Genomic DNA, 115,343 nt, shown 5'->3' on the forward strand with positions numbered 1-115,343 from the left:
CATATTAGTAGTGGGTGATGTAACGCCGGAACGCGTAAACAAGCTGGCCGAACAATACTTTGGCATGTGGGAGCACGGCAACTATAAACCTGAAATCCCGGTGGAGCCGAAGCAGACCAAGACGCGCTACGCCCACGTAAAGCAGGAAAATTTTCCGCCATACCTGAGCCTCAACTTTAAAGGCCCCGCCTTTTCTGACAAAGACAAAGATCTGCCGGCGCTGAGCATTCTTACCACCATACTTTTTGCCGAAAACTCCGATCTGTACCGCAAGCTGGTGGTAGACGAGCAGAAAGCCCGCTTTATCGGCGGCGGCCCGCAGTTCTCCCGCGACCCGAACCTCATTTCTGTATCAGCCTCCCTGCTGGATGTAAAAGACATGCAGTACGTGAAGGATGAACTGATGAAGGCGCTGGAAGAGGCAAAAACAAAACCAATGGATGCACAGAAAATTGAAGATACCAAATCGCGCATTAAGTATTCCTTCGCCATGAGCATGGATAGTCCGGATGCCATTGCCAACGCACTGGGCCGCTTTATTTGGCTCACCGGTAACCCCGAATCGCTGAATAATATTTACAGCGTGTATGACACCATTACGGCGCAGGATCTGATGGCGGCGGCTAAGAAATACTTTAAGCCCGAAACCATGACGGTGGGCACCATTGCCCCAACCGATAATCCGCCTGTAAAGTAAGGCCATCTGAATAATGTGCTGATTGTTTGATGTGCTGATGTTTTAATTGCTGAATTGTTAGAAGTTTATTTGATGAGGAGCAGGAACAAAGTATAAGTATAAGCTGCAAATCGAAGACTTATACCTGGCGTAACTTTCTTTTTATACTTCATACCACGCTTTTGGCAGCTCACCCAAGCTTATACTTCATTAGTCTGACAAGTAAGCCATCTAGCAATTCAACCATCAAGCAAACAACAATCAAAACCTTTTTGTCCGGTTACACAAAGCGATAAATCATACCTGATGAAGTATAAAATGAGAAAAATAGCTGTTTATATATTGCCTGCTGTGCTTGCCCTGGCCTCTTGTGCCAAACAGCCACAGGCATCCCAGCCAACAACTGATGCTGCAACCGCAAATGCCTCCACGCTGGCCGCCTATGATGCCAACCTGGCTTTTGGTCCCGGCAAAATAGTAGAACTGCCCAACCCGCAGTCGAATAAGGTGATTATTAAGCTGATGTTCAAAAACGGCTCTATGTCGGACCCGGAAGGCAAAGAAGGGCTGACCTATACCACCGCCCGGATGATAACGCAGAGCGGCACCCGGGACATGACCATATCTGAGATCAAAGACAAAATATTCCCGTGGGCAGCCGATTATTACGCCGATGTGGACAAGGAAGTAAGCACTTTTACCTTTGAGGTGCCGGCCGAGAAGCTGAACGAATTTTATCCGATTGTGCGCGGCCTGCTGCTGCACCCGGCCTTTGCGGAAGAAGATTTTAAACGCGTGCTGGCTAACCAGCAGAACTTTGTGGATCAAGTGATCCGGGCTTCTTCGGACGAGGAATACAGCAAGAAAGCGCTGGAGGATTTACTGTTTCGCGGCACCAATTACCAGCACATGGTAGAAGGCAAATCGGCCAGCGTAAAAAATATAACGCTGGAAGACGTGAAGAACCACTGGCAGAATTTCTTTACGCAGCATAATGTAATGCTGGGCATTGCCGGCAACTACAGCCCTGATTTCCTGGACAAACTAAAGGCCGACGTAGCACAGCTATCCGACGTAAAGCCCGATATTCCGGTGGCAGGCCAGCCCAACCAGCCGGATGGCGTGCAGGTAGAAATCATCAAAAAAGACGATGCGCTGGGTTCTGCTATTTTTACGGGTGCGCCCATGCCGATTACGCGTTCAGCTGATGATTTTGCCGCTTTAATGGTTGCTAATTCATACTTAGGGGAGCACCGCAAAAGCTACGGCAAGCTCTACGACAAGATCCGCACAACCCGCTCGATGAACTACGGCGACTATTCTTACATCGAGTGGTACGACAACGGCGGCAGCCGCCAACTGCCAAATCCGGGTGTGCCGCGCACGTCCAACTATTTTGCCCTCTGGATACGGCCGGTACAGATTGCTGAAGGTTTAAAAAAGCAGTATGCCGAGCTAAGCGATATCAACATTGGCCATGCACATTTTGCGCTGCGCCTGGCCATGCGCGAGGTAGATGACCTGATAAAGAACGGCATGACGCCGGAGGAATTTGAGCTGACACGCAAGTTCCTGCGCTCTTATATGAAACTATACACCCAGACAGAAGAAAAACAGCTGGGCTTTCTGATGGACTCCCGCTTTTATGGCCGCCAAAACTATGTGGAAGAGATGGACAAACTGCTGGCCAACCTGACCGTAGAAGATGTAAACGAAGCCATTAAGCGGTACTGGGATACGCAGAACATGTTTGTCACGATTGTAACCGACGACAGCGAAGCAGAACCGCTCAAAGAATCGCTGCTTAACAACACACCGTCTCCGATGAGCTATTCTAACCTGGTGAAAGAAGGCCTGCCGCAGGAAGTACTGGCAGAAGACGAGGAAATCGCTAATTATCACCTTAATGTAAAAAGCGTAAAGATTGTGGACAGCAAAGATACCTTTCAGTAGCAGAAACCAAATCTTAAATTTTAAAGGTGCCGCAGCATATACTGCGGCACCTTTGGCTTTTATTTGCCTGTTTAAACACATAGCAGGCTTTGTTAACCTATAAATTAACCAATTATAATATTTGCTTTATTAATATTAATCATAGATATTCACAATTATATTCAGGTAAAGCCCCTACTTACCTTACAGCTGATTTATACCAAAACAGGCAATCTACATGAGAAAAGCTGTTAAAGTGATAGGCTATACCCTGGTGGCGCTGGCAACCGTCGCTGCCCTTGTCGTGCTTTACCTTCAATGTGCTTTGCCGAATGTGGATGCAGCTCCCGCCATCACCATCGAAAAGGCACCTGCCCTGATAAAGCGCGGTGAGTACCTGGCCAACCACGTAGCTGTCTGTATCGATTGCCACTCCACCCGCGACTGGTCGCGCTTTTCCGGCCCTCCTGTAGCCGGCACATTTGGCCGCGGAGGCGAAAAGTTTGACCACACCCTCGGCTTCCCGGGCACTTTCTACGCCAGGAACATCACGCCCGACAAAGAAACCGGCATCGGCAACTGGACTGACGGCGAAATATACCGGGCTATTACATCCGGAGTGAGCAAAAACGGGGAGCCACTTTTCCCGCTGATGCCCTACCGCTCGTATAGCCACATGTCTGTGGAAGATGCTTATGCCATTGTTGCTTACATCCGCAGCCTGGCGCCCATCCGGCACGAAGTACCCCCATCCAGGCCGGACTTCCCGATGAGCCTGATTTTACGTACCATTCCTAAAAATACTGCGGAAGCAACCAGAGAGGTGGTGCTGGCAGATTCTGTAGCGCTGGGCAAATACCTGCTTACTGTTGCCGGCTGCGCCGAGTGCCATACGCCGCAGGAAAAAGGAGCGCCGGTTGCCGCCAGGTACCTTGCAGGCGGATTTGAATTTCCCTTGCCAGGCGGCGCCATGGTGCGCTCGGCCAACATCACGCCCGACAAAGAAACAGGTATTGGCAACTGGACAGCAGATGCTTTTGTACAGTGCTTTAAGGTATATAGCAACCCAGCAGCGATGACGGCAAGCCCGGCGCCGGATGCCTTTAACACAGTAATGCCCTGGAGTATGTATGCCGGCATGAAAGAAGGGGATTTACGGGCCATTTATAAATACCTGATGAGCCTGAAACCAAATAAAAACGAGATCAAGAAATTTACCCCGGCGCCCGCAACTTCGTCCGCAAAATCCTCCCTGACTGTGGCTGCTCCGTAAGACGCCTAAAGTAGCACCGCTTTACTTTTGTAATTAACCCTCATGCAGCTACGGCATCCTCGTTGCTCTTTCCGGCATCGCCGTAGGTGATTATTATACCTGTAATCTGTTTAGGGCTACAGCTTATTCCCCATAAACTGCAGGCCCAGACCACTTTCTTTTCGGCACAAACAGGTTCAGAAGTATCGCTACGTTCACACTTTCTTCGTACTATACTTTAACAGTTCTTAGCTGTTGTACCAGTTTCTGGTTGCCTGTGTGCGCACAAAATCATACATTTACCTGATGATGAGCGCCATAACCTTCTCCACTTATTACAATTCACCAATCGGCTGCCTGCGCATTGATGGAAATGATGAAGCTATACTTGCTGTCAGCTTCTGCGAAGTTCCTGGCCCGGAAGCTACTGTAACGGCTGTGGGACAGTTATGCCTCCGGCAGTTGCACGAATATTTTGAAGGCGCCCGCCAAATGTTCGATCTCCCTTTACAACCTGCGGGCACTGCTTTCCAGCAACAGGTATGGCAGCAGCTGAAACTAATTCCGTTTGGCAAAACCTGCTCTTACCTGGAGGTGGCCAGGGCCGTATCAGGCGAAAAAGCCATCCGGGCGGTTGGCGCGGCCAATGGCAGAAATCCACTCTGTATCATTGTACCCTGCCACCGCGTTATCGGCAGCGACGGCAGCCTGACAGGTTATGCGGGCGGCTTGTGGCGCAAAGAATGGCTGCTGCGGCATGAGGGAGTGCTGCAGCCCGCACAGCAACTGTCATTCTTCGGCAGTTAAAATCAGTCACAATACCGGATAAATACAACCTGACGTGCAAATTCAAGTATAGTAAAGAAATTTATGTTGGTGCTCCCTTATTTTATGGAAAGTTTATACGCTGAATCAGACAAGAAAACAGCTTTATCAACCAAACCGCTTGTGCTGTCGGACCTTGGTATCCGCTTTGTGGCGCTGGTAATTGATTTGCTGCTGTTTTGTATTATTTTAGCGATAATCGATTATTATACAATCAGCAGCGACGAAACAGCACTGCTCCTGAAGCCGGAGCGCCTGCTGCACGTGCTGCTCGGCTGGCTATACTTTGCCGGAACAGAAACCTGTCCATGCCAGGCCACATTGGGTAAATATGTAGCGGGCCTGAAGGTGCAGGACAGCGCGGGAGGACGCCTTTCTTTTATAAATGCCAGCATCCGGTATTTTGCCAAGCCACTCACCTTGTTTGTGCTCCTGTTTCGTTTTATTACACGGAGCGGCCTGCCGCAGTATCAGTTGCTGCACGACAAGCTGGCGGACGCGCAGGTTGTACCACGCTCCTAAGGCTTTATACCTGCAAAGATGTAGTGATCTACTGTAAATCACGCATCAGCCGATTTGCGTTGGCAACAGTTATTTGCCTTTTAGCTTTCCGCTCCGTAGTGCCCCGTCTCCACCGTACTTGTTCCCTCCGGTGCCACCGTTATTTTAAACAAATAATCATACTGCTGCTCTGTGATAAACGCAATGTCGGTTTCAGCTCCGAAGGCTTGTATGACTGGCAAAAGCGTATTAGAATGGGCCGCTACCACTACTGTTTTGCCGCTGTAATTTTGTAGTATCTGCTGTTTTAGCCCTCCGAAATTATTTGCGGCATAGGGTATAATTTCCAGGTGATGCGCCATAGCCAGAGGCTTGAGCGTATTTATGGTGCGGAGGTATTTTGTAGCATACAAGGCTGCAACAGGTTGCCCCTCCAGTTTTTCCCGCAATGCTTCTGCCCTGGCCTCTCCCAGTGCCGTTAGTCCCGGGTCCTGGTTGTCTGGGTCAGAGATATCTTTCTCAGCATGGCGCACCACGTAAACGACAGTAGGGTTGCCGGTAGCAGCAGGACTGGCAATAGCCGCAGCCCCCTCGTTGGCGGCCGGGGTATTGCGGCAAGCCGGGAAGCCAAAGATCAGCAGCACCAGCCATAGTTTCAGGAGTAAAGGTAGTTTCATGTACAGTTGTTTTGATTAGATTAAAATTGGGGTTGTATTTGGTTTAGCGAGGATAAGATGGCTGTGGCTGCACTCCTTCACGTTCCACGCTGCCGGCCTGCTTTAGCTTTCCGCGTTGCTGCAGGAGTTGTACCAGTTGCCGCCTTGCCTCGCGGTTCTGCGGATTTTGCTGCAGCAGTTGCTCATAAACCCGCTGCGCCTTTCTTAATTTTCCCTGTGCCGTCCAAAGCTTTGCCCGTGCCATCTTCAGGTCGCGCGCGTCGGCTACGGTAACAGGTTCTGGCTGCCTGTTTAAAATTGCTGCGGCCTTTGCCGTTTCTCCCAAATCAGCATATAAACCTGCCAGCCGGTATGCTTCTCCACGCAATATTGCCTTGCCTTCCGGCAGCGGTTGCAAATCTTTGCCTGCACCCGCTTTGTCGCCCTGCGCCAGTTTGTAGCCCGCCATACGCAGCACATAATCCGCACGCGGTGCACCTGCGGCAGATAAAACACGCTGCGCATCCGCCAAGGTGGCGTAAGCTGCCTCATACCTGCCCAAGGCCGCCAGTGCATCCGCATACTGTCGCCGTAGCTCATAATCCTGCGGTTTCAGGGCTACCAGCCTGGCTATAGGTTGTGCTGCGCTTGTATCGCCGTAAACAGTTGCCTGCATCAAAGCAGCAAAGGCCTGCGCCTCGTCACGGCGATCGCGCAGGTAGGTAGAAACAACAGGTGCATCCCGCAGGTATTCCTCCGCCACTGCCATCGCTTCGGGCGCCATGTCGTAGCTGGCGTAAAGTTCCCGGAACTGTTGGTTGACGGTGGCCCGCAACAATAAATCATCTTCCAGCGCCAGCGCCTTGCGGTAAAGTTGTACCTGTGCCTCAAGCGCCTCATCCGCTTTTAATCTGCCGTCCCGCTTCTGCGCTTCTTTCAGTTCCGCTTCCGCCACGTAAAGCGGGGCATAGCCCTGATTTATACTTTTAGCCTTCTGCAGCCATTCCTGCGCTGCTACATAATTCTTTTGCTGCTGTTTCACGCCGGCATAGGCAAGTATAGCCGGCTGGTATTGCGCATCCCAGGTCAGGGCAGTATCGAGCAGGGCGGCGGCTTTATCTAAATCTCCGCTCTGCTGCGCGCGTTCAACCAGGTTCAGGTATACCTGTGCCCAGTTGCCGGCCATTGCCTGTTTGTTGCCGGCCAGGTAAGCCCGCTGCCGCTTCACCAGCTGGTCCAGGAAAGTATACAGCTCCGGATCTCTGGCTTTTAAATCGGCGGTGGTGTTGATGGATTTATGGTTGAGCGGATGCACTTTCACCGGCTCAAAATAGGCCGGGTAGGTCTGGGCCAGGTACTCGTGCTCGTTGTTGGCCGAGTAGTAGTCGAGGGTGCGGCCCTCTTTCATTGCATTGAAGTATAGCCGGCGCACTTCCCGCTTCTCAGCATCCGTAAACACCATCTGGTGATACAGGTGCGTGTACTCGTGCAGCACCACGTTGCGCTCTAAATAGGAGCCGCGCACCACATACTCGATGGCCGCCGCCCCGCTTCCCACACCGCGGATGTCCATCCACTGGCGGTTGTCGAAAGTGGTGGCCTGCCTGAAGTATGGCGAGTGCATGGCTATGGCTAAATCGTGATGCAGCGGCGGAATGACGAACGTCTCGCTTTGCCTCGATAAAAAAGGAAAGTAAACGATGCTCGCATACAGCTGCGACCACACCATCTTCTGCACCTCATCGCCGGGATAATACGCCACATCCGGAAACACCTTGGCAAAGTTCAACGGGTCTCCGATTACCGTTTGCTGCACTACCTGCCGCAGCGAATCGTAGTTGTGCAGGTAAGTGAGCTGTTTCTGTTTGATGACGGCGGCCAGTGCATTGTGGGCCGGACCGTAATGTTTTTTCTTTTGGAGGACTTGCTGGAAAATAGCCTGTGCCGAGTCGAGGCGTGTGCGGCGGTCCATATCGAAAGCCATGTAGTAGGCAGAGCCGCGCAGCATGGCCGGCAACACCGACGCCGAGTATAGTTGCTGCACCATAGCTGCCGCTTCCAGCGCCTCCGGTATTTTGTTGCGGGAGATGAGTTTGTCTGCCGTTTCGAGTGCCTTGCGTACCTGCTCATCTTCAGGCCGGGCATAATCGGCGTAGGTGAGATTGGTGTGGCCGTTGCCCCAGTGCCAGTGCGTCACGTAGTGCAGCGGGTTCAGGGCCAGCGCCAGTTCCCATTGCGCGGCCATGTCGTTAAGCTGTGTGGCATCAACGCGGCGCCAGATGGCATATCCATAGTTAAAGCGGGCATCCGCATCAAAAGGATTGAGCGTAAGGCTTTTGATGAGCGGCGCTTCTGCCAGTTCCGGCTCCTGGTTCCAGAAGTATACATCCGATTCAAGCAAGTAGGCCGCGGCGTTATCCGGGTTTTGCTGCGCCACTTTTCCGGCCCATTCCAGCGCCTCGTCATAATTTTTCTGCAGCATCAGGATGCGCCCGATAGCCAAAGCTGCCTCCTCGTCTCCCGGATTTGCCTGCCATACCTGCCGGGCCGTAGCCATGGCCTCAGGCAGTTCCCAGGCTTGTACCTGCAGCTTGCTTTGCAGCAGCAGTGCCTCCCGCTGCTTCGGGTTTTCTTTCAGAACGGCTTGCACCAGTTCGTCTGCCTGCGCAAATTCATTCTGAAGTATAAATAGCTTTGCTTTGGCCAGTTTAACCTGTGCGCCTGGCTTTGCCGTTTGCAGCACCTGCGCCGCCTCCTGCCAGAGCCCCAGCTCCAGCATCCGGCCGGCTCTTTCGGCAGCGTTTATACCTGTTGCCTGTTTTACTTTCTCCCGCTCCTGTTCCAGTTTCCGGCGCACGGCCGCTACATCATATGGCTGCTGCCGTGCAAAAGCAGGGAAGGCCAATAATAGAAGTACCAGGCAGGAAAATATTTTGTCAGAAGATGGAGACATGGCGGCAGGCAAAGGTATCAGTAGTATATAAAGCTTTGAAGCCTAAATTTAAAACTATTCCGCGTTTTCAGATCACTGAAACACCTTTTTTTGAGCACACCTCCCCTGCTTCCATACAATCTGGATTTTTACAGCCGTATAATTTTTTGCGATATACCCAGAATTTGCTATATTCCGTCTGAATAACCCTTTACCCGTAAGGCTATCAGCATAAACCCGACCATGCGACAACTACATTATACCTGCCCCAAATGTGGCCACAACCAGGCTGATGTTGACCAGTTCAGAGCCACAGGCGGCTTCCTGTCTAAAATATTTGATGTGCAGAACAAGAAGTTCACAACGGTTACCTGCCTTAACTGCACTTACACCGAAATGTACCGCGCCAGCAGCAGCCAGTTGGGCAATATTTTCGACCTGTTTTCCTGATGTGCTGTATAGGAGCGAAGACTCATACTTTGTAGAAAGCTTTTAACGGCAGCCATACTTGCGGCCAGGGCGTGTTTTCACCAATAACTTATACTTCTGCAATCTATACCCTGCAGATGCGCCAAATCAGCGTGCGGGCCTCATGGCAAATCACGGAAAAATACCAGCGCCCGGAAATTTTTTATACTTGGTCTGTACGCCTCATGAGGAAGAAAATCCGGCAGGTATAAAACAAAAAAGCCAGTCCGGAGACTGGCTTTTAACCTAATGTGCGCACGGGGAGATTCGAACTCCCACACCCGAAGGCACAGGCTTCTGAGACCTGCACGTCTACCAGTTTCGCCACGTGCGCGAATGCTGACATTATATTTCAATATTCCATCCCTGTACTGTTACTGGGTTGGGATTGCAAAGGTAGCAGACAGTTTTAAAACTGCAATAGCTGCTCCGCAAAATTTTCATGTTTTTTTATCCTCCTCCTCCATCAGCACCGGCGTAATTTCTTTCTTCGAGAACTTTTCAAGGCTGCGGAGCAGCTTAAGGCTGATGATAACCCACAGAAAACCAGCTGAGAAACCTGCCAAAACATCGGTAGCATAGTGCACCCGCAGGTAAATGCGGCTGAACCCGATAAGCAAAATAAACAGTGCCAGCAGCAACACCAGCATATTCCGCAGTGCAGGGCGCTTCACATTTTTCCAGACGAGGTAGATAATCAGCCCATAAAAGGAAGCGGCTATCATGGAATGTCCGCTCGGGAAGCTAAGGCCGGAGGCATGCACCAGCGGCATCAGGGGCCGGGGCCGGTCGAACAGGTGTTTGAGCACGAGGTTAAGGCTGATGCTGCCCAGCGCCACCACCGGCACCCGGATAGAATGCCACCGGTGTTTGCGTATAAACAGGAAGTAGGCTATCAGCAGCAGCGCAGCCGGCGTTATAAACTGCTGCGACGCAAAAAACGTAACACTCTCGATAAAGGCATTCATGGCAGGGCTCACAATCCGGTGGGCAAAAGCAAAAGCTTTTTTATCTATACCCAGCTGGTCGCCCTGCAGAATTTCAGCGCCAATGTATAAAAACCCGACAACACAAGCCAGTGATACCCCCAGCACGAAAAGCAGCTCTACAGTAAAGAGCGTAAACTCCGCTGCCATCTTTTTATAAAAACTTCGAATCATCTCTCCGTTGTATTTAATAACCAGCTGCTGTTCTGTACATAAAGCCCCAGCATCCCGGCGTAACCCTTATAGAACTATAAAACTATGAAAAACGACATTAGGTTATTTGTAGCAGCCAGCCTGCCCGCTTCGCTTAAGGCACAACTGCAGCAATTGTTGCTTCCTTTTGAACATCCGGACATCCGCTTTCTGCCCGGGCAAAACCTGCATTTAACCTTATACTTTATGGGCAATGTGCCGCTGGCGCAGCTGCCCGGCATACAGCAACAGATCCGGCAGGCAGCACAGCAGGAGCCGCCTTTTACTTTGGATTTCGATTGCGTAGAAACAGGGCCAAAGCCAAAATCGCCGCGGCTGGTGTGGGCGCGTTTTAAGCCCAGCCTTCCTTTTGAACAACTCAGCCGGCAGCTGACACAGGCATTTTCGCCGGTGCCTGTCCGGGAGCAGAAGGTAATTCCGCACGTCACGCTGGCCCGCTTCCGCAAAAATGCACCCAAACCCACGGGCCTGCCGCCGGTGTATGCCAGCCAGCCCCTGCAGCTAACGGTTGATTCCGTTGCGCTCTGGCAATCGGAGCTGGCCTCGCCGCACCCGGTATACACTGTACTGGAAAACTATCCGCTGGGGCAAAACCTGTGATGGGCAAAATGAGTAAAACAGGCACTGTTCAGGCACCCTCAACAACACACCTATGAACCAGAATGAACTTACGCAATTAATAATAGCCCTCAAAGACAAAGGCCTGACCGTGGCTTTTGCTGAAAGCTGCACCGCCGGCATGGTAGCATCCGAATTTGTGAAAGGCAAAGGCAGCAGCGATGTATTGATTGGAAGCGCCGTGGTATACCAGCCAGAGGCGAAGAAAAAAATGCTGGGCGTAAAACAGGAAACGCTGGACCTGTATACCGCCGAATCGCAGCAGGTAACGAACGAAATGGTAATGGGCCTGCAGAAGTTGCTTGGCGCCGAAATAAGTGTCGCTACTACGGGGCTGGCAGGTGAAGGCGGCTCCGAAACCCCGCAAAAGCCGGTGGGCACCATGTTTGTGTCGATGCTGTATGACGGCAAGGTTGAAGAATTCCGGGAGGTATTTGACGGCAACACCGAAAGCCGCCGGAAGGAACTGACAGAGTATATCTTTCAGAAGCTGCACGGCGTGCTCGATCAACATTACAGCCGCTGATTTATACCTTTACGCTTGCATTCACCAAGTATACCTTTGCCCGATTTACCTGACAGTGGCTTTCACAGAGTAGCCCTCTTTTACGACCGCCTGGCCCGGCTGGTGTATGGCGATGCCCAGGAGCAGGCTCAGCTGGTCTTGCTGCCTTTTCTGCCCCGGCAGGCAAAGGTGCTGGTCATTGGCGGAGGCAGCGGCTGGATACTGGAGCAGTTGCTGGGCACCCAAAAGCAATTCGATATTTTATACCTGGATGCCGCCCCCGCTATGCTGCAACTGGCTGAGCAGCGCTTCGCGAAGTATAAATTCCCACACAACAGCAGCGTACGTTTCCGACTGGGCACCGAGCAGGCCCTGCTGCCGCACGAGCAGTTTGACGTGGTTTTTACGCCTTTCCTGCTGGATCTTTTTCCGCCGCAGCGCCTGCGCCGGCTCATGCAGCGGCTGGATGCCGCGCTGGCGCCCGGCGGGCACTGGCTTTTTGCTGATTTCTGGCCGGTGCAGCAGCCCGCAACGTGGTGGCAGCGCCTGCTGGTGTTTGGCATGTATGCTTTTTTTGGAACTGTAAGCGGTATTAAAGCACGGAAGTTGCCAGACTATGGATTGCATTTTGATGAACTGAACCTGCGCGAAGCGTTCAGCAAATCTTTTTACAGCGGGATGATACAGGGAAAAGTGTTTGTGAAACAGAAAGTATAGTTGTTTAATTGTTCTGCGTCCCGATTTAAGAAACAATTTTGCTCCCCAACTTTGCAATTCCTACATTTAGAAGTTTATACTTCAACATCCCGCAAACTTTAATGAACCATAAAATATTCAGCCTGTGTGCGCTCATGTTTGGCCTGGCAACACAACCTTTGCTGGCGCAGCAGCAAGTGGATTACAAGCTCTCTTTTCCCAACCTGGTGCATCATGAGGCAGAGATTCAGGCAACTTTTTCTGATGTAAAAACCGATACATTAAAGGTGCTGATGGCCCGCAGTTCGCCGGGTCGCTATGCGCTACATGAGTTCGCCAAAAACGTGTATAGCGTGAAAGCCACCGATGCACAGGGCCGCGAATTGCCAATCTCCCGTCCAGGCATCAATGAGTGGGACATCAGTGGCCACCATGGTACCATAACGATCAGCTATACTTTGTTTGGCGATCATGCTGATGGCACCTACGCCGGTATCGACGAAACACATGCGCACCTGAACATGCCCGCCACGCTGATGTATGCCAAAGGCTTTGAGGAATCTCCGGCTTACGTAACTTTTAACATCCCGCAGGGCAAAAACTGGAAAGTGGCTACTCAACTGAAGCCGGAGCAAGGTAACTCATACTTTGCGCCCAACTTCCAGTACCTGATGGACAGCCCCACCGAAATCAGCGACTTTGACCTGGCAGAATGGACGGTACAGGAGAACGGCGAAACGAAAACCATACAGGTGGCGATGCACCATCTGGGCTCCAAAGAGCTGTTTAACCAGTATGTGGCGCAGGTAAAGAAAATTGTAGCCGAAGAACGCGCGGTGTTCGGCGAGCTGCCGGATTATGATTTCGGGCGTTATACTTTTATTGCCTGCTACATGCCGCAGGCGATAAGCGATGGCATGGAGCACCGCAACTCGACCATGATTCCGAGCCCGCGTCCGCTGGATACCTCTATGGACAGGCTGCTGAACACGGTGGCGCATGAGTATTTCCATTCGTGGAACGTGGAGCGCATCCGCCCGAAAAGCCTGGAGCCTTTTAATTTTCAAGAGGCAAATATATCGGAATCACTGTGGCTGGCAGAGGGCTTTACCAATTATTTCGGCGATTTGATGATGGCGCGCACCGGTATTTTTAACACAAAGGAATATGCCGAAGGTGTGGCCGGCGACCTGAATTACGTGTTGCTGTCGCCGGGCCGCCAATACCATACCTTGGTAGAGATGAGCCGGCAGGCGCCCTACGTGGACGCCGCCCGCTCTGTAGATCCCGTAAACCGCCAGAATACGTTTATTTCCTACTACATCTACGGCAGCATAACGGGCCTCGCCCTGGACATGACCCTGCGTCAGCAATACGACAAAACGCTGGATGACTACATGCAGGCCCTGTGGCGCAAGTATGGCAAACCCGAAAAGCCGTATACTTTAAGTGATTTGGAAGAAACGCTGGCCGAAGTAAGTGGCGACAAAGCCTTCGCTGCCAGCTTCTTTCAGCATACCATCAACGGAACAGACCTGCCGGATTATGGGCCGCTACTGGCCAGAGCCGGTTTAGAACTCCGCAAAGCACAGCCGGGAACACCCTCTCTGGGCACATCCGCTTTAAACATTACCAGGGATGGCACTGAGATTACGGCCGGCACTTTGGTAACGTCTGCCGCCTACAAAGCCGGCCTCGACCGCACCGACATTATACTTACGCTGGATGGCCGCAAAATCCGCTCCGAAAAAGCCCTGCAGAAAGCACTTCGCCAGCACAAGCCCGGCGATACGGTTCCTGTTACATTCAGGCGCCTCGGCCAGCCCCGCACAACCACTATTACGCTGGATGAAGTGCCTTTGCTGGAAGTAGTTCCTTATGAGGCCATTGGTAAGCAGCTAACGCCCGAAATGCAGCAATACCGCCAGGCATGGCTGGGCTCCAAAGCAAAGTAGATTAGTTATTCCAGTACAACGGAAAAGAGAAGCAATCAGAGCTGGGGCTCAACTGGAGTGACTACGGGGCCCGGATGTACGATGCCCAGCTGGGAAGGTGGCACGTGGCGGACCCGCTGGCGGATATGCATCATGACCTTACGCCCTACAACTACACGCTGAATAATCCGCTCCGCTTCACGGATCCATTTGGGATGGATACTGTCAGTGTTAACAACATGAACTCTCAGAATTGGAAGTCTTTCGACACTGATAGTGATGTTATTGGGCTAAATGAAGTAGAGATAACCCCTGGTGGAGGGGACACGCAGCAGGCCAGCCAGCCACAACAAGGAGGGAAAGAAAGTCCAAGTACAGAAGATATTATTGTTAATGGCATCGGTGGAGGTATAGCCACGAGTTTAGGAACAGTAGAATATATAGATAAGCTGATACCTAAAGAAACTCTTAGGAAATTAACATATGAAATAGCGAAAGAATCTAAAGGTGGATTAATTGGACTTAAATCAGGGCAGCTTTATCAAGGATTTAAGAGAATAGCTAGAGCTTCAACTAAATTGGGAACGCGGTTGGGAGCCGCAGGACAAATTGCTTCAACTCTTCAATATGTGGGAGACTTTGATAAAGCAACAACTGGAAAACACACGAATTTTGCTGTTTCAACAGTAATATATGGCTTATCAATTAATCCTGTAACTGCACCTGTATTTGCTCCAATTGGCTTTGTTTATGGTGCTGCTCAGTTTGGTTCTTTCGTAATGACTGGTAAATCATTGGAGGAAAATATTATTGATTAACTTAGTTTATGCTTGACTTATTATTTTATATTAATTGGCGTGTATTCAATATGGGTAGAAAGAAAGGCCTTTATATTGAGAATATAGCCGGATTTATAGCAATGAAAGCTCTTACAATTTTTGCTGTGTTATTGATCTTAATACAACACCTGTTTGAGTTCAAGATCAGAGAGTTCTACCTTAATAGTTCGCTCAATAGACTATTTACAGGTATTATAGCCATTGTCATTTATTACTTGTTCTATAGTACGATTAAATCATACCTTATTAAAGGTAATCACTACCAAGAGCTGTTAAAGAAGCTAGACAAGAAATATAAAGATAAAGGAAACTCTTTCTTCCTCACGATTTATCTTTTAGTTACCTTTTTTGTTTTTTTTAGTTTATGGTTTACAAGCTTTAGTATTGCCAAAGGGTGGTGGTAAATGCCTTGCAGCCCGTGCTTTTGTTAGATAGCTGACCAGAAGTGGTGCATGTTGCGGCATGTTATAGACGGACCGCAGGAGTTGCAAGTAGAGTTTTTAGATAAAAGAAGCCCGGTCAATGAGCCGGGCTTCTTTGTTTTACAGGGCGGCGACGTTCTTCTGGAAGAAGTCCCTGAACTTCTTTTTGGTCAGGGAAGTAACGAGCACGTGCAGGATGTGGCTTTTGTTATCTTGTCAAGTTCGCTCAGGCGCTGGAGTATGGCCGGGTACTGAGCAGATTAGCTATTGCAGTCCCGGCATCACGTGAAAATACAGGCAGACGGGACTGGCAGAACTAAAGGTCATAGTTGCTAAGTATCATCCGATGGGCTAAAATGTTATTGTAAGGTTACTACAAGAAACTATAAAATACGTTATCTTTATGGTAGAAACAGCAATAAGAGTTATGGATATACAAGCCGAAAAGCTAGCCTTAATCCAATGGCTGGCCGGTATTAACGACAGCCAGGTAATTAGCCGGTTCCGGGCCTTGAAGCGCACCAGCGAGGAAACAGTACAGGAAACACTAAGCCCGGCGGAAACAGAAGCTATCAGCCAGGGCCTACAGTCTATAAAAGCCGGTAAGGTTAAATCTCAGGAGGAAGTTATCCGGTTAACGAGAGAAAAGTACCCGCAGCTTTTCCGGTAAGCATGAAGCAAATTATATGGTCAGACGATGCCGTTACTGATTATTACCAAACCATTGATTACCTGCTCTTGGAATGGCCGGAGCAGGTAGCTATTACTTTTATAGAAGAAGTGGAAGCTGTGCTGGATGTTCTAAAACTACAGCCGGAATTATATCCTTTAAGTTCTTACCCAAACGTCAGAAGGGCAGTTATCAGAAAACAGGTAACGCTGTATTATACCCTTAAGAAAGAAGAAATAATATTAGTGCGCTTCTGGAATACCTACCAAAACCCTGATAACTTAAAAATATAAGCCAGGTCAAAAGTTCATGAAATAAAAATCTAACGGTAAGCCAGCAGCAGGTAAAGCGGTGTTCGGGCGCTGCCCATGTTATTCTGTCCGGCTGATTGATTACAACAATGCTATACTTCCGGCGTTACGGCTATACTTGCTTTTAAACAACAATAGCCGTAACTTGGTATAAGGATTTATACTTCAGACCTTTCATACGTGAGAAACATACCTAAATTTATACTTGCTGTCTGCCTGCTTTGCTCAGGGCAGGCGATAGCGCAAACAACGGGCAAACCTGTGCTGGATGCTGCTCCGGTGCCTGCTGCCACTTTAGCGCCGGTTGTTGACTCCGCTCCTACTGCTATCGAAGCCGTAAAGCCAAAACCCGCCTGGCAAGGCCCGAAACTCAGCTACGGTTTATCTGCAGGCGCCAGCTTTAGCAACGGCTTTGGTGGCGCCACTTACCTGGAGCCCTCGGTACGCTACCAGGTAAGCAACCGCTTCCGGGTAAATGCCAGCCTGACTTACGTAAATGTGATGCCCTATAATACTTCTCTAACTTCATCGGAGGGCAATACCGTAGTATACCGCAACAGTGGCGGCAGCCATTATATCATGAGCGCTGGCGTAGACTACTTGGCCAGCAACCGGCTTATACTGAGCGGCAACATCTGGCGCGATTTCTCCAATATGCCGCAAAACAGCTATAACCTTTACAGTCCCGGCCGCATGGGCGCCGACTTTAAGGCAACCTACAAAATCACCGAGAATCTATCAGTAACAGGCGGTATCCGCTATACTGACGGCGCCTCGCCTTTTGCCAGTCCATACTATAATCCGGGCTACAGCAGCTTCGGGCCGGGCGGTTTCGGGTACTAAACAAGACATAGACTTTCACTAAAAATGCTTCTCTTTAAACGGAGAAGCATTTTTTATACTTACCCGGTCAGATTATGTATAAGTATAGCTCAAACCTTGCACTGTGCGCAGTTCCTGCAATTGTCTGGCCTGCTACAAAGCAATTTGTCTGAATCATGATTTTCAGGATAAAAGGATTATCAGGATGGCTTTATTGTAGAGACGCCATATTGTGTGTCTTGCCTGCTATACAGCCTTTAAATTTATACTTCAACATCCTGTTTATCCTAAAAATCCTGTAAATCCCGATTCAGACAATTTCTGCTTCTTATCTTTTCAGAACCCCGGCACTACCTCAACCTAATCCAGCGTTAAGCGGTTAAAGAAACAACAGCAACTCAAAACAGACCTTGTCACAAGAAAATAAACATATCCGCCACATCAGAAACGAACGCCTTAAAACGATAAAACCAGGCTACAGAGGCAACAAAACAGTAGATGGCCGCTTCGCCAACACCAATGGCGTTTTTAAACCTGATTTCAGCAATGTGCTGCGCTGGAAACTAAGCAAAAATCCGCAGGCCGAAGAGAAAAAGCGGGACAACTACACGCCACCTGTGCAGCCCGGCTGTGATTTTATGAACTCGCAGGAGGACATGGTGGTATGGTTGGGGCATGCCAGTTTTTTCATCAGGCTACAGGGGCTTACGTTTCTCATTGACCCCGTTTTTTACGACCTGCCAATGCTGAAGCGCCGCACCAGGCTTCCTTGTGCGCCGGAGCAATTGCGGCCTGTTGATTTCCTGCTGCTATCGCACGGCCACCGCGACCATCTTGACAAAGACTCCATCCGTACTGTTTTCCAGAACAATCCGCAGCTAAAGGCCCTGGTACCGTTGCGTGCCGGGGAGCTGCTGCGAAGTATAAATCCGCATTTACCTTACCAAGAGGCCGGCTGGTACCAGCAGTATGGCCTGGTGCCTGATAATGTGGAAGTATACTACCTGCCGGCTTCGCACTGGCACCGCCGCGGCCTGAATGACATGAACAAAGTGCTGTGGGGCAGCTTTCTCCTTAAAACGCCCGAGCTGACTATATACTTCGCCGGAGACACGGCCATGTCGGGCCATTTTGAGGAAATCCAGGAGTTGTTTGGGCCGATGGATGTTTGCATTATGCCCGTTGGTGCTTACAAACCTGCTTTTATGATGGCCAAAAGTCACGTAAATCCGCATGAGGCGGTGCGCGCTTACAACCTTTTGCAGGGCGGCACCTTTATCCCAATGCACTACGGCACCTTCGACCTGTCGGATGAGCCGGCCAGCGAACCGGTGCGCCTGCTGGAACAGATTGCCGCTGCCGGTATGCTACAGGGCCTCAAAGTGCCCTCTATCGGTGAGCCGGTGCTGCTGCGCGAGTTATATTAAGGTTATTGCTACGGATTTATACTTGCATTTTCATCCTCCAGCCAGTTAGTAGTAATTGTGAATTATGAGAAGATACAAAGTTGTAATACTTCTGTTGCTGCTTTCCTGCCAGCCTGAAACTAAACATATTGCTTCAGATGGTTTAGAAGAAGGTAATACAGAGGAACACAAGTTTTATGACTTTGATTTTGAGTTCACGAGGTACTTCTCCCCAGTAGGTGTAACAGAAAAGTTTGTTCTCAGAAACTCAGGATTGAACCCAAATGAGGCTTTTAAGGAAAATCATTTATACTATATCAGGTACGCCAGCCAAGAAAAGATAGAAGAGCCTCCTAAGCCCGACACGGCAGTAGTTGAATTGGATAAAGCGCACTTAGATTCTCTTTACTCTATTGCTTCAAGTTACATGAAGTTAAAGCACTCAGCAAATGTTTCGCCTAATGAGATACCGCTGCCACCTGTAGCTGACTCTGAATGGGTATACGCAGAGATTACGCTTGATTTAGGCTTTAGAGGAGACAAGCATTCTGTAACTACTGCTCAGTTCAGCGCATTGTATCAGTACTTGACAAGAATGAAGAGCAAAAGCCGCTAATACGACACATAAGCAAAGCTTCGGCTGATGGCTCGCGCACTTTATGTACAAACCGCTACAAGTATAAAAAGATTTCGCGTATTTCAGTACTATACTACAAACCCCTCCCCTGCTTTATTTAAACAAATTTCATATAAGCGCTTCTTTCACCAAACTCCACTTTAATGCTTACCTTTGTGAGATTTTGCGGGGCTGTGGCATTATTGGCGCAACTTACCTGTTGCATGCACAGCAATCCCGCCGCCGCGGAGGCATTTTCAGGCCAACCGCAGCTTAAACATAGTATAAGCAGAGTTTCATAACTAAATGGCAAAACGCGGAATCGGGTTAAACGGCGAGCAGGAGAAAGAAGGCAAAAAGCGCATCAGCAAAGAGAGCCTCCAACGCGGGCTTCAAATCTTTAACTACGTAGTACCCTACAAGTATAAATTCATTGTCGGCCTGGGATTCCTGGTGCTCTCCAGCACCACGTTCATGGTGTTCCCGTACCTGGTAGGCAAGTTGGTCGATTCCTCTACGGGCAATGCCGATTGGTTCCTGAAAGACATCAACATGATTTCGCTGGGCCTTTTCGTGGTCATTCTGCTGCAGGGCATCTTCTCCTTTTTCAGGGTATACTTTTTTGCGCAGGTCAGCGAAAATGCCATCGCCGACATTCGCCGCGACCTCTACAGCAAGTTTGTAATGCTGCCGATTCCGTTTTACGAGAAGCGGCGTGTGGGCGAAATTACCAGCCGCATTACCACCGACGTGGCGCAGGTGCAGGACACCTTCTCAATAACGCTGGCCGAGCTGTTCCGGCAAATTACGACGCTGCTGGTTGGTGTCGTTATCATCATGTGGACGTCCATCAAGCTGTCGCTGTTTATGCTGGCTACCTTTCCGGTGCTGGTGGCGCTGGCCTTTGTGTTTGGCCGCAAGATAAAAGGGCTGTCTAAACGGACGCAGGACGAACTGGCCAATACCAACGTGATTGTGGAGGAAACGATGCAGGCCATCAACACGGTGAAGGCTTATACCAACGAAATGTTTGAGGTGGGCCGCTACAAATCCTCCCTGAACAAAGCCGTGAAAACCGCCTTATCTGCCGCCTATTACCGCGGAGCGTTCATTACCTTTATCATTGTTGGTTTGTTTGGCGGCATTATTCTGGTGATTTGGTACGGCTCCACGCTGGTGCAGCAGGGCGATATTAAGATTGGCGAACTGATTTCATTTATCATTTATACCGTGTTTATCGGCGCTTCGGTGGGTGGTCTGGGCGAACTGTATGGCAAAGTGCAGTCCGCATTGGGCGCTACGGAACGCATTCTGGAGATACTCAACGAGCAGGAGGAGCCAACGGATAAGAGCCTGCGCGCCCTAAACGAGGTTCCTAAACTCAGGGGCGATATCACCTACAGCCATGTCGCTTTCGCCTACCCTACCCGCCCCGATATTCCGGTGCTGCGCGACATGAGCTTTGGCATCAGAGCCGGCGAGAAGATTGCCCTCGTGGGCCCCAGTGGCGCCGGAAAATCCACGATTGTGCAGCTGCTGATGCGCTTTTATGACGTAGCGGCCGGAAGTATAAGCGTGGACGGCAAAGATATCCGCGAAATGAACCTGACGACGCTGCGCGCCAACATCGGCATTGTGCCCCAGGAAGTGCTGCTCTTTGGCGGCACCATCCGCGACAACATTGCCTACGGTAAACCGGAAGCCACGGAAGACGAAATAATTGCCGCTGCTCAGAAAGCAAACGCCTGGAACTTTATCAAAACCTTTCCGGAAGGCTTAGACACGCTGGTAGGCGAGCGCGGTGTAAAACTATCGGGTGGGCAGCGCCAGCGCGTGGCTATTGCGCGGGCCATATTGAAGAACCCGGTTATACTTGTGCTGGATGAAGCTACCAGCGCCCTCGACTCAGAATCGGAGCAGTTGGTGCAGCAGGCCATGGACGAGCTGATGAAAAACCGCACCACCATTGTGATCGCGCACCGCCTGGCCACCATCCGCAAGGTAGATAAGATCCTGGTGATAGATGGCGGCGAGATTGTAGAAGAAGGCTCGCACGACGATTTATCCAATAATGAGAACGGCATTTACGCGAATCTCCTGAAACTGCAGTTTGAATTGAGTTAGAGCAATTACGCTGGAGCGTGGAAGTATAAATAATGACATACTTCTACTACTTAAAATAAGCGGATTAGTGGCTAAACACCATTCGATTAATCGCGCTATTGTGTGTACTTTTACATATCACAAACTACTGTTTATAGTATCCAAATATGAAGAAAACATTTATAAGCTTTGCCTTTGCTGCTGCGCTGCTGGGTGCAGGCGCTACACAGGCACAGGGCATCAAAATGCCGGCGCCAAGTCCATCCTCCAAAGTAGAGCAGGCGGTAGGCCTTTCTACCGTTACCGTGGATTATTCCCGCCCGTCAGCCAAAGGCCGCACTATTTTTGGTGATCTGGTGCCTTACGACAGGATATGGCGCACCGGCGCAAACGGCTCTACCGACATTACTTTCCCGGATGATGTGACGCTGGAAGGAAACAAAGTACCGGCCGGCAAGTATGCGCTTTACACCATCCCGGGCAAAAATGAGTGGACCATCATCCTCCATAAAAACACGGAGCTTTGGGGCGATGGCGGTGCCGATTACAAGCCGGAGCAGGACCAGGTTCGTTTTAAGGTAAAGCCACAGCAAAACCCGCGCAAGGTGGAGACTTTTCTGATCGACTTCGCCAATGTTACCAACAACTCGGCTGACGTGGAGCTGCTCTGGGACAATGTGGTGGTGCCGTTTACGATAAAAACGGACGTAGACAGCAAAGTTATGAGCCAGATACAGGAGCAGGTGGTGAACGGCACCAATGTAGAGCCCGGCCTGTATGCCTCAGCTGCCAACTATTACTACAACACTGACAAAGACCTGCAGCAGGCACTGACCTGGATGAAGAAGGCCAACGAAAAAGACGCCAAGTTCTACAACCTGCATGCGCAGGCAAAGATACAGGCCAAACTGAAGAACTATAAAGACGCCATCAAAACCGCTGAGAAATCGATGGAGCTGGCGCAGAAAGAAGGCAATCAGGATTACGTGGCGCTGAACCAGAAAGCCATTGCCGACTGGAAGAAAATGAAATAGAGCTTTCGCAGCTTTTAACGTATAAAAAGCCTCTGGTGCAATACCAGGGGCTTTTTTGTCCACACTAAAATTTGATTTTATTGGAAGATAATAAAGAGAAAAAACACTCGGAAGAACACCTGGGGCCAGCCCGCGAATATTGGTGGAACGACGATTATCTGGAACTGCTGGCCAACCGCCTGTACATCCCCTATACCCAAACGCTGGTAGATATTGGCTGCGGCAAAGGCATGATGGGCTTCAAATTTTCGAAGTACCTGCCCGACGGCGCCACGGTGTATGGCGTAGACTACGAGCCCGGCTATATTGCCGAGGCGCAACAGCGGGCGCAAAGCATTTATGGCCATAACCATATCAACTATGCCTTTAAAGTCGGCAACGCCACCGACATTCCGCTGCCCGATAACATAGCTGACCTTACGCTTTGCCAGACGCTGCTGATACATGTAAAAAACCCGCAGCGCGTGATTGACGAGATGATTCGGGTAACGAAGCCAGGCGGCTGGGTGCTGGCACTGGAGCCGAATAACCTCGTGCCTAACCTGATGTTCGACCGCTATGGCGAAACGGATTTTGATGTAGAAAGTACGCTGGATGTGCTGGAAATAAAGCTCCGCATCGAGAAAGGAAAGAAAAACCTGGGCGAAGGCTTTAACTCGCTGGGCGACGTTCTGCCGGATTTATACTTAAAAGCCGGGCTGCTGGATACCAAAGTATGGATTTCGGATAAAGCGCTTGCCATCATTCCGCCTTACGACACACAGGAAAAGATGCTCCGCGTGGAACAGATGCTGCAATGGGTAGAAACCGAAGCGATGGGCTACGATTACCAGGACAACCTGAATTACTACATGGCCGGTGGCGGCACCAAAGAAAAATTTGATGCGTACTGGCAGAAGTTGCTCTACAACAAAATCATGCTAAAGCAGAAGCTCCAAAATGAGGAATATGTATCCGCTGGCGGTAGTTTGGTGTATATTGTGGCGGGACGGAAACCGAGATAATGATTATAATTTCGGCGGCAGGAGAAATCTATTACAGGTTCTGTGTTGCTTATACTTGTATTTATACTTTTCGGCTATACTTGATAGCTGCTTTTTATCCTCAGTTTTATACTTGTCTTGTTACACTTTTGCTTTGGTGCCCTCAAGGCCGGGAGGCCTCGTCCCTGGGCATCGCGCGGTGGCGTGAACCTGCGCCGGAGCGCTGCCGCCTGCGCGGCACCGGAACACACCAATCGAGGGCCCCTACCCCCAGGCGCTCAACCCAGGGACTGGAAATATTTCGATAGCTGCTGTTTATACTCTGGTTGAAGAATAAATTGTGCTGCATTGATTATCCTTTCTGTCATTCTGAAAGAATCCTGGTGAAAGTGAGGTTAAGGTATTACTATGAAACTCGTGCTTTGGCGTGAGCATCAGAGCTCCCTCTCCTGTTTTGGAGGTAGGGGCCCTTGACAACAGGAGATGGTTGGGGTGAGGTAAATTCCCCTCCTTAGAAAAGGAGGGGTTAGGGGTGGTTGGATTTGGCTATGCTCTGTTGCCATGAAGACGCAAGATGCTGCTTCTCTACATCCTCAGCAAGCAGCAACCAACAATTACACCTTCTCCCTTCCCAGCAGCGGCTGAAGTATAAAGCCGAATAAAATGACACAGGCGCAGCCGATAACGTTGAACCACAGGAAAGCAATATCGGTATAAAAATGGCAGTAAAGCACCACGAGTTCGGCCAGCACAGCCGCCCAGAAAACGGCATTCCCCCGGATATACTTAAAGTAGAAAGCTACCAGGAAAATGCCAAGTATGGTGCCATAAAAGATGGAGCCGATGATGTTGACAGCTTGTATCAGGTTATCGAGCAGCGAAGCGTAGGTGGCAAACAGTACCGCTATCAGTCCCCACCCTATCGTAAATAATTTGGAAGCGATAAGATAATGTTTCGGGCTTGCGTGCTGCTTTACGGAGCGCCTGTAAATATCTACGACCGTGGTGGAGGCCAGGGCGTTTAATTCGGAGGAGGAAGATGACATGGCCGCCGAAAAAATAACGGCCAGCAGCAATCCGACTAAACCGGCAGGCAAATATTTCATCACGAAAGAGATAAAAACATAGTCTGTGTCTTTGGTTTCGGCCTTTGGTGTTGCTTTGCTGATAACGCCCTTTACCTCTTCGCGCACGGCTTTGGCAGCCGTAGTCAGGGCATCTACTTTATTCTCAGCAATGACGATGGCTGCTTCATTTTCCGTTTTTAAAGCGGCCACCAAGCCATGCACTGCTTCCTGCTTTTCCTGGAAAGCAGCCGTATACTTTGTTTCCAGTTCCCGCATTTCGCCGGCGTAAGGCGTGGCGTATACTTTGCTTCTGGCAGCCTCGTTGAAGAAAACCGGCGGCTGGTTGAACTGGTAAAACACGAATACCATCACCCCGATAAACAGAATCATAAACTGCATCGGAATCTTGAGCAGTCCGTTAAACAGCAACCCCAGGCGGCTTTCAGCTATGGATTTTCCGCCGAGGTAGCGTGCCACCTGGCTTTGGTCGGTGCCGAAGTAGGAAAGGGCCAGAAACAGGCCACCTGTCATGCCCGACCAGAAATTATACCTGTCGTCCCAGTCAAACGAGAAATCCACCACGTTCATCTTTCCCATTTTACCGGCCACGGCCACGGCATCGCCAAAACTGACGTTTTCCGGCAAGTACTGCACCACCATAAAACCGGCTACCAGCATGCCGCCCATCATCACAGCCATCTGCTGCGTCTGCGTTACGCTCACAGCTTTGGTGCCGCCCGATACCGTATAAATAATCACCAGCACGCCAATAATCAGGTTTGTTGCCGTTAAGCTCCAGCCCAGCATGGTAGAAAGTATAATAGCGGGCGCATAAATCGTAATGCCTGCCGCCAGCCCGCGCTGCACCAGAAACAGCAAGGCCGCCAGAGAGCGCGTTTTCAGGTCGAAGCGGTTTTCCAGGAACTCATAGGCCGTGAAGACATTCAGCCTATAAAAAATAGGGATGACCGTAATGGAAATAATCACCATGGCGATGGGCAGTCCGAAGTAGAACTGGATGAAGCGCATGCCGTCTTCATAGGCCTGACCGGGCGTAGAGAGAAACGTGATGGCGCTGGCCTGTGTCGCCATGATGGACAAGCCGATGGTCCACCATTTCATGCTGTTATTGCCTTTCAGGTAACCTTCTATGTCCTGGCTGCCACGCGTTTTCCAGACGCCATAAATCACGATAAAGCCAAGCGTACCCAGCAGTACTATCCAGTCAAGTGGCCTCATTCGTAGAATTTGGTGATGATGTAGAACAAGACAATCAGGAAGGCCAGGTTGCCCAGCACGAGCCAGTACATACCTGCCCAGCTCTTGAAAAAGGGTGGCTTCTCCAGAGGCGGTTCCGTATCAACCGGTTTTGATTTATCGCTCATAGTTTGTTTTTGATTGAGAAAGGACTTTCTGCAAAAACCTCGCAGCGTGCGCAGCTCCTGTGAATGTCGGGGTCACTGGTTCAGACACTCGCGGGAGCTGCGCACACCGCGAGGTCAGGGTAGCTGCTTATCTCATTTCTCTGCTTTGCTGCCTGTATCAACACTATTCTTCCCCAATGATATTAAATTGGCAAACAGGCGGTATGCGCCGGGCACGCCGGCAGGCAGTTCTCTGAAGAAAGCATAGCCTGTATAGATGTAGTTTCCTTTGCCATAAGGCGCTACCAGCAAGCCGCCGTTCAGTGGCGCTTCGTCGGGGTCGTTGGATGAAAGTATAGGCTGGTATTCTTTGCTCCACTCGCTCGGGAAGTATAAACCGCGTTCCTGCACCCATCCTTTAAAATCCTGCGCTGTGATTTTGTTAGGCGTGTTGAGTACCGGATGATTGGGCTGCAGAAAACGGACCTCGGCGTCTTCAACCGTCACGCGATCATGTGAAAGCGTGAGCGGGTATGGTGCGATATTGGGCGTTACCAGGCCATAGCTATTATTGTATTGCACAATCAGGTTGCCGCCGTTCTTCACGTATTCCATCAGAACAGGCTGATAAAACCGCAGGCGGTCTACAGTATTGTAGGCGCGCGCACCCATGATGATGGCATCGTACTGCTGCAGGTTACTCAGGCGCATGTCCTGGTCTTTCAGCAGCGTTACGTTATAGCCGATTTGCTCCAGGCTGGCTGGTACTTCATCGCCTGCACCCATTAGGTAGCCAATCTGCTGGCCCTGCTTCTTCAGGTCGAGTTTTACGATTTTGGCTGTGGCCTCGGGGAATGTTACCTGCGCCGGAATGTGGCTGTACTTTATCTCGTTTAAGCCCTGGGAATAGTTCTTCCCATCTATAGTGGCAACCGCTCTCAGCGTTCCCTCCTGCTGGTTTTGCGGCGGATGCACTGTAAAAGTCACCAACTGCTCAGCGCCTTTGTTTTTCAGGTTAAAGGGCACGGCAGCAGGTTCAGCACGCCATCCCTGCGGCAGTTGCAGCTTTACGTTTCCGGCCAGGTCATCTTTTCCTGCTTTCACCAGCACCTGTACCTGTTTCGGATCCTGACTGGCAAACATGTATACTTTGTCGGAGATGTTCACAAAAACCGGTGGCGTTACAATAAACGGCCGGTATACTTCGCCTTCCACCGGGTCTGTGCGTTTGTACACGACCGGCACCGTCAGCGTGAGCGGCTGGCCCGCTACCTGCAGGTCAAAAGCAACCCGTGCGGCGGGTGCGTTCTCGGGCATACCCACCTCCTGCTGATTTTCTACGGCATACATGCCCACTGTACCCGGCTTGCGGAGCCAGTAAGGTTGGGCGTATGGCGTGTTTTCAGGTATGGTGAGGGCAGTAGTATACTTCAGCGGCTCGTTGTTTGCCAAAGGCTGGTTTATAGCTGTATCTTCCCTGGCGAAAGTATAGGTTATACTTTGCAGCGTAATCGGCACAGCCGAGCGGTTAATGGCCTCGATTTGCAGCTTTACCGGCGCACCGGGCGTGGCGGCATAATCGGCGGCGATTACTTCTATGTATAGACCCATTGCCTCCTGTATCACATCCTGTAACTCTTCCGCCTTCACACGCTTCCAGTAGCCATCCGGCAGCTTATCCAGCTCTTTTTTGGCTGAAACAAGTATGGGCACTACCGCTGCAGGTGCTGTCGGTTGGTAAGCCTCAATGGCTTTTTGGATGAGCTTCTCCACTTTTTCGCCGCCTTTCACGCGGCTCCAGCTGGTGCTGATGTTCTCGAACAGCGCTTCTTCCGCTTTATCGCCTTTTACGTTTTGAAGGTATTCGATGGCGCTGCCACGGGTGCCTGCTGATCCGAATCCCTGGCTTTTGTGCATGCTACGGCTCTCGGCAGCAATTTCGCCGTAAGATTTGCCCAGCAGCGGGTTATAGCCACCCACATCTATCTTCAGTAAATCCTTGCCATACTTTTCAAACTCCTCCTGGCTTTTAAACGACCAAGCTCCTGTGTTCCACAGCAGGCGCTTGGTTTGCCATACCTCAACATACTTGAGCTGTTCCGGAAAACGCTTCGGATCTCCGGCAGCTGTAAAAGCTTCAGCGGCAAGTATGGCCGAAGCTGTATGGTGGCCGTGGCCGGCACGGGCATCGGGCGGAAAGCGCGTAATCATCACATCCGGCCGGAACTTGCGGATCACCCACACCATGTCGGCCAGCACCTGCTCTTTGTCCCAGATAGTAAACGTTTCTTCCGGATTCTTAGAGAAGCCGAAATCATTGGCACGGGTAAAAAACTGGTGCCCGCCATCAGTACGCCGCGCCTGCAATAGCTCCTGCGTGCGGATAATGCCGAGACCTTCGCGTATCTCCGGCCCAATCAGGTTCTGCCCGCCATCGCCGCGCGTAAGCGCCAGGTAGCCGGTATTGTACAGCTTTTCGTTGCTCAGGTAAGCAATCAGGCGGGTGTTTTCATCGTCGGGATGGGCAGCCACATACAGCACGGAGCCCAGCACATTGAGCTTTTTGAGGTCCTGCAGCACTTTGGCTGCTGAGGGTTTCGCGGGGGCCTGCGCCTGCAGCTGCTCAGAACCTGTTAACAGCAGTGCCAGCAATAAGGTACTCCGGAGCAGCAAAAAGTATTTTCTCATTGTACAGAATTCTTTGTTTCGGGTGCAGCAGGATACCGCTGTTCCGTAAAGCTATTAAATTTTTGCCATGCCAGCATAACCTGAGTTTACGCTGCAGACAGAAACATCCCTGTACCAGACAAACGGCTAAACTATTCAATCCGGGCAGCAGTCAATTCCGTATTCATTTAGCCCTGATTCATGAAAGTATCGTAACATCAGACAAAAAGCTTTTGAAGCGTGCAGGGACGCTAAAAGTACATGATTAGCAATCCCGGCAGGAGTATACTCGGTTATCCTGGCCTTGTCTTAGCCGGCAGGTTTGAAAACATACAAACCGTGCACAGCTATTGTACTAAGCCGATATTCCTTTTCGTTAAAAGTGCTGGACTGTTTAGGTTACCCTATAAAAACAAATAAATATTTAAAAAAGTATAGCGATTACTTTATAATATACACTTTCGGTCATATATTTGTGATGTACAAAGAAAAAACGAGACATTCTCTACTTTGTAATTCAGAACAAGCTTGCCAGTTATGGTGGTTTATTTATTATGCCTTGATTGTTATTCAATTATTTAAGCCTCAGATCCTTCCTTTCATCTTAAACAGACATTTTCTATGGCTAAACTGCAACAAAGCAACATAGAAGACTTTGCGTATGACTACCTTCATATTTATTACGCTGCCCGCTATCATACGCAGAACATCCTTACAAGCAAGGCTGAGAGAACAAAAAAGGGCGATGCAGCTACCGGGCTGTTTGCATTAAAGACAAAAGGTAATGCCGCATTTGTAGCCGCACTGAATGCGCGACTTTCAGGGGAGATTGCCAGGCTCCTGACCCGCTATAAAAAGCAGGGCCTCAGCAAAACCCGATTGATAACGGCTTTTGTTCTGTTTACCACCCTGTTGTTTTCAGGTAAAACCATAGGCTATTATGGGGTTGTGCTGTATCTGTTGCCGGTAGTTGCAGGGCTTACAGGATTTATACTGCACTCATTGCTCGAAAAAAAATATTTGAAATACCGGCTGAAGCGGTTGGTAGATGAATTGAAAAAAACGCCTGCAGACGAGCAGTGGATTGGTATATCGGTTAGTAGCCTCACCTTCCGGCACAATGCATTGGCCGCCTATTTTGTTAACATCTGCAAGCGCCGTGGTATAGGCGTTTTAACGGTGGGCAAACGCGCCAAAGTGGTACAGTTACAGGAACCGCGTACCGTTCATTGCCGCCGTGGCGATTTCCTCTCGTATTATAGGTCTGAGGATCAGATACGCCGGGCATTGGGCGATAACACGATGCTGCGGGTAGCTTAAACTGCTGATAAATCTCTTTTTACAGGTAAGGCCTCTTGTTGTGGATGCAACAAGAGGCCTTTTTATGCAGTAGAAAGAACTTAACCTTAAAGAACAGACTTATGACTTTCATACTAATAATTATTCTGGTGATAATACTCATTATCGGGATTATCTGGTTTAAATCAAAAACACCGAAGTAAACTGCCGCCCGCCAATGAATATAACCTTCGTCCTGAATTTTTTGCGAGAATTGCAGCAAAACAACAGCAAAGCCTGGATGGACGCGCACCGAAGCGAGTACCTCCAGGCAAAAAGCTTCTTCAGGGAGTTTGTGGAGCAGTTGCTGGCACAACTCAAAACCATTGACCCGGCACTGCACGCCACCACAGCTAACGACAGCATTTTCAGGATAAACAAAAACGATTTTTCTAAAAAAGGAGAAGCGCCGTACAAAGGTCATTTTGCTGCGGGCATATCTCCGGGAGGGCGGCATTCGGCATTCGCCAACTATGTATTTGTACTGGAACCTGGTAACAAATCCAGGGTGGGCGGCGGCATCCGGCAACCTGCTCCCGCTTTGCTGGCGCTCCTCCGGCAGGAAATTGATTACAGCCCAGGAGAACTGGAGGCCATACTTGCGGCTCCGGCATTTAAGTCACAGTTCGGCACGCTGCAGGGGCAGCAGCGTAAATCAGCGCCCAAAGGCTATGCCAAATCGCACCCGGCCATTGCGTTGCTCAGGTATAATGGCTTCCAGGCACTTCATTTCTTTACAGACGAAGAGGTGCAGCAACCTGACTTTATTTACCAACTATTACCCCTGTACCGGCAGCTGATGCCATTGCACCATTTCCTGAACCGGGTTATAACCAATGAGGCTTGAGTAAGCGTTTTTATACTTGTCTTACAGCATAAGAGCCTATATTACAACTGCTGCCAGCTTGCGCGGGAACACATCCACTTACCCCTCTCCGGCACACCTGATTACATCAAAGATTTAAATAAGTAACATGCAAAAGGTATAAAGACCGGCTTATTGGACACATAATTCTGCAGTTTACTGCGCTCGCAGATACCAGCCGCCTGTAAATTATAAAAAATATGAGTTTCTTTAAATAAAGTACGTATATTGTGTACTTTTTCTCCACTGCGGATCGTATATATTTTATGCAGGGTCTCCGCTAATCCTCCCGAGCTAAGTTATCATGGAAACACCTTCCGGTATTACTCCTTATTACTATGAGTTCGCTCATCTTCTGGATCAGTGGCCGGCACCTATACAATTAACGCGGCCCGGCGGTGATACTTTTGTAACCCTGCTGATGCATACCAACTGCATTGAGGCTAAATGGGCCGGACATATTACTGCAGACGATGTGGTAACAGCAGCAAAGCTGGCTATAAAATTATTGCAGAAAACACCTTGCCATGCTCTGCTCAACGACAAAGGCGATGTAACAGGCGACTGGACCGAGGCTAATGACTGGCTGGAATTTGAGTGGCTGCCTCTGGTAATGCAGGCAGGGCTACGGTGCATGGCGCATATTTACTCCGATAACATGTTCAGCCGCCTTTCGGCACGCGACCTGCAACAGCGCATAACGCCCACCCTGCAAATGCAGAATTTCAATGACCGCCTGCATGCCGAAATGTGGCTGGCACAATGCCTGAACCCTCCGCCCGTACCTTCCATATCCAAACTATAGTTAAGCGATACCTGGCCTTACCAGTTCCCGCACCAGCTATCGGGTTGCGTCGGCTATTGTCACCGGGCCTGTTACCGAGATCTCAATGGTATCCAGCACCACATCCAGTACAGGAGCATCTAAGGTTACAGCAGTGGCTACCGGTGTGGCTTCGGCAGCTTTTTTCTGAAATTGACCGGCTTGCGTAGCTTCCTGGCATACATATCCGAAACCAAATAAATAAACGGAAAGAATAGCTAAGATTTTCATGGCTTTAATTTTTATTGTTTTACATCATTTGAATAGGACAAAGATATTATATACTACCTTGTTATACAAGGTACTGTTACACTGATATAAAACGTATTATACCAACAACCCAATTTCATCCGCAAAGAAGATTTATTTACAGACAAACCGGCAACATAATTTCATCGTTTTCAGGCATCAGCCGCATTTATCAAACTTATATCAGGATACATCAGAATGACAGGCATGAGCGATTTTTAAGTATACCTCTCGGGTTATCCATACTTATATTTAAATAACAGATCCAGGCTTATGGCTCTGCAGCAAACTAAGAAACAGGTTAAACCCGGTTAAATTCTGAGAACCGGCCCTGAGGTAATATGCCTGGATGCTCTTCTGTTGTTTCTTAAGAAACAAGCCAGGAAAAAAGGCATAAAAGCATCTCTTATACTTAATCTGATGATACTCTCAGCAATAGTATTCCTCATCCTGGCTACCTGAATCTGTACTGCATCCGGGCAAAATTTAAACACAGTGTCCCTGTGTCCGTAGTAAATTGCTAAAGACAGCTTTTTCTATACTTCCTGAACTTCTGACATGATGAACAAAGACGAAGGTATACCACCCGGGTGGAATTATAATCCTGCCACATGGGGACAGCGCCTGCCTATTATCGGGCTTGCAGCAGTGGGGTTTGGCATCGCCACTTACCTTTCACTGTACCAGTTGCACGTTTTCCCTACTATTTGGGAGCCATTTTTTGGCAACGGCAGCCAGAAGGTACTAAATTCCGGCGTGTCGAAGCTGCTGCCTGTACCGGATGGCGTACTTGGGGCGCTGGGTTACCTGTCTGATGCTGCGTCGGGAGCTATTGGCGGCACACGCCGCTGGAAAACCATGCCATGGATAGTGATTCTGTTCGGTTTGCTGGTGGGCCCTTTAGGTATGATAAGCATCCTGCTGGTAATACTGCAGCCGGTGCTGTATCATGCCTGGTGCACGCTCTGCCTCTGCTCGGCAGCTATATCTGTTATAATGATTGGCCCGGCTATGGACGAAATGCTGGCCAGCCTGCAGTACATGCGGCGTGTAAAAGATTCGGAAGTATCGCTGTGGAAAGCTTTCTGGGGATATAAAAGTGTGCAGGGAAAAGTAATATAACTATGTGGGCGCAAATAATTAATGCAATACTGGGTATCTGGCTGATGGTTTCTCCGGCCATACTTGCTTCCGACAAAACGGTTGCCAACAACGATCACATCATCGGCCCGCTAATCGCAGCTTTTGCCGTTATCTCTTGGTGGGAAGCCACCCGGGTTGTCCGGCTTTACAACCTGTTGCCCGCGGCCTGGCTGTTGCTGGCTCCGTGGGTGCTGGGTTACAGCGATACAACGGCCATCCTGAATGATATGGCGGTTGGCCTGCTGGTGATTATACTTTGTTTTGTGAAAGGCAAAGTTGACGCCCGCTTTGGCGGTGGCTGGTCAGCTATCTGGGGAAAAGACCCGATACACGCGCAGGAAGCCGCCCGCCAGCCGCGCGTATAAACGGCAGCCGGGGTTTGGTGCCTTTAAAGCTGTCTGTATTCAGCAGTACTTGTTAAAGTTTTTAGCCTGCTGTGCAGGTTAAAAACTTTAGATAATTGAAAATAGACTGTGGTATACAATGAATGATGAATTGATATAAGTGGTGAATAAACAAATGTAAAACCTTCCTTTAGGCAAAGACAAGGCGGTTCCGGTTTATACTTGTGCCACGTGCCAATTCAGTTAAAACCCATCATACATTGTATACCACAGCCTTAAAATAATCTCTATTAAACTTATAAAAAAAATATTTATACAATAAGATCATTTTATATCATACAAATTTATATATATTGCACAAAAAATATATATAAATATAAATGCATAAATTTGTATGAAGATCAATCTCACTTTCTCTAATCAAAAGAATACTTTGTCAGGAGCAGCAGTTTTATACCTGATGGCCTTTTTGGTGATAACGGCTATTGCTGTGCAGCCCTTTGTGGAAATTGGCTATCTCACCCGGGACCCAATGGCTATTGCAAAAGGGAGCTTTTATTACGGGATGCTATCTAACATTGGCGTCTTACTGTGGTGCGCCACCGCTACCATTTGTCTGCTTAGCTTCTTTCTGCTAAAGCTCGTAGAATATAACCGCAAGTGTTACTTTATTTTAGCAGCAGGAGCAGTTTCATTGTTTCTTCTCCTTGACGATCTTTTTATGATACATGAAGAGGTATTCCCCAGATATCTCCATCTAAGCGAGAAGCTCGTTCTGGCTTTATATCCAATTTTGATTTGCTGGCTGCTGCTACGCTATAGTAAAGAAATATTGAATTCTTCTTACCTGATTTTACTCTCTTCCTTAGGATTTCTCGCATTTTCAGAAATCGTTGATGTGCTGGCGCCTCAGAATATGGAACTGGAATTTCTGTTGGAAGACGGATTTAAGTTCATGGGCATTGTAGGTTGGTGCTATTATTTTGCCAGCACCTGCTATTACACTATAAAAAACTCTTTTATCCCAGACAGAACAGACATATTACAAAGTCTCGATCCGGAAGAGCAAATAATACAGTTTTCCTGATCCTGATGATTCCGACCCAAGTATGGCCAATCAGCTAATCGGAATAAACAACTTATAAGCTCATCGTACAACCATACATGAGCAAAGTATACTTTATCAGTGGCCTGGGTGCCGACTGGCGGATGTTTCAGTTCCTGAAGCTGCCCCGTTATTGGTCGCAGCAGCAGGTGGAATGGATGGAGCCGCTGCACCTGGATGAGCCGCTGCCTGACTATGTGCAACGCCTGCAGGTACAGATAACCACCCCGGGCCCTATACTGGTTGGCTTGTCTTTTGGTGGCGTAGTAGCCATTGAGCTGGCTAAAATTCTGCAGCCGCGCAAAGTTATACTTATCTCCAGCCTGGCCACCCGCCACGCGCTGCCATGGTACTACCGGGTAGCGGGCAAAACCCGAATGCAGCGTTGGATGCCAATGCAGCTGATGAAAAACATTTATCCACTCGCGCCGCTGTTTTTTGGTGCGCATACCAGGCCGGAGAAAAAGCTGCTGAAGGAGGTAATTCTGGATATGGATGAAAAATTCCTGCGCTGGTCGCTGGGGCAACTGCTGGCCTGGCCGCAGCAGGAAGTGCTGCCGGACCTAGTGCAAATTCATGGTACAGCCGATCTGGTACTACCACTTCACGACAGGCCCGATATTATTAAAGTGCAGGGCGGCGAGCACCTGATGGTGATGCACCGGGCCGAAGAAATAAGTGCTATCTTGAGCAAAATTTTAGAAGACGATATGCCCAACAGCAAATTTATAGTTACGCTGGCCAATGGCGAGCAGGTAGATCTAACCCAGGCCACTATCCTCAAAAGCAATAACCTGTATCCGTTTGGCCAGCACAACTACGCCATCTACGAAACCCCGGAAGGTGTTTTTGTAAAAGGCCTGAACAAGGGCGAACGCGAAATCATGCTCACACACTTTGAACTGATTGACGAAGCCACTGCCCGCTCCTACAGCCATCCTTACCTCCGGGAGGACGAATAAACCATGCAGCTCAGTTTCTGGGAACGCGATACTTATTTCAGCAACATTGATGTGTTGATTGTCGGCAGCGGCTTGGTAGGCCTAAGCGCAGCGCTGCACCTGAAAACCACACAACCGCGGTTAAAGGTACTGGTGGCGGAGCGGGGTTTGCTGCCCATGGGCGGCAGCTCAAAAAATGCCGGTTTTGCCTGTTTCGGCAGCCCCTCCGAATTGCTGGAAGACTTAGCCCACCACTCCGAAGATGCTGTTTTCGGTTTGGTGGAGCGCCGCTGGAAGGGCCTGCAACGGCTGCGCCACAACCTCGGCGACACCGCCATTGACTATCACCGCTGGGGAGGCTACGAGTTGTTCGGGTCGCAACAGGAGCAGTTACACGATGCATGTATGGAGCGCCTGCCTTACCTGAACAGACACCTGCAAAGTATAACCGGAGAAACCAACATTTACTGCAGTGCCGATAGCAAAACCGGCAGCTTTGGCTTTAAGCAGGTATGTCATTTACTTGAAAGCACCGCCGAAGGCCAGATAGATACAGGCAAAATGATCCTGGCCCTGACGCAGAAAGTGCAGCAGTTGGGCGTGCTGGTGCTTAATGGGCTGGAAGTACAACAGCTTCAGGAGGAGGGAACAGGCATACGCGCCACCACTTTGCAGGGTATACAGCTACAGGCCCGTGCAGCGCTGGTTGCCACCAACGGCTTTGCCCGGCAATTGCTGCCGCACCTGTCCATTGTGCCGGCACGGGCGCAGGTACTCGTCACCAGGCCTATTGCGGCGCTGCCGTTTAAAGGCACTTTTCATTACGACAAAGGCTATTATTATTTCCGCAACATTGGCAACCGGGTATTATTCGGAGGCGGCCGCAACCTGGATTTTGAAACAGAAGAAACACCCGAACTGGGACTAACAAACCTGGTGCAGGATAAACTGGAAGAATTGCTGCGCACCGTTATACTTCCGGACACGCCTTTTGAAATAGAGCAGCGCTGGAGTGGCATCATGGGCTTTGGCGCAGAAAAAACGACGATCGTACAGCAGGTCTCCGGGCGCATCAGTTGCGCGATTCGTCTCAGCGGCATGGGCATCGCTATTGGGTCGCTGGTAGGGGAAGAAGGTGCAGAACTGGTGCTGCAGCAGCTTTAAGAAAGCCGCACCTGTCAACTGTTTAAGTATAAAGCAGTACCTGTACAAGAATAGCCTGAAGTATAAACAGATGCTGTTATTCTGAAAGTTGAAAGTCCCGGACCGAATTCGGGTAATCCCGGTAGCGGGCATCGCCGGCACTTATTTTGCTGACAAACTCCCCCGTAAATAGTGCGGGATTTATACTTGCAGGAGGGTGAGCTACCGCTGGCCGGGCATAAAAAAAGCAAACCGGTTATGCCAGTTTGCCTTTCATACTTGCCAGGAGGAATAGTTTAGTAAGCCGCAGCCCATCTGTTTTGTGTTTGATTATACATAGGTTTATAGCTTGCCAGTGCCTCTTTTTCGGCACGATAAAAGGCTTGGTACTCTTCTTCGCTCAGTTCTTCGCGCAGGGCAATATGGAACCGGGCCAGTTTTGGGTATAAACTGTTACGTTCGCGCCGCTCCTGCGGGCTGTTTCTGTTAAATTCATAAAAGCTTTTCATAGCAGTTACTTTAGGTGAATAGATTTATTAATAGCAAAATCCGCGAAGTCTAACTTACTACTAACCAGCCTATTTGGTTGCTTTCTTTTATGGAATTTTCTTTAAAACAGAGAATACATTATAAATATGATAAACAAACAAGGGTCAGTACCAATATGGTACTGACCCTTGTCCGATACTATACCTCCTTACAAGCTTTTAATTTATACTTCGTGGATGTCTTATTTTAAACCCAGCACCGCCGGGCCCTGCTCAAATACAATGTCCACCGGAATGTTTTTCTCCGACAGGCGATCCAGGTCGGCCTGCAGTTGCGGACTGATGATGCCTTTTTCGTCAACCAGCTTTTGCACACCTTCGTAGTCGCCGTTGCCCTGCAGGGTCAGGATGGTTTCGGATAGTTTGTTCATGGCTTCGCGCATCTTCTGGTAGTTTACGCGGTACTTGCCTGTTGCCTCATCGCGCTCAAAAGCGCCATTGTCTTTAAAAAAGTTGAAGCGCACCATGTTGGCTTTGCCATGCGCATCGGCAGCCCCGAAACGCACTGAACGGAAAATACCGGCCAGGAAAGTAGTATAATAATCTTCCAGGCTGCCTTCCAGTTCGCCCTTCTCTTTCAGCTGCGTAATCATGTAAAGGCCAAGTATGTCAGCCTTGCCTTCTTCCAGCGCCGAAGCATGTTCTTTAAGCGCTTCGCGCACAGTGCCTTTGCCGTTGATGGTATTTTTGATACCCAGGCCGTGCGCCACCTCATGGAACATGGTATTGGCAAAAAAAGCATCGAAGGTTACATGCTGCTGTTGATCTTCGGCAATCAGTTCTTCGGCAATCGGCACCATAATCTTATCGAACTTGGCACGCATGGCATTTTTAAGCTGCAGGCGGCGTGTGCCTCTGGTCAGCTGCACTTCCTCGTCGTTGGGCAGGTTGATGGCGATGGTTTTACCGCCGGCATTGCTGTCGCCGGCATAGTATACTACATCGTATGCATTCAGATCGGCATCGGAACCAGGGGTTTCCTTTTTATACTTAGCCGCAACCGGAAGCCCGCGCTGCAGCTCCGGCAGAAAAGCCGCAAACCTGGCCAGGCGCTGGCTCCAGTCCATGTCTTTTACCAGCACATAAGCCTCGTGCGAGGCTTTGTAGCCAAACAGCTTGTCTTCATACGTTTCGATGGGCCCAATCACCAGGTCCAGTTTGTTGCTTTTCATGTCCATCCAGGCAAGGTCGCTGGGCTGATAGTTATCAGTCAGCAGCGCCTCGGCCCGCAGGTTCAGGTATTTTTTCAGCCCTGCGTCTTCAGTCAGGTCAGCGGCCCGCTTCAGCAGGCCGGCGGCACGTTGCACCTCCTCTTCAAACTGCACATGATAGGGCACCGTTACCAGCTTTCCGTTTTCGTCACGACGCAGGAAAGTATACTGGCTGGCTTTGTCGGGTAAATCAGCCTGCTCAAACTCCTCTTTCGTCATATCTTCGGGATAGAAATTAGCGCCGGCCGGCTTTGGCCCTACACCCGCAATAAAAGGCTCATTGCCGTTCAGCCGGTCCCAGGGGCCATAGTTCAGTTGCACAAACTTTTTGACAGGTTCGCTGTCCAGCGCAGCTAACAGGGAGTCGCCTTTGCCATAGGTTTCGTACCAGTACAGCTCATTCATGATGTCAGAGGCTTGCATGAGTAACGGCAGCATCTGCTTTTCCTTTTCGCTCAGTTTGCTCAGGTCAGTAGTCAGGCGGACGGTGGCATACATATCCAGTTTCTGCTGAATGCTGTCGTCTGCCTGCACGGCTGTAGGGTTCCCGGCTCCTGCTTCGCCGGTAGTTTTGCTGTTGCAGCTAAAGGTTGCTGCCGCTAACACAGAGGCAAAAAATAGGTGGCGTGATTTCATTATAGCTGTTGTTTTAGTTCTGTGGATGAAGGTAATCATTTTTGACGGCGCGCCAAGTATAGAAAAGCAGCACCGGCAAGGCAGATCAATCTCTGTTCCAAAGTATAAATACGCGCTCCTGCGGATTTGTAATCAGCGCTGGCGAACAGGCCAGAAGATAAATCACCAGCAAGCGCCTGTTTAGATTAAAACGCGGAACAGCTTTAAGGTATAAGTGCTTACTTCACAAAGTATACATCAGGTACTAAAACAGGCCGAACAGCTCTACCTGGATCTTTTCGATGATGGTTCCCAAATCTTCCGGGCTGGCCACAAAATCAAGGTTGTTGACGTCGATGACCAGCAGTTTGCCCTGGTCATACTGGCTTATCCAGGTGTTGTAATGTTCGTTCAGGTTGCGCAGGTAGTTGATGCTGATGCTGCTTTCGTAATCGCGGTTGCGTTTCTCAATTTGTCCGATCAGTTTCGGCAGGTCGGCTTTCAGGTATATCATCAGATCAGGCGCTTTTACCATGCTGATCATCGACTGGAACAGCGCAAAATAATTGTCGTAATCGCGGGTGCTCATGAAGCCGGACTGGTGCAGGTTTTTGGCGAAGATAAAAGCGTCTTCGTAAATGGTGCGATCCTGGATAACGTTGCGCTTGTTGGCCTGGATCTGCTGCACCTGGTTAAAACGGCTGTTGAGGAAAAATACCTGCAGGTGGAAAGCCCAGCGCTCCATGTCTTCGTAAAAATCCTTCAGATACGGATTGTTCTCTACTGCCTCCAGGTACAAATCCCATTTAAAATGCTGCGCCAGTTTGGCGGCCAGGGTGGTTTTGCCGGCGCCAATGTTGCCCACTATTGCGATGTGCATAATTTACTGCTGTTTATTAAAAGCCTGCTGCAAAAGTATAGCTTTTTGCCGGATGTGTGTCGCTGCGCTTTACAAATCGGGAGGAATAAGCTTACCCGTGGCAGCTATACTTAACGCTTCGTTTTAGGAGCCGTACAAACAAGTATAACTAAAATCCGAAAGCTATGACCAAAGGACATAACCAGGAGCCGGGCAAGCAAAGCAAGCCATTCGGCAAAGATCCTGACGACAAAAAAGAAAACCGCCACCTGACAGATCAGAAGCAGAACAAAAGCCCCGACCAGGGCCGCAACGAAAACAAAGAACAATCGGGCGGCACCAAAGGCCAGAACGCTATTTAAATAAGTTTAAGGCCAAAAAACAGCAGCCCCGGCAGTTTTATACCTGCCGGGGCTGCTGTTTTAAAGTATAAATCTTTGTGGCCTGTACCGCGTTAGTGTTCCTCGCGCACATTTTCGTACGCATCTTTGGCTTCGCGGCTTTTTTTGAGGGTGGCAAACTCTACCTGCAAAGCAGCTATCTTTATTTTATCGCTGTTGCTCAATTTGTCAAGCACCTCGTTTTTCCGGGTGTTCATCTCTCCCATCACCAGTTCGGCATAATCCCAGTCGCGCAGGCTCCAGTCGCGGCGCTGCGTGCGCGTAAGTTCCAGCGCCTGCACAAAGCTATCGCGCAGATTTGCTGGCCTGATGCGGCCAATCTGCGAGGTGCCCGTCATCCGGCGCTCCCAGTTCTCCAGTTCACGTCCATTTGGGTTGGTCGCCTTGCGGGTTTCATTTTGCGCTTCCCACTGCTGGTAACGCTGCTTTATGCTGTTATACTCCGCCCGCGATGAATCCGACAATTCCTTGGCGTTCTGATCCAGCGTGGAAGTTTTAGCTTTATACTCTTTCTTCACCAACGGCCACTCGGCACGGATGGTGCTGTCTGCCATACTTGATTTTTCACGCATCCAGGCGCGCAGGTTGTTCAGATCTGTTTCCACCTGCGATTGTGACTGGGCCTGCACACCGCAGGTAAGGCCGGTGAGCAGCAGCGTCAGCAGCCAGGTTGTTAGTTTTTTCATAAGTGTTTAAATATAAATACAGGTATAAATTATCAGATAACAAACAATGCCTTCAATTCAAAACATGCTGGTATAAAACTTGTTGTAATTTCAAATTAAGCAGCACTTAATAACATATTAGGTTATAGGTACTGCCTAAGTATAAACAACACGTAGCATGATGGCAGTATCGGGGGTAGTATAAAATGATAATTGCAGCACAAAGTTAATGCCGTGCCTGTATTTAACCGCTATCAATTTAAAATATTGTGTGATGGCAGGCGCGGCAGTAGCGCAGATTACATTAACATGACCTGTACCAGGCCATAATTTGTACTACCCTTTATGCTGCATATCCGTTTATATGCCGTAAAAGTACGTGAGCCATTTCTGAAATGCGCTGTAAAACACAACAACATTAACCCCAATGTATGGCAAGCCATCACCGAAGCAGCTTTCATGAATCTGTCGTTTCGATAACCAGTCACGATGACATTATCCTCGGCGTGGATGATTTTCCGTTCAAAACCACGCTTAGCCTCTCTACACTGATTGCCTACTGGGAAAACAAGGCCGTTAACGACCCCAGCTGCAATGTAGCGCGCGTGCGGGAACTGGCTAGCCTGCTGCGCCAGAAGCAGGAATTGCTGGAGCCGATACAGGATCAGCGCATTATCGAGAAGCACATTGATACTGTGGATATTCTGATGGAGGATATTTTCCCGAGCGCCCTTTGGGAGAACGATCTCAAAGCTGCCGTGCTTCCTTTTCATTTTGAGAGCTTTTACGCCACCCCGCGCCTCGACGAGTTGAAACTGCTGGGCAGCGGCAGTTACGCCAGCTATACCGAAAAACTGAACCTGGACCTTAAAACGCTCCTTTTCCGGCTTACGCTCTCTGCTTATACTTTAATCCTGGAGCAGTTTTATAAAGCCAACTTCCGGGTTGATGAGCCCTTTATCTTTACCATTAAAGATAAATTCACAACCCTGGAGCGCCATTACAAGCTCAGCATCGACCTTAAATTTATGGAAGTAAGAACCATTGGCAAGCTGAAACACCTGAAGGCGCAGGAAATTAATTACCTGATAAACCGCTACAACGACCTGGAACTCTGGATGGAGAAACTGCCGCCTGAGAATTTTGAGTTTACGGGTTTTGCCATTTATGATTTTACGGATGTAACCAACGAGGAAACCATCTCGTCGCTGCGCCTGGATTTACTTGATCGGGATGCAGTAGGCACGGAGGAGGGCTTTCTGAACCTGCAACAAAAGCTACGGGTGCTTTTCAGCCTGCCAGGTATCCGGCTGGGCCTGGCTTCCCTCCCCGCCCTGCATGAGTTCGACACGTCCTATGCCCGCAAAATCTGGAACGGCCTTATACTTACCCAGGAATGCGATCTGAAACTGTCTGACTTCGCAGACTCGGTGTATGAGCCTGTTCTCAGCAAAGGGCACACCATTGTGGTAGAAGATCTGACTATATTCCCGAACCCCACCAAAATCGAGCGGCAATTGCTGGAACAGGGTATTCGTAACCTGATTATCGCACCCTTGCTGTATGAAGGCCGGACTATTGGGCTGATAGAGCTTGCCTCGCCCATTCCGGGGGAGCTTAATGCTTTGTCTACCATCAAGCTGAAAGATATTCTGCCACTGTTTGCCCTGTCTATGAACCGCGGGCTGGAAGAACTGCGCAACAGCATTCAGCGCATCATCAAAGAAAAGTATACCGCCATACACCCGATTGTGGAATGGCGCTTTACGCAGGCGGCCGCCAACCTGCTCGAAAAAATGGAACGCAACGCCACCCCGGAAATCGAACCCATTGTGTTCCAGGAAATTTACCCGCTGTATGGCGCCTCCGATATTCGTGGATCGGCTATTGAGCGAAACAAGGCCATTCAGGGCGATTTGCTGGAGCAGCTGGTGCTGGCCAAAGAAATAATACTATCTGCCAAGGACGACCTGTCGCTCTCTATTCTGGATGAACTGATTTTTAAAATCGACAAGTTCTCGCAGGGCCTGCTTAACGAGCTGGCTTCCGGCGATGAGGGTATTATCCTGGACTTTTTGCGAAGTGAAATCGAACCGCTCTTCGACCATTTTAGCCGCCGCAGTCCCGACACCCGGCATGATATACAGATTTACCAGGCTGCCATCAACAACCCTTACCGGGTGGTGTACAACAAGCGCCGCGCCTACGAGGAAAGCCTTTTCATGATCAATGAGACTATCTCGACCTTTCTGGAGCGGGAGGAGGAAAAAGCCCAGCAGATTTTTCCGCACTACTTCGAGAAGTATAAAACCGATGGGCTGGAGTATAATATTTACATCGGGGCTTCGCTGCTCAACAACGGCGACTTTCAGCCTTTATACCTGAAGAACATGCGCCTCTGGCAACTCATGCTTACCTGCGAGATTGCCCGCCGCATTCATAAACTGCGCGCCAACCTGAAGCTGCCGCTGGAGATAACGCAACTTATACTGGTGCACAGCGACCCAATTTCCATCCGTTTCCGGCTGGATGAGAAGAAGTTTGATATTGATGGCGCCAACAACATTCAATATGAAATCGTGAAGAAAAGACTGGACAAAGCCATGCTGCGCGACTCTGAAGAACGGCTGACGCAGCCGGGCAAGATAGCCATTGTATATGCGCTCCAAAAAGAAGGGCAGGAATACCAGCGGTATATCGAATTTCTGGAATCAGAAGGCTACATCAGCGGCGAAACAGAGCACCTGGAGCTGGAGGAAATGCAGGGTGTGCAGGGCCTGCGGGCGCTTCGTGTAACCGTAAACTTTAACGAACGGCTCCGCCACAACATCGATAAAGGCGACGAATTACTGAGCATCGCGCAGGGCGCCAGCCTGAATTAACACAGGATACGCCCGGCTACCGGATGCAGAAGAGCGCGTGCAGCCATACTCTAAACTGAAGTATGGCTGCACGCGCTCTTTTACCTTTTCACGTCTAAAACACGCCATGCCAACTCCTGCATTATACTTGCGCGCCCTACCTCACTTACAGGTATAAAGCAGAATTTATAGCCGGTTTTATCAAATATTCAAAATTCCGCATTCATTTATTTCTAAAAATATCAGATAAAATCGCAACCTTTTTAAAACATGTAAATCATTATATATCAGGAACATACATAGCTAAATCATACTTGCGATACTGTTCTGTCTGAGATTTTATTGCAACAGGTGCAATTATTTTGGCTTGATGTCCGTTTTCCATCCAAACAAGCCGGCAACAGTAGCCGGAACATCATTTTTTATAATTTCAACTTTAGCCAAATGAAATTGAAAAACAGAATTTTACCTGCCATGTTCCTTTTTGGCGTGGTAGCGCTTTCCGCCTGCGAACAAAATGAAGATCAGGACTCCGTAAGCCCGAATGCAGTGCTGCAGGCACAAGGACAGATTTCGCATGTGATGCTGGATTCTGCGGAGGTAACATCTTACAACTTTGCGAACACGCTCCTGAGCCAGGTAAACCATTACAACAAAGAAACAGGAGAACTGGAAAGCACTGAGAAGTATGAGCGCGACCCGAAAGGCAAAGTAGTAAAAGCCAGCACCTATGCTGCCGACGGCAATACCCTGCTGGCACAACAGGCCTTTACCTATGATTCGAACGGCCTGCTGAACAAAACACTTACCAGCTACTTTAACGGCAACGCGGTAGAATACGCGGTTTACGCAACGTATGAGTATAATGCGGACAGAAAACTGGTAAAGAAGTCGTTTTTTGAAGGCAAGGAAGGCATAGCCGCCGCCGCAAAATCATTTACCAAGTATGAGGTACTGCCTAACGGTAATTACGGGCAGGAGAAGCAATACGTACTGAACAGCAAAGGCGAAGCAGTGCTCTTCTCTACCACCACTTACTCTTACGACACCAACAAAAATCCTTTCTATGCCTTTGCAGAACCCGGCAAAATCAGCAGCCCCAACAACCTGATTGCCGCTTCCACAGAAGTGCACGCCAGCAAGAAAACATACAACTACAAGTATACTTACGATTATGATGCGCAGGGCTTGCCAATAAGCCAGACAGTAACCACGCCCAAGGGCAAAAGCGAAACATTTGCTTACCTGTACAGCAACTAATCCATTATAACAGCAAAAAAGGCCCTGCGTACAGCAGGGCCTTTTTTGTTTTAGATTAAACCTGTTCCGGTTCATGTATGCTGATTTGGTAGCAGCACGTTGGCACATTAATTAATCAGCGCGTTTACTTATCGCCCGAAATGCTTATATTTGTTTGCTATTATACCTGCGCAGCATGGCAACAACAAAAATAACAGTTAACAACAACGGCTCCCTCCGTGTGGAAGGCGATTTTGAGATTGTGGACAAGGACGGAAACGCCTATGGCCTGGGTGGCCGCACGCTGGTATCTATCTGCCGTTGCGGTCAATCGAAGAACAAGCCTTTCTGCGACGGTTCGCACAAAGGTCACTTTGAGCATGAGGCTGTCGCTTTTGACCTTCCTCCCAAGAAATAACGTCTTTTTATACCGCAACCATGGCAGAACGCCTGATTACGATTGCCACCTGCAACGAGTTGACAGAAGCCCACATTCTGAAGGGCCGCCTGGAAGCGGAAGGTATTCTTTGTTTTCTGGGTGATGAGCATATCGTGGGGGCGCAACCGTTTTACGCAGTTGCTGTGGGCGGCATTAAGCTAAAAGTGCCCGAAAACGATGCAGACGAAGCCAAAGCCATACTTGCTACCATACAAGGCGGCCATGCTGATTATATGCTTGATGAAATAGACCTTGCCCCGCCCATGCAGGAGCACGCGCAGGTACAGACCTGCCCTCGTTGCAGTTCCGACAATATCACCCAGGAGAAGCATAACAAGGCTGGTTTTTCGTTGCGCTCCCTTCTTCCGGATTTCCTGCTGTCTTTCCTGAACCAGCGGTACAAGTGCTACAACTGCGGGCACCAATGGAAAGACAAATAAAAAAGAGGAGCCTGTAAACTCTTCATCTTATAGCCGCTAGTCCTTTAAGTATACCTTTTACTGCGCTTATATTTTAGCCTGCCAGTTGGTTTACCAGCTGCACATAGGCATCCTGCGCTTCCTCCCGGCTTTTGCCTTCCATGCTTTTCCAAGCATCCCATTTGGCTATATTTTTAAAATCGAACCCTCCGGGCCTGGCCGTTTGTATGTCTCCCTCCGTTGCCTGCTTGTAAAGCGCGTATAGTTGCAGCAGCACATCGTTCGCCGGGCGCTCTGTCAGCGTTTTAGAACGTTCTGTTGCATTAACAAACTCTTCTTGTGTAGCCATATATTGTTGGTTGCTTCAGGTAATTATAAGTTTACAGAGTATAAATATAATCTATACTGATTAATACATAGCAGCTTTAACGTGATTTTGTTTCTTCCCTAATTTTTATAAATTAGCTTACCGGTAAAAACGGCTTCTGAAAATCAACCCCAAACACGATGAAGAAATCTTATACAAGCTTAGCAGGCACCGCCATGCTGCTTACGGCAGGGCTTATACTGGGTTCAGGCTGCTCCTCCGGCAACATCCAAACCCCCGCCGCCACTACAACAGCTACAACCGAGCAAACCGTAACAGCCGAAGCGGCGCCGCAGCCGCCTGTAGCTGCAAAAAAGCCTAAAGAGCTTACCACGCTCGGCCATACCCGTGTAGATAATTATTACTGGCTGAACGAGCGCGAAAACCCGGAGGTAATTGCTTACCTGGAGGCTGAGAACAAGTATACCAGCCAGATGCTGGAGAACACCGAAGATTTGCAGCAGCAGCTTTACCAGGAAATTATAGGCCGCATTAAGCAGCAGGATGAGTCGGTGCCGTTTAAAGACGACGGTTACTGGTATTATACCCGCTACGAGGCAGGCAGGGAATATCCCGTTTATGTCCGTAAAAAAGGCACTTTAGAAGCACCCGAGCAGGTAATGGTTAATGCAAACGAGCGTGCCGAAGGACTGGAATACTATGCGGCGGCCGGTATGAACGTGAGTCCTGACAACCGCCTGCTAGCCTTTGGCGAAGACACTGTGAGCCGCCGCAAGTATACCATCCGCTTTAAAGACCTGAGCACCGGCAAACTGCTGGCAGATGCTATCCCCAACACGACCGGCGCTGCCGTTTGGGCCAACGATAATAAAACGGTGTTTTATACGATGAAAGATCCGGCACTGCGCTCCTACAAAATATTTAAGCACACCCTGGGCACGCCAACCGCCGAAGACAAGCAAGTATACCACGAGGCCGATGAAACATTCAGCACGTTTGTGTATAAAACCAAATCAGATAAGTACCTCATCATCGGCAGCAACAGCACCATGGCCAACGAGTACCGTTTCCTGGATGCCGACAACCCGAATGGTACTTTTAAAGTAATACAGCCGCGCGAACGGGGATTGGAGTATAGCGTAGATCACTTCGGTGATAAATTTTATATTGTAACCAACAAGGATGGCGCCACGAACTTTAAGCTGATGCAGACGCCGGTAAGCAAACCCGGCAAAGCCAACTGGAAAGATGTGATTCCGCCGCGCGAGGACGTATTGCTTGAGGGCATCGAGATTTTCCGAGATTACCTGGCGCTGCAGGAACGCAAAAACGGGCTCTCGCAGATACGCATCAAAAAGTGGAACGACCCGAAAGCGGATTACTACATCGACTTTGGTGAGGAAGCCTATACTGCCTACATCAGCACCAACCCTGATTTCGACAGCAAGACGCTGCGCTATGAGTATAGCTCTCTAACAACGCCCAACTCTACCTACGACTATAACATGCAAACCAAGCAGCAGGAACTGCTGAAGCGCCAGGAAGTAGTAGGCGATTTTGATCCGGCAAACTACGAGGCCAAACGCATTTACGCCACCGCCCAGGATGGCACCAGAATTCCTATATCGCTGGTGTACCGTAAAGGGCTGGAATTGGATGGCAATAACCCGGCACTTATTTATGGCTATGGCTCCTACGGCAACAGCACGAACCCGAGTTTCAGCTCCGTACGCCTCAGCCTCCTCGACCGGGGCTTTGTGTACGCCATTGCCCACATCCGGGGCGGCCAGGAGATGGGACGCCAATGGTATGAAAACGGCAAACTGCTGAAAAAGAAGAACACTTTCACTGATTTTATAGATGCTTCCGAATACCTAATCACGCAGAAGTATACCAGCCCCGACAAACTGTTTGCCATGGGCGGCAGCGCGGGCGGATTGCTGATGGGCGCGGTCGTAAACATGCGTCCGGATTTGTACAAAGGTGTGATAGCAGCGGTGCCTTTTGTGGATGTGGTAACGACCATGCTCGACACCAGCATACCGCTTACAACAGGTGAGTTTGACGAGTGGGGCAACCCGGCGCAGCAACCCTACTACGACTACATGCTCTCGTACTCGCCTTACGACAACGTGGAAGCAAAGGATTATCCGAACATGCTCGTAACCACCGGCCTCCACGACTCGCAGGTACAGTACTGGGAACCAGCCAAATGGGTAGCTAAGCTCCGCGACATGAAAACCGACAACAACATGCTGCTGCTGCACACCAACATGGCTGCCGGACATGGCGGCGCCTCCGGCCGGTTCGAGCGCTACAAAGAAACAGCCATGGAATACGCTTTCCTGCTCAATCTGCTGGACGGGCAGAATCAGTAACGGCTAAGAGATTTTGCTATTGTTTAAAGTATCCCCGCTTCAGATTTTCAGTTTGGAGTAGGGATACTTTAAAAACAGCTTAAAAGAAAATTCGTAGCTTTAATGTTATAGGAGGTAAAATTATGAGAACACTCAGCATTACAATATCCGACCTTGAGTTTAATAAATTCGGAATAAAGACGGACAAATTAAGTTTCTCCGACTTCGTAGACATAGTAAGTAAAGAACTAACCCGGCAAAATTTAAGCAAAAGCATTGAGCTTGCAGAAAAACATGGTCTTTCCAAAATGACTATGGAAGACATAACAAAAGAAGTAAAAGCTGTAAGGGGAAATGCAAAGAATAATTCTTGACACTAATGTTCTGGTATCATCACTTATCCAGCGGAATTTTCCTTACCTAATCATAAACAAACTTTTTATTGATGATAAAATCATCCTTTGCATTTCTGACGAACTCATATCCGAGTATTATGAAGTCCTGCAACGTGAAAAATTTGCCAGGTATCCGGATTTTATAAAAGCCGCGGAAGCACTTTTAGCTACTGTAGAGGCAAAAGCCCTGAAATTTTATCCTCAAACAGAAGTATCCCTCATAAACGACCAGGCCGATAACAGGCTTTTAGAACTTGCGGAAGAAAGTAAAGCAAACTACCTTATTACGGGTAACTCCAACGATTTTACAATGGAGAAGTATAAAGAAACCAGCATTGTAACGCCAAAAGAATACTGGGAAGATTATCAGCCGAAGTAAAAGAAACTATACGCTTAACAAAAGTTAAAAAATATTAAAGAACTTTTAGCGGAAACAGTTTATACATCTGCCTGTATACCCGATTCAAGCTGAAAACCTGGGCTAGGTATGCAGGCAAGCTTTTATAAGGAAGTATAAAGTAGATGAGAAAGTTTTTAAGTATAACAGCGGCATTACCAAAAGCAAGAAGAAATCTGCTGTCATATTTTAGCGGCAGATTTCTCTTTGCTCTTAAGTATAAACCGGCTCACTGCACCCGCAGCACAATTTTGCCGAACTGCTTTCCTTCTTCCATACGCCGGAAGGCCTGCGCTGCGTCCTCCAATGGGTATACTTTGTCGATGACCGGCTTTATTTTTTTATCGCTTACAAAAGCTGCCATTCGGGCAAAATCTTCGGCGGTACCCATGGTGCTGCCAAGTATAGAAATCTGCTTCCAGAAAAGCTCGGCGGGGTTCAGTTCTTTTATTATGCCAGCCGTGCGGCCATAAATGCCGATGCGGGCGCCCGGATTGGCAATCCTTACCAGTTGGGCAAAACCTTCTCCGCCCGCCGAATCTATCATCACGTCAAAGCCTCCAGCCTGATCTTTCAGCTTTCTGCCCCAGTCTTCGGTTTTATAGTTGATGCCGCCTTTCGCGCCCAGTTGTTTCGCCTGTTCAATCTTTTCTGCTGTGCCGGAGGTTACCCATACTTCGGCGCCAGCGGCCAGAGCAAACTGCAGGGCTAAAAGCGCCACGCCCCCGCCGGCCCCTGTTACCAGCACCCGCTCACCTGACTTTAACCCGCACCTGGTAAACAAAACACGGTAAGCCGTAACGCCGCCCAAAGGCAGCGCGGCAGCTTCCTCAAAATTCAGGTGGGTTGGTTTAGGGTATACGTTGGCCGCAGGCACTTTCACAAATTCTGCCAGTGTTCCTTCCTCCGGCATTCCCAGGATCTTAAAGTCCCTGCCCTGGGCCCTCGGGTTTTCGCCCCAGGCGGTGGATGGATCAATGATAACCTCTTTGCCCTGCCAGCTTTCCGCTACACCTGCTCCTACGCCGGCCACTACACCGGCGCCATCAGAACCGGGCACGGCTGGCAGCTTAATATTAGCGTATTGCCCCAGCTGAATCCAGACATCGCGATGGTTGAGGGCGGCGGCGTGTACTTTTATGAGCACCTCGCCTTCGCCGGGGATTGGCTTCTCTTTTTCAATAATTTCCGGTGGTTTTCCTGTTTCTCTTAAAGTAACTGCTTTCATTTAATGTATACTTAGTGTTAATATTTGCGTGGCAAGTACAAGATGGCGCTGCTTTACAGGTGTATAAAGTTAATCCCTCTCTTTTTGTTTTTTGCTGCCAGCGCTTATCTTTCGGTTTATCCGCAGATAAACCTTTTTATGGCAGCTAATTATTTTATACGCGAAGCCTCGCTTGCCGATATCCCCCTATTGCATCACCTGGCAAGCTTAACCTGGGCGCCTACCTATGGCAGCATCCTGCCGGAAGAGCAGGTTGCCTATATGTTTGAGGTGATTTATACCGAAACTGCCCTGCAGCAGCAGGTGCGAGAGGGGCAAACTTTCTTGCTGCTGTATGCCGGTGATAAACCGGTGGGCTTTGCTTCGTTTTCTGAAAAAGAGGCAGCTGCGAAAGTATATAAGCTTAACAAATTATACTTATTACCTGATTGCCAGGGCAGCGGGCTCGGCAAAAAGCTTATTACGTTTGTAGAAAAGGAGGTAAAGAAACGGGGCGCTGCCATACTTGACCTGAACGTGAACCGCTACAACAAGGCAAAAGCCTTTTACGAGCACTGCGGCTACCATGCGCACCTGCAGGAAGACATCCCCATCGGGCCGTACTGGATGAACGATTACGTGATGCGGAAACAGCTTTAAGCTATACTTGTACAAATAAAAAGAGGCAGCCTGAAGCTGCCTCTTTTCCACTTACTTTAAACTTGAACACTACTTTTATTAATGATGTGCAATCGGATCAGGGTTGCCATCCGGATCGCCGATGGCGGTACCACTTGAATTAACAGCTCCTAGCAGCAGCAGGCCCGCTACGTGTGGCGATGCCATGGAAGTACCGCTGATGGTGTTATAGGCTCCGCCTTTCCAGGTAGACAGAATGCTTACGCCAGGCGCTGCAAAGTCTACCGGTGGATTGCCGAAGTTTGAGAAGTAGGCAAACTTATCGCCCGCATCAACCGCGGAGACAGTATACACATTTGCATGGTTTACGTGGGCCGGAGAAGAGTTATTGGCATCTTCGGACTCGTTACCGGCAGCCAGGGCAAATTTTACACCTTTATTTGCCGCTGCGATAATAGCATCATCCAGCGCTGTAGAAATAGGCCCGCCCAGGCTCATGTTCGCCACATCACCAGATTTTGCATTAGCTGCTACATAATCCACGCCTGCAATAACAGTAGAGTATGCACCGCTGCCGCGTGAATCCAGCACCTTAACAGCTACAACTGTAGTGCCTGGCGCTACACCTACCACACCAATGTCATTATCTTTAGCCGCAATGGTACCTGCTACGTGCGAACCATGTCCGTTGCCATCATCCGGGCTGTCGGCATCTCTGCCATTCGTAAAGAAAGTTCTGCTGCGGTTTACATCCACATTTAAATCGGGGTGATCCAAATCAATTCCGGTATCAATAATCCAGGCGGTAGCTGTGGAAGCCGTTGTGCCCCCTCCTACACGCGTAATACCGGCTGGTATAGTTTCGCCTGGAGACGAAGTACCGCCGCCACCCGGCTTACCCAGTGCTACGATTCTGTCCTGCTCCACATAAGCTACACGTGGATCTGTGGCGAGTTTTGCAGCCTCTGCCGCGCTAATTCTTACTGCCATACCAGTGATAGCTTTACCGTATGCCTGCTCAATCGTTGCTCCCTGAATGCTATTTTCAGATAAGATGTTGCTGCCGGTCTGGCGTACTGCTTCCACGCGCTGCGCATAGGTGGCATTGGCATCCATTCTAAGGTTACCACCTTGGCTAAATACAACTATGTATTGACCCGGAATTAGCGCACCATTCTCTGTATCGTCCTGTGAAACGGCCTGTGTAGCGACCGGATCAATGCCTTCGTTATCGCAGGCTGTAAAAGTACAGGCGGCAGCGGCCATAGCTGTTCCGAACAGCACCGAGCGCATAATTTTTTGGAAATGTAAATTCTGTTTCATGCTTAGTTAGGTAGATGTTTAGACTATTCAATTTAAATTATAAGTATGATGTGAATCCTAAACTACTGATTAGCTATTTTATATGCAAGAATTATTTTCACTTTATTTATCCACAATTTTTAAATGCTTTTATAAAAATATGGATGCCTGAACTATGTTTGAGTTAAAAGTTGCAGGCGAATGTTCTTCTTCCGGCAGGTTGCGGAGGCAAAGCAAACAGGTAAAATTTTTCTTCGCGAGGGCATTTTATGAAAAAAGGCAAAATTATACGCAACATGTTTTCCGAAGGATGCAGCAAGGCGGTATTTACAGGATAAATACAATTTTAAATCGTCATCATAATGCCTTTGCCTTCAGGCTGGATAGTTTGCTGAATAATCTTTAACTTCGGGTTTCAGCCAAAAACAAGAACTATGGAAATAACCCGCTTTCCCGCCCTGCGCTCCTGTACTACTCTGATATTAACCGGCATGCTTGCTTTTACCGCCTGCAACCAAACCAAACCAGACACCCAGGAAACACAGAACACGGTAGCAGAACCGAAGCTGGAGCCGCTCACTTCAGAAAGTGTGGTAGGCGTGCTGCAGCAGTATGGCAAAAACAACCCGGATAGCATCGCCGTTATCAGCACCCGCCTGGGCGATATCAAGGTGCGCCTTTACAAAGATACGCCGCTGCACCGGGCCAACTTTGTCCGGCTTGCCAAAGCGGGCTTTTACAACCAGGGAGAGTTTTACCGCGTGGTAAAAGGCTTTGCCATACAGGGCGGCGATTCGGATGAGCGTGAAATGAAACAGGGCGCCTATAAAATACCACAGGAAATAACGCCGGAGCATATCCATAAAAAAGGAGCGCTGGCGATGGCCCGCTACGGCGATGAGCGAAACCCTGAGAAAGAATCCTCCTCGCATAACTTTTACATCGTGCAGGGGCAGCCGCGCACCGAGGCCGAACTGCGGGCCTTTGAGGCCCAGCACCACATCAAGTATACGCCGGAGCAAATCGAGATTTACAAGACCATAGGCGGTGAGCCCGGCCTGGATACAGAGTACACGGTTTTTGGCGAAGTGATAGACGGTTTAGATGTGGTAGACTCGATTGCCAACGTGGAAGTAGACCCCAGTAACTGGCCGAAGGAACTGGTAAAACACACCATTAAAGTCACCAATAAGTAAATAGCTTTTTTATACTTGCTGAGGTTGCTGAAAAAAGGAACAGGCACTGCATTACCGCAGTGCCTGTTCCTTTTCAGTTATTTAAAGCCATTCGTTATACTTACCAGATTTTAGCACGGTTTTCCTCGCTGCGCACCATGTTATCGCCCGGCTCACAGTTAAAGGCTTTGTAAAAGGCCGGCATGTTGGACACAGGCCCGTTGGTACGGAACCTGCCCGGAGAGTGCGGGTCTGTGAGTATCTGCTGGTTTTGTGCCTGGTCGCGGATGTTGGTGCGCCAGATCTGCGCCCAGGCCAGGAAGAAGCGCTGCTCCGGCGTTAGGCCGGCTATCTTGCCCGGGTTATTTTTCTCCAGCGCTTTCTGCAGAGCCGTATAAGCAATGCTCAGGCCACCAATGTCGGCCATGTTCTCGCCGAGCGTCAGTTTGCCGTTTACATGCATATTGTCCAGCACGGTATATTGGTCGTACTGTTCGGCAACAGCATTTGCCCGGGCCGTGAACTGCTCTTTGTCTTCTTTGGTCCACCAGTCTTTCAGGTTACCCTGCGGGTCGTATTGTGCGCCCTGATCATCGAAGCCGTGGGTGAGTTCGTGCCCGATGACGGCGCCCATACCGCCGTAATTTACCGCATCATCTGCCTTCGGATCGAAGAAAGGTGGCTGCAGGATGCCGGCAGGAAACACAATCTCGTTCATACTTGGGTTGTAGTAGGCATTTACAGTCGGCGGTGTCATGCCCCATTCCGTGCGATCAATAGGCTGGCCGATTTTGCTGATATTCTCGCGGAACTCAAACTGGTTGGCACGCATCACGTTTTCGGCATAAGAATCACGGCTGATGTCCAGGCCCTCATAATCTTTCCACTTATCCGGGTAACCGATCTTTACGGCAAAAGCATCCAGTTTGGCCAGGGCACGCTGTTTGGTTTCCTCGCTCATCCAGTCTAAGCCGCGCACATGCTCTCTGAAAGATTCCTGAATGTTGTGCACCATCTCCAGAGCCTTTTGCTTGGCCTCCGGCGAGAAGTTTTCTTTTACATACAGCTGGCCGAGCGCTTCGCCCAGGGCATTGTCTGTCGTGTACAACACGCGCTTCCAGCGGGGCTGCATTTCTTTGGCGCCGCTCAGCACTTTGCCATAGAAGTTAAAGTTCTCCTGTACGAAATCCTGGCTCAGGTAAGGCGCCATCGACCGCAGCAGGTGCCACTGCGCATAAGTTTTCCAGTCGCTCAGCGGAATGTTGTTGAGCATGCTGTTCAGGTCTTTAAAGAACGCCGGCTGCCCCACAATCACATCTTTTGCCGTTTCTGCTCCCATACTTGTCAGCAACTGGCTGACTTTCAGGTTCGGGTTTTGCTTCGCAAATTCCTGCACCGTCATCTTGTTATAGTTGGCATAAGGGTCGCGCAGGTCTACACGGGCTTTAGACGATTTGGCCAGTTTCATCTCGATGTCCATCACTGTCTGTGCCTTTTTCTGCGCGGTAGCCGCATCATCGCCAATCAGCTGAAACATGTTTTGCAGGTGCGTTTTGTATGCTGCGCGTACATTCTGCGAACGCTCATCCTCCTTCAGGTAGTAATCGCGATCGGGCAAACTTAAGCCGCCCTGCCCCGCCTGCAGCGCATATTGTGTGCTGTTCTTATCGTCCTGAGACACATACATGTTAAAGAACCCGCCAACACCCTTCGACTTCAGGTCAGCAATGGTCTTCACCAGGTCTTCTTTTGTTTTGATGGAAGCAATTTGCTCCAGCTCAGGTTTGATAGGCGTATAGCCCGCCTGGTTTACAGCCACAGAGTCCATACCGGCAGCGTAGAAATCACCGACAAGTTGGGCAGGCGTGCCTTCCGGAGCCGCGGTGTTAGAAGCAGCTCCTGTCAGCAGTTGGCGCAGTACTTTGTTGTTGCGCTCGGCCAGTTCGTTAAAGGAGCCCCAGCGGCTTTCGGCGGCAGGTATGGGGTTGTTTTTGATCCAGCCACCATTAGCGTACTGGTAAAAATCGGTGCAAGGATCTACGGTGGTGTCCATGTTGGCCAGATCCAGGCCGTGGCCCATGTCCATTTCAGGCGCGACAGCTGCTTCGGCTGTTTCAGTTGTTTCGGCTGTACCCGTACTGGTTGTAGACGAGGAGCTACAGCTGCCCAGCATCAGTCCGGACAGCAAAGCCGAATAAGATAACAGGTGTGATTTTCTCATAAAGTTGGTTTGGTTTAGATCTAAGTATAGAACGTACTAAGATACGCAAATCTGAAGCCTTTTCAGCTTTATATACCTGAAAAAGCACAGAACCTTATAATGAGAAAAAGTATAGAGATACAGCTGTAATCAGGAATTCAGTATTCATTTATACCATCTTATCCTTAATATATAGTATATTTGCTAGCTCAGTTCCGCATAACCATCTATATTGGTAATATAGCAGGAATACTTCCTGGTAGCTGGTAGTTAGGCAACATTGTAAATATGAAAATTATTACTGAAGCTATAAATCAAGAACCATCTCACTCTGTGACTAAGAAGGATATTGAGACTGTAATTAAATATGTTCCTAAGGACTGGATTGGCGTGGCTCATGTATTTTTGATTGCAGAACAAAAATTTGAAAATTCTAATTGGGACAGGCCAGTAGTACAAAACCAAACTACTTTCAGGATTCTTTCACGGGGCTTAGAAAAGAAGATAGTGATAAAAGAGTTATTGATTGAGCTGGCTGTAACCCCTGCAAGGATTTACCCGATGAAATCTCACAAACTGAACAAAGAGCAGAGAAGAAAATTAGAAGAAATGATTCAACCATATTACAAGCGGATATCAGCGGAACTTCAACTGGATGAGCAAGGGATATAAATCAAAAGGGAATAAAGTACTAGTAAAAAACAACGCTGCCTAACAACAGCTAAGCGCCAGCATCGGCCGACGGCCTCCGCCGCCGCTTAGCCTAACCGTTGGCGTGCATAGGTAATTAATAGAACTCGAAATGAAAGTATAATTATGTCAAAAAGTTATCATGTAACCCGCAAGGATTTAAAAGGACTTTCGAAAAGGGAGCTTGATGAAATGGCAGAAGATAAAGACTCATTGCTTAATGAATATGCTGAGAAGAGTAGTGTTAAGCGTGAAGTCAAGAAAAAACGAAAAGAAGAAAAAGATAAGAACAACGATACGCCAACAAACCCTATAAGTTAGCTACGCCACCTTATTGCCCAGCACGTTATGAGTAAAAGAAGATATGAAAACAGCCTTTACCATCTTCACATTATTAGTTTGCTTTACTGCATTTGCCCAACAACCACAAGAAGTAAAAAATGGGGAGTTGATTCCATGGAGCCAAAGTAATAAGTTGAAGTGGAGTGATTTTCGAGGAGAAGTTAATGGCTCATCTACAGCAGCAACTTGCGCTGTATGGAATTCTTCATTCAAGTACACAGATGGTGTACTTGAATGTGAGTGTGTTAATTTGTTTGATAGGTTTCAGTCGTGGACAACTGATACTACATCTACTCAATTATTAGAACATGAGCAATTACATTTTGACATTAGCGAAGTCTTCTGTCGAAAAGTTAGAAAGGGAATTGTTGAGCTGCTGGCAACAGAAGATATTTCTGTTGCTGCATATGAAGCATTAGTGGATAGCTTGGGAAATGAAAGAGATTGTTACCAAGCCTTATTTGACAAGGAGACAGCTTACGGAGTATATGGAACAAAACAGCTTAAATGGAGAAAGAAAACAGATAGTGAGCTTGATAATCTTAATAGTTTCGCTAACACCACTATAAAAGAATAATAAGAACTTTTGCTCATAACCACACCTATACGACCGCTACGCAGCCGCATAGTCAAGCATATGGGTATCAAATCATAATTTATAAAATCAGCACAAATGAAATTTCTTCTTAAGCTAAAGCACTGGCAACTTTTTCTCCTGACGTGGGGACTTCCAATGTTGATAAACATCTTCACCTTCTCTCATCCTGAGTTAATGCTTCAAATGTTTCCAGTCATGATGGTTTTCTTTACCCTTGGAACCTTAGGGTGGGTATGGGCGATAGCAACAGAGTTAAATCAAAAACTCCCATCAGATGTAAGGCTGAATTCTGGAAGGTTCAAAATCTACTTCTCCATTCCGATATTATACATCCTGGGAATCACCATATACATAGCTTTTGTAACAAACGGTTCTGGAGATAGCTCAAATATGGCTGTGGCTGGAGTTGCTATAGTTGTTTTACACCTGCTTTCTATGGTTTTCATCTTTATGGGTTTACGATTTGCTGCAAAGACAATGAAAACAGTTGAATTAGGAAGGGTCGCAAAGTTCGGGGACTATGCAGGTGAGTTTTTCTTAATATGGTTCTCCATTATTGGATATTGGGTGTTGCAGCCACGCATCAACAAGTTAGTAGACTAATCAGAGAAGCTCTCATACCAACCCAGTGCATGCTTAACCCTTAATGTGAGTCGGGCTTCCTCTATACCTGTCGGTTCAACTTTAACAATGAAAATATGAAAAAATCAATTTTTACTAACGTAGTCTTTTATTGGGCAATTGTTTCAATTCTTGGCGTGCTATTATTATGGAATTTATACTTGACAATTGCTCACTCAAGGCTTGCTGGTCTTTTACCAATAAGCATTCAAGCAACTTTACTGGTGCTAATATTTAAAAGGCATGAATATGCAAAGAATGGAATAAAGATTTGGGCTATCATATTTTTAATCGCAAGTTCAGGATTGCAGCTTTTTGGACGTCTTCTTAAAGACTTATCTGATAGTTTTACGAATGTGGATTTACAACACTATTTAACAACAGGAATAACTATTATAGTTGGAATTCTAATCGTGAATTATACCAACAAAACTGTAGAAGTAGTAGAGATTATCAAAGAAGAAACTGAACCTAACCACAACTAAACATCAACTATGCCGCCGTTTAGTCAAGTCCATTAACCACAAAAGAAGAGTATGAAGTTAACACTACCAATGATTGTAGTAGGCCTGCTGTGGTCCTTTACAGCTTATGGGCAGCATAGTCTTACAGTGAAGGAAGTTAAATTTGACGGAATATTTGGGGCAGCAGTGAACACTTCTTCAAATGTGCAAACCATATATTGTCTTCTCGGTTTGGGCTATTTTTTAGCACCAGAATCGGATAATATAGATGTTATTATAGCTAAATGGATTGAAGACCATCCAAATGCAAGAATCATTCCGGTATATACTTTTGGCCCTATCGCAACAGATGATAAAAGTTCAACGATGACGTACTGCTGGGTAAGTGACAAAGAAGAAAATCTTAATATATGGTTAGTGAAGCAGGGGTGCGTGCATGGACAGAATTTGCAGTATCCAACGAAAGAGATTAAGAAGCAAATGGGAATGGACCAGTTAGATAATAATAGCTACGAACGGGTTCATATCAATGATTCTGAATATCAGAAATTTATACAACTCGCCAAGGATGCTACGACTTACGCTTTTGAAAATAAACTTGGCATCTGGAAAGTAAAATAGTAACCTGTGGGTAACAAAAGCATTATGCAAACGTCCCACAGCCATTCAACCATACTTATCGGTTTGTCTTTTTAGCTGTGCCAGATGCTTTTATATACTTCGTGGCTTCCATAAAGGTAGGATTCCAGATTTCCTTTTCGTGATCTTTGAGGAAATGCAGCAGTTTACTGTGTGCGGCAAGCGATACGTTTAGCGAATGTTCTCCTCCAACCCCATGAAAAAGGAACACAATCATACTGTGTGTCTGCATGGCTTTCTTCACCATGTCTATCAGTTCGTCGCCGGATTGCCCGTTTATCATGTAAGAACCGACGTTGTATAAATCAACATTGCCTTTCTGCACCATTTCGCCCTGCACGCCGCGTGCGGCAACAAAATTCTCTTTTATAGCATCCGTATATGAGGCCTCTCCTGCTTTTGTATCGCCGCAAGGGTAGGCAAATGTCCGTTCGGTTTTGCCATCTACAGCATGCAGCAGCGTATTGGTAGTCGTCATTTCATCCGTTATGCGGCGGACAGAATAGCTGGCGAGGTCGTAATCCGGCGTAACGAAGTTCCTGCCCGGCAGGCTTCCGTTGCAGGGATGAAAAAGGGTGTGGTTGGCCAACTCGTGCTGATGAGAAGCCACGATTTTCCATTCATCTATGCGTTTGGTAAAAGCCGGCGAAGAGCCAATCAGGAAGAATGTTCCTTTCAGGTTTAAGGAGTCCAAAGCAGGAATGGCATTGTCCAGGTGCACGTTTAGGGCATCATCGTAGGTAAGCACCACAGCTGCTTTCTTTTTATTCCAGTCCTGCGCCGAAGCAGCCAAGCTATACAAGCAGAGCAGCAGGGCAACGATTTTTTTTGAGTGCATTTTACTTTAAAGTTATTTTTCAGCCGAAGAGGAACGTTGAAGATACTGCAACAAGGTAATAAACTTCCTGCCAATTTATACTTACTGATGCGGCTATCTTTATAGTTCCGGCTGTATGCGCATGGCTGACCATCAATATCGACTAAAAAGTGTATGTTTATGTATACCGTAGTTCAGGTGGCGGCAATATGAAAGATAGTGTACTAAAAGTAAGGATGAGGATTTCTTTAACTCTCAATATCTCAGCCGTATCATAAGCACTTTGCTTTTACAAATACACAACTAAGAAGCCACCTAAAGACTTTAATGGTTTTACCAACAGTTTGACTAAATTTACCTTATGGATGATCTTGTAGCTGCCCGCCTGCAAATGGCAATATCGCTGGGGTGGCATATTGTATTTGCCTGTATTGGCATGACCATGCCAGTGCTGATGGCTTTCAGCGAATGGAAATGGCTGCGAACCGGCAAGCAGGTATACATCGATGTGGCCAAAGCCTGGTCGAAGGGGGTGGCTATTTTCTTTGCAGTAGGGGCTGTTTCGGGTACGGTTTTGTCTTTCGAGCTGGGGCTGCTTTTCCCGGGATTTATGAAACATGCCGGCGCTATTATCGGGATGCCCTTTTCCTGGGAGGGAACAGCCTTTTTTGTGGAAGCCATAGCGCTGGGTATTTTCCTGTATGGCTGGGACAGGCTGAACAAATGGGCGCACTGGCTATCGGGCGTAGTTGTGGGTATTTCGGGCGTGATGTCGGGCATTTTTGTAGTATCAGCCAATGCCTGGATGAACAGCCCGGCCGGTTTTACCTGGCAGAACGGCAAAGCCATCAACATAGACCCCGTGGCTGCGATGTTTAACGATGCCTGGTTTTCGCAGGCCCTGCACATGACCTTAGCGGCATTTGTAGCTACCTCTTTTGCCGTAGCTGGCGTACATGCTTTTTTGTTGCTTAAAAACAGGACGAATGCCTTTCACCGGACAGCCGTCCGGATAGCTTTGTCCTTCGGGGCCGTGGCAGCTTTTTTACAACCTATCAGCGGCGATATTTCGGCCAAAGACATTGCGGAAAGGCAACCTGCCAAGCTGGCCGCTCTGGAGGCTTTGTATCATACCAGCCAGCCTGCTGATCTGATAATTGGCGGCATTCCCAACAACGAAACACAGGAAGTCGACTATGCCATTCATATTCCGGCTATGCTCAGTTTTCTGGCCCACGGCGATTTTGACGCGAAAGTAACCGGGCTTGATAAATTTCCGGAAGCAGAAAGGCCGCCGGTGCTTGTTACGCATTTCGCCTTTCAGATAATGGTGGCCTGCGGCTTTTTACTAGCTTTTGCGGGCTTGCTGTACTTTATTTTCAGTGCGCGGTGGCAAGCTGTTTTAGAGAAGAAGTGGTGGCTGACCTTTATTGCCTGCCTTACGCCGCTTGGCTTTATAGCCGTAGAAGCAGGCTGGACAGTAACCGAGGTCGGTCGCCAGCCCTGGATTATTTATGGGGTCATGAAAACCGAAGATGCCGTATCGCCCATACCCGGGCTGCAATTCTCTTTTTATATGATAACGGGCATTTACCTGTTGCTGACACTGATACTTATATGGCTGATGCGGCGGCAGATAGCAACCGTTCCTACTTATTATCCTTCGGCCAGAAATATAAATGAATAAACCATGCTGCAGCTAATTATCATCATCTTGGGGGTAGCGTTCATACTTTATACGCTGCTTGGAGGAGCCGATTTCGGGGCCGGCATTGTAGAAACCTTTGCAGGCCGCAAAGGCGAAAAAACCATTTCAAAAGCGATAGCGCCGGTGTGGGAAGCAAACCATGTATGGCTGATCCTGGCAATTGTTATCCTGTTTACCGCCTTCCCGCTCGTGTATTCCACCATCAGCATCGCGCTGCACATTCCGCTTATGATAGTGCTGATAGGTATTGTTCTGCGCGGCTCTTCCTTTACGTTCCGCCACTACGATGTTGCCCATGGCATTACACATAAATACTACACCGCCTTTTTTCAGATATCGAGTTTTATGACGCCCGTGTTTTTAGGTATCACGCTGGGCGCCATGATACTGGGAGACATTAGCGTAGAAAATACCGGCAGCTTTTACGGGTTGTACGTCCAGCCCTGGTTCAATATATTTTGCCTGGTGATGGGCTTGTTTACCGCCTCCCTCTTTGGCTATATTGCAGCGGTATTCCTCATCAGCGAGGCCACTTATCCAGTCGAACAGGAAAGATATATCAGGCTATCCAAAATGTTCCTGTTGCTGACCTTTGTAATGGGGCTTCTGGTTTTTACAACTGCCGAACTTAAAAACCACCACCTGTTTGATGCATTTTTTAACTCCCGCTTAAGCATTGCCGCTTTTAGTGCTGTTATCCTGCTAATACCTTTTATACTTTACTTGTTCAGGCATCCGCATACTTTATACTTAAGGGCAGCCATTGGTTTGCAGGTTACCCTCGTGATGCTGGGCTGGTTTGCTATCCAGTTCCCGATACTGGTGTATGAAAGACATGGCCATCACCTCACTTTTTATAACACGCAGGCACCCGCCGCCACCCTTTACCAATTGCTGATTGCTTTGTTTGCCGGATTGCTCCTGATTATACCTTCCTTCTACTTTCTTTTTAAAGTATTTAAGATAAACAACGGGCAGAATAGTAGCCTGAGACAAACCCGGCATTAAACCCGAAGACAGTATTGAAGCCATGTAAGCAGATATTATATCAGCTCAGCAGCCACTTATAGACCTGCATCAGCCGCTGCTGCGATATGCCCAGCCGGTACAAAGTATAAATAAGAAAGTAGCCGGCCTGCAGCCGGTAAATGCCATGCTGCTTATACTTGCGCGCCGAGGTAATGACCGCATGCGGCAGCACCACAAAAGGAGCCAGCTGCCGCAGCCGACCCACTATCTCCTGATCTTCGAGCAGCAACATGCGTTCATCAAAGCCGCCGGCCTGTGTAAATAAGTCCCGCTTTACAAACAGGCTCTGATCCCCGAACCGGATGGCATCTGAATCGAAGCGCGTAAACCAGGCATTGGCACGCAAAAACCAATGCCGCTCATCAAACTGCAACCTGAAACAGCCACTCCCACTCCCCTGCTGCAAAGCCTGTCCTATCAGTTCCGCAAAATTTCCGGGCGGAAAAGTATCTGCGTGCAGGAAGTACAACGCATTGCCAGTGGCCACAGCAGCAGCCTCGTTCATTTGTGGTGCCCTGCCCTTCCTTTCGCAACGGACTACCCGCACGCCGAAATCTGCCGCTATACTTCGGGTAGCATCTGTACTTCCTCCATCGGCCACTATAATCTCCGCACTTGTATGGCGCAGCAGGTATGGCAGCAACCCTCCGATTGCAGCCTCCTCGTTGTAGGCAGGTATGATGATACTCAGTTCCGTATGGCGGTCGTTATGTGTCAGGCTGGCCTGGTATGGCTTACGGTTTATTCATACGCTGATACTCCGGAAAAATTTGCAGCATGCCGGCATATCGCATAAAGAGCCTGTTCTGGAGGGCTTGCCGAACGCCTGAATTTATTTCATGCCACAGCTCCTGATTCCGGAATGATTCAGCATACTTCGTCCATACTTTGGCAGAAATGCGTAAAAGCATGCATGAGCAAATCATTTGATACTCCGGAGAAAGTAATTTATGTATGCACGGGCAGCAAGTGCAAAAAGAAGGGTGGCAAAGAACTGGGTAAGTTTTTTAAAGAGATGATTAAAGAGGCGGGGCTGAAAGGCCGGGTAGAAGTAGTAAAAACCGATTGCACCGATCGCTGCGATTTTGCCCCCGTTACCTGCATGCAACCAGATAATGCCTGGATGCCGCAGACCACCGAAGAAAAAGCAAGAGCAGCATTCCGGGAGCACATACTTCATGGAGGCCCCACGAACCCTGCGGCATAAAAAAGCCTTTGGGTTTTAACCAAAGGCTTCATAGTTTTATTTTGTACCGGCGCAGCTATTCATACTTGTTCTCATACGTAATTTTGGGTACGCGTTTGTCAATCTCATAGTGGCCGGTACCTTCTTCTCCTATAACTTCAAACAACTCCAGCGCACGCCGGGCCACATATTCTTCTTCGATCTGTTCTTTCAGGAACCACTGCAGAAAAGCAAAGGTCACGTAGTCTTTGGCTTTCTGACATCTGTCGGCCAGGCGGTTAAATGATTGTGTAACGGCAATTTCCTGCTGCAGCGCCTGCTCAAATACATTTCTGAAAGATTCAAACTCTACCTGTATGTTGGTAACGTCCGGCGAAACAGCGCGGCCACCCATATCTGACACGAACTTGAAAAGGCGCAGCATGTGTTCGCGCTCCTCATCCGACTGCTCTTTAAAATAACCAGCGCTGAAGTCAAACCCATTGCGGTCGCACCAGCTCGACATAGCGAGGTAAGTGGCCGAAGATTCTGCCTCCATTTTTATCTGGGCATTCAGCAGTTGTTCTATTTCTTCCGTCAGGGATGTTCGTAATCTTAATAAATCTTTCATAGTTGCCAGGGTGTAATGAATCAGGATAGTTCTGTTTCCGCAGATACTTTACTTAAATACTAACTTGCTGAAAATAAGTTGTGCAGCCGTCTGTATCCGGGCAAATATGAAAACAGTCTAAATAAAAAAGCACGGCCGGGGCCGTGCCTGAATATAAATGCTGATGTATAAGGTATTGTCACGCAACTTCTGCATGCAGGCATTCGTGCAGCATGCTGTTCAGTTCCAGCATAAACCTGGCGCCGTCGAGCAGCTCCTTAAAAGCAATCAGCTCCGGCAGCGTCAGCACAAAGCAACGGTCGCAGCCACATATCGTTATAACCTCAAAATCAGAGCAGCGGTTTGTGCTGGTCGCCATTTCGTGCAGGTTTATACCTTCCACTACCTTCCTGAGCCGCAGGAAAGCTTCAACTTTCAGGGTAGTTTGTGTGCCGGCAAAGTGCAGCCGCAAACGGTTACGGCGGTTACATTGGTAAACGGCTCCTGCTTCGGAAGTATAAATTTCAACTAATGGGGCGACAGTTTGCATATCTTCTCTTAAATCAAAATGCTGTATGCTTGATGTTACAAATCTACACACTGTTTAGAATTAGTCCAAATAAATTTAGATGATCTATATCATAAAATGGAAAATCACGAAATAAACAAAGTAAACCTGGCAGAGAAGTTCGGCCTGTTCAGCGACCACTGGAACCCGCGCATTATAGGTGAGTTGAATGGCCAGCACGTTAAAATTGCCAAATTCCTGGGCCCTTTCGAGTGGCACCACCACGCGCACGAAGATGAATTTTTTCTGGTAATCAAAGGCCGTTTCGAACTGCACCTCCGCGACAAAGTAGTAACGCTGAACCCGGGCGAGTTTATCATTGTGCCGCGCGGTGTAGAACACAAACCTGTAGCCAGCGAAGAAGCCGAAGTACTGATGTTCGAACCTGCCGGCACTGTTAACACCGGCAACCTGGAGCACAGCGATCGCACCCGTGCTAACCTGGACAGACTGTAGATTTCGTTTTTCGTTGATCGTTTTTCGTTTTTCGGAACAGAATGAACTATCAACGAAAGACGAATAACTATACTTTACCGGCAGCTATCTGGGGCACTTTTACTAATGTAGTTTTCAGGTGGAGGCGCACCACATCGCCCATACTCCGGCACTTCAGAAAATCGTTGGTGTTGTGGTGGCGGGCCAGTTCCTGCTTCAGTTGCTCTACTTTTTCGGGTGTCGAAATGGTATCGCGGCGCATGTTGTCGATGAGGTCTTTGAGGCGGTAACGGGCCGATCGCAGGCGGCGATACATAAGTGTGCGTTCCTCGTTCTGATACTGCGTAATGGTTTTGGGCTTGAGCAACTTCGTTACCAGCTCCACAATCACGTTGTTATCTTTAAAAAACTGCGGCAGGTACATGGTTTTGCGGCCTTCATAAGATTGCTGGTCAAAGTCGATGGCGCGCACCCGGTATTGCTCGTCCTCAAAATCAGGCGTTACGTCTATTACATAGTTGTAGGAGCGCATGTCGCCCAGCAGGCGTACAAAGCAGCGTTCGTTAAATTTCACAAACTCTTTGGCAATGCGCACTTTGTTGGTGTTCGGCCGGTTCAGTACATCTTTGATAAACACATCGCCGGGTATGCCGGCAATATGTTCTTCTATCAGCGTGTCGCCGTCGGCCAGGTAATTGATGCGGCTAGGCGACAAAATGTGCTCCAGTTCCAGCCCATACACGCGCGAAGCATCGGCCCGCTTCACATAAAAATACTCGTAATTGTCGTTGAGCTGGTTCATGATCTGCACCCGGAAAGGATTGGAATTACCAAACGTGCAGTAGTCAATCCGCGACACGTACAGGTGCTCCATCACCGACATATCGCCGTCCGTTTTCAGCAGGGCATAAATCATCGTCAGGCCCTTGTTCAATTCCTGCTGCGTTTGCTGATCATACATCACCGATTCCCACAGCGTGTCCAGACCCTTTTTGTCGAAGTATGGAAACGAGTCGGTATAGTGCTGCAGATCACCGTAGTGCACAGGCAGTTTTGTTTCGCGGTCGTAATAATGCAGATACTTCCGCAAGCCCGGCGAAATAATATAAAACAGCTTCTTTTTGGAAATGTACACCTTTTGGAATTACGAATTAATAATTACGAATGAGTGATCAAGCTTGCTTTTATCAGCGGAGCAGGAGCGCTGCCCTTACAATTTCTAACTTTTAATTCTTAATTCATAACGAAAGCAACTACGCTTCCAGCAGGTTGTTCTGGTTGAGGATCTGGAGCACTTCGGTTTTGTAGAAGCGGCCGATGGGGATTTCGCTTTTGCCGATATCGACGGCGGTGGCGGAAAAAGCCTGTATTTTATCGAGGGCAACGATGAATGAGCGGTGAATGCGCAGGAACTTACCGGCAGGCAGCTTCTCCTCCAGAAAACTTATTTTCTGGTATGAGATAATTTCCTTCGACTCCGTTTTTACCCGGATATAATCTTTCAGGCTCTCTATGTATAAAATTTCGGAAAGCAGCACTTTCACCATTTTCTTATCCGCTTTGAGGTAGATGAATGCTTCCTTATAATCCGGCGCCGAAGTGATCGCAACCGGGCTGGCAGGTGCTGTAACCGGAACCGGCTGCTCCTGGGGCGTAACTTTAGCAACAGCTTTCAGAAAGCGCTCAAAAGCGATGGGCTTGAGCAGGTAGTCTGCCGCATTCAGGTCGTAGCTATCGAGCGCATAATCGCGGTAGGCGGTGGTAAAAATAACCTGGGGCGGACGGGCCAGCGACTTCAGAAAATCAATGCCTGTGAGCTTCGGCATCTGAATATCAAGGAACATAAGGTCGATGTGCTCGCGCTGCAGGCAGTTATAAGCCTCCACGGCATTACTGCAGCGGCACACCAGTTCCAGGTTATCCAGCCGCTGAATAAACGTTTCCAGCACATCCAGGGCCAGGGGTTCATCATCCACCAGCATACATCTGATTTTCATAGGTAGTTCTATTTTGGACAAAAGACGAAAGACTTAATGAACAGATTGCTAAATACAACACTGTTCCCATACTTATACACGGGCATCCTTACTCCTCCCCCAAATCCAGCTCTAACCTCGCCGCATAGCTGTCAGTCTCGTCTTCTGTTTCTAACGTGAAACATCCGTCGTAGAGTAATTCGAGGCGGCGTTGCAGGTTTTTGAGGCCGATGCCGGAGGCCATATCGCGCGGGCTTTTACGCGTATTGTCACCACATTTGCAGTTTTCTACCAGCAGCACCAGCAGGTTGTCCTGCATTTTTACGTCTATCCGCACCCAGGCATTGGTGGTTTCGGTGCTCACGCCATGTTTAAAAGCATTTTCTACAAAAGGCAACAGCAGCATCGGCGCTATCTGCCGGCCGGCTATACTTCCGGATTCGGTGTAGCTGATGTCCACACGGGCGCCATACCGGATGCGTTCGAGTGAGATATAATTGCGGATGTAAGCCAGCTCTTTCTCCAGTGGTACTTCGGCCGCGTTGGCCTCATACAACATATAATCCATCAGGCTCGAGAGCTTGAGGACTACCTCGGGCGCATTATCTGATTTCTTTAACGTAAGTGAGTAGAGGCTGTTGAGGGTGTTGAACAGGAAGTGCGGGTGTATCTGGGCTTTCAGGATTTTGAGCTCTGCCTCCAGTTTGTCCTGCGTCAGGTTGCGGGCTGCCTGCTGGTGGCGGTACCAGTTCTTGAGCAGCGCAATTACCGCCGTAATGGCCACCACATAGCTGATGTTCACCTCGTTCTTCACAAAGCGGTAAAAAGTCAGGTTGTCTTCGGTGCAGGTAGTGGGGCAAAACAGCGGATGGATGAGAAAGGGCAGCAGCACAAACTGCATCAGCCCGGCAATCAGCGCAATCAGCGAGAGCAGGTATACGGCAAACTCCAGGTAGCGATTTTGCAGCAGGTAGCGCGGCAGCAGGTAGTACATGTTAAAGTATACCAAGGCCATCTTAAAGGGAAGCTCCACCAGCTCCACCATAAAGGCGTTGTAATAATCGTCGATGTAGCTGCCGTAGAGCAAGCCAAAAAACACCACGTAACACACCCAGAAAAGCAGGTGCTGCACCAGGCGGTGCTGCGTGATGTTGCGCACATCCGGCAGGCCCCACAACTTCAGATCCAACGCCCGCGCCGGGCTCAACTTTGCTTCCATGTTACAAATTTACGATTTCTGAAGTATATGCTGCCATGCCTCTCCGGGTATTAGACTACCAGCAATCATAACCGCACCGGCTACAGGTATTATCTCCTCAACAGCGTTGGTACTATAATAGATGAGTGACCGGTAATGCCGGAAAGGGGAAGATACTTGTTAACTGGCCTGTTTTAACCTGCTGTTAACACATCCTGTTCGTCGGTAAACTTTTTTCTCCTCAACATGCTGATACAAAAAAAGCAACCCTAAGTATAGGCCTCGCCCGCGTTAGTCTAAAAGAAAAGCATCGTCTTATAAAACAGGTTATACTTGTCCTGTTATCCGGCACTTAATCAGCAGTCTGGTAATAAGCATCCGTAAACCTATAACCTCATAAAACGATGAAAAAAGCAGTAATCTTCCTGCTGGCAGTTATACTGCTGGCAGGAGCCGCGCCAACAACACAGGCGCAAAAAAACGCAAAAATCTCAGTGGCAGAAGCCAACGCCATACTTCAGAAAATGAAGGGCGACTGGCAGGTAAAAACATTGATCTGGCAGCCGGATCAGAAAAGTTTTTTTGAATCGGACGGTATGGTCAGCTACAGCACCGATGACAACAAAGCGGTACGCGAACAGTTTGACATTACGCAGCCAGATGGCAGCACGAAACATTACGAAGGTACGTTGCGCTACGCAGAAGACAAACAGCGTTTTGAGTTTGTAGGGCTGGATGACGAAGGCAAAGCAAGCGTTATGATGCAGGGCAAATGGGATCCGCGATTTAGCATGTTATACTTTAAACCGGTGAAAGGGCAAATGCGGGCAGATGGTAAAAAGAAGCTCCGCCAGCAACTGCAATACTTCTTCTTCGACGATGGCTCCCTTAAAAAAGTAACCAAAATACCAGACGGCAAAGGCAATTACCTGATAGCGGCCGAGTACCACTGCAAGCAACAGGAAACCGTTGGCTTGTAAGTAGATTTGGAAATTCGGAGATGTATAAATTTGAAAATAAAGTGCTTCTATTTGAGGCTTTACTAAATACAGGAACACCGGTTTAGTTTATCTCCCTGCCTGACACCGCTTTGAGCTTTATGCAAAACAGGAAACCTGTGCCACTGCTTAGCACCGGCACAGGTTTCCTGTTTTTATACTTTACGCAGCACAAAAGCTCTATATTTGTTTGGCGGCTCGCGCTGTAGGTGATGTGGCAGGGCCGGTAAAAGAGGATCACTCAGATCTACTCCTTTATTCTTTATAGGAGAACAACAAGTAAACCTGTGCCACATCCATCAGCAACTTTTAACTCTTAATTCTAAACTTACAGCAGTTCCTTTCCCGGGTCCCAGAACAGCTTTTCAAAATCCACCACCTTGTCTTGTTCTACTTTTACGCCGTCCTGCTCCAGGCGCACCTGCATGGCGTTTAGTTCGCCGAAATGCTGTTTGCCCGTCAGCAGGCCATTGCGGTTTACCACACGGTGCGCGGGTATTTTGGCAAAGGGCTGCGAGGCTATCAAGGCCCACCCTACCATGCGGGCCGAGCCTTTGGCCCCGAGGTAAGCGGCAATAGCGCCATAAGAAGTTACCCTGCCTTTGGGAATCAGTTTTACCACTTCGTATACATTTTCAAAGAAATTCTCTTTACCCGCTGCCATACTTTAATTTTTTTGTCTGCTGTTTTAAACCAATTTCACTACCGTTTGTCTTACAGTTACACCTGTTTGTAGTGTAAAGCTACGGCTGGTTTCAATTCCAGCAATAATGTTGTAACTTTAAACGTCCTGTTGCGGCACTTCTGCCAGATAAGCCTGTTTTATACAATATCCTTATACCATCAAATATAATCGCCCGGAAGCATACATGAACAAATCCGTCAAAACTATTCTTATACTTGTGGCTGTTGCAGCAGTAGTATACCTTATTGTGAGCAAATTTACTGGCGGAGAGCAGGCGCAGGCAGGCCCCTCCAAAGGCCCTTTGCCCGACCTGGTAGCGGTTAAAGTATACGTTGTTTCTCCTTCCTCCTTTCAGAATAAGATTACGGCTACCGGCTCCGTGCTTCCCAACGAAGAAGTGGAACTGCGCAGCGAGATAGCAGGCCGCGTAACCAACATTAATTTTAAAGAAGGCACCCGCGTGAAAGAAGGACAGCTGCTGCTCACGATAAACGATGCTGAAATGCGTGCGCAGCTGCAAAAGCTTCAATCCAATCAAAAGCTTTACAAAGACATGGAGGAGCGCCAGCACACGCTGCTCGAAAAAGAATACATCAGCAGGCAGGAGTACGATCAGGTATCCAACCAGCTGGCAACCGCCAATGCCGACATCGGGGCGCTGAAAGCCTTGATGGATAAAGCTTATATCAAAGCACCTTTTGACGGCGTGATTGGCCTGCGCAATGTGAGCGAGGGCAGCTATGTTTCGGCGGCTACACCCATCGTCAGCGTAGTGGATATCAGCCCTGTGAAAATTGATTTTGGCATACCCGGCCGCTATAGCAGCGAGGTGAAAGTAGGCGACTCTATTTCTTTTACAACAGAGGGAGATCCTAAACCCTACACGGCCCGCATTTATGCCATAGAACCCAACATCGACCCGGCTACCCGCACCCTGCAAATCCGGGCCTTATACCCGAACACCAACGAGGAAGTGAAGCCAGGTGCTTTTGTAAATATCCAGTTGGCTTTAGAGAATACAGATCAGGCCATACTTATTCCAACAGAGTCCATCGTGCCGGAGGCTACAGGCCAGAAAGTATTCCTGGTGAAAGATGGCAAGGCGGTTCCGAAGATGGTAAAGATCGGGCAGCGTACAGAGCGCATGATTCAGATCCTGGATGGGCTGGCGCCGGGCGATACCATTATCCGCTCCGGCGTGTTGCAGGCACGCCCTGGCTCAGAACTTGATATCAGGGAAGTAAAAACCGGTGAAATTTAAAGCAGTTGCTTTAAGATAAGCTTTTTATAGTATCATAAAGGGAGGTTTTCAGCTGCTTTGCTGTTGATAGCTCTAGTCGAGACAAGGGGCAGGCAGGTGACGCATACGCCGGCAGATGCATTGGTAAATTAATTTGTGACATTACAATTCCGGATGCAACGCCGGCATTTTATAAGTGTAAGTAGATATGGCAAGCTTATCGTCTATAAGTATAAAGCGCCCCGTACTGGCCATCGTGATGAGTATCACGATTATGCTGTTCGGGGTCATCGGGATTTCCTTTCTGGGTGTGCGGGAGTACCCGAGCGTAGATCCGCCTATCGTGAATGTGTCGATGTCGTACACGGGCGCCAACTCGCAAACCATTGAGGCCGAGATTACAGAACCGCTTGAGGAATCCATCAACGGTATTGCCGGTATCCGCACGCTGACGTCTACCAGCCAGGAAGGCCGCAGCAACATTACCGTAGAGTTTGACTTGGGCGTAGACATGGAGGCTGCCACCAACGATGTGCGTGACCGCGTATCGCGGGCGCAGCGCCAGTTGCCGGACGATGCTGATCCGCCTACCGTATCCAAAGCCGATGCCGACTCAAACCCGATTCTGATGCTGGGCATCAAAAGCGATACCCGCTCGCTGCTCGACCTGACAGACATTGCCACCAACAACTTTAAAGAACGCCTGCAAACCATACCGGGCGTAAGCTCTGTGGATATATGGGGCGAAAAACGTTATTCCATGCGCCTGTGGCTAAACCCCGACAAGCTGGCTGCCCTGAAAATAACTCCCATTGAAGTACAAAACGCTATCCTCCGCCAGAACATTGAACTGCCCTCCGGTAGTATCGAAGGATCTACTACCGAACTTTCAGTACGTACCATGGGCCGCATTTCCACGGCTGAAGAATTCAACAACCTCGTTATCAAGCAGGATAGCGACAGGCTGATCCGCTTCAGGGATGTAGGCTATGCAGAGCTGGCGCCTGAAAACGTTAAAACAGCCCTGCGCTACAACGGCATCCCAATGGTGGGTGTCGTGCTGATTCCGCAGCCGGGCTCAAACCAGGTAGCTATTGCCGAAGACTTCTACAAACGCCTGGAACTTATCAAAAAGGATCTCCCGAAAGACATAGAACTGGTGATTGGTTTCGACAACTCGCAATACATCAAAGCTTCTATTTCGGAGGTGGAAGAAACCATATTTATTGCTTTTGGCCTGGTAGTTATCATTATCTTCCTGTTCCTGCGCGACTGGCGCTCCACGCTTATACCTATTGTGGCCATACCTGTATCGCTGATAGGTACCTTTTTTGTGATGTACCTGATGGACTTTTCCATCAACGTGCTGACGCTGCTGGGTATTGTGCTGGCCATTGGCCTGGTGGTGGATGATGCCATTGTGGTGCTGGAGAATATTTATGCCCGCATTGAAGAGGGAGAGCCTCCGATGAAAGCCGCTAAAAAAGGCTCGGCAGAAATATACTTTGCCATTATCTCTACTACTGTGGCGCTGGCGGCGGTGTTCCTGCCCGTTATCTTCCTGGATGGGATGATAGGCCGCCTGTTCCGTGAGTTTGGTATTGTGATTGCCTGCTCGGTTATTATATCCGCCTTTGTGTCGCTTACGCTTACGCCGATGATGTGCTCGCGTATGCTCAAGCATAAGGATAAGCCTAACTGGTTTTACCGCAAAACCGAGCCCTTCTTTGTCGCCCTTACAGAGGGTTACCGCAGCAGCCTGCAAAGTTTTATGCGCGTGCGCTGGGTCGCTTTCGTCATCCTGTTTGCTGCGGCAGGCGGCATTTACCTGCTGGGCACCATGCTGCCGTCGGAACTAACGCCTTACGAAGACAGAAGCGGTATCCGTGTCAACGCGACAGGCCCTGAGGGTGCTTCGTTTGAGTTTATGGATGAGTATATGAACGAGCTCACCAACATGGTCAGCGATTCTGTAGGCGGTATAGAAAGTATGCTCACGATGACGCGCAACTCCAACTCCGGCTTTGTGCGCCTCCACCTTGTGGAGCCGGAAAACCGGCACCAGACACAGCAGGAAATTGCGGATCAGCTTACCAGCCTCACCAAAGGGATACCCGGCGCCCGAGCCTTTGCCTCCGGCGATCAGGGACTGAGCGGCGGACGTGGCGGCGGGCAGCCCATACAGTTTGTGGTACAGGCACAGGAGAGCGAGAAACTACGCGACATCATTCCGCCCTTCCTGGAAGCAGCACGCCAGGATCCCACTTTCACCTTTGTGGATGTAGACCTCAAGTTCAGCAAGCCGGAACTGCGCGTGGAAATCGATCGCGAGAAAGCCATATCAATGGGAATAAGTGTGCGCGACATTGCCCAGACGCTGCAAACCGGCCTGAGCGGCCAGCGCTACGCCTACTTCGTGAAAGATGGAAAGCAGTACCAGATCATCGGCCAGGTATTGCGCGAAGACCGCAGCCAGCCTCTTGATTTGCGCAGCCTCTATGTTAAAAATGCCGACGGAGAACTGGTGCAGCTCGACAACTTGGTACAACTGAAGGAACAAAGCGCCTCGCCGCAGCAATATCGTTTTAACCGTTTTGCGTCTGCTACCTTTAGCGCCTCGTTGGCCAAAGGCAAAACCATTGGCGACGGCATTGCCGCCATGGACAAAATAGCTGATAAAGTGCTGGATGAAACTTACCAGACGTCGCTTACCGGCCAGTCACGCGATTTTTCCGAGAGTTCGTCGAGTTTGCTGTTCGCCTTTGCCCTGGCGCTGGGGCTTATATACCTGGCGCTTTCTGCACAGTTCGAGAGCTTCCGTGATCCCGTTATCATTATGTTAACTGTGCCGCTGGCGCTGGCGGGCGCCTTGCTCAGTCTTTGGTGGTTCAGCCAAACCATGAACATTTTCAGCCAGATAGGTATGATTATGCTCGTGGGCCTGGTAACAAAAAACGGTATCCTGCTGGTAGAGTTCGCCAACCAGAAAAAAGAGCAGGGCATGCACAAACTCGAGGCCATACAGGATGCCGCTGTGTCACGTTTGCGTCCCATCCTGATGACGAGCCTTGCCACCATACTTGGTACGCTGCCCATTGCACTGGCCCTGGGCGCCGGCGCCGAAAGCCGGGTCTCGATGGGTATAGCCGTGGTCGGGGGCCTTGTTTTCTCTACCGGCCTGACGCTGTATGTAATTCCGGCTATTTATTCATACTTCTCTACTGCCTACATCAGGCATACGGATGATGATGTGCAGGAGCATGGGGAAGTGCAGGAGGATCAGCCGGAGCAGCCAGTTAAGCGCGAGCCCATGCCCGCATACAGCAGATAACCATCGACAGCAAAACAGCGCATAATAATTCAGGCCTTTGGTTAACAGGAAACCGGTACAGGTATAACCAGCATTTTATATTTGTACCGGCTCAGATAACAGACAGTGACGTAACAGTTAGCTTTTATAAATCGCCGGCACATCGTTCAGGTATAAACAGGGCTTGGCTGAAGTATAAATGTGTTTAATACCGGGATTTATACTTGATGTCATTGTTCTGATTTACCTGGCAGACGGTACACTTTAATTTAATAAATTTATTTATAAGCATTCGAGATAAATCACCGATGTCATACATGAAAGCTGCAGCATTCACCTTTATCATCATAGTGCTGCTTTTGCCCGGCAAAGCCTTTAGCCAGGAGAAACTTACTTTAGAGCAGGCCATCCGCATCGGCCTGGAGCAAAACTATGATATCCGGATTGCAGGTACCCAGGATGATATAGACGCCAACAACGTGACGCTGGGCAATGCCGGATTTCTGCCTACGGTGAATGGCCGCGTAACACGCGACTTTTCTAACAACAATACGCGCAACCAGTTCGAGAGTGAAGAGCCCCGCATAGTAGATAACTTACGTTCCAATACAACCAATGCCAGTGTGCTGCTGAACTGGACAGTGTTTGACGGTGGCCGCATGTTTATAGAATACAATCGCCTGAAAGCGCTGGAGCAATCGGGCAAGCTGCTGACAAAGGCCGTTGTGGAAAATTCTGTAGCAGATATTTCGGATGCTTATTACGAAGTGGTACGCCAGTCGAACAAGATAAAGGCGCTGGAGGAAGCCATAGCGATTTCTGAAAGCCGCATGCAGATTGCACAGGCACAATATGAAGTAGGCGTAAGCGCCAAGGTAGAGATCCTGCGGGCGCAGGTAGATTACAACGCCGACCGCTCGGAACTGCTGCGCCAGCAGGAAACGCTGCAAAACGCTAAAATCAACCTCAACCAGTTGCTGGGCCGCGACCCCGTTATCAACTTTTCTGTCGCTGATTCTATTGTTGTAGACAGGCAGCTAAATTACCAGCCGGCCAACACCAGCCTGCTGGCTACAAACCCCAATCTGCAGCGCCTGCAACTGCTGCGCGACATTGCCCTGTATGACCTGCGCGCAGCCCGTGCACTGCGCCTGCCCGTGATAGGTGTATCGGGCAGCTATGGCTATAATAACTCGCTGCAGGATCCGGTAATTTATGGAAACATCGCAGGCACCAACGAAAGCAGGCGCCTCGGCTTTAATTATGGCCTGGCATTGTCGCTGCCCATCTTTAATGGCTTCGAAATCAACCGCCAGGTGCAGAATTCCAAAATATTAATGGAGAGCAACACCCTCGAATATCAGCAGGAGCAACTCAGGCTGCACTCGGAGCTCGCCCGCGCCTACAGCCGGTACAACAATCGCCTGGAGCTGCTCACGCTGGAAGAAGTTAACCGGAAACTTGCCGACGAGAATGCGGAGATCGCGTTGGAACGGTATAAACTTGGCCTGCTTACGGCTATTGAGCTGCGGGAGGCCCAGCGCAACCAGTTAGTAGCCAGCAACCGCCTCATCGACATCAGGTACGAAGCCAAAGCCGCTGAAACAGCCCTGAAACTCCTCACCAGCTCCCTGCTGCAGGAAACGCTATAGCAAAAGTTAATTCGCTAAACTAACTACACGGCATCACAGGTATAATGCATGCCTGTGATGCTGATTATTACTGCGCCGCTCCCGAAAAACCGGCTTCTTGTTGCAGTGCTTCCATGGCGCCGGCCAGGTAAACGAGCGGTGCATTCCAGTTGATGGCTATTTCGTTGGAGGCGTAAGAACAGTCTGCATCCAGGTACATTTCATCCGGAGATGTGGCTGTGTAGCCGGTACAGTTATCCTGTTTCGGCGCATTAGCATTTGTGCCTCCTGAAAGCAGCCCCGGAACCGGTTCCTCTATTCCGTCTGCAACAGATGGGCGATGATGCGGATGCATGGTGGACTTCTCGCCGTAGCCCGTTAAAAAAGAATAACCCGTGGCATTGCGGCCCAGCAGGTAATCCAGGTTGGAGAGTGCTGACTGCAGGTATTTTTTGTCGCCCGTAATCTGGTAGGCCTGCACCAGCGCCACGCCCTGGTTAGCTGCCACAGCGCTGCTGCCCCATATATAATCGTCCTTTGATTTACCCATTACGGTTCTGTACGCGTTGGCAGCAGTACCATCCAGCAACTCATCGGCAAAATGTACCAGGCGTTTTTTTATCTCAGCAATATCATGCTGGGCAACAGGTGTCAGATTATTGCTGTTGCGGAGCAAAGTATAATAGGCCAGTAACCTAACCTGCGGCCAGGAAGGAAGTAGCATCTTGTCGTCAGGTAACATGTTCACAGCTGTGTAGTAGCTGTCGTTGTGGGTGGTGGTATATAATTCGGCGGCAGCCCAGATAAACTCATCACTGAAATCTTTGTCGCCATAAGCACCGGTGGTTACATCCGGGTCATATGCCTTGTTCATCTCATCCTGAGCATATACTACGTCAGGATTCTTTTGCGCCCACGCCCAGGCTTTTGTGGCAGCAGTCAGACAGGAATCAGACAGGCCCGGCAGCGCCTGCTCATAGTTTTTGTAGATGCGGCTGGCCTGTGCCATCACGGCGGCAAAGTCCAGGGTAGCCGCTGTTCCTTTCTGCACAACGTAGCGCACCTTTCTGGCATCAGCAGGCATAATCATCCCTTCAAAAGCCGGAGCTGTCAGTTTGTGATACACGCCGCCATCATTCGGGTCCTGCATGGCCAGCATCCAGCGCAGGTTCCAGAGGGTTTCATCCAGCAGGTCAGGCACGGTGTTGTTGCTCTCCGGTATGTTCAGGTTCTGTGATTTATAGTATTGCGGGAAGTCTTCATAAGCCGACAGCAAAGTGCCCATACTAATGCCGCTGTTCACGATATACTTGTTGTAATCCCCGGCATCGTACCAGCCACGCGGCGCAGAAATAACGGTGCCCGCCGGCCGTTGCGCCGTTGCCGCTGACGGATGTACCAGCACTTTATTATCAGGATGCCCGGCGGGGCGGGGCCATTTGCCTGCATACTGCTCCGGCAGGTCAGCAGACATGCGCTGGTAATAAAAACCTTTTAGGGCAGCAGCGGCTACATCCTCATGTACATCCGGGCCAATTTCAAAAGTATAGGAATGCCCCACTCCCGGAATATCAATTACATACACGCCTGGTTCACTAAATTCGCTGAAATCAGCTACACGCGTGGGCCTGTTGGACAACGCGGCCGGTTTGGTATCCGTCAGCTGGCCGGAATAAACTGTTTTGGACAGATCCGGGGTTTTCAGGTAAAACTTATCACCTTCGTTCTCTCCTACTACTACGGCTATCTTTGGTGCTTTGGGATAAAATCCTATCTGATTCAGGCGTATAGCTTCAGTGGCCGGCTGCGCCGCTGTTGCCCCGGGCTTCTGCTGCACTCCGGAGCAGGAAAACAGAAAGGCAAGTGAAAGTAAACCTACTGCTTTTGTAATAGTAGACAAATCCATATATCGTTAGATTAAGTGATATTAAACGTTCTCACGCACCCCCAACATGCAGGCAGCATTACAGGAATGTCACCGGCAGGCTGCAAGCGGATGGGCTTAACATACAGCTAATGTAAGCGAATAATACAGCAGGATAGGTTATAGAATGTTTCTGATGTATAGCCTAAGCGTTAAACACGGCTGATGCAGGATACTGTCCTGGTTCCGCAACCAACTTTTATGGCATCGCGGTGCAGGCCTGCCTATACCAGGGCCTGTGCCACAGAATACAGTAATAAAAGAAAAGCTATTTTTGTACGATTGCCTTGCTGCCGGCTGAGGCGGTTTTGCCGGTTTTGTATAGTATCCACTCCCCGACCTGCAGGCCTTGTGTACGTCCGTTGTCGATAGCGTCCATAAAATGAATGCCACCATAAAACCGGGAAATTCCGGCTTCGATCGCTGCCTGCTGAAAGGATGCAAATGGGCGGGATGGCAAGCCATAACGTGTTTCCACCGAGTCGGTAAACCTGAAGTTATCGCCAAAATAATGGGTTAATACCACCGCCGATGCAGCAGAAATGGTAGAATGGCCGCTCAGGTACTCCGGGAAAGGAGGCGTCTGCAGGAAAGGCTTCCAGGTAGCATCCATATACCTGCGGATAGCTGTTTCAGGGCGTATGCGGTTACTCCTGAATTTCTCGTCCCAGCAGGAAATAAAGCCATCCATCAGCGCCACCGACACCAAGGTGTTTATTTCCATGGCTTCTGAAAAGCTTTTATTCGCCTTCTGGCAGGCAATACCCGTTATACCCAGCCAGTGCGCGCCGGGTGATATTTTCTTCATACCCACCATCAGGTGGCCGTTGTCCTGCAGCGCAAATGGGTTGCAGTCCCAGAAAGCAGCTATTTGCTGATGCTCATCTGATAAATCAGCGGCATTTTCTTCAAGATTCAGCAGCATGAGGGTATAAAAGGCTGAATTCTTTTCCGTTGAGAAAGGGACAGGCGGTTTGGGCTTAAACTGGCTGCAGGTGTCGAGGGTAAAAGAACGAACCGTATTGAAGTATGGCTCCACAGGGGCAAAAAAGCCAGGCGGCGTAGGCTGCCAGGCACCCGCTTCCTCAGAAGGCGAATAGCGGGAATAGTTGCTGATACGGTTGTATTTATCCGACTTGGCATAAGCCAGGATGCTTTTGCTTACCGCCTGGGCATACGTTAGCGAGTTAGCGATTACGTCCTCCGGTACACCACTGTGGCGGCAGGAGTCCAGAAACTGCTGCTCATATGCCGCCAGCATTGCCCCAGAAGGTTGCATTTTCTGCGCTGTCTCCATCATGGCCAGCAACGCACTGAGCTGATAAGAGTAACCGGTGAGCCCGGCAGGCTTCTCTATCTTTGGATATTCATTCAGAATGCCATGCATGCTGCGGAAGGTGCTATCGTGCTGCGAAACAATTTCGTAGCCGGCCAGGGTAGCATAAGAGAAGAAGCGCGCGGCGAGCGGTGGGTTGGTTACATCATTCACCATTACGTCAGTCATTTCGGAAATTACCCCGCTGATGGCATCTCCGCTAAACTGTGGCTGCACAACTTCCTGCTTATGACAGGCCGACAAAGCAACAACAGCTACCATAAAGTATAACAGCTTTCTCATGGCTTCTTTATTTTATACGCTTTTACCTCGCCCTGATTCATACCGAACAGCAATATGTTGTTGACGGGCACAATGCTCCGCACATCGCCTTTCAGTTGCAGGCCCGACTTATGCTGCGGCACAAACGCAAAACCACCTTTGCCGTTGCCCTGCAGCAACACACCATAGTTAGCGTCGTACTTGCCAAAGCGGAGGCGAGCCTGCCGGACGTTGCCGCACAGCAACAGGTCCTGCAGGCCATCCCGGTTGTAGTCTATACTTTGTATGGCAAACACCGGTGCAAACTGAGCCTCTACCGGCAGCGTCTGCTCTTTAAATTTACCATCTGCACCGCCTTCAAAATAAGCTGTTTTCAGGTAATTCGCCGATAAATGCCCGGCTCCTTTCAGTTCCTGCGGGGTGAAAATATCATTGAGGGTAGCGTCAGAGTAGGTTTCGTAGTTGGCAAAGCGCGTACGTGTCATGCTAATCTGGTCCTGCAGTTCGTCGCGTGTTACATAAGGATAGCGTTTGCCCTGGATGTAGCAGCACAGAATCGGGTCTACCGAACCGTTGTCATCGAAGTCCTTGTAGTATAGTTCGGCAGGCTCACTGGCGGAGGTTTTTACCTGCGTATTCAGCCCCTGGTTGCCGGCTATCAAATCCGGATGACCATCCTGATTAAAATCATCGATCAGCAGTTTATTCCACCAGCCGTTATACTTGTTACTGAAGTATGATTCGGTTTCATCACTGAGCTTGCCGTTTACATTTTTGAAGACCGTGATGGGCATCCATTCCCCTACCACAACCAGCTCCTGCTTCCGGTCACCATCCAAATCATACCAGGCGGCATCCGTTACCAGGCCCAGCTTTTGCAACTGCGGCGCCAGCGATGCAGTCGCGTCTTTAAAGCGGCCTTTGCCATCGTTTAACAGCAAATAACTTTCCGGTATTTCGGGGTAGCGGCCAGGGATAACACGGCTGCCTACAAACAGGTCGGCAAAGCCATCGCCGTTTACGTCCGCTGCACGTGCACAGCTGGTGCTGGTAAGCATATCCGGCAGCGCATTTATACTTTTAACGAAGTTGCCTTTGCCGTCGCCCAGGTATAAGCGGTCCTGCAGCAATGCATCCTGCGGCATAAACGCACCGTAGCCGCCGCTGCTCACGTACAGGTCAGGCTTCCCGTCTTTGTTAGCGTCGAAAAACAGCGCATCGGTGTCCTCGCTGTTCTTGTCCTCTTCAAAGGCCGGAATGTCTTTATGCGCGAAGCTTTTATCTGGCTGTTGCAGGTATAAGGCAGCGGCTTGTCCGCTGCTTCCGCCCACAAACACGTCCTCCAACCCATCGCCGTTTACATCACTCTTCACCATGCAGGGCCCGGCAAACGACAATGGATTTACCAGCAGCGGCTGGCGCTTAAAATCATTAATTGCTTTCTGCTGATGCGTAAAAGTAACCGGCGATTTAACTTCCTCAAAAATAGCGGGTGCTGCTTTCGCAGATTTATACTTGCCGGTGGCGTCTTTTTCCTGTAGCCTAAGCACCTGGTCTGCTTTTACCTCATGCAATACCTGCTGCCTACCGCTCTGCCACACAATGCGCAGCGAATCTATACCTGCTGCTTTGCCTAAACCAAAGTGCAACACCGGCGACACGCTTGACTGGTAACCCCGGGCCGGCATCTGCTCCTGGTATTGCTGCTGCCCGTTATTATAAAGCGTTACTTTAGCCCCAATGCCCTGCGTATTTTGTCCGGCCCCAGCCAGTTTTATCTGCAGGTAGTGGTTGTCTTTGAGCTTGTTTGCCTGGTTCTGATAAATGAAAGCGGGCTTGTTGATATTGTTGATCACCAGGTCCAGGTCGCCGTCATTATCCAGGTCGGCGTAGGCCGCTCCATTGCTGTTAGACGGCGTGTTGATACCCCAGTCTGCGCCTTTGTTGCTAAACTGCAGGTTGCCATCGTTCCGGAAGATATAGTTTTTGACGTTGGAAGACGGAATCTTCTTGACCAAAGCCAAGACGCTTTGCTCGTTTAAGCCTCCCCGTTGAATAAAGGAACTTTCGTATTTGATAAAGTCCATGTTGGTGAAATCGCGCAGAAAGCCATTGCTCACGAACAGGTCTTTCCAGCCATCGTTGTCATAATCAGCAAACAGCGGTGCCCAGCTCCAGTCGGTATTGGAGATCCCCGTCAGCTGCCCTATTTCACTAAAAGTGCCATCGCCGTTATTTATTTGCAGCATATTGCGCATGTACTGGTGGTGCAGACCTGCCCGCACAAACATATCAAAGCGCTCATAATTGTCGGGCGAAATCAGCAGTTTCTGGCGGCGGTTGTCTTCGGGCAGCATGTCCAGCGCAAAAATATCGAGCAGGCCGTCGTTATTGATATCTGCCACGTCGTTGCCCATCGAGTACAACGAAGTGTGTCCGATGCTTTGCTGCAGCTTGTCGGTAAAAGTGCCGTCGCCGTTGTTGATGTAAAGGTAATCCGGCGCAGAATAATCGCTGGAAATATAGATGTCAGGATGGCCGTCGCCATTCACATCGCTTATACCGGCTCCCAAGCCATACGTCAGCGCCGATCCGGCCAGGCCCGCTTTATCCGATACATCCGTAAAGTGGCCGTCGTCGTTCCGAAGTAGCTTTACGCGCATTTCCTCGGCTTTCCTGCTTAGTATCTGCTGAAAGGCAACGTCATCGAGGTTACGGAACTGAATGGGGTTATGGTTGAGCAGGAACATATCCAGGTCGTTGTCCTGATCATAGTCGAAAAAGGTAGCGCTGGTGCTGAAAGAAGAACCGGCAACGCCATACTCCTGTGCCTGGTCCACAAATTTAGGAACACCGTTGGCATCAGGTCCCTGGTTGATAAAAAGCTGATTTGCCCGCGTTTCGGGGGGCATATTACCGGAGTAGCAGAGGTACATATCCAGCAGGCTGTCGCCGTTCACATCGGCCATCGTCACACCGGTTTTCCAGTTGTTTGGTCTGCCGGCCACGCCTGCCGTGGTGGTGATATCCTCGAACCGCATGTTGCCTTTGTTCAGGTACAGGCGGTTGGGCGCCATGTTGCCGGAAAAGTATATGTCCTGCAGCCCGTCATTGTTCAGATCGCCCACCGCGACACCGCCTCCGTTGTAGAAGTACTGATACGTTAAGATATTCCCGTATGGGTTTTCATTGACGGTATTATTGAAGCTGATGTTGGTTCTTGCTACAGGCAACAGGGTGAACAGGGTTTCGGAGGGCGCATTATTTTGCTTAGCTGCACCTGTTTCAACCTTTGTGTCTTTCTGCTGACAGGCTGCCACCATAACTGTGAGGACCAGGAGATGAATAAGGCCGGATGTTTTTAAAAACTGCATACTACTATACAAGGGAGATAAATTTAAAGGGCTTATATTTACCTGTAACTGGTTAAATCGCACTATACTAAGCATTTTAACTTAGAAAACGTTCTATAACCTTCAATTTTCAGGCTAAATAGCAGATGCAGGTAAGGACTATGTAAAATTTGGCACAAATTATTTTACAGTCAACTTTTACATGCTCAAAACACAAAAAGTCTTTTTGCCGTGTGGCTTAATACTTCATGATCTTTACAGATTGTACCATGCTTGTTTGTTAGTAAGAAGGTAGAGTCAGGATTGCATCGCAGCCTCACGCGCTACACTATGCTGATGCACCAGATAGCACACAAGCACTATAAGGAAGAAATCCAGATTGGCTTTTTCATTTCCGGGAATGTTTGATGATGAGGTATGGGAGAGCGCAACTTCAACGTACCAGTTGCAAGTATACTATCCTTAGTCAGCAAAAAGAAATTCTTACACTTCGGGAGTGAAGCGGTACAGATAGTGGATGCCGTCTTAAAGCTTCTTAGGCGGCGGAATGTTCCGGTAGCTGCCTTTAATAGATTTAATGGTGAGCTGTTTCAGGAGTAATCTTTATACATCCACCAATGCATACTATATACTTTGAAGCGTTGCTTACTCCTTTATCACCTTGATAGCTCGCTTCTGGTCTACTCGCACCAGGTAAACACCCGATGCCAGCCCTTTGAAAGAGATAGCTGTCTTTGCTCTACCGACACGTTGTTGCCTGACCAGTACGCCCAGCGCATTGTACACTGAAACAGTTTCGATCCTGTGCTCACTACTCACCATTAAATCTGCTATCACCAGGGTAGGATAAGCAGAGAAATCCGGCTTCTCTGCAGGCTCATTCCAAAAGCCAGTTGGCTCCTGCAGCGTGTCCTGCCTTTCGTAAGTACGCAGGTTGGGCATTTCGTCGAGTGTAATTACGTAGTCGTGCGCAAACATCTTTTTCCATAGATCAAGGGAATTATACTTGCTGTCTTGTGTGTAAGCCCCGTACCAGGGCATAAACCACGACCAAGCTGTCCCGTCTTTTATGAGGTTATCTACATCCGGGAAAGAACCTGTTTCGCTGAGTGCCAGCATTTTTTTACCACCATACCTGTTATTCATATCACTAAACTCCAGTGCCTGTGAGCCATGATCACCATCTTTGTAAACATCACGCCCAATAATATCTACATATTCATCGCCCGGGTACCAGGCATCATCATTGGGCTCGCGCGTCCATACCCAAATTAAGTTGGTGAGTCCATGATACTTTACCATCCTGTCATACATCAGGTGCCACAACGCTTTTAAAGGCTCCGGCCCCTTGGCACCCCACCAGAACCAGCCGCCTGCTGCTTCGTGCAAGGGTCTCCAGATGACAGGGACATGTAGATCCTGCAGTTCTTTTAACATGCCGGCGGTAAAGTCTATGTCAGCCAGCATGGCTTTGTATTCTGCAGAATTTACATCTGCAATCTTTGAGATATCGAAATCTGTTCCGTCCGGCTTTGACTGGTTTTTGGTATAAAACGCTTCCGTAATGCGTGAAGGGTCCCGCCAGTGCCACATCAAGGCAGGTATCCCGTTTCTGTTGTACCAAGCCAAAGCATCGTTTACAGGCTCCTTATCGTTGTACCAGGTATAGCCTCTGCCGCTATGCATAAAGTCCAGACCAAGCAGGGCCGGCTCTTTGCCGGTATTCTGCTTCAGCCAGTTTACCTCATCCATACTCTTTAAGGTCATGACACCCGAGATAATTTTCTCTCCATAGTTATCAAGCAGGAAATCGTATAAGGCTTTGGCTTCCGGTGTTGGGTTGGGGGTTATCAGGGTCTGGTTCAGGTGAAACCTGTTTGCGCCATCTACTTCTTTCACTTCTAAGTAATCAATGTTTATCCATCCCCAGGATTTGATAATCTTCACCTGCTGTTTTCCAGCCGGTAACTTCTGGGCACTGACAAGCTTCTGGGTAGTATAGGCACTGTTTTGTGCTAAGGAGAAGTCCAGCGTATTTTCACCTAGCTGCAGCTTGTTTATTTTATCGCCATTTGGTGCTGAAGCATTAATTGATAAATCATAAAAGCCTTCTTTCGGAATTGTGATGTCAAAGGTAAGGCTGCCTTCCTGCTGGGCTACAGCAGCGGCGCCGGAACAGGTGGCACATACTATCTTCGATGCGCCACCTGCGAGTATAGCATTTTCAGCCTCATACTTTTGCCCTGAAGTCTGAAAAGTAGACATACAGGAAAAAAGCAGAAGAAATAAACCGGCAGAAACTTTAATCATGTGGAAGGGCTTATGTGCCTGAAAGGAGCACCTGATCTGTTGATTTTCGATGCAGTGAGTGAGGTATATAAAAAAGAAAGAGCATTGCTGCCCTTCCTTTTACTTTAATTCAGTATACTACCGGAGTCCTAAATCATCAATGTAAATGGTATTCGGATTGGTACCATAGTTTTTGATGTACAGTTCTGCAAGTCCGCTGGAAACATCTCCCAGGGAGCTAATCGGAATTTCAACAAGCTTATACTCTCCTGCTTTTACATCAAAGGGAACATCGCCTGAAGTTACACCGGCAGCATTTTTAACCTGAATGGCTAACTGGCTATCCTTTTCACCACCACGCACATAAAGAACCAGGTGGGTTTTACCGGCTAAGATGTTGGCATTAACCGGATGTAACTGAAGGGCTCCATACGCATCTTTGAAAACTACTTTGATTGCTTTGGTACCTCTGTTTACGTTTTCAGTATTTTCCAAATCCTGAACATCCGTGCCCCAGCCGCCCCATAGCTGCCAGGTTTCATTGTCGGCAGTATTAAGTGCGTCGTTGTAGATATAAGAGGAGATATTTGGTGCTGCCGTACCGATTTGCGCCTGTTTGTCTGTTGTTACAGTAAAGCCAGAGGTCGTTATGAGTGTCAGCACACCTGTTTTAGCGGCAGCCGGCACTTTTAAAACTATCTGGCTAGCATTCTGCGCTACAAACGTTGAAACTGTCGCACCACCCGTAAATACTACCGATTTTACCTGATCCAGTTCAGTTCCGCTAATCGTCAGGTAGCTTTCTGCAATTACGGGTTCCGGCGCTACACTTGTGATTGCCGGTAAAACAATGGTTACCTGAGCATCTGTGGCAACTACATAGTCCTTTATGGTAGTAAGTGTTAATGCTCCTTTTTTAGCATTCATCGGCACCTTTACAACAATGCGGCTCGGCGACTGACTAACAAAAGCAGACACCTTTGTTCCACCCTGAAACTCAATGCTCTTCACCAAATCAAGGTTGGTTCCGTTAATGGTAAGATCCTGACCTGGATCTACAGGGCTTGGAGAAAGAGAAGTAATAGCCGGTAACAGGATGGCGAGTTGCTGTGTGGTGGTTACTTCTACGCCAGACTTAGCCACCAGGGTGAGGGCACCATTTGACGCATTGTTTGGCACCTTTACCACAATCTCGTTTGCTGACTGGCTTACAAATGTACTTGCCTTCGCCTCGCCTACGCCTGTAAATTTGATCTCCTTCACAAGATTCAGGTTAGTACCCGTAATAGTCAGGTTATCGGAATGCTTTACTGCCTCAGGAGACAAAGCCGTTACCGCAGGTAAAATTACATTCAGCTCTTGTGTAGTGGTTACCTCCACGTCAGAGTTAGCTACCAGCGTTATGTTTCCTGAAGAGGCATTCTCCGGTACTTTTACCACAATCTGCGTAGCAGACTGGCTTACAAAGGTGCTGGCTAGGGCCTCGCCTACCCCTGTAAATTTAATAGCTTTTACCAGATCCAGGTTTGTACCTTTTATAGTGAGATTACTGCCGGTAAGTACGGAAGCTGGCGTCAAGGCTGTTACAGCCGGTAAGGTCACAATCAGTTCTTCCTCTGTTTCTATAAAGGTTGGTTCTGTGCCGCCACCTAACAGAAGCAGGGTTCCGGTTTTTGCTGTTGCCGGCACCTGCAGCACCAGTTCTGTTGCAGACTGGCTTACAAATTCATCAACCGTATCCTGCTCGAATACAACACCTTCTACCCAGTCGAGTTTGGTGCCCGTAATAGTAATGTTTGCACCGGGCCTTGCTTCTTTGGTGACCGAAGCTATTGTAATCGGCACCAAAAAGCTTAGGATGGTTTTCGATGTAACATCCGCACCGTCCGAGAGCTTCAGCGTTACTTTACCTTCCTTGGTTTCTTCCGGCACAATAAGCCTGATGAGTTCGGGCGTCTGCTCGATAAAGTCTGCTTTCGCAACAGTTACGCCAGGCAACTCAATGGCTTCTACTTTATTAAGATTACGGCCGATAAACCGGATCTCCTCTCCGAGCTGAACGCCGGAGGGACCAAAGCTCAGCAGCTCTACCTGCCCTGTATTGGGACTATTTTCATCGTCATCCTCACAGGAGGTTATTATCCCAAACGACAGTACCAGACATAAAAAAAGCAGGAACCTTGTATTATAAAAATTTTTCATACTTGATATTTATCTTCTTAAGGATGAATTATTTAGCTGCCTTAGGCACTACCCGCATGTTGTCCATGGCAAAGTTTGTATTTACTGCCAATGGTCCGTGGAAGTAAAAAGACACGCCATACCCGTCAGGGTTATATGGGAATTTAGCATTCGCAGCATAAAAGTCTTCGAAAGGAATACTTACTGTTTGCCATTGACCTTCAGTATCCAGGTTGGGCTTCCAGTTATAGTAAATATCATTCCTTTCATTCGCCATGTTGTTACCCACATACATTCTCATTTCTGCACCAGCGAGTGGTGCCAGTGTGTTTACTTCAAACTTCACGACATACTCGGCTGGATTAACAAATGCTGCTGCCGGAATATTTTTAGTTTCCTTTGTTGCATCGCTGGCTGTTGGTGCAACCCAGAACTCGGCGTAGGGGTAAGGACCCAGCTCTTTATTAAACCGAAGGAACTTACCATTAATAGGTAAAATAACCGGATCTGATGATTTGATGTAATCCGCTCCTGTCCAGAACCCTGCGGTCGTTTCATCAAAGCTCGCTATTATGTTTCTGTTATCATGGAACCAGAAATCAGATTCAGCCCCACCGAAGTTAGTGGTAACAGTTATGGGGCCTGGCTGGGCTCCCTCAGGCACTCTTACTTCTATGGCATTAGCATCTTCTGATACAGAAACTACTTCGCCCTGTATGCCTCCGGTAAAAGTTACCGTAGCAGGCTCGTAAAAGTAACTGCCATAAATAGTGGCAACATCACCAGTATTCACATACTCACTCAGCATACTGGTAACCACCGGCTCACTTATATCTACCACGAAATCATACATCAAAGAATCGCCGTTCGCAAAAACAAGCTTCATTTGGTTGGTGATGTCTGTTGGAATATCAGCCGGCACCCTGGTGATAATGGAAGTACTTGTGATAAAGGTAGGCGATAGTGTGCCTTGCAGGTCGTTGAACCATATTTCACGTGCATTCTGGAGGTTTTCTCCTATAATGGCAATCATGGCTCCCTGTCCTGCTTTAGCCAGGAGGGAATCTGATGCTTCAGGGCTGGTTACCCGGATGTAGCTTATTCTGGGCTTGCCACCATTGGGCTGGTCTTCGTCGTCCGAACAGCTGGAAAATATCCCTGTCATCGCAAAAGCGATGAACAGGAACAGCAATGACTTATAGTTAAATTTCATATCGTAGTTCATTATTTTTAGACCGCAATGTTACTATTCGAAATCATAAGGGACTGGTTCCTCTCGCAACCATGGCGCCTGACTTGCCTCAGATGCCGGTATTGGCAGCAGGAAGTTTCCGGAATTAGCAGTAGCTGTTCTTTCTGCAAACCACGAGGTTTTCTCAAACTCCCAGGAAGTTGGGTTAGGCATGCGGTTTGGATGAACCACAAAGAGGCCGCGGTCCTGGCTGTTGATGATCTCATAAGCCCTGTCAGGATTATAGTAGTGTATGCGAACCAGGTCATACCATGCTAATCCTTCCATGGCAAACTCCTTCATGCGCTCTTCAAACACATCGCGCCAGGTAAGCGGCCCTTCAAGAGGGGCTACACCTGCTCTGTTGCGGATAACGTTTACATACTCCAGTGCTTTGGGGTCTGAGGTAGACTCGTTGCTACCCAATACAGCGTCGGCATAGATCAAATACATTTCGGCCAGGCGCAACATGTAGGTATCGTTCGGATAGCGCTGCGCGGCAGCCTCGCCGCCTAAGTCGGCAGCTTTACCAACCACATACTTCTTAATATTTACGAAGCTGTTATCTGCTGTTGCTGCAGGTGCCGGAAAGATGAGTTCCTGCTCTGCGGCATTACCATCAGCATCTCTAACTGTTTGGGAGATCTCAGGATAATGGAAGCCAGGCAGCATATAGGTTGCTTTCAGACGTTCATCATTCGTAAATCCGTCTTCAAACAAACCATCGTATAGGCTCAGCTGCCACCACGAGGCGCCTAAATCTCCTCCCCAGCCATCACCGTTGGCAATATCATTGCTGTACGTGATCTGCGAAACCATGGTGTTGGCGTAGCCATAGTTGGTAGTAAACACCCACTGCTGCTCAAACAAAGATTCGATGTTGTTGTCGTAAGGATAACGGAACAGGTCAGCATAGTCCGGCAACAGGGCATGGCCACTCAGGGTGATCACTCTTTCGGCATACTCTTTTGCCTTATCCAGGTACTCCTGGTTCATCGTACCACCTAATCCGGCCCGGGTCAGGTATGTGCGGGCCAGCATACCTTCTGCCGACCACTTTGAAAGCCTGCCAGGCGCAATTTCGCTATCCGGGAGGTTTTCGGCGGCATACTGGTAATCGCGGGTGATGAACTCCCACACACTCTCTACCGTGTTACGCTTCACTTCCGGAGAATTCAGCAAGGCAATGTTGTCTTCAATGATCGGAACCGGGCCATAGTTCATTACCAGCATAGCATAAGCTGTGGCGCGCATAAAGCGGGCTTCGGCAATAACGTGCTTCTTAATGTCTTCTGACACGCCGGGACCAGCATAGCGATTCACGTTCTGAATGAGCGTGTTTGCCTGCCCTACCACAATCCAGAAAGTGCGGTATGCTTCGCTGTTTGAGGTAGAAACTTCGGTAGTATTGAACAGTACGTCATCCCGATAGCCCCAGGCGCGCATGGTAGTACCGGCTCTCAGGTCACCAAGCGCCCAGGAAGCCTTGTCCACGTAATCCTTCCATACTACACTGTAAAGCGGTGCCGAAGCGGCCAGTAACTGCTCGTCTGTTTTAAAGAAGTTGGCATCCACTAATGTATCCTGTGGGGGTCTTTCCAGGAAATCCTTCTCACAGCCCGAAAAAAGGGACAGGGCCAGAAGTCCACCCATGTATAAAAATCTATTCTTCATTTTGCTCTTTGTGTTAAATTAAAAATCAATACCAACATTCACAGAGTACACCGGCGTTAGCGGATAGCGTCCGTAGTCAACACCTATAGCAGCGTTTTCTGCAGTTGCATTCGGGCCTACATAAGAACCAACTTCAGGATCGTAGCCGGAGTAATTAGTGATGGTATAAATGTTCTGAGCACTTACGCCAATTCTTGCTCCTTTAATATACTTCAGCCTTTCTACCATGGCAGACGGGATGTTGTAGTTGAGGGTGACGTTCTTAAGGCGTACAAAAGATCCATCCTCTACATACTTGTCGGTGTGGCGTTGGAAGTTGTTATTCTTGTTACCACCAGACATTCTGGCCACGGTTGTGCCCGGGTTTTCAAGATACGGGTTACCTTCTCCGTCTAAAGCCACCCTGGCATAGTCAAAAGCACCTACAAACAAGTTACGGCCCAGGTTGATGTTGTTGGGGTTCGTGTTCTCGCTACGCAGGTAGTTGTAGATGTCGTTTCCGATGGTGCTGGTGATGAGCACACTCAGGTCAAAGCCTTTGTAAGTAAAGTTGTTGGTGAAACCGGCATAGTACTTAGGCCAGGGGTTACCAATAAAGGTCTGGTCCTCACCTGTAATAATGCCATCGCCGTTGATGTCTTTATACTTCACGTCGCCAACCCAGATGCTGTTTTCGGCGATCGGGAATTCTACGCCATTATTGTCGGCTGGCAGGGCACTGTTTTGCAGTTCTTCCAGCGATCCGAAGATACCTTCTTCAATATAGCCATAGAATAACCAAGGCGCCTCTCCCACTACTGTACGCTGTGTCCAGTTGTTCATCCACCAGTTGATGCGGTCTATCTGGCTGCTCTCAGTGGTAAGGCTCACCACCTCTGTTTTAAAGTGCGAAAGGTTGAAGTTTGATGACCAGGTAAAGCTACCATTGTCCACATTAACAGTGTTCAGGCTCAGGCTCCAGCCTTTGTTCTGGAGAGATCCGATGTTAACGGTAGGAGGCTGAATGGCGCCATTGCCGTTTGTACCCATGTACCAGGGAAGGGAGCTTTGCAGGATCAGGTTATCTGTGTTTTTGATATAATAATCAGCCTCTACCTGCACTCTGTTCTCGAACAACCCTAAGTTAATACCAAAGTTATTTGTCTTGGTCTCCTCCCACTGGAAGTTAGGGTTAGGATATCTGCTGGCGATAAAGCTGGTACCCCACGGTGTAGGGCCGGCAGCAAGCGTACCATAAATGGCGCCGGCGCCCCCCTGGTTACCTGTCAGGCCAATCTCATAACGTAACCGGAGATCGCTTATGAAGGGCACATTAAAGAAATCTTCTTCAGAAACTCTCCAGGCTGCTGATACTGACGGGAAATAGCCCCATCTGTTTTCTGGGCCAAAGTTTACGGAACCATCTACCCGGAAAGCACCTGTGATGATGTAGCGCTCATCGAAGTTATAAATTATCCTGCCCAGGTAAGACTCCATCGCCCATTCTCCTTGTCCGCCTCTGGCAACGCTTGTTGCCTCATCGCCTGCGTTCAGGTCGATTACGTCGTTTGTCTGGAAACCGCGTCTTTCGCCATACAGGTTTTTCCATCTCGATTCGTTCACCTCGTGGGTTGCCATCAGGTTGATGCCGTGCTTGCCAAACGTTCTATCGTATTGGAGCATCTGGTTCCAGGTATAGGAGGTGTTCAGGCTATTATTATTGTTCAGAACAGCAACTGTGTTTTGCTGGTAACCGAACTGGTAGGTTGGGAGGAAGTAAGTAGAATTTGAAAAACCAACGTTCCCGTTAAATGAGGTGTTGAAGTGCAGGTCATCGGTGATTTTAAATCCTAAGGTCAGACCGCCCAGGAACTGTCGCTTTTCCAGGTCGTTTTGCGTGAGTTCAGCAAGACCAACCGGGTTTGGTGGCGAGAATTGCTCTGCTGTGTTGGTTGTCGTAACTATACCACCACCGTAGGTGCCGTTCAGGTTTCTTACCGGGATATGCGGTGCCAGCTGAATTCCGTAGGTGATCACGCTTGATTGAGTGGTAGACAAACTTTCATCTGTCTGCGCATAGTTGATGTTTGCTTTAATAGTAAGCCACTCTTTTGCCTGGTTATCTAAGTTCAAGCGGATGGAATAACGGTCGAAGCCGGAGCCCAATGCCACACCATCCTGATTGAGGTATTCACCAGACAGGTAATAGGTTGTTTTCTCGTTACCACCACTTAGGCTTAGCTGGTGCTTTTGCATCGGAGCATTCCTGAAGAGCTCTTCCTGCCAGTCCGTTCCTTCGCCCAACAGCGATGGATCTAAGAAGTCCTCGCGCACGTTACCACCGGCAATGGCCTTATACTCGTTGTCCATCTGGGCATACTGGCGCAGGTTCATTACCTTCAGTTTTTCTGGGGGCGTTTGTACGCTGTACAGGAAGCCATAATTAATACGAACTTCGCCGGCCTTGCCACGCTTGGTGGTGATCAGGACTACGCCGTTTGTTGCCCTTGAGCCATAAAGGGCTGTAGCAGATGGGCCCTGCAGAATCTCCATGCTCTCGATATCAGCTGGGTTAAGTGTAGAAAGCGGGTTAGAGCCGGAAGGAGAAATAGAACCCGGTATCTGTACTCCGTCCACTACATAAAGGGGCTCGTTTGTTCCGCCAATAGAGTTAACGCCCCTGATATTTACTGAAATACCGCCGCCTGGCGCACCTGTGTTCTGCGTTACATACACACCGGCAGCACGGCCCTGAATGGCCTGTTCGATAGTGGTGTTCACTGTTTTGCTTATCTCCTCAGAGCTAATGGTAGTTTGAGCACCGGTTACTTCACTGCGTCTTATCTCGCCGTAGCCGGTTATTACCACTTCCTCCAGTTTCTTTTCGTCTACAGCCAGCGCTATGTTAAGCTGCGAACGGCCGTTTACAGGAACTTCCTGGGTCTTAAAGCCAATATAGGACACAACAAGCACTGCGTCCGAAGGGGCCTGTAACGTAAAATTACCTTCGGCATCCGTTATAGCTCCGGTAGCAGTACCTCTGACTCCTATGCTTACACCGGGCAGCCCTGTGTTATCGGCCGCAGACGTTACCTTGCCGGTAATGGTATTAGCTGTCTGAGCAAAGCCACAGAAGGCCTGAAGAAGCAAGAGAGCCAGCAGCACGGGGGCCAGCTTCCACTTAAAATCATACATAAAATAATTTTTAAAGTACATATACTTCATATTGATAAAGAATTAAGGAGATTTGGTTATGTTGCCTGGTTCAGTTTAGATGCTGAATTCATATTGTTTATTCTATATTAAAGGATTGTTGATTTTCCATTTTCCATACTTCCTGCTAATTGTTCCAGGGAATACGGTCAGAAGAGCAGAGCAAATCTTACATGCAGCGCCACAAGATTTGTATGTTACAAACTTCCTGTCTTTAAGGCACAACTTGGAATGAAATAAGCAATCACTCAAAAGTACGCTAACGTATGAAGCATCTAAATTATAGAAACGGCATGATTGATAAGGTTATCATTTGTTTCTGATGTGTGTGCTGTTTGTTAACAACACAGTGAGTGAGCGCTTAAAACCTACCCCAAACACGTTTTTGCCTGATGACCCGTAAACACCTACTGGGGCAGTACAAGATAAAACCTTAACAGCACCCCTTTTCTGATTCGGCTAAAATCATAAGGCCAGGGCAGACATGCTTTATAGCATGTCTGCCCTGGCCTTATGATGATTTATAACTATCGTGTAAGGTTCGGCGCCCTTGCGCGGCGCCGAACCTTACACGATAGTTATAGTTCCCTTATCCAGATATTACGATAGCTAACCGGATTGCCATGGTCTTGCAGCGTAATGGGCGCTTTGCCATGGGCTTTATATTCAGGCAGGCCAATATATTCAGTCGGGCCCTTTATTTCGACATTGTTCTGTACCACAACACCATTTTGCAGCACTGTTACACGGGCAGGCGTAAATACAGTTCCATCCTCCTTAAAACGGGGAGCAGTATAAATAACATCGTACACGTTCCAGTCGGTTGGTTTGCGGGTAACGTTTACGAGCGGGCGGTGCTGCTTGTAAATACTGCCGGCCTGGCCGTTGGCATAGGTACGGTTATCGTAAGAATCCAGCACCTGCAGCTCATACCTGTCCTGCAGGAAAATACCACTGTTGCCGCGGCCCTGGCTGGTGCCTTTCACCTCGTCGGGTGCGCTCCACTCGATGTGCAGCTGAAAATCACCAAAATCTTTTTTCGTGGAGATATCTCCTTTGCCTACTGTAAACGCATTGTCTTTTACCTGCCATTTGGCCTCACTGCCATCGCTTTTGGCTTTCCACTGCGACAGGTTTTTACCATCAAACAGCACAATGGCATCGGAAGGAGCTGCAGCGCCTGTACCAGGTGTAACAACACGTACTTCAGGCTCCCAGAATTCGGTCATCTCAGGCACCATTTTGGGCGGTTTGGGTGTTTCCTGCGCCTGGGCATGGTTGTAGGCGCTTAGGCCTGCTATCAGAGTTATGGCTGCGGCTTTTTTCGTGAATTTAAAGGTCATAATATGTATGGCTTGTTTTAGTTTGACATTTTAACGAGCTCCGGTAGGTAACGTTTGCTCCAGTTATCTAATATCGTCCCTAAAGATACTGGTTTGCCGCTATAGGCGCGTATCAGCACCCATAGTTTTTCTCTATTTTTCCAGATGTATTGTGATTGTTGCCGGCGCCAGCCCTTCGGAAGTAGCCGTGAGCTTTACCTCATCCGGCTCTTCCTGCGCCTGCACAATAGCCAGACACTTGCCATGAAAAGCTTTGCGGTAACTGGCTTTAAATGGCTCTAAACTTGTTTGCAGGCCATTATCCACGCCGGCTATACTTGCTTTGCCGTCCAGGGCAAAGTGTACCAGGTTGTCGGCGTAAGGCACCTCTATGCCATCCTTATCTACAATATGCACTGTCACGAAAGACAGGTCTTTGCCGTCAGCCCTGATGTTGTCGCGGTCAGCCTCCAGTATGACACGGGCGGGCGCACCAGCTGTTTTTATCTCCTGTGTCAGCACTTCTTTCCCGTCTTTTCTGGATACAGCCCGCAAGGTGCCCGGCTCAAAGGTCAGGCGCCACATTACGTGCAGGTCATCGCCTTGCTTGCTGCGCTTTCCCAGTGATTTGCCATTGAGGTATAACTCCACTTCATCGGCATGGTTGTAGTAAGCCCACACATCTATGGTTTTGCCAGCTGGCCAGTTCCAGTGCGGAAACACGTGCAACACCGGCTTGTCTGTCCACTCGCCCTGGTACATGTAGTAAGAATCTTTCGGAAACCCGGCCAGATCAACCACCCCGAAGTAGGAGCTGTGGGCAGGCCAGTCATAGGGCGTTGGCTCGCCGATGTAGTCGAAGCCTGTCCAGATATACATGCCCGAAAGGAAATCATACTTCTTGATTACTTTCCAGGTTTCTTCGTGCGTGGAGCCCCAGGGAGCGCTCACGTTGTCGTAGGCGGAGATGGTCAGATCAGGATTGCCGCCGTGGAAAGGAATATCCCAGCGCACCGGCCAGCGTCGGATGCTGTCGGAGGGCATGGTGTAGGTGCCGCGTGTGGCCAGTGCCGATGTAGTTTCGGTGGCAATAAACTTCTGTCCCGGAAAGTTCTTCGGAAAATCCTTGTAGAGCTCGTGATGGTAATTGAAGCCAACCAGGTCCAGTGCGCCGGATTTATAGATGTTGTTGTTGGGCTGCGGATCGTTCAGGGCAGAAGTTACAGGGCGGGTTTTATCGAGGCCTTTAACGATGCTTGCCAGCTCTTTGGTGATGGCAGGCCCTGCTATACTATCCCACTGCTCCGGAATCTCATTACCAATGCTCCAGATAAACACGCTCGGGTGGTTGCGGTCGCGGCGGATGAGGTCTTCCAGGTCTTTCCGGTGCCACTTGTCCCAATGCGCGCTGTAGTCATACTTGGTTTTGCCTTTCTTCCACATATCAAAAGCTTCATCCATTACAATAAAGCCCATTTTGTCGCACAATGCCAGCAACTCAGGTGCAGGCGGGTTATGCGACGTGCGGATGCCATTCACGCCCATGGCCTTCAGAATCTCCAGTTGCCGCTCCAGCGCACGTGTGTTAACGGCAGCACCCAGCGCGCCCAGGTCGTGGTGGTTGCACACGCCCAGTATTTTCATGGGTTTGCCGTTCAGCGAAAAACCCTGCTGCGCGTCGAAGTTAAAGTAACGGATACCCAGCGGCGTTTCGTAGTTGTCGATTACGTCGCCGTCCTGAGTAACCTGTGTTACCACAGTATACAAGTATGGCTTCTCGACAGACCACAGGTTAGGCTGCTCTACGGTAAGTTGCTGGTTAAACTCGGTGGTACTGTCTGCCAGTTGCAGGTTGTCTTTGGTTGCGCGTGCTACCTCTTTGCCAGCGGCATCATACACAATGGTTTCTAAAGTATAAGGGCCTTTCTTTTCAGTCCTGTTATTGATTTTGGTGCTGATGACTACTTTGGCCGTTTGTGCATTTACCTCGGGCGTGGTAACGTAAGTACCCCACTGGTCTACATATACCGGATTCGTTTTTACGAGCCATACATTGCGGTAAATGCCTGATCCGGAGTACCAGCGGGAGTTCGGCTGCTGCGCATTGTCTACTTTTACGGCAATGGTGTTCTCTTTATCGCCATAGTTGAGGTAAGGCGTTAGTTCATAGCGGAAGGAGCTGTAGCCATTTGGCCGCTTGCCCAGGTAATGGCCGTTAATCCATACTTCGCTGTTGGTGTACACGCCGTCAAAGTCGATGAAAAACAGCTTGCCTTTATCAGCTTCATCTATGGTAAATGATTTTCTGTACCAGCCGATACCGCCCGGCAAAGCGCCTCCACCCGCGCCCGCCGGATTGTCTTTGCTGAAAGTGCCCTCGATGCTCCAGTCGTGTGGCAGGTTCAGCTTCCGCCAGTTGGTATCATCAAAATCAGGCGCTTCAGCGTTGGTTGTATCACCCAGACGGAAGGCCCAACCTTTATCGAAATCGGTTCGTTCTCGGGCCTGTGTTTGAGCAGATTCTTTTACAGCCGAGGTCTTGCAGGCGTACAGGCTGAAAACAGCAGCCAGCAAAAGGGCAAAGGTATAGCCTTTGGCAGCGGCTTTTCTTAAAGTATGATACATCGTCAGTGGCTTTTTACTCAACATTTTTGTGAGCAATAAATATACAAAAGGATAAGTGTCGTGAACGCGTTAATATATTCCATACGAGGCAGCAGCTTCAGGAAAATACAAACAACCAGTACCCGCAGACCTGCTTTTTAAGCGGAGCTACTTACTTATACTTCGATCAGCACAGGCTGCATCTTTCAGGTTCAACAGCTCTGTAATAAACAAAAAGTGGAGCAGCGCCATTCTTGCATCACCCCACTTTTTGTTTAATTTATAATTCTGTATTGGTAACTCTTACTGAGTCGTTAAGGCAAAATATAGTGGAAGGCCAGCCACTCATCTTTTCCAGCATCATAGCTGGTACCAAACCAGATACCTTTGCTTTGAAATTCTTCCGGGAAAGCTTTTACAACCTTCAGAATATTGGTAGCCGGGTTCATCCAGTGTCCCGGATTCTGGATTAGCGTACCCCCTTCGCTTAAGGTAATTTCATTGGTCTCTTCGTTTATCGTAAATGTGCCTGTTGTGGTCTCGCCGTTCTGGTAGCGGGTATAATTCTGGCCGCCAAATTGGTCGAAGCGAACCCATGCGCCTGCCGCAGCAGTAACCCAGGTGTCGTTCCAGCCCCAGTCTTTAGAGTCTGCGGCCGATGTCGTCCAGCCTTTGCCGCCTGCAATCCAGTCCACCGGATTACCTGCCACATCCAGTTCCCATACCCGCCCGGAAGACTGGCCACCGGTCAGCATCGTCAGTAATTCGCCAGGAGCAAATGTTGGATCAAAACCTTCGTCCGGACCTGTTTCTACCGGCGCTTCGGGCACGTAGTTATCAGCGTACTCTTTCGGGATAAAATTCCATACATACAGGTAATCGCCTTCGCTGTTGGTGCGGCGAACGCCGACCTGCAGCGCGTTTTCAGTCAACGACAGCACCACCAGGTTGTTGTTCCAGTTTGTGGCGTTCGCAATAAAGCTGGGAGATCGGAGGATAGTCGCATCTGTTGTGCTCAAAGTATGCTCTTTCGCGTTGAAAGAGAAAGTGCCTGTCTCGTTCACACCTTCCGATACTTTATGAGTTTTCAGAATGGGCCCGCCTTTCAGGCTGAAAGTCATGGTACTGGCTGTATCTGCCGCCGGGATCAGCCAGGTATTATCAGCATAAGCAGGCGCCCATCCTAATTTAGCAGTCCCTACCTGGAAATCTTCCCAGGTGGTTAACGGCTCATAGTAGTATATAGGCCCGTCAAAAATACCGTGCCCGCCATAGTCCAGTACCCACGTCTTCTCATTGCCAACGCCGCCGGTCAGGTTTGTCCACAACGGATCGTTCACGTAGCTGAGGTTATCTTCTGTCACATGGATGGTCGTCGGCTCCATCTCCACGATTCCGCCGGCTGTAAGCGCAGAAAACTTGATAACATAATCGCCTGCAAAGGCAAAATGCACCGTATCGACCATGCGGTTTGACTTTCCGGTGCCGTAATCCCACATAGATACTGTTTCGGGAGTCTGATTGATGAGGATAACTGTGTTGCCGCCCGGATCGGCCTCCAGGTCCTGCACCACTTTGTAATGTATCTCGGATCTGTCGAGCATTCTGCCCAAATCGTGGTCATTATCCTGGCACGATGTAAAAAGAAACATCGGGGCAAGAAGCAGTAAAAATAAAATTCTGAAGCTTTTCATCTTATAAAGTCTTTTATGGTCACCTGGTTCCCTGCATGTACCGGACAGGAGCTGCGCAAAGATCTGTGCTCCCCTGCCCCGGCACATGCCGGGTTCATGTTGTTTTACCTGATAAGCTGCACCCTACCAGCCAGGATTTTGCTGCAGCACGCCATCTGACAGCGTGATTTGTGTATAGGGAATTTGCTGCAGGCCCCGGGTTTGAATAATATTATTAGCTACTATCGTTTTAGGTACCGTTGTGCCGCCGTTTTCCACCGTAGTTGATTCGGCAATTTCAGCAGCAGCCACTTCTACACCCTGGCGCAGCAGGTCCCAGTAGCGCAGCCCTTCAAAGGCAAACTCCAGGCGGCGCTCTTCCAGCATGTTTTCCCCGGTTACGGGCAATGCCGAGAAGTTGTCTTTGTAAGCGCGTCGCCGTACTGTATCAAAATAAGCCTGGGCATTGGGGCTGCCCAGCTCGGCTGCCATCAGCAACACATCCGCATAGCGAATAGAAACAAAATCCTGGAACTGGCCAATCATAAAGTTAGTGGCGCCCAGGCTTACGGGTATGCTGTTGCCGTTCTCGTCCACCATCGGGGTATACTTCTTTATATAATAGCCGGTGTATTCTCTTTGTTTGGCCTGATTGACAAAAGGAATGTCCTCTTCTTTAATAGCGATGATAGATGCTGTTTTACGCGTGTCGTTGTCGCTGTAGGCATTCCAGAGTTCCGGGTTCACGGTACCTCCTCCCCACCCGTTTCCGTAAGGATAGTTGAACTGCTCACGCAGCCCGAGCATCACCATCCAGTGGTTACCATCGGTGTTTCCGTTGTAGTCGCTGGTATAGGTATACTTGACGGCAAACACGGTTTCCTTGTTATCCTCTCCCGCATAGTCTCCGAGCGAGGCTGCCGGCCATAGATTAGCATAGTCTTCTACCAAACCAAAGCCGCCATTGGCAATCACGTCTTCCAGGTAGGCCAGGGCCTGTGCTTTGTCCACCACGCCTGCCAGATCGGGCTTTGCGTAATAGCCGGTATAGTATAAGTATGCGCGACCTAGCAGCGCTTCTGCCGCCCATTTGGTTGCGCGGCCGTAAGTTGCCGGATTTTGAGCCGTATAGGGAGTAGCCGCCAGGTTCTCGGTAGCAAACTTCAGGTCTTCCGCAATCACTTTATACACCTCTTCCGGCGCTGCCTGCGGCAGGTTTTCGGCGGTGGGTTCTGTCAGCAGCGGAATATTGCCCCAGAGCCGCACCATGTCGAAGTATAAATAAGCACGTAAGTACCTGGCTTCAGCCTCGTAAGTATTCCTGAGTTCTTCTTTACCGGTCCAGTCTATCTGATCCATTTTGCTGATCAGCACATTGCAGCGGTATATGGCCCTGTAATAAGCAGACCAATTACCCCCAAAGAGATTCTGATCCGAAGGAGAACGGGATTTATCAAACTCATCGAGCATCTGGTAGCCGAAACCGTCTGAGTTGCCTGTGCCGCCGTAAGCATTGTCGGAGAGCACGATGGAAGCAACCGGAAAACTGATGCCTTCTGCCCACACCGACTGCAGTCCGTCATAGCATCCTACCAGGGCTTTGTAAGCATCGTCCGGAGTCCGGTAAAAGTTGGCATCCGTTACCGATGTCAGGGGTTCTGTATCCAGGAAGCTATCGTCGCAGGCCCCCAATGACAGAACGCCCAATGCCAGTAATAATATCTTTGCTCTTTTCATACGTTTACAATTCAATTCTTAAAACTTAAGGTTCGCTCCAATCAACACTGTTCTTGGCCTTGGATAATATCCCAGGTCCACACCCTGCGCAAAGTCAATGCTATACCCTATTTCCGGGTCCATACCTTCGTATTTGGTGAAGGTGTACAGGTTCTGCACCGAAGCATAAATTCTTACCTGGCTGAGGTAATCTTTCTTGATCAAGCGGCCGAAATCATAACCAACCGTTACATTGCTGATGCGCAGGAAATCGCCGTCATGGATGTACAGGTCAGAGAAGTTGGTCCAATTACGGGCATCTTCTGTTACACGCGGAATGGTGTTGGAAGAACCTGGGCCGTGCCAGCGATCCAGAATAGCGGTGGTATAGTTGGCATACTGGTTTGCCTGGTTGCGGTACGACTGCACGAGTTGGTTGCCGGCCACGCCCGAAGCAAGCAGCGAAAAATCAAACCCTCTGTAATCGGCAGAGAGGGTCAGGCCGAAAGTATAATCGGGGTTGGGATTACCGATAATGGTTCTGTCCTGCTCATTGATCACGCCATCGCCGTTCTGGTCCACATACCTCACATCGCCCGGCGCGGCATTTGGCTGGATCAGGACGCCTTCCGGCGATCTGTAAGCACCTACTTCTTCCTCACTCTGGAAAATACCGGCGGTTTGCAAGCCCCAGAAATAGCCGATAGGGAAACCGTTCTGCGCTCTGTAGAACTCCAGCGAGTTGTCGAACAACTGGTTCGCCAGTCCGTGCACAACGCCATCAGCTGTCGGGATGCTGCCTACTTCATTTTTGTTGTAAGCGCCGTTCACGCCCACTGAATAGTTAAGCTCCCCAATGTTGTCGTTATACGTAATACCAAGTTCCACCCCTGTATTCTTCACGTCTCCACCGTTGATAAAAGGCGGTGCGGCGCCTGCCGTAGCCAGGATGGGCGCCTCTATCAGCCAGTCTTTGGTCGTTTTATCATACCAGTCGAAGCTCATATCCAACTTGCCGTTCAGGAAACGGGCATCGAAACCAAGGTCGGTCTGCTCCGATGTTTCCCATTGCAGATCAGGATTACCGAGCCTGCTGGGATAAGCGCCAGGGGTAAGCGTGCCTTCTTCAGATCCGAAAATATAGTTGGTGTTGGCAAAAGTAACCGGCGCCAGGTACTGGAAGAAGCTGATGTTCTGGTTGCCGACCTGTCCCCAGCTGGCACGCAGTTTCAGAAAACTCAGCCAGTCCTGCGTATCACCCATAAATGCTTCGTTGGTTACTACCCAACCAGCCGAAACAGAGGGAAAGTAGCCCCAGCGGTGGCCTTGTGCGAACCTGGATGATCCATCGGCACGGAAGGTCGTGTTCAGCAGATAAGTTTCCTTGTAATTATAGTTCAGTCTGCCGAAATACGACATCCTTCTATCCTGGTCGTAAGGAGCGCCGGTGAGGCTGATGCCGGCCCCAAGGCTGTTGGTGGCATTAGACAGCCAGGCGTGCTCCAGATCATTGAATATAAGATCCGTGTTGCTGCCATAGATGCTGCTGCCATCGTTCTGGTAGGCAGAAGTACCAACCATCACCTCAAAGGCATTGTCTTCGTTCAGGTTGAAATTGTAAGTCAGCAAATTGTCCCAGATCAAGGTTCTGCCTTTGCCCATCGACTGTCCTACCCTTGTGATGTTGTTAAAGGCGTAAGCAGACAAAGTATAAACTGGCATGAAAGAACGGCTTTCGCTCGCAGCATAATCCAGCCCCAGGCTTGTTCTGAATCTCAGGTTTTTGATAGGCTCCACGACCAGGTACATATCTCCTAACAGGCGCTGGTTGTTGCGCTCGTTCTGGTTACCATAAACCATCTGTGCATAAGGATTCGCCTCACCAGTATTCCAGGTAGAATTGCTGTTGTCGTAGAAGTTACCGTCCTCGTCATACATCGGCACAAACGGGCTGGTGTTAAAGGCGCCTCGTAACGAGTTATTGTACTGGTTACCTACCCCGATACCATTATTGTTGATATAGGCATAGGTCAGGTGCTCGCCTATTTTGATAACGTCCTTATACAGGTTGTGCTCAGAGTTGATCAGGAAATTATAGCGCTCATAGTTAGACAGGCTTTTGCCGCCCACAATGCCTTCCTGCGAAGTATAAGAAAGAGACGTAGAGAAAGTAGAAGTTTCAGAGCCTCCGCTCGCCCCCAAAGTATAATTTTGGGTAACGGCATCATTCACAAACATCTCATCCAGCCAATCGGTGCCGCTGCCCATGGCCGCAATCTCATCGTTGGTGAAATACGGCATTTTGCCTGCATTTACGGCAGCCTCGTTCATGATAGAAGCATACTCTTTGGAGTTCAGCAAGTCAGCTTTTCTGGCAACATTCTGCAGGCCATAGTAGGCATCAAACGTAATTTTGGCCGGCTGACCGGTCTTGCCTCCGCGGGTTGTGATCAGCACCACGCCGTTGGCAGCCTGCGAGCCATAAATAGCGGCAGAAGCGGCATCTTTCAGCACATCAATGGAGGCAATATCCGCAGGGTTCAGGTAAGAAATATCGCCTGTCAGCACACCGTCTACCACGTAAAGCGGGCCGGCATTGCCGATGGTACCCAGGCCCCGCACAATCACGCGCATCCCTTCGCCCGGCTGGCCCGACGTAGAAGAAATCTGCACGCCCGGCGCCTGCCCCTGCAAAGCCTGCAGTGCGTTGGTGGTGCTTTGCTTCTGAATGTCCTCCCCTGATACCTGCGCTGTGGCGCCGGTTACGAGTTTCTTCTGTTGCGTGCCATAACCTACCACCACTACCTCGTCCAGCAATTCCTGATCGGTGGCCAGGGCTATGTTTATTTGTGAACGCCCGTTAACAGGCACTTCCTGTGTTTTAAAACCGATGTAAGATACCACGAGCACCGCATCATCAGCGGCCTGCAGCGCAAAATTTCCGTCAATATCCGTTATGCTTCCGGTAGATGTTCCTTTCACGGCAATACTTACGCCGGGCAGCCCTGTTCCATCAGCTTCTGATGTAACACGCCCTTTTACAACCTGCTGCGCATAAGCGGCTCCACAGGTATAGAGCAACAATATTAGTATTAGAAATTTCCTCATGTGAATTGAAATTTAGGTTATGAGAAAGCCCCGCCAGCCGGTGCTGGAAACGCTTTCTCTATTTAAGCTTAACTGATTTGGATTTTCCGGAATATTTAATTACCTGATCAGGCGTGGCGTCAAACTGCAGTTCTTTGGGCCTGTTTTGATTGATGTATACCACGTTGAAGGTTCTGTTTTTCAGCATACCATCAAAACTGCCTTCGCGCTTGCCTATCGTGAGTGTTTTAGCGGCTTCGTTGTAGGTGATGGGGATAATGGCAAACTTTCCTTTCTCATAGTTATAGTTGGTGTTCTCGTCTTCGTAAAGTTCGAATTTACCATCTTTGCCACCATATACATACAGTGTTATGGTTTCTGCAGGCTTTTCGGCCGCGTATTCTATTTCAGGGCCAAACGGAAGTATAGCGCCCTCTTTTACAAAAATCGGCATACGCTCGTAAGGCGCATCTGCTGTAAGTTGCTGACCGCCTTTCACGTACTTGCCGTCGTACAGGTTGTACCAGCCGGTGCCGGCTGGCAGGTATAAACTACGGGTAGTGGCTTTGTATTCATACACCGGATTTATCAGCAGGCCTGGCCCGAACATAAACTGGTCGCCGATATTGAACACTTTCTTATCTTGTCCGAAGTCCATTACCAGCGCACGCATGATGGTATAATCGTCGTGGTATACCTTGCCGGTGAGCGAATAAATGTAGGGCATCAGGCGGTAGCGCAGCTTGTTGTAATACACGATAGACTTGTAAGCCTTGTGATCTGCCGGGGCAACGTTAAAAACTTCACGATAAGGAAACTGGCCATGCGATCGGAATAAGGGCGTGAACGTGCCATACTGGTACCAGCGGGTTTCCAGTTCCCGCCACTGCTCCAGCGCTTCGCCTTTCGGCTCAGGCCGGTCATACTTGTTTTCTACAAAGAAACCGCCGATATCGGTTGTCCAGTACGGGAGGCCGGAGAGCGAGAAGTTGAGGCCAGCCGGGATCTGACGGCCCATCTCGTCGAACGTGGCGGCAATGTCGCCGCTCCAGGTGGCAGCTCCGTAGCGCTGCAAACCGCCAAAAGCCGAGCGGGTAAGTATAAATACGCGCTTGTTGGGCGCTACACTACGCTGCCCCTCATAAATGGCTTTGTTCTGCATCAGCACGTAGGCATTAAAAACCTTGTCGGCCGCACCCAGGTAAGTTGGGTTCATCAGGGCCTTGCGGTGCTCGATAGAGGAATTCGACAGGATATCGGGCTCGGTGGCGTCCAGCCACCAGGCGTCCACGCCTTTGCTGTACAGTTTTTCGTTTAGGAGTTTCCAGAAAAGCTTTCTGCCCTCGGGGTTAAAAGCATCATAAAAAGTGGACACATAGCCTTTGCCAATCCAGTCGCGGATGCCTTCGTTTATACTTGTTTTGTAGAGCAGACCTTTGTCATCAAATAGCTTATAGTTAGCCGTTCCCTCATAAAACTTAGGCCACACCGATATCATGAAGTGCATGTTATACTTGTCGTGCAGCTCGTCAATCATACCTTCAGCATCCGGGAAGCGCGTTTCGTCAAATTCGTGGCTGCCCCACTGATCTTCCTTCCAGTAAGACCAGTCCAGCACAATGTTATCGATGGGGATTTCCCTTTTCCGGAATTCCTTTGCTGTGCTGAGGATCTCTTCCTGCGTTTTGTAGCGCTCGCGGCTTTGCCAGAAGCCCATCGCCCACTTCGGCATTACCTGCGCGGCGCCCGTTAAAGTTCTGTAGCCACTGATAACTTCATCGATGTTGCGGCCATTCACAAAGTAATAGTTGATCTTATCGCCTGCCTCCGAGGCAAAGGCAATCCTGCTTTTCTCCGCCGGCGTTTGCGGCGTCAGGTAGCGTAGGGCAATAAACGACTGCCCGCCGTCCGGGTTCCACTCAATTTTAAATGGATGCCTGCGGCCCTTTTCCAGCTTCTGCGTAAACACCGATTGTCCCGGATTCCAGGCTTCGCGCCATTTGTCCAGCAGCAGCTCGTTGTCTATCCATACTTTTACATAGCCGGATGCCGGCATCGAAAAATGAAATTCGCCGCTTGCATCCGGCTCGATATAACCCTCCCAGGTCACGGTGCCGCCTTCCAGAGAATACCCTTCCGGGAAATTCTTCAGCTGCTCCAGAAATTCATAGTTAATATCCTTTTCCAGGCGCACAATGGGCGCTTTGCCTGATTTGGGAGCCGATATGTAAGTAGCAGTGAGTCCGCCGGGTTTGTTGTCTTTTGTGTAGAGTTTCAGGCTGGAAAGTGGCTGATACGGCCGTACATCGCCAAACTTGGTAATGGAGTTGTTATCCCAGAGGATGCCGTAGTTCCTGTTCGAAACCATGAAGGGCACAACAGCCACGGAGTTATACTGCGTCAGGTCTACCTGCCAGCCCCTGTAATTCATCAGGCCGGTCTGGTGCTGGCCCAGGCCATAAAAGGCTTCGCCATCAGCTGCCTTAAAAGCCTGCTGCAATGCATAGCTTTTTTCCTGACCAAACTTAACCGGCGTAAATGCATTGCCGCTTCCACCGGTTTCCTGCAATATTGTATTTCCGGCCTTATCCTGAAAAGTAACCTCGCCGGTGCTGGCGGCTACTTTTACCTGCAGCGATTTTGTGCTGAGTACCAGGCCATCGTTGTTTTCCTTAATTGTCCAGCCTGCGGGCGCTTTTCCGGTGTCAATCACCATCAGGCTTTCCTCGTTTCCAAACTCCCGCGTGGGCGCAGCCACTACATGTATGATGTTGTCTGCTATTACCTGGAGCTTTACATACTGTGGGTCTGCGGCACTTGTCTGTTCCAGCTCCACCAGCACGCCGTCGTCTAACTTCTTAAAGCTTTTAATGGGTCCGGTGAAGGACGACAGCGCAACAAATAACAACAGGTAAAGGGCACTTCTAACTCTCATTTTCAAAGGGTAAAGTTTGTCTTTCACGGCACGCATCAGGTGCGTTTTTAACCCTAGCAAGGTACCGGAAAGCACGGGAGAGCAGGGGTATCAAATGTTTCTGATATGCGCACAAAAGGTTAATATCGCCCGAAATACGGGTTTTAAGCCCTGTTGAGAGTGGTATGTTCGTATCAGATTGAGTATAGCCACAAAAAAGCCGGGCAGTTGGATGGCCCGGCTTTTTTGTGCGGCAACATGCTTTTATACTTGCTTTGCTTCCTGCTTGCTTCCGGCATACTGCGACGGCAGGATCTTATACTCCTCTTTAAAATATTTTGCGAAATACTTCGGATTGTTAAAGCCCACCTGGTAGGCCACTTCGGCCACAGTCAGCTGACTTTTCTTCAGGAGCTGCGCCGCATGGCGGAGCCTGATTTTCCGGATAAACTCCACCGGCGACTGCCCCGTAATAGCCATCATCTTTTTATACAGTTGCACCCTGCTTACGCCCAGTTCCCTGCTTAGCGCCTCCACCGACAGGGCTGTATCCGACAGGTGTTCTTCCACATGCTTTATCGCTTTCTGAATCAGTTTGTCGTCCAACGACACAATATCCTTTTCGCAGGTCTGCACGCTGATCTTCCGTTCAAAAACTTTCTGCAGCAGCTCCCGCTGCGTTATTAGGTTTCTGATGCGGGAATGCAGCAGGTCGAAGCTGACAGGTTTGGTTACGTAATCGCTGGCCCCGATGTCCAGACCCTTTAGTTTCTTTTCTTCGGAGGCATGAGCCGTCAGCAGCACAAACGGAATATGCGAGGTGCGCGAATCCTGCTTTACTTTCTTGCAGAAGTCTATCCCATCCAGTTCCGGCATCATCAAATCACTCACAATCAAATCCGGCAGGTACGACAGCGCCTTCTGCCATCCTTCCTGCCCATTAGCAGCTTCTATTATCGTAAAGTATGCCTTCAGGCTGTCCCTGAGGTAGAACCTGAAATCCTCGTTGTCTTCTACCACCAGCACCACCGGCAGGTTTGGGCCGGAAGCGGTTTGTTCAGGCTTTATACCTGCCCTGCTTGCTGCCGTTTCCGCTCCTTCTACATCCGATCTTTCCGCATACTTCTCCATAGCCGCCATCCCGGGGGCCGGGCTGATTTCCTTTACCGGAATGGTTACCGTAAAGCAGCTGCCGACGCCGGGGGCACTATCGACTGTAATCATGCCGCCATGAATTTTCACAAACTCGCTTACTATGGCCAGGCCGATGCCACTGCCCTGGTTCATCAGGTTGCCCGGCACTGCATCGCGGTAAAACCTCTCAAACACTTTTTTATGGTTTTCTTTTGCAATGCCGATGCCTGTGTCTTTCACCTTCAGTTCCAGTATTTTGATGCCGGCAGAGGAAGAGTCGTTGTCGAAGCTATTAAGCTCTACTGTAATGCGGCCATGCGCGGGCGTAAATTTAAAAGCATTGGAGAGCAGGTTAAAGAGTATTTTCTCCAGCTTGTCGCGGTCGAAAGAAACCTGCAATTCCTGCACACCGGATTTAAACGCAAGCGGGATGTTCTTTTTGTCGGAAAGGTCGGCAAAGGAATGAACTGTTTCCCGCACAAAGGCCACCACGTCGCCCTCCGAGGGTGAAAAGCCAACTACCTTGCCTTCCATTTTCTTGAAATCCAGGAGCTGATTTACCATGTGCAGCAGCCGTTTCGCGTTTTTGTTGATCATCTGGTACTGCTGCTGCTCACCGGGGTTTGTGGTGGTTTTCAGCAGCTTTTCGATAGGCGCCAGTATGAGCGTCAGCGGCGTCCGGAACTCATGGCTGATGTTGGTAAAGAAGTTGATCTTCATCAGGTCGAGTTCGTGCCGCTGGCGGGCCTCCCTCCTTTCCTGCTCCAGCATAAACCTGGCTCTGGCGCGGTGCAGTTCTATGCGCCGGATGAGTACCAGTGCAACAATAGCAAGTATAAAGTATAACGCCAGCGCTTCCTTTGTCTGCCAGAACGGCGCCAGCACCCTAATACCCATACTTGCTCCTGCTTTGTTCCAAACCCCGTCATTGTTCGAGGCCATTACCCTGAATTTATACTTACCGGGATCGAGGTTTGTATAAGTTGCTTTCCTGTTCAAGTTATCAACGGTGTGCCAGTCTTTGTCAAAGCCTTCGAGCTTATACTTATACTTGTTTTTCTCAGCATGAAAGAAGTTGAGCGCCGCAAACTCTACGGAGAACACATTTTCGTCGTGCTCCAGCGTAATGTTGTCCAGCCCTGAAATCGCCGTGGGAAGTATAACCCGGCCATTCGTTACCTCGTTTACTTTCAGGCTCTTGTTGAAAAGCTGGAAATCAGTGAACACCACCCGGGGAGCTGTTTCGTTTTTCTCTATTTTACCTGGGTAGAAAATATTGTATCCGTTTGGGCCGCCGAATATCATCTCGCCTTTGCTGGTTTTCAGCGCCGCATTTTCATTGAAAGCTTTCCCCTGCAGGCCGTCGCGCTCATCGTAGTTCCTGAAGCTATACTTGTAACTGCCGGCTTTGCCGCTTATAACCAGGTTCGATACGCCATTTGGCGTGCTCAGCCACAGATCGTTATGCGCACCTTCCAGAATGGTAACAACAGTGTTGCTGGGCAGGCCATCCTCCATCGTAAAATGCGTAAATGTGCCTTTCTTCTCATTATAAAGCTCCAGCCCCTCCGTTGTTCCTATCCAGATGTTATGCTGTCCGTCGCGGTGGATGTACATCACGTTGTTGCTCACCAGGCTGTGCGGGTTTTTGGGATCGTGGGAGAAATAGGTGCTTTTGCCTGTCTCTTTGTTGAAAACATCTACGCCGTTGCCGCCGGCCACCCACAGATTGCCATGCCTGTCTTCGGCAATGGAAGAAATATAATCGCAGTGTACCGGATACACGCCGGAGCCGAGGCGTGAGTGGCGGAAGCCGTTACGCTGAGGGTCAAACAATTCCAGGCCGCCCCGTAGTGTACCTGCCCATATATTTCCCCTCGTATCTTCATACAACTCCCATACACTGTTATCAGACAGGCTTTCCGGGTTTTCGGGCTGGTGCCGGTAGTGCGTAAACGTTTTGCCATCGTACCTGTCGAGGCCGCCCAGGTAGGTGCCAATCCAGAGTGCCTTATCTTTGTCTATCAGCAAACTGACAATAATGTCGCCGGTGATGCTGTTGGGGTCAGCGGGGTTGTGGGTATAGTTGGTATAAACGCCGGTGGCCCGGTCGAAGTAAAAAAGGCCGCCGCCGTTGGTGCCTATCCACAGGTTGCCTTTGTCATCTTCTACGAAGCTGTTTACATCATCATAAGGCAGGCTGCCACTCACGGAAGCCTGGTGCCTGACCAGCGGAAACCGGACAATGTTTTTGTGGTAGTAATTGATGCCTTTCTTGAACGTGCCAACCCAGATAATGCCCGCATCGTCTTTGTACAAGGTGTTGATGCTGTTGTGGGCAAGGCTTTTGTCAGATTCGTCGTTGTGGCGGATATACTGTACTGTAAGGCTTTTTTTGTCGATTACGTTGATGCCGCCATGGTCTGTCCCGATCCAGATTTTGCCTTTGGCAGCTTCTACGATTCCCCTTACCACATTATTGTTCAGTTGTAATGACCTGGAGTTCTTGTGAAAGTGCGTAAGCGATTTACCGGACTGGTCATAAAAATACGCGCCGCTTTCCTTGTCGTTCACATACAGCCAGAGGTCGTTGTCGCTGTCTGCTACGAGGGCATAATTCTGCATCTCGCGGGTATACTTCCGGTAAATGTCGTCGTTCCGCGCTATTACTTTCAGCGTTTTCCTGTCCAGCTTCTCAAATATGCCGTTCCGGTGCACCACCCACAGGTCTCCCCGGGCAGTCTGGCTTATTGCAGAAATATAATCGGTGCTGAGGCTATTGCCATCGGAGAAAGTATGCCTGAGGTGAACAGCAGTATGGGTACGGGGATTATACTTTGTGAGGCCCTGGCCTGTAAGGATAAACCAGTAATTACCATCCTTGTCTTTTAAAATATCTTCGATACCGGCGCCTGCGGGCAGTCCATACTGCTTCAGAAAACCGGCCGGATTGCGGTCGAAGTGTTCTGTTTCGGGGTTAAACACACAGGTGCCCTGCGGCGTCTTCACCCAGATTTCACCGCCGGGGCCTTCAAACAATTCCAGCACGTCGTTCCCTACTATAGAAGAGCTGTCGTTGGACTGGTACCTGAATACCTTCAATTTATAGCCGTCGTAGCGGTTGAGGCCGTCGAAGGTACCGATCCATAAATAGCCGTTGCTGTCTTTCAGGAAACATTTTACCTGGTTATTCGACAGGCCGTTGTTGATGTCGATGAGCGAAAACCTGTACTGCTCCGGCAAGGCGGCAAGCACCGGGGACAGCGTACCCAGCAGGAACAACATTATCAAAATCCATTTGGTACTACGCATAGCTGCCGTAAAAAGCATGTTTATACTGGTTTCCTGCCCTGAGAAAAGTTATTTACATGATATTGGTTCCAAACGGCAGCTATTTAACTTTTAGGAGCAAAAGCCAGTCATGTTAAACACAATAAAGCCACTATTTTACAAAGAAGCCAAATAAAAAGCCAGCAACAATGCCGGCTTTTTATTTGGTATGAAATCAACTCTTTGTTTGTAGCACAGTTTTACCCGGTTTCCTCTGGCAGTGCAGCCATGTTCAGCAGTCCATCCGCATTGATGGTCCAATAAGGCGGGCCTCTGTCCCTGCCAGTTCAATGCAATTTCTATCATGATCAGGGCAGGCGCTGCTTAAACTACTTCTTTAAGGTATCGGCTACGGTGGCAGACATTGGTGTGGTTGGCCGCCCGATCATTTTGGAAAGCTCGCGGCTATCATCAAACAAATCTCCTCTCGAGGCAGACACGTCCCATCCGGCAATCGCTTGTGCCAGCCCTTCCGGTAAGCCGAAACTAGTCAGTGCACCTGCGTACTCCGCTTCAGGTAGATTGGTGTAAGGGATGTCTTTCCCGGTCTGTTTTGAAATCTCTGCAGCAAGGTCGCTCAAGGTATATGCTTCATCACCGGCTAGCTCATATATCTTTCCCTGGTGTCCTTCGCTGGTCAAAACAGCCACGGCTGCCTCCGCATAGTCGGCGCGGGCGGCAGAGGCTATTTTACCTTCTCCGGCGCTTCCGATAAATGCACCACCAGCTAAAGCTCCCGGAATGGAGCCTGTATAATTTTCGTGGTACCACCCGTTGCGAAGTATAGTGTACGGAATTCCCGCATCACGCAACGCAGCTTCGGTCGCTAAGTGTTCTCCGGCAAGGCTAAGCGATGAGGTGTCGGCATGCAGCAGACTGGTATACACAATCCGCTTTACGCCTGCCTGCTTCGCGGCCTTAATTATGTTTTTGTGCTGGGTAGCACGCTTGCCCACTTCACTGCTGGATATAAGTAGCAGGGTGTCTATGCCCTGTAAAGCTTTAGTGAGTGTTTCAGGCTTGTCATAGTCTGCCTCGCGGGCTTCTACCCCCAGGTCAGCAGCTTTCTCCGGCGTGCGAACTAATGCAACAATGGTATCAGCAGACACCTTTTCTTTCAGCTTGTTTACTACAATGCGACCCAACTGCCCGGTCGCTCCTGTGATTCCTATTTTCATTATGTTTCCTTTTAGTCTATTTTTGATATACGCCAGATTTGTTCTCTAAGCATTATTTTCAAGTATAAAGCTGCGTTCACTAAAGGCCGGTATGGTGACTGCCCCCTCATAAAAATGCTTCAGCTCATCTTTGCTGTCCATCAGGCCTAAGCTGTACAATACCGGCACATAATGGTCAGGGGTTGGAGAGGCTGTTTTGCCGAGCTTATGGCTGGTTTCATACTGAATAAGGTTGTTGAAGTTTCGTTCGTCCAACTGCTTTTTAAGCCAATAATCGTATTCTGCCTCCCAGCCAAAGACGGTCATATCTCCACTTCGCATTTTCTGTCCGGCCAGTTGCAGGTTATGAATAAGCGAACCGCTGCCGATAATGAGCACGCCTTTTCCCCGCAAAGCCTTCAGTTGCTTTCCCAACTCGTAGTGATACTCAGGTTTCGCATGATAATCAATGCTCATCTGAAACACCGGAATGTTGGCCTCCGGGAATAAATGCATGAGCATCGGCCAGGCGCCATGATCCAAGCCCCACTCGGGCGTTTCCTGCACGGAAGGAATTATATTCTTTACCATCTGGGCAATGGCTGGTGCCCCTTTGGCCTGATACTTCACCTCGTAGTATTCCTTCGGAAAGCCGTAGTAATCGTAAATCTGTGTTTGCTCCGGCGAGATGTTTACATGTGTACCCTGGGTACACCAATGGGCAGAAACAATTAAGGCTGCCTTTACTTCATACTTGTTTTGCAGCTGCCCGCCTAATTCATACAAGGTATTCCAGAAGGGCCGCTCCTCTTTCGTAAGCGGAATATCAAAAGGACTTCCATGCGAAGTAAACAGCACCGGCATCTTCTTACTTTGTGTTGGAAGCGTATCGGTGAAACTTTTAAAACTACTTAATGAGCTCATAACGGAAAAAGTTAATAGCGTTTGCAGAAACTGCTTACGATCCATATTAATCAGGATCTTGGCTGAATAGGTGCTTTCTTAGATCTTCCCCAAGCAATAAAAACAGCTACCAGAGCCAGCACAATGTTCGTACCTATCATAGCACCTTCGCCTCTGGAAAGGTGAAAAATTGATGCAAAAATCATTACGGCTACAAGACCCAAGGCTGCCCAGACGGTAAGTTGGGGTTTGATGCGAAGCAGGGCAGGAAGGATCAGACCTAATCCACCTAACACTTCACTTATCCCAATAAAGCGTACCAGTGCTGCAGGCACCTGACTGGCCCAGGGCAGCATTAGCGAGAGTTGGTCTATCGGCTGAGCCACTTTCATAAAGCCTGACATGAGAAACATGCCGGCTAAAAGCACCTGGGCAATCCAAAGCGTGATGTTCAGGGCTTTATTGCTTTTCTGATTTGTTACACTATGCGTTGTCATACTGTTTTAGTTTTGAGTTTTAGTTTTTTCCTAACTTGCGATACAAAGGTGGTGAGATTCTGGGGCCTTCGCCTTGATGTATGTTAAGAAAAAAGCAGCCAGGCTGGAAAGAAGGAATTGGTAATATAGCGACTATTGCCTTTCCCTAGCAGCTCAAACCTGCTTTGATATCTATTGCTTATCATAATTACCTCCTGAAAGCTTTGGCAGCAGTACACTTTAATAATCATACTTAAAAAATGGTAGAGGCCTTTTTTGATTACTTGCGTACTAAATTATCTATTAATGACCTGCAGATTTCCCAGCTTAAGCCTAATTTGAAATTACGGCACGTGGAGAAGGGGCAGCTATTATTGCGGGTCGGAGAAGTTTGTTTGTATGGTAGTTTTGTGCTTAAGGGATGCTTGCGAAGCTATGTCATTGACGAGAAGGGCAAAGAACATATTATACAGTTTGCGCCCGAAAACTGGTGGATAGCCGAACAGATCAGCTTTTTTAATAAAGAGCCCGCCATCTATTATATTGATGCCATTGAGGCGACAGACCTGGTGGCTTTAGACTTAGCTTTTTTTGAGGAGTTGAACCGGGTGGTTCCTAATATGCCACAAATGTTGAGCAGTTTACAATTGAACAGCCTCCGCTCCTTTCAGAAACGACTGATCAGCCACCTGAGTGAGACGGGGGAACAGCGTTATCTGGCCTTCATCAGGACGTATCCGTCTCTTTCCCTGCGTTTTCCGCTGTGGATGATTGCTTCTTACCTCGGGATGGCTCCCGAATCACTGAGCCGCATCCGCAAAGAGTTAGCTGACAAATAGAAATGCGCAGATGAATTATCCAAATATATCGTTAAGCGCTTAGCCGAACAAGGCCGGTTTGCCGCATTTCACCTAAATCTTCAAGAGTTTCTAAAGTATAAACTGGCGAACGGTGAGCATGCCTGCGCTGTTGAATCAGCCCACTTCTCCCAGGTGTTCCTCATCTGAAAGAGCAGACTTTGCGAGTATCTCCCGGAGGCGCTCGATATGCACTTTCATCTCTTCGGCCCGATCTTCCTGCACGCTGGCCCAGCGCTGGTTTCCTTTCTCGGTACCACCCTGCGCCATGTGTATCAGAATGTTTCGTCGTTCCTCCA

96 protein-coding genes, 1 tRNA gene and 1 pseudogene (2 of these 98 cut by a window edge) are annotated in these 115,343 nt (G+C 49.1%); 54 read left to right on the plus strand and 44 right to left on the minus strand.

Annotation, left to right across the window (positions count from 1 at the left end):
• The 5 genes from I2I11_RS11580 to I2I11_RS11600 form a co-directional block, all read left to right on the plus strand.
• A protein-coding gene (locus I2I11_RS11580; protein WP_196267872.1) for a M16 family metallopeptidase crosses the window boundary here: on the plus strand, positions 1 to 697 show its 3' portion. It extends 656 nt beyond the left edge of the window; only the last 697 of its 1,353 coding nucleotides appear in the window; its start codon lies beyond the left edge, outside the window; it ends in the stop codon at positions 695 to 697.
• A 297-nt stretch (positions 698 to 994) separates the two neighbouring features.
• Positions 995 to 2,629, plus strand: a complete 1,635-nt coding sequence (locus I2I11_RS11585) for a M16 family metallopeptidase (RefSeq protein WP_196267873.1) — start codon at positions 995 to 997, stop codon at positions 2,627 to 2,629.
• Positions 2,630 to 2,846: 217 nt separating this feature from the next.
• Positions 2,847 to 3,881: a c-type cytochrome gene (locus I2I11_RS11590; protein WP_196267874.1), complete on the plus strand. Its 1,035-nt coding sequence runs from the start codon at positions 2,847 to 2,849 to the stop codon at positions 3,879 to 3,881.
• Between the two features lie 285 nt (positions 3,882 to 4,166).
• Entirely contained in the window at positions 4,167 to 4,667 is a 501-nt protein-coding gene (locus tag I2I11_RS11595) for a methylated-DNA--[protein]-cysteine S-methyltransferase (protein WP_370582969.1), read from the plus strand.
• A gap of 84 nt (positions 4,668 to 4,751) precedes the next feature.
• Positions 4,752 to 5,207, plus strand: a complete 456-nt coding sequence (locus tag I2I11_RS11600) for an RDD family protein (protein ID WP_196267875.1) — start codon at positions 4,752 to 4,754, stop codon at positions 5,205 to 5,207.
• Between the two features lie 80 nt (positions 5,208 to 5,287).
• Here I2I11_RS11600 and I2I11_RS11605 read toward each other — a convergent pair whose 3' ends face one another.
• Positions 5,288 to 5,863, minus strand: a complete 576-nt coding sequence (locus I2I11_RS11605; RefSeq protein ID WP_196267876.1) for a histidine phosphatase family protein — start codon at positions 5,861 to 5,863, stop codon at positions 5,288 to 5,290.
• Positions 5,864 to 5,906: 43 nt separating this feature from the next.
• Positions 5,907 to 8,795: a tetratricopeptide repeat protein gene (locus tag I2I11_RS11610; protein ID WP_196267877.1), complete on the minus strand. Its 2,889-nt coding sequence runs from the start codon at positions 8,793 to 8,795 to the stop codon at positions 5,907 to 5,909.
• Positions 8,796 to 9,017: 222 nt separating this feature from the next.
• On the opposite strand from I2I11_RS11610, the gene I2I11_RS11615 reads away from it, so the two are divergent.
• Positions 9,018 to 9,224, plus strand: a complete 207-nt coding sequence (locus I2I11_RS11615; protein ID WP_196267878.1) for a zinc ribbon domain-containing protein — start codon at positions 9,018 to 9,020, stop codon at positions 9,222 to 9,224.
• A gap of 270 nt (positions 9,225 to 9,494) precedes the next feature.
• Here I2I11_RS11615 and I2I11_RS11620 read toward each other — a convergent pair.
• Positions 9,495 to 9,576, minus strand: a tRNA-Leu gene (locus I2I11_RS11620).
• A 106-nt stretch (positions 9,577 to 9,682) separates the two neighbouring features.
• On the minus strand, positions 9,683 to 10,402 hold the full coding sequence (locus I2I11_RS11625; protein WP_196267879.1) for a phosphatase PAP2 family protein: 720 nt from the start codon (positions 10,400 to 10,402) through the stop codon (positions 9,683 to 9,685).
• Between the two features lie 84 nt (positions 10,403 to 10,486).
• Between I2I11_RS11625 and thpR the strand changes: the two genes are divergently transcribed.
• The 14 genes and pseudogenes from thpR to I2I11_RS11690 all read left to right on the plus strand — a co-directional run bounded on the left by thpR (position 10,487) and on the right by I2I11_RS11690 (position 23,421).
• Complete coding sequence (gene thpR, locus I2I11_RS11630) at positions 10,487 to 11,041, plus strand: RNA 2',3'-cyclic phosphodiesterase (protein ID WP_196267880.1); 555 nt, start codon at positions 10,487 to 10,489, stop codon at positions 11,039 to 11,041.
• A gap of 52 nt (positions 11,042 to 11,093) precedes the next feature.
• A complete protein-coding gene (locus tag I2I11_RS11635) occupies positions 11,094 to 11,585 on the plus strand; it encodes a CinA family protein (RefSeq protein ID WP_196267881.1) in 492 nt (163 codons plus the stop codon).
• Positions 11,586 to 11,621: 36 nt separating this feature from the next.
• A complete protein-coding gene (locus I2I11_RS11640) occupies positions 11,622 to 12,281 on the plus strand; it encodes a class I SAM-dependent methyltransferase (protein ID WP_196267882.1) in 660 nt (219 codons plus the stop codon).
• Positions 12,282 to 12,382: 101 nt separating this feature from the next.
• Positions 12,383 to 14,215, plus strand: a complete 1,833-nt coding sequence (locus I2I11_RS11645) for a M61 family metallopeptidase (protein ID WP_196267883.1) — start codon at positions 12,383 to 12,385, stop codon at positions 14,213 to 14,215.
• Between the two features lie 20 nt (positions 14,216 to 14,235).
• Positions 14,236 to 14,400, plus strand: a pseudogene (locus I2I11_RS21570) (RHS repeat-associated core domain-containing protein); the annotation flags it as partial.
• A 33-nt stretch (positions 14,401 to 14,433) separates the two neighbouring features.
• Positions 14,434 to 15,012 (plus strand): hypothetical protein, encoded by a 579-nt coding sequence (locus I2I11_RS11650; RefSeq protein ID WP_230680125.1) that lies wholly within the window; start codon positions 14,434 to 14,436, stop codon positions 15,010 to 15,012.
• Positions 15,013 to 15,882: 870 nt separating this feature from the next.
• Positions 15,883 to 16,125 (plus strand): hypothetical protein, encoded by a 243-nt coding sequence (locus tag I2I11_RS11655; protein WP_196267884.1) that lies wholly within the window; start codon positions 15,883 to 15,885, stop codon positions 16,123 to 16,125.
• A 2-nt stretch (positions 16,126 to 16,127) separates the two neighbouring features.
• Positions 16,128 to 16,418, plus strand: coding sequence for a type II toxin-antitoxin system RelE/ParE family toxin (locus I2I11_RS11660; RefSeq protein WP_196267885.1), 291 nt, complete (start codon positions 16,128 to 16,130; stop codon positions 16,416 to 16,418).
• A gap of 198 nt (positions 16,419 to 16,616) precedes the next feature.
• Entirely contained in the window at positions 16,617 to 17,279 is a 663-nt protein-coding gene (locus tag I2I11_RS11665) for a porin family protein (RefSeq protein ID WP_370582970.1), read from the plus strand.
• 389 nt (positions 17,280 to 17,668) lie between these two features.
• Positions 17,669 to 18,685 (plus strand): MBL fold metallo-hydrolase, encoded by a 1,017-nt coding sequence (locus tag I2I11_RS11670; RefSeq protein ID WP_196267886.1) that lies wholly within the window; start codon positions 17,669 to 17,671, stop codon positions 18,683 to 18,685.
• A gap of 64 nt (positions 18,686 to 18,749) precedes the next feature.
• Positions 18,750 to 19,280: a hypothetical protein gene (locus I2I11_RS11675; protein ID WP_196267887.1), complete on the plus strand. Its 531-nt coding sequence runs from the start codon at positions 18,750 to 18,752 to the stop codon at positions 19,278 to 19,280.
• 306 nt (positions 19,281 to 19,586) lie between these two features.
• Positions 19,587 to 21,404, plus strand: coding sequence for an ABC transporter ATP-binding protein (locus tag I2I11_RS11680; protein WP_196267888.1), 1,818 nt, complete (start codon positions 19,587 to 19,589; stop codon positions 21,402 to 21,404).
• Positions 21,405 to 21,550: 146 nt separating this feature from the next.
• A complete protein-coding gene (locus I2I11_RS11685; protein ID WP_196267889.1) occupies positions 21,551 to 22,417 on the plus strand; it encodes a DUF2911 domain-containing protein in 867 nt (288 codons plus the stop codon).
• A gap of 80 nt (positions 22,418 to 22,497) precedes the next feature.
• A complete protein-coding gene (locus tag I2I11_RS11690; protein WP_230680128.1) occupies positions 22,498 to 23,421 on the plus strand; it encodes a class I SAM-dependent methyltransferase in 924 nt (307 codons plus the stop codon).
• 142 nt (positions 23,422 to 23,563) lie between these two features.
• Here I2I11_RS11690 and I2I11_RS11695 read toward each other — a convergent pair whose 3' ends face one another.
• The 4 genes from I2I11_RS11695 to I2I11_RS11710 form a co-directional block, all read right to left on the minus strand.
• The gene (locus tag I2I11_RS11695) at positions 23,564 to 23,749 is read right to left on the minus strand and encodes a hypothetical protein (protein ID WP_196267890.1); all 186 of its coding nucleotides are present in this window, start codon (positions 23,747 to 23,749) and stop codon (positions 23,564 to 23,566) included.
• A gap of 265 nt (positions 23,750 to 24,014) precedes the next feature.
• On the minus strand, positions 24,015 to 25,706 hold the full coding sequence (locus I2I11_RS11700) for a sodium:solute symporter family protein (RefSeq protein WP_196267891.1): 1,692 nt from the start codon (positions 25,704 to 25,706) through the stop codon (positions 24,015 to 24,017).
• Complete coding sequence (locus I2I11_RS11705; RefSeq protein WP_196267892.1) at positions 25,703 to 25,852, minus strand: hypothetical protein; 150 nt, start codon at positions 25,850 to 25,852, stop codon at positions 25,703 to 25,705. Before I2I11_RS11705 ends, I2I11_RS11700 begins: the two co-directional genes overlap by 4 nt.
• Positions 25,853 to 25,984: 132 nt before the next feature.
• Entirely contained in the window at positions 25,985 to 28,519 is a 2,535-nt protein-coding gene (locus I2I11_RS11710) for a PIG-L family deacetylase (protein ID WP_196267893.1), read from the minus strand.
• Positions 28,520 to 29,119: 600 nt separating this feature from the next.
• Between I2I11_RS11710 and I2I11_RS11715 the strand changes: the two genes are divergently transcribed.
• The 3 genes from I2I11_RS11715 (at position 29,120) to I2I11_RS11725 (ending at position 31,506) form a co-directional block, all read left to right on the plus strand.
• The gene (locus I2I11_RS11715; RefSeq protein ID WP_196267894.1) at positions 29,120 to 29,818 is read left to right on the plus strand and encodes a hypothetical protein; all 699 of its coding nucleotides are present in this window, start codon (positions 29,120 to 29,122) and stop codon (positions 29,816 to 29,818) included.
• Positions 29,819 to 30,014: 196 nt separating this feature from the next.
• On the plus strand, positions 30,015 to 30,683 hold the full coding sequence (locus tag I2I11_RS11720; RefSeq protein ID WP_196267895.1) for a DUF2461 domain-containing protein: 669 nt from the start codon (positions 30,015 to 30,017) through the stop codon (positions 30,681 to 30,683).
• A 322-nt stretch (positions 30,684 to 31,005) separates the two neighbouring features.
• Positions 31,006 to 31,506 carry a hypothetical protein gene (locus I2I11_RS11725; protein ID WP_230680131.1) on the plus strand — a complete coding sequence of 167 codons (501 nt, stop codon included), beginning with the start codon at positions 31,006 to 31,008 and terminating at the stop codon, positions 31,504 to 31,506.
• A 36-nt stretch (positions 31,507 to 31,542) separates the two neighbouring features.
• Here the strand turns inward: I2I11_RS11725 and I2I11_RS11730 are convergent, their stop codons facing one another.
• Entirely contained in the window at positions 31,543 to 31,755 is a 213-nt protein-coding gene (locus I2I11_RS11730) for a hypothetical protein (RefSeq protein ID WP_196267896.1), read from the minus strand.
• A gap of 576 nt (positions 31,756 to 32,331) precedes the next feature.
• On the opposite strand from I2I11_RS11730, the gene I2I11_RS11735 reads away from it, so the two are divergent.
• From I2I11_RS11735 to I2I11_RS11760, 5 genes are all read left to right on the plus strand, one after another.
• The gene (locus tag I2I11_RS11735; protein WP_230680135.1) at positions 32,332 to 32,895 is read left to right on the plus strand and encodes a vitamin K epoxide reductase family protein; all 564 of its coding nucleotides are present in this window, start codon (positions 32,332 to 32,334) and stop codon (positions 32,893 to 32,895) included.
• 2 nt (positions 32,896 to 32,897) lie between these two features.
• Entirely contained in the window at positions 32,898 to 33,281 is a 384-nt protein-coding gene (locus tag I2I11_RS11740; protein WP_196267897.1) for an SPW repeat domain-containing protein, read from the plus strand.
• A 373-nt stretch (positions 33,282 to 33,654) separates the two neighbouring features.
• Positions 33,655 to 34,347, plus strand: coding sequence for a hypothetical protein (locus I2I11_RS11745; protein WP_196267898.1), 693 nt, complete (start codon positions 33,655 to 33,657; stop codon positions 34,345 to 34,347).
• Between the two features lie 77 nt (positions 34,348 to 34,424).
• Complete coding sequence (locus tag I2I11_RS11750) at positions 34,425 to 35,327, plus strand: alpha/beta hydrolase (RefSeq protein WP_230680138.1); 903 nt, start codon at positions 34,425 to 34,427, stop codon at positions 35,325 to 35,327.
• A gap of 3 nt (positions 35,328 to 35,330) precedes the next feature.
• The gene (locus tag I2I11_RS11760) at positions 35,331 to 36,470 is read left to right on the plus strand and encodes an NAD(P)/FAD-dependent oxidoreductase (RefSeq protein ID WP_196267899.1); all 1,140 of its coding nucleotides are present in this window, start codon (positions 35,331 to 35,333) and stop codon (positions 36,468 to 36,470) included.
• A 275-nt stretch (positions 36,471 to 36,745) separates the two neighbouring features.
• On the opposite strand, the gene I2I11_RS11765 is transcribed toward I2I11_RS11760, so the two are convergent.
• The 3 genes from I2I11_RS11765 to I2I11_RS11775 form a co-directional block, all read right to left on the minus strand.
• On the minus strand, positions 36,746 to 36,958 hold the full coding sequence (locus I2I11_RS11765; protein WP_196267900.1) for a hypothetical protein: 213 nt from the start codon (positions 36,956 to 36,958) through the stop codon (positions 36,746 to 36,748).
• A 221-nt stretch (positions 36,959 to 37,179) separates the two neighbouring features.
• Positions 37,180 to 38,844, minus strand: coding sequence for a dipeptidyl-peptidase 3 family protein (locus I2I11_RS11770; protein ID WP_196267901.1), 1,665 nt, complete (start codon positions 38,842 to 38,844; stop codon positions 37,180 to 37,182).
• Positions 38,845 to 39,088: 244 nt separating this feature from the next.
• A complete protein-coding gene (locus I2I11_RS11775; RefSeq protein WP_196267902.1) occupies positions 39,089 to 39,703 on the minus strand; it encodes a deoxynucleoside kinase in 615 nt (204 codons plus the stop codon).
• Positions 39,704 to 39,867: 164 nt separating this feature from the next.
• On the opposite strand from I2I11_RS11775, the gene I2I11_RS11780 reads away from it, so the two are divergent.
• Positions 39,868 to 40,044: a hypothetical protein gene (locus tag I2I11_RS11780; protein ID WP_196267903.1), complete on the plus strand. Its 177-nt coding sequence runs from the start codon at positions 39,868 to 39,870 to the stop codon at positions 40,042 to 40,044.
• A 92-nt stretch (positions 40,045 to 40,136) separates the two neighbouring features.
• Here the strand turns inward: I2I11_RS11780 and I2I11_RS11785 are convergent, their stop codons facing one another.
• On the minus strand, positions 40,137 to 40,769 hold the full coding sequence (locus I2I11_RS11785; protein ID WP_196267904.1) for a hypothetical protein: 633 nt from the start codon (positions 40,767 to 40,769) through the stop codon (positions 40,137 to 40,139).
• Between the two features lie 410 nt (positions 40,770 to 41,179).
• Between I2I11_RS11785 and I2I11_RS11790 the strand changes: the two genes are divergently transcribed.
• From I2I11_RS11790 to I2I11_RS11805, 4 genes are all read left to right on the plus strand, one after another.
• Positions 41,180 to 43,630: a GAF domain-containing protein gene (locus tag I2I11_RS11790; protein ID WP_196267905.1), complete on the plus strand. Its 2,451-nt coding sequence runs from the start codon at positions 41,180 to 41,182 to the stop codon at positions 43,628 to 43,630.
• Between the two features lie 423 nt (positions 43,631 to 44,053).
• A complete protein-coding gene (locus I2I11_RS11795) occupies positions 44,054 to 44,869 on the plus strand; it encodes a hypothetical protein (protein ID WP_196267906.1) in 816 nt (271 codons plus the stop codon).
• 175 nt (positions 44,870 to 45,044) lie between these two features.
• Positions 45,045 to 45,266 carry a CDGSH iron-sulfur domain-containing protein gene (locus I2I11_RS11800; RefSeq protein ID WP_196267907.1) on the plus strand — a complete coding sequence of 74 codons (222 nt, stop codon included), beginning with the start codon at positions 45,045 to 45,047 and terminating at the stop codon, positions 45,264 to 45,266.
• 20 nt (positions 45,267 to 45,286) lie between these two features.
• On the plus strand, positions 45,287 to 45,727 hold the full coding sequence (locus tag I2I11_RS11805) for a putative signal transducing protein (RefSeq protein ID WP_196267908.1): 441 nt from the start codon (positions 45,287 to 45,289) through the stop codon (positions 45,725 to 45,727).
• Between the two features lie 73 nt (positions 45,728 to 45,800).
• Here I2I11_RS11805 and I2I11_RS11810 read toward each other — a convergent pair whose 3' ends face one another.
• Positions 45,801 to 46,055 carry an acyl-CoA-binding protein gene (locus I2I11_RS11810; protein WP_196267909.1) on the minus strand — a complete coding sequence of 85 codons (255 nt, stop codon included), beginning with the start codon at positions 46,053 to 46,055 and terminating at the stop codon, positions 45,801 to 45,803.
• 158 nt (positions 46,056 to 46,213) lie between these two features.
• On the opposite strand from I2I11_RS11810, the gene I2I11_RS11815 reads away from it, so the two are divergent.
• From I2I11_RS11815 to I2I11_RS11825, 3 genes are all read left to right on the plus strand, one after another.
• Positions 46,214 to 48,412, plus strand: coding sequence for a S9 family peptidase (locus I2I11_RS11815; RefSeq protein ID WP_196267910.1), 2,199 nt, complete (start codon positions 46,214 to 46,216; stop codon positions 48,410 to 48,412).
• A gap of 122 nt (positions 48,413 to 48,534) precedes the next feature.
• Positions 48,535 to 48,765 carry a hypothetical protein gene (locus I2I11_RS11820; RefSeq protein ID WP_196267911.1) on the plus strand — a complete coding sequence of 77 codons (231 nt, stop codon included), beginning with the start codon at positions 48,535 to 48,537 and terminating at the stop codon, positions 48,763 to 48,765.
• Positions 48,746 to 49,165, plus strand: coding sequence for a putative toxin-antitoxin system toxin component, PIN family (locus tag I2I11_RS11825; protein WP_196267912.1), 420 nt, complete (start codon positions 48,746 to 48,748; stop codon positions 49,163 to 49,165). Before I2I11_RS11820 ends, I2I11_RS11825 begins: the two co-directional genes overlap by 20 nt.
• 247 nt (positions 49,166 to 49,412) lie before the next feature.
• Here the strand turns inward: I2I11_RS11825 and I2I11_RS11830 are convergent, their stop codons facing one another.
• Positions 49,413 to 50,411, minus strand: coding sequence for a zinc-binding dehydrogenase (locus tag I2I11_RS11830; RefSeq protein WP_196267913.1), 999 nt, complete (start codon positions 50,409 to 50,411; stop codon positions 49,413 to 49,415).
• A 138-nt stretch (positions 50,412 to 50,549) separates the two neighbouring features.
• On the opposite strand from I2I11_RS11830, the gene I2I11_RS11835 reads away from it, so the two are divergent.
• Positions 50,550 to 51,050, plus strand: a complete 501-nt coding sequence (locus I2I11_RS11835; RefSeq protein ID WP_196267914.1) for a GNAT family N-acetyltransferase — start codon at positions 50,550 to 50,552, stop codon at positions 51,048 to 51,050.
• A 78-nt stretch (positions 51,051 to 51,128) separates the two neighbouring features.
• Here the strand turns inward: I2I11_RS11835 and I2I11_RS11840 are convergent, their stop codons facing one another.
• Positions 51,129 to 52,352: a S8 family serine peptidase gene (locus I2I11_RS11840; protein WP_196267915.1), complete on the minus strand. Its 1,224-nt coding sequence runs from the start codon at positions 52,350 to 52,352 to the stop codon at positions 51,129 to 51,131.
• Positions 52,353 to 52,506: 154 nt separating this feature from the next.
• Here I2I11_RS11840 and I2I11_RS11845 point away from each other — a divergent pair, with 154 nt between their 5' ends.
• Both I2I11_RS11845 and I2I11_RS11850 read left to right on the plus strand, forming a co-directional pair.
• Positions 52,507 to 52,737, plus strand: coding sequence for a hypothetical protein (locus tag I2I11_RS11845; protein WP_196267916.1), 231 nt, complete (start codon positions 52,507 to 52,509; stop codon positions 52,735 to 52,737).
• Between the two features lie 28 nt (positions 52,738 to 52,765).
• Complete coding sequence (locus I2I11_RS11850; RefSeq protein ID WP_196267917.1) at positions 52,766 to 53,527, plus strand: peptidylprolyl isomerase; 762 nt, start codon at positions 52,766 to 52,768, stop codon at positions 53,525 to 53,527.
• Positions 53,528 to 53,627: 100 nt separating this feature from the next.
• On the opposite strand, the gene I2I11_RS11855 is transcribed toward I2I11_RS11850, so the two are convergent.
• Positions 53,628 to 55,727, minus strand: coding sequence for a M13 family metallopeptidase (locus I2I11_RS11855; RefSeq protein ID WP_196267918.1), 2,100 nt, complete (start codon positions 55,725 to 55,727; stop codon positions 53,628 to 53,630).
• Between the two features lie 267 nt (positions 55,728 to 55,994).
• Between I2I11_RS11855 and I2I11_RS11860 the strand changes: the two genes are divergently transcribed.
• From I2I11_RS11860 to I2I11_RS11885, 6 genes are all read left to right on the plus strand, one after another.
• Positions 55,995 to 56,378 (plus strand): hypothetical protein, encoded by a 384-nt coding sequence (locus tag I2I11_RS11860; RefSeq protein ID WP_196267919.1) that lies wholly within the window; start codon positions 55,995 to 55,997, stop codon positions 56,376 to 56,378.
• A 144-nt stretch (positions 56,379 to 56,522) separates the two neighbouring features.
• Positions 56,523 to 56,717, plus strand: a complete 195-nt coding sequence (locus I2I11_RS11865; RefSeq protein ID WP_196267920.1) for a hypothetical protein — start codon at positions 56,523 to 56,525, stop codon at positions 56,715 to 56,717.
• A 43-nt stretch (positions 56,718 to 56,760) separates the two neighbouring features.
• Entirely contained in the window at positions 56,761 to 57,315 is a 555-nt protein-coding gene (locus I2I11_RS11870; RefSeq protein WP_196267921.1) for a hypothetical protein, read from the plus strand.
• Between the two features lie 96 nt (positions 57,316 to 57,411).
• Positions 57,412 to 57,939, plus strand: a complete 528-nt coding sequence (locus I2I11_RS11875) for a hypothetical protein (protein WP_196267922.1) — start codon at positions 57,412 to 57,414, stop codon at positions 57,937 to 57,939.
• Positions 57,940 to 58,034: 95 nt separating this feature from the next.
• Complete coding sequence (locus I2I11_RS11880) at positions 58,035 to 58,442, plus strand: hypothetical protein (protein ID WP_196267923.1); 408 nt, start codon at positions 58,035 to 58,037, stop codon at positions 58,440 to 58,442.
• 51 nt (positions 58,443 to 58,493) lie between these two features.
• Positions 58,494 to 59,042 (plus strand): hypothetical protein, encoded by a 549-nt coding sequence (locus I2I11_RS11885; protein WP_196267924.1) that lies wholly within the window; start codon positions 58,494 to 58,496, stop codon positions 59,040 to 59,042.
• A 55-nt stretch (positions 59,043 to 59,097) separates the two neighbouring features.
• Here I2I11_RS11885 and I2I11_RS11890 read toward each other — a convergent pair whose 3' ends face one another.
• Complete coding sequence (locus I2I11_RS11890; protein ID WP_196267925.1) at positions 59,098 to 59,898, minus strand: polysaccharide deacetylase family protein; 801 nt, start codon at positions 59,896 to 59,898, stop codon at positions 59,098 to 59,100.
• A 340-nt stretch (positions 59,899 to 60,238) separates the two neighbouring features.
• Here I2I11_RS11890 and I2I11_RS11895 point away from each other — a divergent pair, with 340 nt between their 5' ends.
• Positions 60,239 to 61,564 (plus strand): cytochrome ubiquinol oxidase subunit I, encoded by a 1,326-nt coding sequence (locus tag I2I11_RS11895; protein ID WP_196267926.1) that lies wholly within the window; start codon positions 60,239 to 60,241, stop codon positions 61,562 to 61,564.
• Positions 61,565 to 61,567: 3 nt separating this feature from the next.
• On the plus strand, positions 61,568 to 62,593 hold the full coding sequence (locus I2I11_RS11900; RefSeq protein ID WP_196267927.1) for a cytochrome d ubiquinol oxidase subunit II: 1,026 nt from the start codon (positions 61,568 to 61,570) through the stop codon (positions 62,591 to 62,593).
• Between the two features lie 40 nt (positions 62,594 to 62,633).
• Here the strand turns inward: I2I11_RS11900 and I2I11_RS11905 are convergent, their stop codons facing one another.
• Positions 62,634 to 63,359, minus strand: coding sequence for a TIGR04283 family arsenosugar biosynthesis glycosyltransferase (locus I2I11_RS11905; RefSeq protein ID WP_370582972.1), 726 nt, complete (start codon positions 63,357 to 63,359; stop codon positions 62,634 to 62,636).
• Positions 63,360 to 63,527: 168 nt separating this feature from the next.
• Between I2I11_RS11905 and I2I11_RS11910 the strand changes: the two genes are divergently transcribed.
• Positions 63,528 to 63,821, plus strand: a complete 294-nt coding sequence (locus I2I11_RS11910; RefSeq protein ID WP_196267928.1) for a (2Fe-2S) ferredoxin domain-containing protein — start codon at positions 63,528 to 63,530, stop codon at positions 63,819 to 63,821.
• Between the two features lie 55 nt (positions 63,822 to 63,876).
• On the opposite strand, the gene I2I11_RS11915 is transcribed toward I2I11_RS11910, so the two are convergent.
• Positions 63,877 to 64,410: a ferritin gene (locus tag I2I11_RS11915; protein ID WP_196267929.1), complete on the minus strand. Its 534-nt coding sequence runs from the start codon at positions 64,408 to 64,410 to the stop codon at positions 63,877 to 63,879.
• A 178-nt stretch (positions 64,411 to 64,588) separates the two neighbouring features.
• Positions 64,589 to 64,939 (minus strand): hypothetical protein, encoded by a 351-nt coding sequence (locus tag I2I11_RS11920; protein WP_196267930.1) that lies wholly within the window; start codon positions 64,937 to 64,939, stop codon positions 64,589 to 64,591.
• A gap of 96 nt (positions 64,940 to 65,035) precedes the next feature.
• Here I2I11_RS11920 and I2I11_RS11925 point away from each other — a divergent pair, with 96 nt between their 5' ends.
• On the plus strand, positions 65,036 to 65,413 hold the full coding sequence (locus I2I11_RS11925) for a cupin domain-containing protein (protein ID WP_196267931.1): 378 nt from the start codon (positions 65,036 to 65,038) through the stop codon (positions 65,411 to 65,413).
• 67 nt (positions 65,414 to 65,480) lie between these two features.
• Here the strand turns inward: I2I11_RS11925 and I2I11_RS11930 are convergent, their stop codons facing one another.
• The 3 genes from I2I11_RS11930 to I2I11_RS11940 all read right to left on the minus strand — a co-directional run bounded on the left by I2I11_RS11930 (position 65,481) and on the right by I2I11_RS11940 (position 68,587).
• Complete coding sequence (locus I2I11_RS11930; protein ID WP_196267932.1) at positions 65,481 to 66,527, minus strand: hypothetical protein; 1,047 nt, start codon at positions 66,525 to 66,527, stop codon at positions 65,481 to 65,483.
• A gap of 118 nt (positions 66,528 to 66,645) precedes the next feature.
• Positions 66,646 to 67,389 (minus strand): LytR/AlgR family response regulator transcription factor, encoded by a 744-nt coding sequence (locus I2I11_RS11935; protein ID WP_196267933.1) that lies wholly within the window; start codon positions 67,387 to 67,389, stop codon positions 66,646 to 66,648.
• Positions 67,390 to 67,477: 88 nt separating this feature from the next.
• Positions 67,478 to 68,587, minus strand: coding sequence for a sensor histidine kinase (locus I2I11_RS11940; RefSeq protein WP_196267934.1), 1,110 nt, complete (start codon positions 68,585 to 68,587; stop codon positions 67,478 to 67,480).
• A gap of 383 nt (positions 68,588 to 68,970) precedes the next feature.
• Between I2I11_RS11940 and I2I11_RS11945 the strand changes: the two genes are divergently transcribed.
• Positions 68,971 to 69,546 (plus strand): DUF1579 family protein, encoded by a 576-nt coding sequence (locus I2I11_RS11945; protein ID WP_196267935.1) that lies wholly within the window; start codon positions 68,971 to 68,973, stop codon positions 69,544 to 69,546.
• A gap of 346 nt (positions 69,547 to 69,892) precedes the next feature.
• Here I2I11_RS11945 and I2I11_RS11950 read toward each other — a convergent pair whose 3' ends face one another.
• Positions 69,893 to 70,228, minus strand: coding sequence for an MGMT family protein (locus tag I2I11_RS11950; protein ID WP_196267936.1), 336 nt, complete (start codon positions 70,226 to 70,228; stop codon positions 69,893 to 69,895).
• 205 nt (positions 70,229 to 70,433) lie between these two features.
• On the opposite strand from I2I11_RS11950, the gene I2I11_RS11955 reads away from it, so the two are divergent.
• From I2I11_RS11955 to I2I11_RS11965, 3 genes are all read left to right on the plus strand, one after another.
• Positions 70,434 to 71,510, plus strand: a complete 1,077-nt coding sequence (locus I2I11_RS11955; RefSeq protein ID WP_196267937.1) for an efflux RND transporter periplasmic adaptor subunit — start codon at positions 70,434 to 70,436, stop codon at positions 71,508 to 71,510.
• Between the two features lie 187 nt (positions 71,511 to 71,697).
• Positions 71,698 to 74,820 (plus strand): efflux RND transporter permease subunit, encoded by a 3,123-nt coding sequence (locus I2I11_RS11960; protein WP_196267938.1) that lies wholly within the window; start codon positions 71,698 to 71,700, stop codon positions 74,818 to 74,820.
• A gap of 296 nt (positions 74,821 to 75,116) precedes the next feature.
• Positions 75,117 to 76,451, plus strand: coding sequence for a TolC family protein (locus tag I2I11_RS11965; protein ID WP_230680144.1), 1,335 nt, complete (start codon positions 75,117 to 75,119; stop codon positions 76,449 to 76,451).
• 67 nt (positions 76,452 to 76,518) lie between these two features.
• Here I2I11_RS11965 and I2I11_RS11970 read toward each other — a convergent pair whose 3' ends face one another.
• From I2I11_RS11970 to I2I11_RS12055, 18 genes are all read right to left on the minus strand, one after another.
• Complete coding sequence (locus I2I11_RS11970) at positions 76,519 to 78,336, minus strand: glycoside hydrolase family 9 protein (RefSeq protein ID WP_196267940.1); 1,818 nt, start codon at positions 78,334 to 78,336, stop codon at positions 76,519 to 76,521.
• Positions 78,337 to 78,622: 286 nt separating this feature from the next.
• Entirely contained in the window at positions 78,623 to 79,972 is a 1,350-nt protein-coding gene (locus I2I11_RS11975) for a vanadium-dependent haloperoxidase (protein WP_230680146.1), read from the minus strand.
• Entirely contained in the window at positions 79,969 to 83,325 is a 3,357-nt protein-coding gene (locus tag I2I11_RS11980; protein ID WP_196267941.1) for a VCBS repeat-containing protein, read from the minus strand. Before I2I11_RS11980 ends, I2I11_RS11975 begins: the two co-directional genes overlap by 4 nt.
• 624 nt (positions 83,326 to 83,949) lie before the next feature.
• Positions 83,950 to 85,569 (minus strand): glycosyl hydrolase, encoded by a 1,620-nt coding sequence (locus I2I11_RS11985; protein ID WP_196267942.1) that lies wholly within the window; start codon positions 85,567 to 85,569, stop codon positions 83,950 to 83,952.
• A gap of 162 nt (positions 85,570 to 85,731) precedes the next feature.
• Positions 85,732 to 87,795, minus strand: coding sequence for an IPT/TIG domain-containing protein (locus I2I11_RS11990; protein WP_196267943.1), 2,064 nt, complete (start codon positions 87,793 to 87,795; stop codon positions 85,732 to 85,734).
• Between the two features lie 28 nt (positions 87,796 to 87,823).
• Positions 87,824 to 88,987: a glycan-binding surface protein gene (locus I2I11_RS11995; RefSeq protein WP_196267944.1), complete on the minus strand. Its 1,164-nt coding sequence runs from the start codon at positions 88,985 to 88,987 to the stop codon at positions 87,824 to 87,826.
• A gap of 33 nt (positions 88,988 to 89,020) precedes the next feature.
• Complete coding sequence (locus I2I11_RS12000) at positions 89,021 to 90,679, minus strand: RagB/SusD family nutrient uptake outer membrane protein (protein ID WP_196267945.1); 1,659 nt, start codon at positions 90,677 to 90,679, stop codon at positions 89,021 to 89,023.
• 18 nt (positions 90,680 to 90,697) lie between these two features.
• Complete coding sequence (locus I2I11_RS12005) at positions 90,698 to 93,883, minus strand: SusC/RagA family TonB-linked outer membrane protein (protein WP_230680149.1); 3,186 nt, start codon at positions 93,881 to 93,883, stop codon at positions 90,698 to 90,700.
• Positions 93,884 to 94,449: 566 nt separating this feature from the next.
• On the minus strand, positions 94,450 to 95,214 hold the full coding sequence (locus tag I2I11_RS12010) for a 3-keto-disaccharide hydrolase (RefSeq protein ID WP_196267946.1): 765 nt from the start codon (positions 95,212 to 95,214) through the stop codon (positions 94,450 to 94,452).
• A gap of 132 nt (positions 95,215 to 95,346) precedes the next feature.
• Positions 95,347 to 97,842: a beta-galactosidase GalB gene (gene galB / locus I2I11_RS12015; RefSeq protein WP_230680151.1), complete on the minus strand. Its 2,496-nt coding sequence runs from the start codon at positions 97,840 to 97,842 to the stop codon at positions 95,347 to 95,349.
• 269 nt (positions 97,843 to 98,111) lie between these two features.
• Positions 98,112 to 99,491 (minus strand): hypothetical protein, encoded by a 1,380-nt coding sequence (locus tag I2I11_RS12020; RefSeq protein ID WP_230680152.1) that lies wholly within the window; start codon positions 99,489 to 99,491, stop codon positions 98,112 to 98,114.
• A 123-nt stretch (positions 99,492 to 99,614) separates the two neighbouring features.
• Complete coding sequence (locus I2I11_RS12025) at positions 99,615 to 101,207, minus strand: RagB/SusD family nutrient uptake outer membrane protein (protein ID WP_196267947.1); 1,593 nt, start codon at positions 101,205 to 101,207, stop codon at positions 99,615 to 99,617.
• Between the two features lie 18 nt (positions 101,208 to 101,225).
• The gene (locus tag I2I11_RS12030) at positions 101,226 to 104,294 is read right to left on the minus strand and encodes a SusC/RagA family TonB-linked outer membrane protein (protein ID WP_196267948.1); all 3,069 of its coding nucleotides are present in this window, start codon (positions 104,292 to 104,294) and stop codon (positions 101,226 to 101,228) included.
• Between the two features lie 58 nt (positions 104,295 to 104,352).
• Positions 104,353 to 107,208, minus strand: a complete 2,856-nt coding sequence (locus I2I11_RS12035; RefSeq protein WP_196267949.1) for a TIM-barrel domain-containing protein — start codon at positions 107,206 to 107,208, stop codon at positions 104,353 to 104,355.
• A gap of 243 nt (positions 107,209 to 107,451) precedes the next feature.
• Positions 107,452 to 111,633, minus strand: coding sequence for a hybrid sensor histidine kinase/response regulator transcription factor (locus tag I2I11_RS12040; protein WP_230680166.1), 4,182 nt, complete (start codon positions 111,631 to 111,633; stop codon positions 107,452 to 107,454).
• Positions 111,634 to 111,980: 347 nt separating this feature from the next.
• Positions 111,981 to 112,829, minus strand: coding sequence for an SDR family oxidoreductase (locus tag I2I11_RS12045; protein ID WP_196267950.1), 849 nt, complete (start codon positions 112,827 to 112,829; stop codon positions 111,981 to 111,983).
• Between the two features lie 45 nt (positions 112,830 to 112,874).
• Positions 112,875 to 113,732: a dioxygenase family protein gene (locus I2I11_RS12050; protein WP_230680176.1), complete on the minus strand. Its 858-nt coding sequence runs from the start codon at positions 113,730 to 113,732 to the stop codon at positions 112,875 to 112,877.
• Between the two features lie 50 nt (positions 113,733 to 113,782).
• Positions 113,783 to 114,208, minus strand: a complete 426-nt coding sequence (locus I2I11_RS12055; protein ID WP_196267952.1) for a DoxX family protein — start codon at positions 114,206 to 114,208, stop codon at positions 113,783 to 113,785.
• Positions 114,209 to 114,525: 317 nt separating this feature from the next.
• On the opposite strand from I2I11_RS12055, the gene I2I11_RS12060 reads away from it, so the two are divergent.
• The gene (locus tag I2I11_RS12060; protein WP_230680180.1) at positions 114,526 to 115,026 is read left to right on the plus strand and encodes a Crp/Fnr family transcriptional regulator; all 501 of its coding nucleotides are present in this window, start codon (positions 114,526 to 114,528) and stop codon (positions 115,024 to 115,026) included.
• A 135-nt stretch (positions 115,027 to 115,161) separates the two neighbouring features.
• Here the strand turns inward: I2I11_RS12060 and I2I11_RS12065 are convergent, their stop codons facing one another.
• A protein-coding gene (locus I2I11_RS12065; protein ID WP_196267954.1) for a chemotaxis protein CheB crosses the window boundary here: on the minus strand, positions 115,162 to 115,343 show its 3' portion. 808 nt of this gene lie beyond the right edge of the window; the window shows 182 of its 990 coding nt (coding positions 809–990); its start codon lies beyond the right edge, outside the window; the stop codon is at positions 115,162 to 115,164.

It is taken from the genome of Pontibacter rufus, assembly GCF_015694705.1.
Lineage (GTDB): Bacteria > Bacteroidota > Bacteroidia > Cytophagales > Hymenobacteraceae > Pontibacter > Pontibacter rufus.

Excerpts from the sequence above, each read along its gene's own strand:
- I2I11_RS11585 (WP_196267873.1), top strand. The coding sequence starts at position 995 with ATGAGAAAAATAGCTGTTTATATATTGCCTGCTGTGCTTGCCCTGGCC.
- I2I11_RS11590 (WP_196267874.1), top strand. The coding sequence starts at position 2,847 with ATGAGAAAAGCTGTTAAAGTGATAGGCTATACCCTGGTGGCGCTGGCA.
- I2I11_RS11595 (WP_370582969.1), top strand. The coding sequence starts at position 4,167 with ATGATGAGCGCCATAACCTTCTCCACTTATTACAATTCACCAATCGGC.
- I2I11_RS11600 (WP_196267875.1), top strand. The coding sequence starts at position 4,752 with ATGGAAAGTTTATACGCTGAATCAGACAAGAAAACAGCTTTATCAACC.
- I2I11_RS11605 (WP_196267876.1), bottom strand. The coding sequence starts at position 5,863 with ATGAAACTACCTTTACTCCTGAAACTATGGCTGGTGCTGCTGATCTTT.
- I2I11_RS11610 (WP_196267877.1), bottom strand. The coding sequence starts at position 8,795 with ATGTCTCCATCTTCTGACAAAATATTTTCCTGCCTGGTACTTCTATTA.
- I2I11_RS11615 (WP_196267878.1), top strand. The coding sequence starts at position 9,018 with ATGCGACAACTACATTATACCTGCCCCAAATGTGGCCACAACCAGGCT.
- I2I11_RS11625 (WP_196267879.1), bottom strand. The coding sequence starts at position 10,402 with ATGATTCGAAGTTTTTATAAAAAGATGGCAGCGGAGTTTACGCTCTTT.
- thpR (WP_196267880.1), top strand. The coding sequence starts at position 10,487 with ATGAAAAACGACATTAGGTTATTTGTAGCAGCCAGCCTGCCCGCTTCG.
- I2I11_RS11635 (WP_196267881.1), top strand. The coding sequence starts at position 11,094 with ATGAACCAGAATGAACTTACGCAATTAATAATAGCCCTCAAAGACAAA.
- I2I11_RS11645 (WP_196267883.1), top strand. The coding sequence starts at position 12,383 with ATGAACCATAAAATATTCAGCCTGTGTGCGCTCATGTTTGGCCTGGCA.
- I2I11_RS11650 (WP_230680125.1), top strand. The coding sequence starts at position 14,434 with ATGAACTCTCAGAATTGGAAGTCTTTCGACACTGATAGTGATGTTATT.
- I2I11_RS11655 (WP_196267884.1), top strand. The coding sequence starts at position 15,883 with ATGGATATACAAGCCGAAAAGCTAGCCTTAATCCAATGGCTGGCCGGT.
- I2I11_RS11660 (WP_196267885.1), top strand. The coding sequence starts at position 16,128 with ATGAAGCAAATTATATGGTCAGACGATGCCGTTACTGATTATTACCAA.
- I2I11_RS11675 (WP_196267887.1), top strand. The coding sequence starts at position 18,750 with ATGAGAAGATACAAAGTTGTAATACTTCTGTTGCTGCTTTCCTGCCAG.
- I2I11_RS11680 (WP_196267888.1), top strand. The coding sequence starts at position 19,587 with ATGGCAAAACGCGGAATCGGGTTAAACGGCGAGCAGGAGAAAGAAGGC.
- I2I11_RS11685 (WP_196267889.1), top strand. The coding sequence starts at position 21,551 with ATGAAGAAAACATTTATAAGCTTTGCCTTTGCTGCTGCGCTGCTGGGT.
- I2I11_RS11695 (WP_196267890.1), bottom strand. The coding sequence starts at position 23,749 with ATGCAGCACAATTTATTCTTCAACCAGAGTATAAACAGCAGCTATCGA.
- I2I11_RS11700 (WP_196267891.1), bottom strand. The coding sequence starts at position 25,706 with ATGAGGCCACTTGACTGGATAGTACTGCTGGGTACGCTTGGCTTTATC.
- I2I11_RS11705 (WP_196267892.1), bottom strand. The coding sequence starts at position 25,852 with ATGAGCGATAAATCAAAACCGGTTGATACGGAACCGCCTCTGGAGAAG.
- I2I11_RS11710 (WP_196267893.1), bottom strand. The coding sequence starts at position 28,519 with ATGAGAAAATACTTTTTGCTGCTCCGGAGTACCTTATTGCTGGCACTG.
- I2I11_RS11715 (WP_196267894.1), top strand. The coding sequence starts at position 29,120 with ATGGCTAAACTGCAACAAAGCAACATAGAAGACTTTGCGTATGACTAC.
- I2I11_RS11720 (WP_196267895.1), top strand. The coding sequence starts at position 30,015 with ATGAATATAACCTTCGTCCTGAATTTTTTGCGAGAATTGCAGCAAAAC.
- I2I11_RS11725 (WP_230680131.1), top strand. The coding sequence starts at position 31,006 with ATGGAAACACCTTCCGGTATTACTCCTTATTACTATGAGTTCGCTCAT.
- I2I11_RS11730 (WP_196267896.1), bottom strand. The coding sequence starts at position 31,755 with ATGAAAATCTTAGCTATTCTTTCCGTTTATTTATTTGGTTTCGGATAT.
- I2I11_RS11735 (WP_230680135.1), top strand. The coding sequence starts at position 32,332 with ATGATGAACAAAGACGAAGGTATACCACCCGGGTGGAATTATAATCCT.
- I2I11_RS11740 (WP_196267897.1), top strand. The coding sequence starts at position 32,898 with ATGTGGGCGCAAATAATTAATGCAATACTGGGTATCTGGCTGATGGTT.
- I2I11_RS11745 (WP_196267898.1), top strand. The coding sequence starts at position 33,655 with ATGAAGATCAATCTCACTTTCTCTAATCAAAAGAATACTTTGTCAGGA.
- I2I11_RS11750 (WP_230680138.1), top strand. The coding sequence starts at position 34,425 with ATGAGCAAAGTATACTTTATCAGTGGCCTGGGTGCCGACTGGCGGATG.
- I2I11_RS11760 (WP_196267899.1), top strand. The coding sequence starts at position 35,331 with ATGCAGCTCAGTTTCTGGGAACGCGATACTTATTTCAGCAACATTGAT.
- I2I11_RS11765 (WP_196267900.1), bottom strand. The coding sequence starts at position 36,958 with ATGAAAAGCTTTTATGAATTTAACAGAAACAGCCCGCAGGAGCGGCGC.
- I2I11_RS11770 (WP_196267901.1), bottom strand. The coding sequence starts at position 38,844 with ATGAAATCACGCCACCTATTTTTTGCCTCTGTGTTAGCGGCAGCAACC.
- I2I11_RS11775 (WP_196267902.1), bottom strand. The coding sequence starts at position 39,703 with ATGCACATCGCAATAGTGGGCAACATTGGCGCCGGCAAAACCACCCTG.
- I2I11_RS11780 (WP_196267903.1), top strand. The coding sequence starts at position 39,868 with ATGACCAAAGGACATAACCAGGAGCCGGGCAAGCAAAGCAAGCCATTC.
- I2I11_RS11785 (WP_196267904.1), bottom strand. The coding sequence starts at position 40,769 with ATGAAAAAACTAACAACCTGGCTGCTGACGCTGCTGCTCACCGGCCTT.
- I2I11_RS11790 (WP_196267905.1), top strand. The coding sequence starts at position 41,180 with ATGGCAAGCCATCACCGAAGCAGCTTTCATGAATCTGTCGTTTCGATA.
- I2I11_RS11795 (WP_196267906.1), top strand. The coding sequence starts at position 44,054 with ATGAAATTGAAAAACAGAATTTTACCTGCCATGTTCCTTTTTGGCGTG.
- I2I11_RS11800 (WP_196267907.1), top strand. The coding sequence starts at position 45,045 with ATGGCAACAACAAAAATAACAGTTAACAACAACGGCTCCCTCCGTGTG.
- I2I11_RS11805 (WP_196267908.1), top strand. The coding sequence starts at position 45,287 with ATGGCAGAACGCCTGATTACGATTGCCACCTGCAACGAGTTGACAGAA.
- I2I11_RS11810 (WP_196267909.1), bottom strand. The coding sequence starts at position 46,055 with ATGGCTACACAAGAAGAGTTTGTTAATGCAACAGAACGTTCTAAAACG.
- I2I11_RS11815 (WP_196267910.1), top strand. The coding sequence starts at position 46,214 with ATGAAGAAATCTTATACAAGCTTAGCAGGCACCGCCATGCTGCTTACG.
- I2I11_RS11820 (WP_196267911.1), top strand. The coding sequence starts at position 48,535 with ATGAGAACACTCAGCATTACAATATCCGACCTTGAGTTTAATAAATTC.
- I2I11_RS11825 (WP_196267912.1), top strand. The coding sequence starts at position 48,746 with ATGCAAAGAATAATTCTTGACACTAATGTTCTGGTATCATCACTTATC.
- I2I11_RS11830 (WP_196267913.1), bottom strand. The coding sequence starts at position 50,411 with ATGAAAGCAGTTACTTTAAGAGAAACAGGAAAACCACCGGAAATTATT.
- I2I11_RS11835 (WP_196267914.1), top strand. The coding sequence starts at position 50,550 with ATGGCAGCTAATTATTTTATACGCGAAGCCTCGCTTGCCGATATCCCC.
- I2I11_RS11840 (WP_196267915.1), bottom strand. The coding sequence starts at position 52,352 with ATGAAACAGAATTTACATTTCCAAAAAATTATGCGCTCGGTGCTGTTC.
- I2I11_RS11845 (WP_196267916.1), top strand. The coding sequence starts at position 52,507 with ATGTTTGAGTTAAAAGTTGCAGGCGAATGTTCTTCTTCCGGCAGGTTG.
- I2I11_RS11850 (WP_196267917.1), top strand. The coding sequence starts at position 52,766 with ATGGAAATAACCCGCTTTCCCGCCCTGCGCTCCTGTACTACTCTGATA.
- I2I11_RS11855 (WP_196267918.1), bottom strand. The coding sequence starts at position 55,727 with ATGAGAAAATCACACCTGTTATCTTATTCGGCTTTGCTGTCCGGACTG.
- I2I11_RS11860 (WP_196267919.1), top strand. The coding sequence starts at position 55,995 with ATGAAAATTATTACTGAAGCTATAAATCAAGAACCATCTCACTCTGTG.
- I2I11_RS11865 (WP_196267920.1), top strand. The coding sequence starts at position 56,523 with ATGTCAAAAAGTTATCATGTAACCCGCAAGGATTTAAAAGGACTTTCG.
- I2I11_RS11870 (WP_196267921.1), top strand. The coding sequence starts at position 56,761 with ATGAAAACAGCCTTTACCATCTTCACATTATTAGTTTGCTTTACTGCA.
- I2I11_RS11875 (WP_196267922.1), top strand. The coding sequence starts at position 57,412 with ATGAAATTTCTTCTTAAGCTAAAGCACTGGCAACTTTTTCTCCTGACG.
- I2I11_RS11880 (WP_196267923.1), top strand. The coding sequence starts at position 58,035 with ATGAAAAAATCAATTTTTACTAACGTAGTCTTTTATTGGGCAATTGTT.
- I2I11_RS11885 (WP_196267924.1), top strand. The coding sequence starts at position 58,494 with ATGAAGTTAACACTACCAATGATTGTAGTAGGCCTGCTGTGGTCCTTT.
- I2I11_RS11890 (WP_196267925.1), bottom strand. The coding sequence starts at position 59,898 with ATGCACTCAAAAAAAATCGTTGCCCTGCTGCTCTGCTTGTATAGCTTG.
- I2I11_RS11895 (WP_196267926.1), top strand. The coding sequence starts at position 60,239 with ATGGATGATCTTGTAGCTGCCCGCCTGCAAATGGCAATATCGCTGGGG.
- I2I11_RS11900 (WP_196267927.1), top strand. The coding sequence starts at position 61,568 with ATGCTGCAGCTAATTATCATCATCTTGGGGGTAGCGTTCATACTTTAT.
- I2I11_RS11910 (WP_196267928.1), top strand. The coding sequence starts at position 63,528 with ATGAGCAAATCATTTGATACTCCGGAGAAAGTAATTTATGTATGCACG.
- I2I11_RS11915 (WP_196267929.1), bottom strand. The coding sequence starts at position 64,410 with ATGAAAGATTTATTAAGATTACGAACATCCCTGACGGAAGAAATAGAA.
- I2I11_RS11920 (WP_196267930.1), bottom strand. The coding sequence starts at position 64,939 with ATGCAAACTGTCGCCCCATTAGTTGAAATTTATACTTCCGAAGCAGGA.
- I2I11_RS11925 (WP_196267931.1), top strand. The coding sequence starts at position 65,036 with ATGGAAAATCACGAAATAAACAAAGTAAACCTGGCAGAGAAGTTCGGC.
- I2I11_RS11935 (WP_196267933.1), bottom strand. The coding sequence starts at position 67,389 with ATGAAAATCAGATGTATGCTGGTGGATGATGAACCCCTGGCCCTGGAT.
- I2I11_RS11940 (WP_196267934.1), bottom strand. The coding sequence starts at position 68,587 with ATGGAAGCAAAGTTGAGCCCGGCGCGGGCGTTGGATCTGAAGTTGTGG.
- I2I11_RS11945 (WP_196267935.1), top strand. The coding sequence starts at position 68,971 with ATGAAAAAAGCAGTAATCTTCCTGCTGGCAGTTATACTGCTGGCAGGA.
- I2I11_RS11950 (WP_196267936.1), bottom strand. The coding sequence starts at position 70,228 with ATGGCAGCGGGTAAAGAGAATTTCTTTGAAAATGTATACGAAGTGGTA.
- I2I11_RS11955 (WP_196267937.1), top strand. The coding sequence starts at position 70,434 with ATGAACAAATCCGTCAAAACTATTCTTATACTTGTGGCTGTTGCAGCA.
- I2I11_RS11960 (WP_196267938.1), top strand. The coding sequence starts at position 71,698 with ATGGCAAGCTTATCGTCTATAAGTATAAAGCGCCCCGTACTGGCCATC.
- I2I11_RS11965 (WP_230680144.1), top strand. The coding sequence starts at position 75,117 with ATGAAAGCTGCAGCATTCACCTTTATCATCATAGTGCTGCTTTTGCCC.
- I2I11_RS11970 (WP_196267940.1), bottom strand. The coding sequence starts at position 78,336 with ATGGATTTGTCTACTATTACAAAAGCAGTAGGTTTACTTTCACTTGCC.
- I2I11_RS11975 (WP_230680146.1), bottom strand. The coding sequence starts at position 79,972 with ATGAGAAAGCTGTTATACTTTATGGTAGCTGTTGTTGCTTTGTCGGCC.
- I2I11_RS11980 (WP_196267941.1), bottom strand. The coding sequence starts at position 83,325 with ATGCAGTTTTTAAAAACATCCGGCCTTATTCATCTCCTGGTCCTCACA.
- I2I11_RS11985 (WP_196267942.1), bottom strand. The coding sequence starts at position 85,569 with ATGTCTACTTTTCAGACTTCAGGGCAAAAGTATGAGGCTGAAAATGCT.
- I2I11_RS11990 (WP_196267943.1), bottom strand. The coding sequence starts at position 87,795 with ATGAAAAATTTTTATAATACAAGGTTCCTGCTTTTTTTATGTCTGGTA.
- I2I11_RS11995 (WP_196267944.1), bottom strand. The coding sequence starts at position 88,987 with ATGAAATTTAACTATAAGTCATTGCTGTTCCTGTTCATCGCTTTTGCG.
- I2I11_RS12000 (WP_196267945.1), bottom strand. The coding sequence starts at position 90,679 with ATGAAGAATAGATTTTTATACATGGGTGGACTTCTGGCCCTGTCCCTT.
- I2I11_RS12005 (WP_230680149.1), bottom strand. The coding sequence starts at position 93,883 with ATGAAGTATATGTACTTTAAAAATTATTTTATGTATGATTTTAAGTGG.
- I2I11_RS12010 (WP_196267946.1), bottom strand. The coding sequence starts at position 95,214 with ATGACCTTTAAATTCACGAAAAAAGCCGCAGCCATAACTCTGATAGCA.
- galB (WP_230680151.1), bottom strand. The coding sequence starts at position 97,842 with ATGTTGAGTAAAAAGCCACTGACGATGTATCATACTTTAAGAAAAGCC.
- I2I11_RS12020 (WP_230680152.1), bottom strand. The coding sequence starts at position 99,491 with ATGAAAAGCTTCAGAATTTTATTTTTACTGCTTCTTGCCCCGATGTTT.
- I2I11_RS12025 (WP_196267947.1), bottom strand. The coding sequence starts at position 101,207 with ATGAAAAGAGCAAAGATATTATTACTGGCATTGGGCGTTCTGTCATTG.
- I2I11_RS12030 (WP_196267948.1), bottom strand. The coding sequence starts at position 104,294 with ATGAGGAAATTTCTAATACTAATATTGTTGCTCTATACCTGTGGAGCC.
- I2I11_RS12035 (WP_196267949.1), bottom strand. The coding sequence starts at position 107,208 with ATGAGAGTTAGAAGTGCCCTTTACCTGTTGTTATTTGTTGCGCTGTCG.
- I2I11_RS12040 (WP_230680166.1), bottom strand. The coding sequence starts at position 111,633 with ATGCGTAGTACCAAATGGATTTTGATAATGTTGTTCCTGCTGGGTACG.
- I2I11_RS12045 (WP_196267950.1), bottom strand. The coding sequence starts at position 112,829 with ATGAAAATAGGAATCACAGGAGCGACCGGGCAGTTGGGTCGCATTGTA.
- I2I11_RS12050 (WP_230680176.1), bottom strand. The coding sequence starts at position 113,732 with ATGAGCTCATTAAGTAGTTTTAAAAGTTTCACCGATACGCTTCCAACA.
- I2I11_RS12055 (WP_196267952.1), bottom strand. The coding sequence starts at position 114,208 with ATGACAACGCATAGTGTAACAAATCAGAAAAGCAATAAAGCCCTGAAC.